The sequence below is a fragment of the Sphingobacterium sp. UME9 genome, assembly GCF_014170215.1.
Lineage (GTDB): Bacteria > Bacteroidota > Bacteroidia > Sphingobacteriales > Sphingobacteriaceae > Sphingobacterium > Sphingobacterium paramultivorum.
In genome coordinates this window covers 519,044-634,386 of sequence record NZ_LZZP01000003.1, presented here as the reverse complement: position 1 = coordinate 634,386, position 115,343 = coordinate 519,044, and the positions used below count along the sequence as shown (strand labels likewise).

At 42.2% G+C, this 115,343-nt stretch carries 91 protein-coding genes (2 of these 91 running past the window's edge); 36 read left to right on the top strand and 55 right to left on the bottom strand.

The annotated features are described in order from the left end of the window. A protein-coding gene (locus tag A9970_RS04070; RefSeq protein ID WP_159726974.1) for a TonB-dependent receptor crosses the window boundary here: on the bottom strand, positions 1 to 907 show its start. Its footprint begins 2,147 nt before the window's first position; the window shows 907 of its 3,054 coding nt (coding positions 1–907); its start codon is at positions 905 to 907; its stop codon lies off the left edge, out of view. A gap of 427 nt (positions 908 to 1,334) precedes the next feature. Here A9970_RS04070 and A9970_RS04065 point away from each other — a divergent pair, with 427 nt between their 5' ends. Continuing rightward, entirely contained in the window at positions 1,335 to 2,174 is an 840-nt protein-coding gene (locus A9970_RS04065) for a helix-turn-helix transcriptional regulator (RefSeq protein WP_182981409.1), read from the top strand. 41 nt (positions 2,175 to 2,215) lie between these two features. After that, positions 2,216 to 3,172, top strand: coding sequence for a nitrilase family protein (locus A9970_RS04060; protein ID WP_182981408.1), 957 nt, complete (start codon positions 2,216 to 2,218; stop codon positions 3,170 to 3,172). Positions 3,173 to 3,313: 141 nt separating this feature from the next. Here A9970_RS04060 and A9970_RS04055 read toward each other — a convergent pair whose 3' ends face one another. The 7 genes from A9970_RS04055 to A9970_RS04025 all read right to left on the bottom strand — a co-directional run bounded on the left by A9970_RS04055 (position 3,314) and on the right by A9970_RS04025 (position 12,625). Continuing rightward, a complete protein-coding gene (locus A9970_RS04055) occupies positions 3,314 to 3,739 on the bottom strand; it encodes a DUF3995 domain-containing protein (RefSeq protein WP_182981407.1) in 426 nt (141 codons plus the stop codon). A gap of 218 nt (positions 3,740 to 3,957) precedes the next feature. Beyond that, positions 3,958 to 4,788 carry a metallophosphoesterase gene (locus A9970_RS04050; RefSeq protein ID WP_182981406.1) on the bottom strand — a complete coding sequence of 277 codons (831 nt, stop codon included), beginning with the start codon at positions 4,786 to 4,788 and terminating at the stop codon, positions 3,958 to 3,960. Next, complete coding sequence (locus A9970_RS04045; RefSeq protein WP_182981405.1) at positions 4,788 to 6,587, bottom strand: RagB/SusD family nutrient uptake outer membrane protein; 1,800 nt, start codon at positions 6,585 to 6,587, stop codon at positions 4,788 to 4,790. Before A9970_RS04045 ends, A9970_RS04050 begins: the two co-directional genes overlap by 1 nt. A gap of 9 nt (positions 6,588 to 6,596) precedes the next feature. After that, the gene (locus A9970_RS04040; RefSeq protein WP_259655326.1) at positions 6,597 to 9,890 is read right to left on the bottom strand and encodes a SusC/RagA family TonB-linked outer membrane protein; all 3,294 of its coding nucleotides are present in this window, start codon (positions 9,888 to 9,890) and stop codon (positions 6,597 to 6,599) included. Between the two features lie 78 nt (positions 9,891 to 9,968). After that, positions 9,969 to 10,988, bottom strand: coding sequence for a FecR family protein (locus tag A9970_RS04035; RefSeq protein WP_182981404.1), 1,020 nt, complete (start codon positions 10,986 to 10,988; stop codon positions 9,969 to 9,971). A 104-nt stretch (positions 10,989 to 11,092) separates the two neighbouring features. Beyond that, on the bottom strand, positions 11,093 to 11,692 hold the full coding sequence (locus A9970_RS04030; RefSeq protein ID WP_159726989.1) for an RNA polymerase sigma factor: 600 nt from the start codon (positions 11,690 to 11,692) through the stop codon (positions 11,093 to 11,095). A gap of 333 nt (positions 11,693 to 12,025) precedes the next feature. Next, the gene (locus A9970_RS04025) at positions 12,026 to 12,625 is read right to left on the bottom strand and encodes a porin family protein (RefSeq protein ID WP_182981403.1); all 600 of its coding nucleotides are present in this window, start codon (positions 12,623 to 12,625) and stop codon (positions 12,026 to 12,028) included. Between the two features lie 142 nt (positions 12,626 to 12,767). On the opposite strand from A9970_RS04025, the gene A9970_RS04020 reads away from it, so the two are divergent. Next, a complete protein-coding gene (locus A9970_RS04020) occupies positions 12,768 to 13,622 on the top strand; it encodes a helix-turn-helix domain-containing protein (RefSeq protein WP_182981402.1) in 855 nt (284 codons plus the stop codon). 49 nt (positions 13,623 to 13,671) lie between these two features. Here the strand turns inward: A9970_RS04020 and A9970_RS04015 are convergent, their stop codons facing one another. The 4 genes from A9970_RS04015 to A9970_RS04000 form a co-directional block, all read right to left on the bottom strand. Next, complete coding sequence (locus A9970_RS04015) at positions 13,672 to 16,068, bottom strand: TonB-dependent receptor (RefSeq protein WP_182981401.1); 2,397 nt, start codon at positions 16,066 to 16,068, stop codon at positions 13,672 to 13,674. Positions 16,069 to 16,445: 377 nt separating this feature from the next. Continuing rightward, positions 16,446 to 17,294, bottom strand: coding sequence for a mechanosensitive ion channel family protein (locus A9970_RS04010; RefSeq protein ID WP_159726997.1), 849 nt, complete (start codon positions 17,292 to 17,294; stop codon positions 16,446 to 16,448). 215 nt (positions 17,295 to 17,509) lie between these two features. Next, complete coding sequence (locus A9970_RS04005; RefSeq protein ID WP_182981400.1) at positions 17,510 to 18,703, bottom strand: DUF1501 domain-containing protein; 1,194 nt, start codon at positions 18,701 to 18,703, stop codon at positions 17,510 to 17,512. Between the two features lie 16 nt (positions 18,704 to 18,719). Beyond that, positions 18,720 to 20,093, bottom strand: coding sequence for a DUF1800 family protein (locus A9970_RS04000; protein WP_182981399.1), 1,374 nt, complete (start codon positions 20,091 to 20,093; stop codon positions 18,720 to 18,722). Between the two features lie 236 nt (positions 20,094 to 20,329). On the opposite strand from A9970_RS04000, the gene A9970_RS03995 reads away from it, so the two are divergent. After that, entirely contained in the window at positions 20,330 to 20,797 is a 468-nt protein-coding gene (locus tag A9970_RS03995) for a DUF6265 family protein (RefSeq protein ID WP_220801512.1), read from the top strand. A gap of 110 nt (positions 20,798 to 20,907) precedes the next feature. On the opposite strand, the gene A9970_RS03990 is transcribed toward A9970_RS03995, so the two are convergent. The 3 genes from A9970_RS03990 to A9970_RS28875 all read right to left on the bottom strand — a co-directional run bounded on the left by A9970_RS03990 (position 20,908) and on the right by A9970_RS28875 (position 23,442). After that, positions 20,908 to 21,591: a type II CAAX prenyl endopeptidase Rce1 family protein gene (locus A9970_RS03990; protein WP_182981398.1), complete on the bottom strand. Its 684-nt coding sequence runs from the start codon at positions 21,589 to 21,591 to the stop codon at positions 20,908 to 20,910. A gap of 68 nt (positions 21,592 to 21,659) precedes the next feature. Beyond that, positions 21,660 to 22,241 (bottom strand): Crp/Fnr family transcriptional regulator, encoded by a 582-nt coding sequence (locus tag A9970_RS03985; RefSeq protein WP_153847594.1) that lies wholly within the window; start codon positions 22,239 to 22,241, stop codon positions 21,660 to 21,662. Positions 22,242 to 22,350: 109 nt separating this feature from the next. Continuing rightward, positions 22,351 to 23,442: a LytTR family transcriptional regulator gene (locus A9970_RS28875; protein WP_182981397.1), complete on the bottom strand. Its 1,092-nt coding sequence runs from the start codon at positions 23,440 to 23,442 to the stop codon at positions 22,351 to 22,353. Positions 23,443 to 23,597: 155 nt separating this feature from the next. Between A9970_RS28875 and A9970_RS03975 the strand changes: the two genes are divergently transcribed. Further along, positions 23,598 to 24,563 (top strand): cytochrome P460 family protein, encoded by a 966-nt coding sequence (locus A9970_RS03975; RefSeq protein WP_182981396.1) that lies wholly within the window; start codon positions 23,598 to 23,600, stop codon positions 24,561 to 24,563. A gap of 3 nt (positions 24,564 to 24,566) precedes the next feature. After that, complete coding sequence (locus A9970_RS03970) at positions 24,567 to 25,055, top strand: hypothetical protein (RefSeq protein WP_182981395.1); 489 nt, start codon at positions 24,567 to 24,569, stop codon at positions 25,053 to 25,055. 178 nt (positions 25,056 to 25,233) lie between these two features. Here A9970_RS03970 and A9970_RS03965 read toward each other — a convergent pair whose 3' ends face one another. Continuing rightward, the gene (locus A9970_RS03965; protein ID WP_259655324.1) at positions 25,234 to 27,462 is read right to left on the bottom strand and encodes a HEAT repeat domain-containing protein; all 2,229 of its coding nucleotides are present in this window, start codon (positions 27,460 to 27,462) and stop codon (positions 25,234 to 25,236) included. A gap of 237 nt (positions 27,463 to 27,699) precedes the next feature. Between A9970_RS03965 and A9970_RS03960 the strand changes: the two genes are divergently transcribed. The 5 genes from A9970_RS03960 (at position 27,700) to A9970_RS03940 (ending at position 35,044) form a co-directional block, all read left to right on the top strand. Further along, the gene (locus A9970_RS03960) at positions 27,700 to 28,320 is read left to right on the top strand and encodes a hypothetical protein (RefSeq protein WP_182981394.1); all 621 of its coding nucleotides are present in this window, start codon (positions 27,700 to 27,702) and stop codon (positions 28,318 to 28,320) included. Further along, on the top strand, positions 28,310 to 31,132 hold the full coding sequence (locus A9970_RS03955) for a TonB-dependent receptor (protein ID WP_182981393.1): 2,823 nt from the start codon (positions 28,310 to 28,312) through the stop codon (positions 31,130 to 31,132). The genes A9970_RS03960 and A9970_RS03955 overlap by 11 nt, the downstream gene beginning before the upstream one ends. A 4-nt stretch (positions 31,133 to 31,136) precedes the next feature. Then, positions 31,137 to 32,348, top strand: a complete 1,212-nt coding sequence (locus tag A9970_RS03950) for a DUF4876 domain-containing protein (protein ID WP_182981392.1) — start codon at positions 31,137 to 31,139, stop codon at positions 32,346 to 32,348. Positions 32,349 to 32,359: 11 nt separating this feature from the next. Further along, complete coding sequence (locus tag A9970_RS03945; RefSeq protein ID WP_182981391.1) at positions 32,360 to 33,907, top strand: DUF6850 family outer membrane beta-barrel protein; 1,548 nt, start codon at positions 32,360 to 32,362, stop codon at positions 33,905 to 33,907. A gap of 474 nt (positions 33,908 to 34,381) precedes the next feature. Then, positions 34,382 to 35,044, top strand: coding sequence for a hypothetical protein (locus A9970_RS03940; RefSeq protein ID WP_182981390.1), 663 nt, complete (start codon positions 34,382 to 34,384; stop codon positions 35,042 to 35,044). Positions 35,045 to 35,094: 50 nt separating this feature from the next. Here the strand turns inward: A9970_RS03940 and A9970_RS03935 are convergent, their stop codons facing one another. From A9970_RS03935 to A9970_RS03925, 3 genes are all read right to left on the bottom strand, one after another. Then, on the bottom strand, positions 35,095 to 35,331 hold the full coding sequence (locus A9970_RS03935) for a hypothetical protein (protein WP_046676052.1): 237 nt from the start codon (positions 35,329 to 35,331) through the stop codon (positions 35,095 to 35,097). Between the two features lie 501 nt (positions 35,332 to 35,832). After that, entirely contained in the window at positions 35,833 to 36,429 is a 597-nt protein-coding gene (locus A9970_RS03930; RefSeq protein ID WP_182981389.1) for a methyltransferase domain-containing protein, read from the bottom strand. A gap of 160 nt (positions 36,430 to 36,589) precedes the next feature. Continuing rightward, complete coding sequence (locus tag A9970_RS03925) at positions 36,590 to 37,054, bottom strand: DinB family protein (protein ID WP_182981388.1); 465 nt, start codon at positions 37,052 to 37,054, stop codon at positions 36,590 to 36,592. Between the two features lie 199 nt (positions 37,055 to 37,253). Here A9970_RS03925 and A9970_RS03920 point away from each other — a divergent pair, with 199 nt between their 5' ends. The 3 genes from A9970_RS03920 to A9970_RS03910 all read left to right on the top strand — a co-directional run bounded on the left by A9970_RS03920 (position 37,254) and on the right by A9970_RS03910 (position 39,745). Next, positions 37,254 to 37,550: a hypothetical protein gene (locus A9970_RS03920; protein WP_182981387.1), complete on the top strand. Its 297-nt coding sequence runs from the start codon at positions 37,254 to 37,256 to the stop codon at positions 37,548 to 37,550. 273 nt (positions 37,551 to 37,823) lie between these two features. Beyond that, positions 37,824 to 39,374, top strand: coding sequence for a PAS domain-containing sensor histidine kinase (locus A9970_RS03915; protein WP_182981386.1), 1,551 nt, complete (start codon positions 37,824 to 37,826; stop codon positions 39,372 to 39,374). Positions 39,375 to 39,379: 5 nt separating this feature from the next. Then, positions 39,380 to 39,745: a response regulator gene (locus A9970_RS03910; RefSeq protein ID WP_159727037.1), complete on the top strand. Its 366-nt coding sequence runs from the start codon at positions 39,380 to 39,382 to the stop codon at positions 39,743 to 39,745. A 93-nt stretch (positions 39,746 to 39,838) separates the two neighbouring features. Here the strand turns inward: A9970_RS03910 and A9970_RS03905 are convergent, their stop codons facing one another. The 3 genes from A9970_RS03905 to A9970_RS03895 all read right to left on the bottom strand — a co-directional run bounded on the left by A9970_RS03905 (position 39,839) and on the right by A9970_RS03895 (position 43,154). Beyond that, the gene (locus tag A9970_RS03905) at positions 39,839 to 40,201 is read right to left on the bottom strand and encodes a PleD family two-component system response regulator (RefSeq protein WP_182981385.1); all 363 of its coding nucleotides are present in this window, start codon (positions 40,199 to 40,201) and stop codon (positions 39,839 to 39,841) included. Between the two features lie 193 nt (positions 40,202 to 40,394). Next, complete coding sequence (locus A9970_RS03900) at positions 40,395 to 42,596, bottom strand: ATP-binding protein (protein WP_182981384.1); 2,202 nt, start codon at positions 42,594 to 42,596, stop codon at positions 40,395 to 40,397. Positions 42,597 to 42,752: 156 nt separating this feature from the next. Next, positions 42,753 to 43,154 carry a helix-turn-helix domain-containing protein gene (locus tag A9970_RS03895; RefSeq protein WP_182981383.1) on the bottom strand — a complete coding sequence of 134 codons (402 nt, stop codon included), beginning with the start codon at positions 43,152 to 43,154 and terminating at the stop codon, positions 42,753 to 42,755. Positions 43,155 to 43,262: 108 nt separating this feature from the next. Here A9970_RS03895 and A9970_RS03890 point away from each other — a divergent pair, with 108 nt between their 5' ends. Beyond that, complete coding sequence (locus A9970_RS03890; protein WP_182981382.1) at positions 43,263 to 44,054, top strand: alpha/beta fold hydrolase; 792 nt, start codon at positions 43,263 to 43,265, stop codon at positions 44,052 to 44,054. Positions 44,055 to 44,176: 122 nt separating this feature from the next. Here A9970_RS03890 and A9970_RS03885 read toward each other — a convergent pair whose 3' ends face one another. The 10 genes from A9970_RS03885 to A9970_RS03840 all read right to left on the bottom strand — a co-directional run bounded on the left by A9970_RS03885 (position 44,177) and on the right by A9970_RS03840 (position 63,216). Then, positions 44,177 to 46,336: a S9 family peptidase gene (locus A9970_RS03885; protein WP_182981381.1), complete on the bottom strand. Its 2,160-nt coding sequence runs from the start codon at positions 46,334 to 46,336 to the stop codon at positions 44,177 to 44,179. Then, positions 46,326 to 48,479, bottom strand: a complete 2,154-nt coding sequence (locus tag A9970_RS03880; RefSeq protein ID WP_182981380.1) for a M14 family zinc carboxypeptidase — start codon at positions 48,477 to 48,479, stop codon at positions 46,326 to 46,328. Before A9970_RS03880 ends, A9970_RS03885 begins: the two co-directional genes overlap by 11 nt. An 11-nt stretch (positions 48,480 to 48,490) precedes the next feature. Then, the gene (locus A9970_RS03875; protein ID WP_182981379.1) at positions 48,491 to 49,942 is read right to left on the bottom strand and encodes a RagB/SusD family nutrient uptake outer membrane protein; all 1,452 of its coding nucleotides are present in this window, start codon (positions 49,940 to 49,942) and stop codon (positions 48,491 to 48,493) included. 12 nt (positions 49,943 to 49,954) lie between these two features. After that, a complete protein-coding gene (locus tag A9970_RS03870; protein ID WP_182981378.1) occupies positions 49,955 to 53,161 on the bottom strand; it encodes a SusC/RagA family TonB-linked outer membrane protein in 3,207 nt (1,068 codons plus the stop codon). Positions 53,162 to 53,643: 482 nt separating this feature from the next. Beyond that, on the bottom strand, positions 53,644 to 55,560 hold the full coding sequence (locus A9970_RS03865; protein ID WP_182981377.1) for a thioredoxin-like domain-containing protein: 1,917 nt from the start codon (positions 55,558 to 55,560) through the stop codon (positions 53,644 to 53,646). Next, on the bottom strand, positions 55,553 to 56,917 hold the full coding sequence (locus A9970_RS03860; protein WP_182981376.1) for a RagB/SusD family nutrient uptake outer membrane protein: 1,365 nt from the start codon (positions 56,915 to 56,917) through the stop codon (positions 55,553 to 55,555). The genes A9970_RS03865 and A9970_RS03860 overlap by 8 nt, the downstream gene beginning before the upstream one ends. Positions 56,918 to 56,943: 26 nt before the next feature. Further along, positions 56,944 to 60,189 carry a TonB-dependent receptor gene (locus A9970_RS03855; RefSeq protein WP_182981375.1) on the bottom strand — a complete coding sequence of 1,082 codons (3,246 nt, stop codon included), beginning with the start codon at positions 60,187 to 60,189 and terminating at the stop codon, positions 56,944 to 56,946. Positions 60,190 to 60,227: 38 nt separating this feature from the next. Further along, the gene (locus A9970_RS03850; RefSeq protein ID WP_182981374.1) at positions 60,228 to 61,280 is read right to left on the bottom strand and encodes a FecR family protein; all 1,053 of its coding nucleotides are present in this window, start codon (positions 61,278 to 61,280) and stop codon (positions 60,228 to 60,230) included. Between the two features lie 44 nt (positions 61,281 to 61,324). Continuing rightward, positions 61,325 to 61,852 carry an RNA polymerase sigma-70 factor gene (locus tag A9970_RS03845; RefSeq protein ID WP_182981373.1) on the bottom strand — a complete coding sequence of 176 codons (528 nt, stop codon included), beginning with the start codon at positions 61,850 to 61,852 and terminating at the stop codon, positions 61,325 to 61,327. A 146-nt stretch (positions 61,853 to 61,998) separates the two neighbouring features. Continuing rightward, complete coding sequence (locus A9970_RS03840) at positions 61,999 to 63,216, bottom strand: hypothetical protein (protein WP_182981372.1); 1,218 nt, start codon at positions 63,214 to 63,216, stop codon at positions 61,999 to 62,001. 331 nt (positions 63,217 to 63,547) lie between these two features. On the opposite strand from A9970_RS03840, the gene A9970_RS03835 reads away from it, so the two are divergent. The 3 genes from A9970_RS03835 to A9970_RS03825 all read left to right on the top strand — a co-directional run bounded on the left by A9970_RS03835 (position 63,548) and on the right by A9970_RS03825 (position 65,259). Beyond that, a complete protein-coding gene (locus A9970_RS03835) occupies positions 63,548 to 63,799 on the top strand; it encodes a hypothetical protein (protein ID WP_075992363.1) in 252 nt (83 codons plus the stop codon). A gap of 669 nt (positions 63,800 to 64,468) precedes the next feature. Further along, on the top strand, positions 64,469 to 64,660 hold the full coding sequence (locus A9970_RS03830; protein WP_070566563.1) for a cold-shock protein: 192 nt from the start codon (positions 64,469 to 64,471) through the stop codon (positions 64,658 to 64,660). Positions 64,661 to 64,899: 239 nt separating this feature from the next. Further along, positions 64,900 to 65,259 (top strand): two-component system response regulator, encoded by a 360-nt coding sequence (locus A9970_RS03825; protein WP_070566565.1) that lies wholly within the window; start codon positions 64,900 to 64,902, stop codon positions 65,257 to 65,259. A gap of 96 nt (positions 65,260 to 65,355) precedes the next feature. Here the strand turns inward: A9970_RS03825 and A9970_RS03820 are convergent, their stop codons facing one another. Next, on the bottom strand, positions 65,356 to 65,787 hold the full coding sequence (locus tag A9970_RS03820) for a MarR family winged helix-turn-helix transcriptional regulator (protein ID WP_182981371.1): 432 nt from the start codon (positions 65,785 to 65,787) through the stop codon (positions 65,356 to 65,358). Between the two features lie 48 nt (positions 65,788 to 65,835). On the opposite strand from A9970_RS03820, the gene A9970_RS03815 reads away from it, so the two are divergent. Continuing rightward, the gene (locus A9970_RS03815) at positions 65,836 to 68,094 is read left to right on the top strand and encodes an excinuclease ABC subunit UvrA (RefSeq protein WP_182981370.1); all 2,259 of its coding nucleotides are present in this window, start codon (positions 65,836 to 65,838) and stop codon (positions 68,092 to 68,094) included. Positions 68,095 to 68,201: 107 nt separating this feature from the next. Here the strand turns inward: A9970_RS03815 and A9970_RS03810 are convergent, their stop codons facing one another. The 5 genes from A9970_RS03810 to A9970_RS03790 all read right to left on the bottom strand — a co-directional run bounded on the left by A9970_RS03810 (position 68,202) and on the right by A9970_RS03790 (position 73,736). Next, the gene (locus tag A9970_RS03810; protein ID WP_182981369.1) at positions 68,202 to 69,092 is read right to left on the bottom strand and encodes an AraC family transcriptional regulator; all 891 of its coding nucleotides are present in this window, start codon (positions 69,090 to 69,092) and stop codon (positions 68,202 to 68,204) included. 51 nt (positions 69,093 to 69,143) lie between these two features. Then, positions 69,144 to 69,968, bottom strand: coding sequence for an SDR family NAD(P)-dependent oxidoreductase (locus tag A9970_RS03805; RefSeq protein ID WP_182981368.1), 825 nt, complete (start codon positions 69,966 to 69,968; stop codon positions 69,144 to 69,146). A gap of 169 nt (positions 69,969 to 70,137) precedes the next feature. Beyond that, positions 70,138 to 71,535 (bottom strand): MFS transporter, encoded by a 1,398-nt coding sequence (locus tag A9970_RS03800; RefSeq protein ID WP_182981367.1) that lies wholly within the window; start codon positions 71,533 to 71,535, stop codon positions 70,138 to 70,140. Between the two features lies 1 nt (position 71,536). After that, entirely contained in the window at positions 71,537 to 72,100 is a 564-nt protein-coding gene (locus A9970_RS03795; RefSeq protein ID WP_182981366.1) for a TetR/AcrR family transcriptional regulator, read from the bottom strand. Positions 72,101 to 72,788: 688 nt separating this feature from the next. Continuing rightward, positions 72,789 to 73,736, bottom strand: coding sequence for an NADP-dependent oxidoreductase (locus A9970_RS03790; protein WP_182981365.1), 948 nt, complete (start codon positions 73,734 to 73,736; stop codon positions 72,789 to 72,791). 88 nt (positions 73,737 to 73,824) lie between these two features. Between A9970_RS03790 and A9970_RS03785 the strand changes: the two genes are divergently transcribed. Beyond that, positions 73,825 to 74,667 (top strand): AraC family transcriptional regulator, encoded by an 843-nt coding sequence (locus tag A9970_RS03785; RefSeq protein WP_182981364.1) that lies wholly within the window; start codon positions 73,825 to 73,827, stop codon positions 74,665 to 74,667. 73 nt (positions 74,668 to 74,740) lie between these two features. Here the strand turns inward: A9970_RS03785 and A9970_RS03780 are convergent, their stop codons facing one another. Beyond that, a complete protein-coding gene (locus tag A9970_RS03780; protein WP_182981363.1) occupies positions 74,741 to 77,131 on the bottom strand; it encodes a TonB-dependent receptor in 2,391 nt (796 codons plus the stop codon). Between the two features lie 106 nt (positions 77,132 to 77,237). On the opposite strand from A9970_RS03780, the gene A9970_RS03775 reads away from it, so the two are divergent. The 3 genes from A9970_RS03775 to A9970_RS03765 all read left to right on the top strand — a co-directional run bounded on the left by A9970_RS03775 (position 77,238) and on the right by A9970_RS03765 (position 79,745). Continuing rightward, complete coding sequence (locus A9970_RS03775; RefSeq protein WP_182981362.1) at positions 77,238 to 78,332, top strand: hypothetical protein; 1,095 nt, start codon at positions 77,238 to 77,240, stop codon at positions 78,330 to 78,332. A gap of 396 nt (positions 78,333 to 78,728) precedes the next feature. Next, positions 78,729 to 79,289: a Crp/Fnr family transcriptional regulator gene (locus A9970_RS03770; RefSeq protein ID WP_182981361.1), complete on the top strand. Its 561-nt coding sequence runs from the start codon at positions 78,729 to 78,731 to the stop codon at positions 79,287 to 79,289. Between the two features lie 66 nt (positions 79,290 to 79,355). Further along, the gene (locus A9970_RS03765; RefSeq protein ID WP_182981360.1) at positions 79,356 to 79,745 is read left to right on the top strand and encodes a RidA family protein; all 390 of its coding nucleotides are present in this window, start codon (positions 79,356 to 79,358) and stop codon (positions 79,743 to 79,745) included. A gap of 402 nt (positions 79,746 to 80,147) precedes the next feature. Here the strand turns inward: A9970_RS03765 and A9970_RS03760 are convergent, their stop codons facing one another. From A9970_RS03760 to A9970_RS03740, 5 genes are all read right to left on the bottom strand, one after another. Next, positions 80,148 to 80,363, bottom strand: coding sequence for a hypothetical protein (locus tag A9970_RS03760; protein WP_182981359.1), 216 nt, complete (start codon positions 80,361 to 80,363; stop codon positions 80,148 to 80,150). Next, the gene (locus tag A9970_RS03755) at positions 80,364 to 80,768 is read right to left on the bottom strand and encodes a DUF5675 family protein (protein WP_145328458.1); all 405 of its coding nucleotides are present in this window, start codon (positions 80,766 to 80,768) and stop codon (positions 80,364 to 80,366) included. A gap of 1 nt (position 80,769) precedes the next feature. Beyond that, on the bottom strand, positions 80,770 to 81,414 hold the full coding sequence (locus tag A9970_RS03750; RefSeq protein ID WP_182981358.1) for a DUF6266 family protein: 645 nt from the start codon (positions 81,412 to 81,414) through the stop codon (positions 80,770 to 80,772). Between the two features lie 490 nt (positions 81,415 to 81,904). Continuing rightward, the gene (locus tag A9970_RS03745; protein WP_220801511.1) at positions 81,905 to 82,351 is read right to left on the bottom strand and encodes an AlpA family transcriptional regulator; all 447 of its coding nucleotides are present in this window, start codon (positions 82,349 to 82,351) and stop codon (positions 81,905 to 81,907) included. Further along, positions 82,314 to 83,345: a hypothetical protein gene (locus tag A9970_RS03740; RefSeq protein WP_220801510.1), complete on the bottom strand. Its 1,032-nt coding sequence runs from the start codon at positions 83,343 to 83,345 to the stop codon at positions 82,314 to 82,316. Before A9970_RS03740 ends, A9970_RS03745 begins: the two co-directional genes overlap by 38 nt. 351 nt (positions 83,346 to 83,696) lie before the next feature. Here A9970_RS03740 and A9970_RS03735 point away from each other — a divergent pair, with 351 nt between their 5' ends. The 4 genes from A9970_RS03735 (at position 83,697) to A9970_RS03720 (ending at position 85,878) form a co-directional block, all read left to right on the top strand. Next, complete coding sequence (locus tag A9970_RS03735) at positions 83,697 to 84,098, top strand: hypothetical protein (RefSeq protein ID WP_182981355.1); 402 nt, start codon at positions 83,697 to 83,699, stop codon at positions 84,096 to 84,098. A gap of 51 nt (positions 84,099 to 84,149) precedes the next feature. Further along, positions 84,150 to 85,160: an AraC family transcriptional regulator gene (locus tag A9970_RS03730; protein ID WP_182981354.1), complete on the top strand. Its 1,011-nt coding sequence runs from the start codon at positions 84,150 to 84,152 to the stop codon at positions 85,158 to 85,160. Positions 85,161 to 85,486: 326 nt separating this feature from the next. Next, entirely contained in the window at positions 85,487 to 85,642 is a 156-nt protein-coding gene (locus tag A9970_RS03725; protein WP_182981353.1) for a hypothetical protein, read from the top strand. An 11-nt stretch (positions 85,643 to 85,653) separates the two neighbouring features. Then, a complete protein-coding gene (locus A9970_RS03720; protein WP_159727089.1) occupies positions 85,654 to 85,878 on the top strand; it encodes a hypothetical protein in 225 nt (74 codons plus the stop codon). A gap of 69 nt (positions 85,879 to 85,947) precedes the next feature. Here the strand turns inward: A9970_RS03720 and A9970_RS03715 are convergent, their stop codons facing one another. The 4 genes from A9970_RS03715 to A9970_RS03700 all read right to left on the bottom strand — a co-directional run bounded on the left by A9970_RS03715 (position 85,948) and on the right by A9970_RS03700 (position 92,492). After that, entirely contained in the window at positions 85,948 to 87,174 is a 1,227-nt protein-coding gene (locus tag A9970_RS03715; protein WP_182981352.1) for a hypothetical protein, read from the bottom strand. Positions 87,175 to 87,228: 54 nt separating this feature from the next. Further along, the gene (locus A9970_RS03710) at positions 87,229 to 88,578 is read right to left on the bottom strand and encodes a RagB/SusD family nutrient uptake outer membrane protein (RefSeq protein ID WP_182981351.1); all 1,350 of its coding nucleotides are present in this window, start codon (positions 88,576 to 88,578) and stop codon (positions 87,229 to 87,231) included. A 69-nt stretch (positions 88,579 to 88,647) separates the two neighbouring features. Continuing rightward, positions 88,648 to 92,100, bottom strand: a complete 3,453-nt coding sequence (locus tag A9970_RS03705; protein WP_182981350.1) for a SusC/RagA family TonB-linked outer membrane protein — start codon at positions 92,098 to 92,100, stop codon at positions 88,648 to 88,650. 17 nt (positions 92,101 to 92,117) lie between these two features. Beyond that, positions 92,118 to 92,492 (bottom strand): hypothetical protein, encoded by a 375-nt coding sequence (locus A9970_RS03700; protein ID WP_182981349.1) that lies wholly within the window; start codon positions 92,490 to 92,492, stop codon positions 92,118 to 92,120. Between the two features lie 981 nt (positions 92,493 to 93,473). Between A9970_RS03700 and A9970_RS03695 the strand changes: the two genes are divergently transcribed. The 7 genes from A9970_RS03695 to A9970_RS03665 all read left to right on the top strand — a co-directional run bounded on the left by A9970_RS03695 (position 93,474) and on the right by A9970_RS03665 (position 99,152). Then, positions 93,474 to 93,953 carry a hypothetical protein gene (locus tag A9970_RS03695; RefSeq protein WP_182981348.1) on the top strand — a complete coding sequence of 160 codons (480 nt, stop codon included), beginning with the start codon at positions 93,474 to 93,476 and terminating at the stop codon, positions 93,951 to 93,953. Positions 93,954 to 93,985: 32 nt separating this feature from the next. Further along, a complete protein-coding gene (locus A9970_RS03690) occupies positions 93,986 to 94,495 on the top strand; it encodes a hypothetical protein (RefSeq protein WP_182981347.1) in 510 nt (169 codons plus the stop codon). A gap of 148 nt (positions 94,496 to 94,643) precedes the next feature. Beyond that, positions 94,644 to 95,063: a nuclear transport factor 2 family protein gene (locus tag A9970_RS03685; protein ID WP_220801509.1), complete on the top strand. Its 420-nt coding sequence runs from the start codon at positions 94,644 to 94,646 to the stop codon at positions 95,061 to 95,063. Between the two features lie 221 nt (positions 95,064 to 95,284). Further along, positions 95,285 to 96,130, top strand: coding sequence for a hypothetical protein (locus tag A9970_RS03680; RefSeq protein ID WP_182981346.1), 846 nt, complete (start codon positions 95,285 to 95,287; stop codon positions 96,128 to 96,130). 490 nt (positions 96,131 to 96,620) lie between these two features. Further along, entirely contained in the window at positions 96,621 to 98,411 is a 1,791-nt protein-coding gene (locus A9970_RS03675) for an ATP-dependent endonuclease (protein ID WP_182981345.1), read from the top strand. Positions 98,412 to 98,650: 239 nt separating this feature from the next. Beyond that, the gene (locus tag A9970_RS03670; RefSeq protein WP_182981344.1) at positions 98,651 to 98,833 is read left to right on the top strand and encodes a hypothetical protein; all 183 of its coding nucleotides are present in this window, start codon (positions 98,651 to 98,653) and stop codon (positions 98,831 to 98,833) included. 55 nt (positions 98,834 to 98,888) lie between these two features. Beyond that, positions 98,889 to 99,152: a transposase gene (locus A9970_RS03665; protein WP_182981343.1), complete on the top strand. Its 264-nt coding sequence runs from the start codon at positions 98,889 to 98,891 to the stop codon at positions 99,150 to 99,152. Between the two features lie 123 nt (positions 99,153 to 99,275). Here A9970_RS03665 and A9970_RS03660 read toward each other — a convergent pair whose 3' ends face one another. The 3 genes from A9970_RS03660 to A9970_RS03650 all read right to left on the bottom strand — a co-directional run bounded on the left by A9970_RS03660 (position 99,276) and on the right by A9970_RS03650 (position 104,954). Further along, positions 99,276 to 100,916: a response regulator receiver domain gene (locus A9970_RS03660; RefSeq protein ID WP_182981342.1), complete on the bottom strand. Its 1,641-nt coding sequence runs from the start codon at positions 100,914 to 100,916 to the stop codon at positions 99,276 to 99,278. Positions 100,917 to 100,918: 2 nt separating this feature from the next. Further along, the gene (locus tag A9970_RS28870; protein WP_310889271.1) at positions 100,919 to 103,828 is read right to left on the bottom strand and encodes an ATP-binding protein; all 2,910 of its coding nucleotides are present in this window, start codon (positions 103,826 to 103,828) and stop codon (positions 100,919 to 100,921) included. A 67-nt stretch (positions 103,829 to 103,895) separates the two neighbouring features. Further along, positions 103,896 to 104,954: a DNA cytosine methyltransferase gene (locus tag A9970_RS03650; RefSeq protein ID WP_182981341.1), complete on the bottom strand. Its 1,059-nt coding sequence runs from the start codon at positions 104,952 to 104,954 to the stop codon at positions 103,896 to 103,898. Between the two features lie 962 nt (positions 104,955 to 105,916). Here A9970_RS03650 and A9970_RS03645 point away from each other — a divergent pair. Together A9970_RS03645 and A9970_RS03640 are read left to right on the top strand one after the other, a co-directional pair. Continuing rightward, the gene (locus A9970_RS03645) at positions 105,917 to 109,063 is read left to right on the top strand and encodes a sacsin N-terminal ATP-binding-like domain-containing protein (RefSeq protein WP_220801507.1); all 3,147 of its coding nucleotides are present in this window, start codon (positions 105,917 to 105,919) and stop codon (positions 109,061 to 109,063) included. Beyond that, the gene (locus tag A9970_RS03640) at positions 109,050 to 110,126 is read left to right on the top strand and encodes a helix-turn-helix domain-containing protein (RefSeq protein ID WP_182981339.1); all 1,077 of its coding nucleotides are present in this window, start codon (positions 109,050 to 109,052) and stop codon (positions 110,124 to 110,126) included. The genes A9970_RS03645 and A9970_RS03640 overlap by 14 nt, the downstream gene beginning before the upstream one ends. A 506-nt stretch (positions 110,127 to 110,632) precedes the next feature. On the opposite strand, the gene A9970_RS03635 is transcribed toward A9970_RS03640, so the two are convergent. The 4 genes from A9970_RS03635 to A9970_RS03620 form a co-directional block, all read right to left on the bottom strand. Continuing rightward, complete coding sequence (locus tag A9970_RS03635; RefSeq protein ID WP_182981338.1) at positions 110,633 to 111,901, bottom strand: DNA cytosine methyltransferase; 1,269 nt, start codon at positions 111,899 to 111,901, stop codon at positions 110,633 to 110,635. A gap of 90 nt (positions 111,902 to 111,991) precedes the next feature. After that, positions 111,992 to 112,405, bottom strand: a complete 414-nt coding sequence (locus tag A9970_RS03630; RefSeq protein ID WP_182981337.1) for an EcoRII N-terminal effector-binding domain-containing protein — start codon at positions 112,403 to 112,405, stop codon at positions 111,992 to 111,994. A 69-nt stretch (positions 112,406 to 112,474) separates the two neighbouring features. Further along, entirely contained in the window at positions 112,475 to 114,526 is a 2,052-nt protein-coding gene (locus tag A9970_RS03625) for a DUF262 domain-containing protein (RefSeq protein WP_182981336.1), read from the bottom strand. After that, positions 114,527 to 115,343, bottom strand: partial view of an AIPR family protein gene (locus A9970_RS03620; RefSeq protein ID WP_182981335.1) — the 3' portion only. It continues 1,700 nt past the right edge of the window; 817 of the gene's 2,517 nt are visible here — the last part of the coding sequence; the start codon falls outside the window, past its right edge — the gene reads right to left on this strand; its stop codon occupies positions 114,527 to 114,529.

Below are 115,343 nucleotides of genomic sequence, written 5' to 3'. Positions count from 1 at the left end.
GATTGTCCAATCCGGAGTTTATCCACCACTCGTTGGCGAGGGTTGCCGTTTCGGGACCTGTAGCCAATTTTGGCAACAAGGATTTATTGGCTTCGGCCCAGCCCCCCTGCAGGTTGAGGTCAATTTTGGTACGGCTACCGTAACTTCCTTTTTTTGTGGTAATGATGATCACACCATTGGCACCCCGGGAACCATAGATTGCGGTTGCTGAAGCATCCTTCAGCACTTCAATCGATTCGATATCTGCTGGGTTGATATCCGTGAGCGGTGAACTGGTCCGTCCACCAAGCCCGATATTTTGGAGCGAAGTATTATTTAAGAATACGCCATCAATAATATATAAGGGATCGCTACTGGAGTTGATCGATGTCGTTCCGCGAACCCGCAGGAAGATGCTTTCTCCGGGAACTCCTGAATTGGTGGAAACCTGCACACCGGAAAGCTTGCCCTGCAACTGGGCATCAAAACTTGCCACCGGAATTTTGTTGACTTCGGCAGCGTCAATCTTGGCAACTGCGCCCGTTAGATTTCTTCGCTTTTGTACACCGTAGCCTACGACGACCACTTCATCGAGATCAGAAACGCTAGGTTGAAGCAAGATCTGAATCTGCGCCTCCCGTGCGGTTATCTTTCGACCTTTGTATCCCAAAAATGAAGTTGAGAATGTCAACGGAAGTCGTTGCCCCGTGACAAACTGAAATCTTCCCGACGCATCGGTCTTTACTTGATGAGTAACACCTTCGAGCTTTATGGTAACGCCTTCAATAGGTCGATTGGTAATCGAATCCAATACAACACCTTTTAAGGTTGCGTTTATAAGTGGCTCAGATTGCTGCGAAAATGCAGGCAATAGCAAACCATGTGACAAAAAAATCGTCACGGCGTACTTCCATACGCTATTTTTCATAGGTAAAATTTTAACAGTGAATATTTACAAGTGCCAACGCCAATTGATTACTTGTCAGAAAAGCTGCTTTTATGGAAAGAAATACTTTCCCCTAGACTTAGCTACACATTCGCCTATTGAAATCAGAACAAAAGGATTTACAGTTGCGCAGATTTGCGCTCGATTGGGAAGGGTTAAAATAAAAGTTGTAGTTCATAAATAACATATTAAGTTAAAAATTATGATGATTACTCATGGAAGAGGTTGCCTTATTCAAGCTTGTCTCCTAGGTTGATGAAACAAATATAGTAAACATAAAATAAAATCTATAATATTAGTAGACTTTATTTTTAACTATATTTTCTTCCATAAAAAAATCGCAAGTAAATCGGCTCAGAAAAGTTGGTGGAAATATGTACATTTGAGTGCAGTCAATTACCTTTAGATCATGCAGCTATTTCCTCCAGAAATTTTATCGCCCTACATCAAGCACTATCTTTTTTTGGAAAGTGGCGGTGATCAGCACAAAAAACTGCGGTTATTTTCCGATGGCAACACTGGAATGGTATTTCTTCTCAATGAAGGCCAGCTGTCCATCAACAAAAGTCAGCAGCTTCCCGCTTCATTTTTGTATGGTCAGATCAGCCATTTCCAGGATCTCGCACTGCTGACACAGACTTCATTTGTTATTATTGTCTTCCAACCCGATGGGCTCTATAAGTTACTCGGTATCGCTGCCCACGCACTAAAAGATCAAATTATTGTTACGCAAGATTTATTTGGACAGTCCGTTATCAGGCTATATGACAGCCTGATGCACACGAAGTCCTCAACTGAAAAAGTACATGCATTAAATGCCTTCTTTTATGCATATGCAGTCCGGCAGAAGTATCCAAATCAGGGACCACTACCTGCAATTCTGCAACATATCACAGCGCAAAAGGGAATGGTTACTGTAGGACAAATCGTCCAATACAGCGGTTACACCGAACGGCATATGGAAAGAATATTTGCGGAACAGGTTGGAATGAGCCCCAAAAAATTTGGCAATATTGTTCAATTCCATTCCTTTTTGAAGTTACTTCGCAACAAAGCAGCTGAAACGAACTTAACGACAATCAGCCACGAAAGTGGGTATTTTGATCAGTCTCACCTCATCAGGGCATTTAAAAAATATACCGGTATCACACCTTCGGAATATTTAAATAATACAAATCGGCTAGCGATCAACTTTATGGAATTTAAAAGCAAATCGGACCGCATGTCGGGTTTATACAATTTCAGCTAAGGCCCCGCGTGTAGCTTTGTCTATAGATCAATTAAAGAAATATGGACAACTTAAAAATTGCTACGGCACAATTTGAGCACAAAAGTGCGAACAAGGCTTATAACCTAGCCATTATCGAACGACTTGCGCAAGAGGCCGCCGCACAGGGTGCTGAGGTAATTGCATTTCACGAATGCTCCATAACAGGGTATACCTTTGCCCGAAATTTAAATAAGCAGCAAATGCTTGCGATCGCCGAACTTGTTCCCGACGGCGAAAGTACACAAAAGCTGATTTCAATAGCCGCTAAGTACAACATCACTATCCTCGCGGGCCTGTTTGAAAAGGATGAGGACGACAACCTATACAAACCTTATATCTGTGTAGACAAAAATGGCCTAATTGCAAAGCATCGCAAGCTTCACCCCTTTATAAACCCCCATTTGCAAGCAGGGCAAGGCTATACTATTTTTGAAATTAACAGTTGGAAATGTGGCATTTTAATCTGTTATGATAATAATGTCATCGAAAATGTACGCGCAACAAAATTATTGGGTGCCGACATCATCTTTATGCCCCATGTAACCATGTGTACCCCTTCTTCCCGACCTGGCGCAGGTTTTGTAGATCCGCAGCTTTGGCAAAACCGCGAAAACGATCCAACCAGCTTGCGCTTAGAATTTGACGGAATGAAAGGACGCAGCTGGCTGATGAAATGGCTGCCAGCCCGGGCCTATGACAATGCGCTCTATGTTGTTTTTTCAAACCCCATCGGCATGGATGACGATCAGTTAAAAAATGGATGTTCCATGATCCTAGATCCTTTCGGGGATATTCTGACTGAATGCCGTACATTTGAAGATAGTTTTACAATAGCCACCATTACGCCCGAAAAACTGATTCAAGCCGGTGGATATCGTTACATAAACGCTCGAAGGCCAGATCTCTATGGTGACATTATCGGCCAACAGCATGAGTCCCAACAAAAAGTGGTCTGGTTGAATACCGACAATCGTTAGTTCCGCTAAACCGAATGGCTACTTTAAGACCTTTTCACATGGTCTTAAAGTAGTTTATCCAATAATGTTATCGATCAACCTCCAGATGTTTGCCAGACGACAGCACGTCCAACTACCTTAAGAAAAAGCACTTGTCTTTTCTCATAATACAAACGCCAAAAAGCCATTAGAGACCGACAAAAAAAGACATAATGGGCTATAAAAATAGGTGTCTCTTACTGCAAAAGAAGACTTTCTGTACTTCTTAAAGATGCCGACAAACTTCATATCGCCAATAAATCGGAGAAGGAAAATACCACTGACCATATACATCCCATAGCGAATATACTTTGCGTCTACCGGAACATCCAAAACTCCGATGGCACATAGATTTACAAACGCAAAAATCAATAATCCGATAGCAACCAGCAAAGTGCCTACCCGGGTGGGATTAAATATCCTTCTGCCATTCAGATCGGTCGGAACGGCAACATTCATTCCCCAATGTCCACCGAGCAGCCAGAAAAAATGCAACAAAGCCAAAAAAATAAAAATAGTGGCGATAACGATTGAAAGTACAAACTCCATAAGGTAAATATAACGTATTTTAACTTGCCTATTTCAGGTTTCTCCTGAAACAGGCAAGCTATGCAGCAGCAGAAATGCGAATTATTAAATAAACAATTCATAGCATATCTTGGAAAAAGTCAGTAGGACAAAAAAAGTAAAAATAAAATAACCTCAGAGTGTATGACCTCTGAGGTTATTTCCTATTGTACTAAGCAAAAGTTTAAAAACAGGTTTCTCTATTTCACATAACTCCAGCTGAAATCTTTCCCATGGACACCCACTTCGAGATGCCCGGGCGCAGTCCCCTCAAAAGCTCCATGCCACCAATTGCCCGATACCGCTCCTGCTGTAATAAACTGTACCCCTTTAACTTTAATCTCTTCATACAAATGCATATGCCCCTGCAGGACCAGCTTTAGGCTGTGGTCTTTAAAAAGATCAAACACCTGCTTTTGGTTTGTAAAAGTATCTGCAGCTGTATAACGCCCCTCCAACACCGGATAATAAACCGATAAAAAAGGGACATGGGAGATAATCACCAAAGGCTGATCTTTGCCTGTTTTTTCGACAAGATCTTTTAGCCAAGCCAGCTGCTTGTCACCAATAACATAGTGGTTATCTTTGGTTTCCACACTATTCAACACGATAAACCTCCAGCCTTTATGGTCAAAACTGTAATAGGTCTGACCAAACGCCTTTTCAAAGAGCGCAAAATCATTAGTGCCGTCGCGCAAATCGCGCGGCAAACGATCGTGATTGCCTATAGCCATGTGGTAAGGCTTTTTAGTGCGGTCAAAAAGTCCCTTCAACGACTTGATTCGTTGCTCGCCAGCCGATAGATCAGCCGATTTCAGATTGTCAATATCCACATTATCGCCACCGCTTAGCAGCAGTTCCACCTGAGGTGACAGCGATTTTAACCGTAGCTCTACTTGCCCAAGTGTAGAATTGCTATGCACATGCAGATCTGTTAAAAATGCAAACTTAAATTCCTGTGCACTGATCCTCCCAAGGCTACATAATGTGAGGAACAGAAAACATAAAACCCTTGTCATTGAATTTTTCATTACCATCCAAATATTTGTTTAAGATTATCATTTAAAAGTATTTCCCCTTGCGGTATGGGGCGATAGTAGAATTTAGGTACCTCAAATGTTCCTGTATTTTCGATCGTTTCGACTGTACCATTATTCCCTTCCGATAGGAATACGCCTACATCCTGCCCAAAACGGCCAACACGATAATACTGCAATTCTCTCCCCAGACTGTTTTTCTCTTTCACCGCCGGAATAGACGATGAGGAAGCTAACAGTACGATATCCGGAATACCATCGCCGGTCATATCATGCTGCCCCAATCCGGAGAAGTAAATGCCCTCACGCTTGTTTTTCAACAATTCACCCACATTCCAACGCATCAGATCCGTGAAACGGAATCCCTCAAAAGCCAGCTCAACGCGACGCTCGCGTCTGATCTCCAGCACGAGATTACGCTGGTTGCTTTCGACATTGGAGTAACGTGTCGCCATAACGGGATCGATACCTACGCCTAAAACCATATCCGGCATACCCGCACGTCTACGCAACAGATTGATACTACGATCAAGATCGGCTTGCGTCAGCTGTCCCAGCTCGGCCTTTGCTTCGGCAAAATTCAATAAAACCTCCGCATAGCGATATAAAGGAATATCAAGATTATTGCGCGCTTCCAGACTGAGCGTATTCTGAAATCCTTTAATCTGATGGTAGCCCGAGAAATTTTTGGCCAATTGCTGCACATACAGTCCCGCCCCTTGCGCATAGGTATGCGAATAAATCAACTGCCATCCCGGATAAGCATACGTTTGTGCCAGACGTGGATCGCGGTTTTCGAACTCTTTGACGAAGGTGTTTTTTTCATAACCTGGCTGGGCCGCATAAAATGAACCATCTTTCATCAGGTAGGCCTGCACAAGATCACGCAAAGGATAGTACTCATAATTACCAAACATACCCGGCCACGAATCTGCGTTGAGTACATTGTTGGCATAAAAACGTCCAAGTACGATCTCTTTGTTGTTTTCAAGATTTTCACTAAAAAATAAAGTGCCGTAGTCCTGATTGGGCTTACCGGTATTGTATATACTGAAACCACCCTCGCGCATCTGCTGATCACTCAACGCTTGTGCTTTGTTCAGAAATTCAGTCGCCGTGGTTTTCAATTCCAGTTCGTTGTGGTATTTCCGGTAGGTTCCTTCATATAGGGCAAAGCGGCCATATTCCTGCAGCACCACCCACTTGTTGACCGTACCCGATTTTATTCGGGGCTGTACGTTTTGTGCGGCAAACTCAAAATCTTCCATGATTTTCTGCACCACCGTTGCTCGTGGGTCGCGCTTGGCAAAAAGATAATCCGTATCTCCAACCTCCAGGGCTTTATCCACCCAGGGCACATCTGAGAAACGCTGCACTTTCTCTACGTAAAACCGAGCGCGAAAATAACGGCCTAGCCCCTCATAATGTGCCTTTTCACTCTCACTGATCTTAGCCTTGCCCATATGCTGTAGAAAGAAATTTATTTTACGGAGCTGATCCCAGTTCCAGCCTCCTGAGATCGTCGCCGCAGAGGCATTACCGGCCATAATGGTTTTGATCTCCGTATTGCCTGTTGTACTTGCATTGTCTGTAGTAGCATCCGATTGATAGATCCCTATTCCTGAAAAATTGTACAATCCATTGATATACAACTCCAGGTCGGTCGCTGTATTGAAGAAATTTTCGTTATTGATCGCAGTCTCTGGAACACGATCCAAGTAGTTGTCGTTACAGCTTCCAAGCAGAGAAAGACCTGAACATACAACGGCTAATTTTATATATTTATTTATCATGATAAGCAATTAAAAGGTGACTTGAATACCTGCAGAAAAACTTCTTTGAAATGGATAAGTAAGCCCATTACCTACACGGTCCGAACCTGCAGTTGGATTGGTATACGTATTTTCGTTCAGTGTCTCCGGATCAAAATAGCGCTTCACAGCAGACCATTCGATGATATTTTCACCACTTAGATAAACACGTAGGTTACTGATCTTGGCGCGTGAAGTAATAGATTTGGGTAAGGTATACCCTATCGTCAGGTTTTTCAGACGTAGATAGGCCGCATTCAGCAAATAATTGGTCTGTGGAATGGCCAGTCCTTGGGCCTGGTCAATCCGGGTACCCAAGTTACGGTCGGCAAGCCATGACTGTAAGATGGGGTAAGCCGCATTGAGGTTTTGATCGGCCAGTCCCAAATTCAAATAAGCTTGCGAATGTTTCGCACGGTCAATGTCCGAATCACTTCCTGGACGGTAGAAATCAAGCAAGTGCCCATAAAAGTTACCATAAGGCTGTTGATATGTCCCCCAATACAGGTAGTCCAACGGGTAATAATCGCGTTTACCAATGCCCTGAAAAAATGCCCTAAGATCGAAACCTTTCCAATCTGCAGACAGGTCTATACCAAATTGGTAACGTGGTGTGGAGTTACCAATGATCTTGAGGTCTTTGGTATCGCCAAGTGTATATCCTTTTTCAATCTTACCATTACCATCCTGATCCACATAGGTAGGCCATCCCGGTACAATCGACAAGGCCCCCCAGGGAATGATCGAAGTCTGGTCCAACTTGGCAATCTCTGCCTCGTCTTTGAAAAGTCCGTTGCTTTGCAAACCCCAGATCTCCCCCATTTGCATGCCTTCATAATATTGCAGAATGCTTTTATTGGGGTTGTCAAAACGTGTAATTTTGGACTGTGAGTCCGACAGCAATAATTTGGCATTGAAGCGTAATGGTGCGTTAGCCAACTCGAAACGATCCTGAAAATTGACAGTCAATTCCCAGCCATTGGTCTTTAGATCGGCAGCATTCTCAAGTGGCTCACTTGCGCCCAAAATATTGGGAAGATCTCTGCCCAGTGTCAACATCCCCAAGGTACGTCTGGAGTAATAATCAAAACTTGCCGAAAGTTTATTTTTGAGTACAGCAACGTCCAAACCAAAGTTTATGGTATTGACCTTCTCCCATGTATAATTGGGAGAAACCAAAGGCGGAACACCAATATAGATTCCCCGTTCACTTCCGAACAAATAATCGGCATCCTTTTTTTCCATCGAAGGGAGGTAGCCGTAGTTCGACACCGACTGATTACCCAATTGACCGTAAGATACCCTCAGCTTCAATAAATCGAGTCCAGCGACAGAAGACATAAACTTTTCACGGTCTATACGCCAGGCAGCTGAGCCCGAAGGGAAAAAGCCAAAACGCTTACTTTTCGGAAATCGGGACGAGCCATCGTAGCGACCATTGAATTCAACAATATATTTATCATCATAAGTATAGTTCAACCGATAAAATGCACCACGTAAGGCATAAGTATCAATAGCTTCACCCATTTTCATTGTTCCTGTTGCAAACTGAATGGTTGGAAAGGATTCTGAAATAAGTCCGGCGCGTTCTGCAGTGATCACTTCATACCGATAATCCTCCTGGTTAAAACCCAGTACCGCATTGACCTGATGTTTATTAAAAGATTGCAAGTAAGTACCATAGATATTATAAACGTTATAATAGGAAAAACCAGCTTCACGATAAGCCCCTGTTGTCCCCTCTTTACGGACATCTTCCGGACCATAACCGATCTCGTATTGCTTGGTGTACCAATTGCGGTTCAACGAATTACGTTGGAAAGTATAATCTGCATTTACTTTGAATTTATTACCAAAAAAGCGGAGCTCAGTATTGAAGGTGGATTGTACATCCAGACGTTTACGATCACTTTTACCGCCATCAACCATTTGTGCGGCAATGATACCTGCGGAAGAATTGGCCCATGTTCCATCCGGGTTCTTATCAAAAGAAGTTGGAAAAATATTGTAGATATCGGGCAAACTCATCTGAGAAGGCGTAAGCCTACGTGTACTTCCGATCACTGTATTGTTACCAAAGGAAATAAAATCAGAAAGCCTATAGTTTACTTTAGAACGCAGGTTATAGCGGTCAAAATAATCCTCTGCTAGCTTAACAGGCGAATTTTGTCGGTTGTAGCTACCACTGATATAGTATTGTACTTTTTCATTTGAGCCCGAGATTGACAGGTCGTGTGTATTTGTTGCATTCCAGTCGGATAAGAAATAACGTGTCCAGTCCCTGTTACCCATATATTCCCAGACCTTGGAATCTGAGGGGTTGATACGCACACCGGCAATGGAAGGATTGTCAGATCGCTCTTTTGCATATTGGTAAAACTGGTCCGAATAGTTGACATTATCCCAGGGTGTATTATCGGTTGACGTCTCCAATAGCCTCGAAAACACATAAGGATCCGTTATTTTATCGGGCATTACTGTCGGGGTATTCCACGTAAAGTTATTTGAATAGCTAACTTTCACATCGCCTTTCCCTGTTTTTGTCGTGATGATCAGAACCCCAAAGGAGGCACGGGCCCCGTAGATCGCCGCAGCCGACGCATCTTTAATCACCGTAAATGATTCAATATCCTGTGGCGCAATCCGAATTAATTCGGCTGCCGAAATAGGCACATTATCTACCAAAATTAATGGATCGCCGCCATTGATCGATGTAATTCCACGGATATTGATTTTAGGTTCCGCTCCCGGTGCTCCGGAGTTGAACTGTATATTCAAGTTGGGTGAAATCCCTTGAAGCCCCTGCGCAGCATTGGAAATAGGGCGGCTTTCGAGCACATCGCCACTAATCTGATCTACAGCACCAGACAGGTTGGTCTTTTTCTGTGTACCGTACCCCACAACGACCACCTCGTCCATTTGATTTGAAGCTGCGTCTGTGAGTTGAAAGACCACGCTCGATCTTTTACCGGAGGTAACAATATACTTGCACTCCTCTTTTGGCAGTAGTCCTGTATAAGTCACCAAAATACAATAGTTGCTATCCACCGGCAAATTATTGAACATGGCTTTCCCCTGCTGATCGGCCTGACCGGATCGTTTCAGGTTGCTATTCTTGTTTTTTATGGTCACCGTTGCATTGGCCAAACCTTTTGACTTCGCATCCTGCACGATGACAACAAGTTCCCCGCTTTGTTGGGCAAAACCCTTTTGGCCAAAAGCAATTGCTAGTAGCAGTAATAAAGCCCCCTTGGCTGGCCTTTTACCTGTTGAAAATTGTTGCATAGTTTTCATTAATAATTGAGCATAGTTTTCCCAGGCCTCCCTAAAAAGGGAGGCTCAATAGTGTTTTTTTATGGATTTTTATTGACTGTTTTTTACGATCGTATAGGTATTTGTTTCGGTATTAAACTTGAGTTCGAGCTCATTTGCAATACAGATCGTTTGCAGAATTTGCGCGACCTCATTTTCTGTTGTATATGTACCATAGAATGATAGTCCTGACACATCATCCGGAGAAAAGAGAATCGTTGTGCGGTAGAAAGACGCCAAGGCAGGAAGCACTTCCGCCAAAGGCTTGTGGTGAAATTCCAATGTCGTTGGTACGATCTCTTCCACTGGCTTTTCCAGTTTCAAAACAGGTTCTTTTCTTGGTTGTACAACTTTTTCCGCCCAAGTTTGCCCTGGAGTCAAATAGGCAAGGAGCTTTTCTTCCCCATTTTCGCCACGCTCCTTAATGGAAACCCTTCCTGTGATCAGGCGCACACTAGGCTTCCTATTTTTGGCCTCCTGCACAACCCAAAAAGAAGTTCCTAAAGCCGTTGTCAGGATATTGCTCGATAGAACTGTAAATGGGCGTGATTTATTGTGTGACACCTCAAAAAAAGCCTTTCCTTGCAATTGAATCGCGCGCTGCTTTTCTGGAAAGGGTTGCATCAAGGAGATTGAAGAATTTGCCAAAAGACGGACTTTACTGCCATCTTCCAATACAATCGTGCTATCCTGTACAACAGCATAGGTTATCATTTTGTACTTATCGACCGTTTTTTCGACCTTAACGGACTGCTTGTGTTTGGCATCCCCGCTACTATTCCGGTCGAGTAGATACCATCCAAATGAAAAACAAAAAAGAACAACTGCGGCAACCTTACCCCATACCAGCCAAGGTGGATGTGCAATTTTAGTAGGTGTTTCGGTGGCTAGCAAACGGAGGTCTATCTTTTCTTTCATCCGCGTTTGAACCCCTTCCATATCAGCTTTGTACCCTTCTAAAACATCAAGTTCCTGCAACCAACGCATTAAATGTGCCCGTTCGCCATCCTTTATCTGTCCTGATGAATACTTTTGGATCAATTCTTCCAATTCCCTTTTTCTGTCTTGCATACACCCTATAGTTGCTCTAATTGGGCGATCGTACCATCGTAAAAGCGTTAAGTTTATGTAAAGTTTATTTTAAAAAATTTAATCAAGAACACCTTGGGTAAGGATTAAAAGAAGAGTAGAAAAGATAAGGACACGAAGACTGTCGGATTCAGCTGTTGCCGTTGCATGTGCTGGCGCACAAGATTCAACGCTTTACTTAATTGGTTTTTTACAGTTTGAAGCGATATGCCAAGTTGTTCCGCAATTTCATGATTACTGAGACTGCGTTGGTATTTCAAATTAAAAACAACGCGCATACGGTCGGGCATTTCTACTACAGACTGTTCAATCGCAATCAGTACGTCTGTGTAATTCTCTTCATAGTCCACGATAGGAAAAATATCATGCAGTCCATCTTGTACCATTAAGCTATACTGTTCAATATGTTTTTCATGCACACCTTTCTTTCTGAAATACTGGAATAACTTATGGTATAGGGCCGAAATAAGATAGGCTCGCAATCCGCTATGAATATTGATCATGGCCCTTCTTTGCCACAGGTCTACAAATAGATCCTGAACAAGATCCATGGCCACATCCACATCACCTAACTTCTTAACTGCAATACGGAAAAGTGTGCTCCAATGATGCTCATAAATCTCATCAAAAGCACTATAATCTGCATTTACCAGACGTTCTAATAGGATAGCGTCTATCGTTTTCACAAGCATACTCTCTAGATCAATAATTCTTCGTCAGCTGTAAAGATCAAGCTTTAATACAACTACAATATTAAGGACAGGTAAAGAATACATTAACAACAAAAGCCTGTTATTTATGCATCTCCCCGACTTGGAAAGCTCCACCGAGCTATTATATAGCTCATTAAAGTGAATATATTACATATAATGTTTAAAAATGACAGTTCGTGTAGAAATCAGGCCATCGCTTCGATATAATGTGAATGTGCAAAAAGTAAAGACTCAATAAATGCAGTTTAATGTACATTTATTGAGTCTTTACTTATAAATTAACAGTTAAACAACCTATTGAGCCGATCAGAACATATAAAAGATACTTAACTGCGCCACGCTATTCTTAAAATCAGATTTTAGTGTCGTAGAATTAAACTTACCTACATCCATAAAACCCTGGTAGTATCTCGCTCCCAGGCCCAAACCTTTAGCTGGACCTTTCGTAAATTCATAGCCCAAACCTGCAACAGCGCCCGCATCAATTTTATCCGCAAAATCTACAAAGCCTGTGTTTTTCGCGTCTTTCATCAATAGATTGGCCTGCGCCCCAAATTCCGCATAAAGACCGATAGCCGATCGATATTTTACGAGGATCGGAACGGACATATAGGATAACTTCAGGTCCTTATGCGTTCCGAATACATTGTCTGTGATTTTTGCACCCTGCATTGAATACAAAAATTCCTCTTGAACAGACCACTTGTCTGTAAGCTTAAAATTGACAAGAAGTCCCCCGTTGAATCCTGCGAGTCCTTCAGTATCGAAGTTCGCACCTGTAAAGTTACTGTAGTTTCCCCCAGCCTTTAAACCGAAAGAAAGCCTTTGAAAAATTCCGCCCAAACCTTGAGCAAAGGATACCTGTGCCATTGCCAAGACCAATCCAATTAATAATAGTTTTTTCATCACGAATAATTTCATTTAAAATTTATGTGACAAATGTAGATGCATTTAAAGGGGCTGGAAAGCTCTATAAGAAGGCTAAATTGTCCAAAAAGTCGTTTTTTCAATATAAAACCATACATTTGAATAACAATACTTGACTATTATGGAAATGACGTTGCCATTTACGCACAATAAAAACTTGAAACAGCATAACCATAATGAGGATTTCATTTTATTGGAGACACCCACGATTGAACGACTTAATTTTCCGGTGAAATTGGATGTCACCATAAGTATTATTTGCTTTGAAGGTCATTTGAAAGGGCATTCAAATATGCGCTACTTTGAAACGGGTGCCCCCTCTCTTATTGTACTCCTCGCGGGGCATACTGTAACCATAGAAAATGTGAGTGCCGATTTTTCTGCACTTTTTATAGTCATGTCAAAGACATTTACCTCAAGTCTTAATATCGAAGAGCATCTACCCGTTTTTCTTTCTTTGCATAATCAACCTTTTATTGCATTAAAAGATGCAGAACTAACGAGTTTGGCTGATTATTTTAAAACAGTGCAAAAAGTGCTGGAAACAGATAATCCTTATACCACAAAAATTCTTCAACACCTAACAAAAGCCTATTTTTACGGGTTTGGTTACAATGCCCATAACATCGAACGTCATACACAACAGGAAAAAAAGCCCCGATTGGAAGAACTGGTTGAAAACTTCCTAAATCAGGTACAGGACAATTTCAAACAAGAGCGGGGCATAGAATTCTACGCAGATAAGCTATGTGTAACTCCAAAGTACTTATCCAAGGTGATCAAAGAACACAATGGTCTGTCTGCCAAGCAATGGATTGATGACTATGTTGTGTGGGAAGCTAAAGCGCTGTTGAAGTCTACGCCTATGACTATACAGCAGATCAGTAATGAGCTTAACTTCCCTTCACAATCTTTTTTCGGCAGATACTTTAAGCGATCAGCCGGATTGTCGCCGCTCGCGTATAGAAAAATGTAGAAATTTTCCGAGGTAGTAAGCACACTTGTGCAAACCCATCAAAAATTGACTAAAAGGAATGCGACAGACTCAAATTGAGACGAGTTCCATTGCCTTTCACATAATTCATATTATTTGACTGCCATTGCGAGATCACCGTATAATAATCCTTATTGAATATATTTTCGATTCCCAGGCGTATTAGCGATCGTGTGTTGATCTGATATTTACTGGAGAAATTGAAGGTTGTGAATGATCGGATAGGTCCTGTTCCATAGCTGTACAATCCATTAACAGGTTCAAAACGATTTCGGCCCGAAGTAGCGATCATTTGCGTTGTAAGCGACCATTTTTTCATTGGATTTACGGTAATAGAGCCTGTTATCTTAGGCGGATTGATGCGATCCCCACCAAGATATACACGACTTCCGTCCGTTAATTCCCTTTTCCCTTCAGTATATGAATAGCTCGCACCAAAATCGAGGATCGGATGTACGCGATAGTTTGCAGACAGCTCAAAACCGTAAATTTTCTCCGGAGAACGCGCAATCTGCGGATTTCCATCGACGAAAACATAAGATGCACCCAATGTCGAAGTACTATAGTACGTTGCCGCTTCATAGGAGAATCGCCCAATATCACCTGAAAATCCGAACTCATAATTATTGGCTTTAACAGCCTTAATGGACGTACTACTGACTGTATTTTCCTTTGCTGCACGCAATACAAGTCCCAGATCGGCGACACTGAAACTTTGAGAAAAACTCACAAATGGCTTAAAGAACTGTATTTTGGTGTAACGCAGTCCTGCATTGAGCATCAATGCCGTAAAGTTCAGGTCCCCACCATTGACTGCTACTCCACCGCCTACGTAATTTCCATTGACCGCATTTAAAATTCCTATCGTTGTAAAGTTCGGCACCTGAATATGTACATTTTCCAATCGGCTACCTGCTTTCAAGATAAGATCTTTGCCGATGTTTGTCTTCAACTGAAAGTAAGGGGCTAGATTACGCATATCCATATTCGGGATAACCGTGCGCCCATCTGTAAGCGTTGTGTTGGTTTTATCGGACAATAAATCCAAGCCGTAGGTAATTTCACTGGATACCACATCAGACCACTTAAAAGGACTATTGAAATTTAGGCGTAAACCTAGCTTTTTACTCCTGGTACCGGGCTGACCGTCTCCTTCAAAAAAATTGCTATAGTTGATCAAGGTCTCATAATCCTGAAAATAAATATTCGCATCGAAATCTGTTCGCCCAATTAATTCCTGTGCAGTGTATTTTAAACTGGCATTATGGTTATATGGCGTACCTTCCGGCTCTCCCGGTCTTTTTCCCAGGATACCCGTTGTCGGCGAATTAAAATCGCCATATTTCCCAGCTTTGGCAATGTAATCAGTATACTGTGTGCTTTTAAAGAAGTTGTACATCAGTTCCAGACGATTTTTAGCATCGATACGATAACCTATCTTGGCAAAAGCATTCCAATTTTTAAGATCATTCATGCCATATTCGGGCGACAATACCACACCGTCAGCGTCCTTGTAAAGACCCGTTTGTTCGTACCTTCCGCTTACGACATAATCCCAATGCCCCTGAGTTCCGTTAAAAAGCTGGCTAACATTAAAGCCTCCCGTTTGCCCCGGTTTCACCAAAGAAAAATTACTACCTATTTCGGTGGTTCCACCAAACCTTCGGTCTACATTTGCATGTTTAGTGATATAATTGATGAGTCCACCATCGGCACCATTACCGTAGATGGCCGTTGCGCCTTTGATTACCTCAACCCGCTCGATTACACTTGGATCGAGCGAACGGATATCACGGGCTCCATCTCTCAGCGGTGTAGATTGGGGAATGCCGTCAATCATAATAAGCACGCGTCTACCCCGAAGTGTCTGTCCCAAATTTTGCGTACGATTGGTCGAAAAACCAAGCCCAGGTACGGTATTCGCCAAGATATCACTTAAATTATTGCTGATACTGCGTTGTGATTCCAGTTGCTTTTGCGAAAGCACTGTTACTGAAGACGGTACCTCATCCAAGGATTCAATACGCCTGGAAGCAGATACAATCACCTCATTGATCCGGTTATTCGACCGAAGTACAGGTGCAATATCGAGGCTATCATTGGGTTGAATAGTGAGTACTGTATCGAGCATCTGATAACCGATTGCAGTAAACTGAAATCGGTGTGTTCCCGCAGATAATGACGAAGAAAACTTACCGAATGAATCGGTCTGCAGTTTTTTTGTAAGATCTATTTTCACCGTTACATGTGAAATTGCTTCTCCCTCCGCAGTACGGACAGTTCCCGACAGATGACCGTCCTGCGCATACAAGGTAGTTGTTGATAATAGGATCAGTGCTAGCGAAGAAATTATTTTATTGTTATTTGAAGGAAGGCTATTCTTGCTATCGGTTAGATCGAATGAAATAGATTTTCGGTTGTTTTTCATGATGCACAAATATATTATTATTTATAACAATTCTAAATAATTAATATAAAAGTTATGCCACTATTTTACCGAAGCCAAATACTTCTTTTAAATCGTTATCACGTCCCCATTTTGTCTCCCGTTGTATTCAACAGGAGACAACGATCCTTCCTCAAAAAAGTCAGTTTATAGCTGCATAAGCCACTCTAAATAGCAATCCATATGCCTTATAAATATAACAAGACGGCCAAAATCTACCGAGTAACATTCATGTACGTTTCAATAAACAAAGCCGTCTGACTTCGCTCAAACGGCTTTGTGCTGCACGATATTCAGCATGGAGAAAAAAGTCAACATAGCGCGGGTTTCTCCTACCAGTCGATAGCCTTTCTCGTCAATTAGGAATTATTTCGGATATGCACATCGCGCTGCGGAAATGGTATTTCAATCCCGGCCTTATCCAAAGCTTCCTTACAGTCAATGATCAGCTGCTCCTGCATGGTCCAAAAGTTTTCATTGGAGGTCGTGACTCGTACAGAAAGATTGATCGCACTGTCGCCAAGTTCTGTCACCACCACCTGTGGCGCGGGCTCTTTAAAGGCAAATTCATTGTTTCTAACGATGTTGAGGAGTATTTCTTTTGCCTGTTTCAGATCAGCATCGTAGGCAACGCCAATGTCAAACCATGTGCGGCGTGTTCCAAGTTTTGTATAATTGGTGATGCTACTATTTGACAATACCCCATTTGGAACAACCACCTGTTGATTTTGCGGTGTATTTAACTTGGTATTGAAGATATCAATTTCTGTCACCGTACCCGCGATATTTGTAGTGGAAGTTATGTAATCGCCCACGCGGAAAGGCTTGAGGAGTAAAATCAGTATACCGCCGGCAAAATTGGACAAGGATCCCTGCAGGGCCAGACCTATGGCCAGACCTGCTGCACCGATAATGGCCACAAATGCCGAGGTCTGCACCCCCAATTGTGTAACGACAACGATAAATAATAAGATATTTAAAATCCAACTGATGAGATTGCTTAAAAATCGCTGCAAGGAAACATCCATTTGTCGCCGCTCAAATGCCTTGTCTATCATCCGTTTGATTAAGCGGATAATCCAGGATCCGATCAGATAAATAAGTAAAGCAGAAATTACGGCAGTAATAACACGGGGCGCCCAGGCGATGGCAGAGGAAATAAAATTATTCCAATGCTGCTGGACATCGTTCAATTCTAAATTGTTCATAGCAGTATTTATTTTATTAAAAATGTAAGGTTTAGAAACAAAAAGAGTGTTATGTTGCTTTTATTCTAATTTAAAGCACATTAAATTACATTTTCTCTAATTTAAACAACTAAACAGTAGAATTGTTCGTAGGAAAATCAAACAATATGGTCTTGTATCATTCCGTATATGGAATCTGTGACAAGAAAAATAAACAAGAAAGACGCCGCAGTTGGCTAGATAAAATCATAAATCCCATTTTTCCAGCCCAATATTTTGGTGGAATCTGCATCAAGCCAGTTTTTCAGCAGTGTTGCGTATACTTTTCGAAAATCTTCCGTGTACTGAAGATCCCCTTCATTGAGCTGGGTCAGGTCGGGCAAGGCATTGAGCAGCCCCTGTTTTTTCAAGCCTCCGGATAGAAAGAAAAGTTGGTTGGCCGTACCATGGTCAGTGCCATTGCTGACATTCTGGGCCACCCTGCGACCAAACTCCGAAAAGGTCATCAGCATGACATGCTGAAAAAGCCCATTTTTCTTGAGGTCGTCCACAAAAGCCTCCACGGCATCGTTGATGGTGTGGAATAAGCTCTCCTGCCGCTGCTGCTGATTGATATGCGTATCAAAACTACCAATCTGCAGATAATATACCTGTGTATTGATATCTGATTTAATCAACGAGGATATCGTCTTCAGATCCTTTCCAAGCACCGAATCGGGGTACGCTGCCGCGGTCTTCCTGGCTTTACTCTGTTCAAAAATATAGTCGGCATTGTTGATTGTATCACCCAGGGTCTGATACAGATAGGCTACTGTTTCTTCTTCATGCTGATGCTTATGTTCCTGATAGAGTGTATTAAAGTACTCTTCACGGCTGGTCTGATAAAGCTTCTTGGGGTCTTTAAACGCAAACGCTTTTTTCTGTTTTCCCTTGAGGGCAAGGCTCAGCATATCATTCACTTCGAGCGCCTGCGTGGGATGACCGCAGTCGTAACAGGCCTGATCGAGGTAGCGGCCTATCCAGCCGCTCTCCAGGTATTCGTCGCTTCGGCTCGCACTATGCCATATATCCATGCTGCGGAAATGCGATTTATTGGGCTCGGGATAACCGACGTTGTTGAGTACAGCCAGTTCGCCACGATCATAAAGTGTCTTGAAAAAAGGTAAAGCCGGATGAATACCTGCTTCATCTGTGAGGGTTAGTGCATTATCGACCGCAATCGTCTGCCTTTCCCTAAAATAGATATCATTGCGCATCGGAACAATAGTATTCAGCCCATCATTGCCGCCACTAAGCTGCAAGATGACCAACACCTTATGTCCCCTTTCCAGCGCTTCAGGCAAGGACATGGCTTTTAAGAAATTGGGCAGCAGCAGGGATGCTGTTGCAAGTGAACCTGCTTTGAGAAATTGGCGTCTTTTGATGATCATGGCTTCCTATTTACGATTAACAGAGTTGATATTCGGGGATACTCATTACTTCAATAATAGTCCTACGGCGGCTTCCGCCAGCGTAGCTATCGCGCAGTGTCTTACCAAAGGAAGGTTGCTGCGGCAGCAAGAGCTCAAAGGGATCCCGATCTGCAAATGCAGCCTCAACCCCAGCCCAGTCAATGGATATTTTGGGATTTTTGTAGGCCTTAGCCAGGGCCCGCGACTGCTTCAGCCCCATATCGAGGTCGTCGTCATTCTGCGCATCAAGGTCCAGCGGCCGCAGGCCGGTCCATATCTGTGGTATCTGCATCCGGAGCAACAAGGTAGAGCTGTCGATCCAGGCTTTTCCAGATGGCCATCCCGCCACATTCGGCGGATACAAGAGCATCTGCCCCAGCAACTTTTGATAAACAATAAGGTTTTCGGGATTCGCGATCTCCATGGGCAGCATGCGCATGATACCGGCCATGAGTTCCACCGGTGACTTTATTCTATTGCCTACATTTTTGGAGTCGTAAAACCAGGCGGCCGTAAATACTCGGTCTAGCAACCGCCTGACATCATATCCTGAATTGAAGAAATCTTTACTCAGCGTGTCGACGATTTTCTGATCCACTTGTTCGTTGACCAGAAAACGGTAGAGTTTATCGGTGATAAATCGGGCCGTAGCGGGCTGCTCCAGGATAATGTCCAAAATAGCATTGCCGTCGAAATTTCCGGTTCTCCCCAAAAATGTTTTGCTGCCGGAGTCATGAAACTTTTTACGTTCCAGGAACTGGGCATCCTTGTCATACGACCAGCCCGTAAATGCGCGCGCAGCCTCCCTGACATCCGATTCAGTATAGTTGCCACGTCCCATCGTAAAGAGCTCCATCACTTCCCGGGCAAAGTTTTCATTGGGATGGCCTTTTTTATTCTGCTGGTTGTTGAGGAAATTGAGCATAGCCGGAGCTTTGGAAACGGCAAACAGCAGATCCCGAAAATTTCCAAGCGCATTTTTTCTGATTTCGTTGAGGATATGGGCGCTAAAATTGGAGTTGATAACCCGGCTTGCAAAATGGCCGTGCCAAAAAAAGGCCATCTTCTCCCGGAGTTGATCTTCGCTATGCACCATTTCATTCAGGAAATTAAGGTTGATTTCAATATTACGCTTTCGATTAAGCTGCTGAACCTGCTTTTTGTCTGTGGCATTCAACTTGGAAAGCGCAGTATAGTCGATGTCGGTCTGCTCCGTATTGAAACTGATGGGATGAAATTCATGTTGCTGAGCATATTGCTTCCAGAGGACTGCGGTAGACTGCTGTTCAAAAGCCGGAATCTGCTGTAGGCTCATCCCAAATCCAGCGCGATTTGCCAGGTGCATATTTTTTTTAAAATCGGACATCATCAGTTTCCATTTATACCTAAATAACGAATTATTTATAAATGTTTGCCTAGGGTAGATTCGATTTAACAAACATTAAGCTAAATTAACAAAGTGACTACCAGCCCGATACTTTTCAAACTCCGATTTTTTTCATTAAATTTAATCATATATAGGCACGCAGAGCCCCTTGTTGACGTTGCATACCTGTTTCACAAGCTACAATCATCAGTTGACAAACCTTTAAAACGAAATATAAGATGGCAAAATTAATCAACGTTTGGATTTCAGTATTCATTCTGCTCGTTTTTGTGCAATGCCTAGGAATTCAAAATGAGCCATCCGAAAACTTCGACTGGTTATTGGGAAAATGGCAACGTACCAATGAAGCCAAAGATAAACGGACTTTTGAATATTGGCAGAAAATCAAAGACACTGAATATGCCGGTTTTGCTTTTACCCTGCAAAACCTGGATACCATCCATCAGGAAAAAATGCAATTACTAAAATCCGACGGCGACTGGAATTTATTGGTTAAAACTCCCGAGGAGAAAGATTTTATCGCATTTGAGATAACTATGCTAAAAGACGGCCTGTTCGAGTGTAATAATGATTCGCTGCCCTTTCCTAAAAAAATCACCTACTGGCGTGAAGGTGAAAAGCTGAAGGCCAATGTCGCTGGCGACAGTCTCCAGATTCCCTTCGAATTTACCAAGATTTCAAAATAACAGGAAAGCCTCCCTTTTTATGAACAAAGCCGCCTAGGACTATCTAGGCGGCTTTACATTGTGTTGAACACAGTTGTGGATAGAAAATAATCCGATGTCATTTTACTCAATCAGGAAGCTGGCGCCGCCGCTTTCATCTTCTTTCGAACGACCAAAGCAACAACCCAAACGAGGAGTAATAGGCCCAAAATAGCACCACTTTTCCCATTTATAGCCGGAAAAAAATTGTTGAGCGAATGAAATGCACTAACTGCAATCAGCGAGCCAGTCGTATCAGCAACTTTACCTATTCCCCAACTTCCCAATATCAAAACCCCAAAAAAGAAGAATTGTACAGGTGTGAAATCAAAATTCAGATGCCATAAAAACCATAACAAAGACAGTAAGAGTATGCTGTAAAGTGGCTTCAATACTTTAAATTCTTGGTAGAGAAAGCCACGCCAGCCGATTTCCTCCAGTAGACCATAGATGAGTACCGAGGAAACAGCTAAATAGGGAATTTTACCTTGTGTCAAATACGATACTGTACTTATTAGAACGACAGGAAATACCCAATAGAGGATAATTGGCAAAATCATACTTTTGTAGTTTCCCCTGAGTGACAGCGCAGGTTTTATTTTGAAAACCAAAAACACAAAGACTGCTCCTAAAGCCGGTCCAGCGCCTGTAAGAATAGATTTTAAATACGGGTTTTCAAGCGTGCTTAGTAATTCCGTTTTGTTGGTTAAATACCGGCACACTATCGCGATGATATAATAAATGACGACTGCCCAATAATTGACTTTTCTTTTCATAATGTTGATATAGCTTTTTTGCAATGCCCAAAAATAGCTGCATTAAAACCAAAAATACTTGACGAAAGTTAAGAAATCTTTTTCCGTATTCTGCTGAGGCTCTCAGGTGCAATACCCAAATAAGATGCGATAATTTTCAACGGTGTCCGCTGAAAAATCTTCGGCCGCTCTTTTAATAATTTAAGATATCTTTCGGTAGGTGATAATGTCAGTAGATTGATTTGTTCGGACTGCTTTGCCGTAAACATGATATCCGAAATCGCTTTGCCAATAAGCAGCGATCGGTCCGATTTTCCGTAAAGTCCCTGAAGATTCTGATAGCTTACTGACCAGAGTTCAGTGTCTTCTATGCATTCGGTTTTGATGACCGTTGGTTTCTGTGACACAAAAGAAAGGTAATCGCTGAAAATCTGGTTTTCATAATACAGATTGATACATATATCTTTATGCTGATAGGGTACAAAATGACCTACAGAACCTGAAACCAGTATATTAATAAACCGCTCCGTCCGGTCATAATCTTTAACAACTTCATTTTTAGTAAAAGTACGGCATTCCACAACTTTTGAAAATTCAACCCAAAATTTAATATCAACAGGGTAATAGGCATCAAATATCTCCTTGATGTTTTCGGGACTTGGAATTTTCATATTCAATATCGGCGATCAGTCGGCTTATTGTGTTCAAACACCTAAGATAAGGATATAGCCAAACTAATCATAGTTTACCGCAGAAAAAAAGACGTAATCCTGGATTAGCTCATCGGTCGAGCCATTTCTTAAATTCCGCCACTTTGTTTTTGCTGATCAGGATAGGCGCTGTACTTTGCGGTTTTGTTTGAATACGAAGCTGATTGCGACCGTATATCCATATACTTTCAATAGCATTGACATTGATAATATACTGCCGGTTGGCCCTGTAGAAGATCAGATTGTCCAACTCTTTTATTAAGTCGTCCAGGCTGCTGTTGACGGTATACTCCTTCCCTTCAAAGGTAAGCACTGTAACAATGTTTTCATTCAAAACAATATAGGCAATGTCCGCTGTATCAATCCTTATAATCTCGTCTTTCACGTAGGTTATCAGTCGTTTTCTGTTTTTTTCCTCTAGGGAAACTATAGGTACTTCAGGCTTTTGTCTTAGCTCCAGCTGTTTATTCAGTATGGTAAGGCTGTTAACCTCAGCATTTAGTCCTCCTATCTTCAAATCGATGGCAAGCTCATATTTACGGTAAAGCAATCGGATCAAAATGTAGCAGCCTGCGGTAATGAGCACGATCAACACGATTGCACCTGTCAAAAACTGGCGGTAAAGATTTTGCAGCTGTTTTTGCATCACGTCGATATTGGTATGGCTAGCCAACATCCAGTCCGTTCCTTTGACCGGATATACACTGACAATTTCGGAACTACGGTTCATCTTCTCGGGAAATGCACGTATACCCGAGCTTCGCTGCCCCGATTCCAATACCTGCTGAAAACGCTGTTCACGTGCAATATTCGAAAAAGTAGAATTCCCGGCATCAATTTTCTTACCGACAAATGCCGGATCAGGGTGACATAATTCTATTCCCGATCTGTTGTACATGCATACAAATTCACTTTGCACATCGGTATTTAATATGCTCTGCTGCAAATTGGCGATCACTTTCTCCGGCGGCAGACCGACCTCAAGCTGCTGTTCCAACAGCATACCCAATTCACGGATCTCCCGCTGTCCCGACTGTATTTTCTGCTCGTTAAGCGTTTCTTTGGCCTGCGTATAGAAATAATGTAGGGTGGCCATGGTTGCCAGCGAGCATAGCAGCGCAATCACCGCAAAAGTGAGGATATATAATTTCGTTTTGTTCACCTTAAAAAATCAATAGGACTAAAATAGTGCTTTTAGGGCATTCATTCAAGCTAGATTATTCCCTTTTAGGGGCTATTTTTCCCCTTTCATCAACATGTCTATCATCTTATCGATTCACCAACGCTATGTTTGTGTAGATAAATCTTAATGGAACAATGAAAAAAATCAGATTCGTATTATTGTCTATCGCGGTCATTATAGCACTTATGCAACTCATCAGACCCAAACAGCCGAGCAATACCCCCAGCAGCGACCTTCCTGGCATTCCGCAGGAGGTAAATGCAATCCTCCGGAGCTCCTGCTTCGATTGCCATTCAAGCCAGACGAACCTACGCTGGTATGATCAACTGACACCGGTCAATTATCTCGTCAATGACCATATCACACGCGGCCGAAAGGCGCTGGATTTTTCAAACTGGGGCCAGCTCCCGCCAGCTGTACAAAATACCAAGCTCTTTTATTCACTCAATAAAATCCTATGGGGCCAGATGCCATTGCCCTCCTATTTGCTGGCACATCCACAGGCGGCACTGTCCGAAAAAGAGATCCATACCCTAAAGGATTTTGTGCGCAGCCGTAAGGCAGCCATTACGGCAGATACAATGAAAACAGACAAAATCAAACAGCAGTTTGCCGATTTCGTACAACAGAAAATGGGGCAGTCCAATCAAACCATACTGCCCGCACCAAATGGCATTCGCTATATTTCCGACTACCGCAATTGGACTATCATTAGTATAACCGACCGTTTCGACAATGGCACGCTACGCATGATCTACGGCAATGACATCGCTATTAAGGCTATCCAAGCACATAGGACAAATCCCTGGCCCGATGGCACCATTCTCGCCAAGGCCGCGTGGAAGCAAGTCGCAAATGCAGATGGAAGCCTGTCGACGGGCGATTTTGTACAGGTCGAGTTTATGATCAAAGGCGCAAAGCAGTACGCTGCAACAGCTGGCTGGGGCTGGGCACGCTGGCGCGGTAACGATCTGAAACCCTATGGTGGCACAGCCCTATTTACAGCAGAATGCATTGCCTGTCACCAACCTGTCAAAGCAAATGACCTGGTCTTTACCAGACCCTTAGATCTAAAAAAATTAACTACTCGAAATCACTAAGTCATGAAAAACACAAGCTATATCGTAGCAGCCCTGCTACTGACATTACTGGTGGCCTGCGCGCAACAGAACCCGGTCACACATGCAGCATTGGGGCTCAATGAGAGCGCCGCCATCCACGAGCTGGCCGATCTACCCGAAAATCCGCTATTGCTCCACGGCATTACGAGCCGCATTCAACCCAAAGATGGGACCTTGTCCACGCTCTACGGCAATACCATCGCGTACGACCATGCCCATACGAAGGGAGCTGGCAACTACCCTGCCGGAGCAGTACTGTATTATATCACCTGGCAATCGGAAGCCGACAAACAATGGTTTGGTGCCAATGTTCCAGCGCTGATCAAGACAGTTGAGCAGATCAAGTTTACCAATGAGAACAAGGTACAGTATGCGCTATATAGGGGCAATAAACGCGAATCCGAAGACCCATCCAGCGAAATGCGAATCAACCTGATCAAAAACATGAAAATTGCCACTTTCGTGGAATAAAAGAGACGCAGAACACGGCTACAGCTACTCAAAATAACGCGTAAAAAATCCTATCATAAATAAAGCCGCCCGGGTAGTCCCAGGCGGCTTTGTATGGTGTGAAACAGAATTATGGAAAAATAATCCAATATTCAAAATGACAGCAAATAATCCGTTGTTCAAAAGAACAGCAAATAGCCTATTTTTTCGAATAACCTTCCATGATGTTCTTTGTTTTCAGACTTTGGTATTTTACCGTTTCTGGAGCATCTGATTTTATTATTTGCTCACAAGCATCGTATATGGCGCGGCGCTGATACGAAAGTGGGAACCAGCTCAGCGCTTCGAGCGCTGTTACACGTATATCCGCCGAGTTACTTTTATCCAGAACGGTCTCAATCAGCACCGGCACCATGCGGTGATAACGGTACAGACGCATGGTACGGATATCATTGAGGCGCTCCTTTTCCTTTTCTTCCTTGTCCAAGATCTTTTTGGTCAGGGTTTGGGTTGTTTTCTCACCAGAAAGAACGATCTGGTCCAGTTTGTCCGCCAAAAGCTTCGCATTGCTCAAGCCAGGATTTTGTCGAATCTGCCGATCGATTTCCTGTTTGACCAGCGCTGGCTCCATAAAACTAAGGGAGGTACGCAGGCGGTAGCCCACCCGTTCGGAGTGTGGGTCGCTCAGATACAGCTGGATCATATCTTTGACAAAATCATTTCCGCCAAACTCCGCCAGATCATACACTGCCGAACGGCGGATAAACTCATACGAATCGGACTTGGCAGCATGCAATACCTCAAAATAATCCGGATTTTCCAGTTGACGCAATTGTATAAAAGCCTGCGTACGTACGGTTTCAAATGCCGATTTAAAGTAATACTCTTTCAATAAAGGGCTTACTTCTTTTTCAGGCAATATACGCGAAAGATAGACCAGGGCCAGCGCCTGCAGATCGGCATCATTTTCCTTCAGCAGCGTGCGCCAGTAGCCTGCATTCCGATCGTGTGAACCGATCGCTGTATTGATTTTCAGCCGCTGATCAGCCTTACCTACAAAATGAAAGGTTGGGTCACCCAGAATATGCGTTTCCAGATACGCCATATGTTTCATCCAATTTCCTACACGAACACCATGCTGCAGCAAACCCATGAGTTCGCCCGGCCACAAATCCTGTAGCACCCCTACCGAATTGGCCACCGCCGCAATATTGTCATTGTCTGAAAAAGGATAATAGCCCGCTAGATAATTGGGCAGATGAAAGGAGCCCGTCAGGCAGGAGTTGAGGTAAACCAAAGGCGCTTTGATATGCGCGTCTTTGATATCGTGGATCTGCATATCCATATCGTCATTGAACAGAGAATCTGCCGCTATACTTTTGGGGTCAAAGGCATCGAGCATCCACTTCTCGTTTACACCAAGGGATTCCATAAACGATTTTTTGACCGCTTCCACATCCCTGCCATCCTCTTTTGCAGATCGTAGCTTGGAGCGGAGGTAACGTGCCACATTCTCCATGGAAGGCTGCGGATTGGAGGCCAATGGATAACCATTTAACAGCTGCAGCGTGGCTGTACCATGTCCGGTCATATATGCAAAATCCACCCCCTCTCGCTTCAGTTCATTCAATATATTGAACTTAATGAAGTTGTCGGAGCGAAAATTGATAAACTTGACTGAATTTCCCGGAAGAAACAAAGCGGGCATCTGTGATCTGAGTGCCAACGCATCACCGATTGTCGCGTTGACCGAATTGGAATTATAGCCATGACCGGTTGAAGCGATCATATCATTTAAGGGGGTTGCTTGTGCTTTCTGCTGAACGACCTTTTTTAAATATGCCTTGATTTTCGCAATAGGATCTTCGCCATTTTCCACGGGCGGCTTGATCCGCGCCGAATAGATATCCATCTGTATATATTGCGGCGAAGCAGCACTTAGGCTATAATAAAAATAATTGGACCTCGACTTGGCCGTATCCTGTTTGATAAAGTCAAATTGCAGGTCAAAATCATCGTAGTACCGGTCGGATGGCACCGATGACTTATCCCAGCGGATATTTTGCGACATCTTAAAGGCCGAAGTCAAAAACTGTGCATCCCGTAGCATAGGAACCGGAATATCACCGATCAGCACTGTACCCTCCAGGGGCTGCTTTTTTACATACAGACTCTTCAATAACGTCCGGATCTCGTCCGGTTTGGCCCATTGACTCGAAATAATATAAGTCCCTAATCCATCTTTTTCCACTGCGGCACGATAAGCATCAATCTCAGGCTTTGCCTGATCGTAGGTATGCTGATCCACAATGATCGCAAAGCTGGTTGGACTTTTTACAGTAGGTTCCTGTATGGATTGCGCATGGAGCTGCTTCACAGCCAATAGACTCAATGCGAGGGATAAACCGGTAAACGTAGTATGCTTCATATTAAGATGTATTAAAATACGCATAAAGATGCATACAAATGTACATTAACTTTATTTAAAACGATTAAAAATAATATATTTTATACTGAAATATTTTATTTAACACGTATTAATCGGATTTAACTGAAATAATATTTTAAAATTCACTTATTTATAATAAATCTAAATACATATATTTGCAACATGCTAGTATCAACAAGCAAAAACAATTAGTCATTAATCGCTAAACGAATATCTATGAAACATCTTATCATCACCCTTGCGCTATCGTGGGGTACCCTGGCTGTGTTTGGACAAAAACAAGAACGCAGTCCACTCGCAAAAGATCTACAGATAAAAATTGCATTACAGGCAGCCCCGGCAGACCAACGCGAAGGCGCCAAAGTATTGGGTTATAACGAAAAAGGCGAGTTTATCACATTACAGGAAGGCACCGCCACCAATAACCTGATCTGTCTTGCACCAGACTACAAATCTTCCGTTTTATATGCCTATGCCTATCCAAAAAGTTTGGATCCTTTTATGGCCCGCGGCCGCGAACTGATCGCCGAAGGCAAACGCAAACAACGTGATGAAATCCGCGAAGCCGAACACAAAGCGGGCAAATTACCCATCCCGCAGACACCAACCATACTATACGGCTATTGGGGACCATTGGCCAAACTGAACAACACAACCGGAGAAATCGAAGGTGCACAGCGACGTTATGTGATCTATGTTCCTTATGCAAAAGCAGCCGATATCGGCTTGTCAAGCAAACCGGGTTTACCTGGAATTCCCTGGTTAATGGACGAGGGGTCTTACAAAGCACACATCATGATTAACCCCGAAAATATGGGACATAGCCATGGAAAATAACGAACCAGCGTTGATACGGCAAAGATCTATCCTATTCTTTGCCCTATTGACCTTATCAGCAACTACGTTCGCCGCTACATCCACCAACACAAAACCGTTGACTGAACGCTCTTTTCAGGACGGCGATATCCGTGGCATAATCACAGAGAAAAGCACCGGCAAGGTACTCAAAGGAGCTACTGTACAAATCAGGGAACTGGGTCTGTACGCCAAAACCGATGAAAGCGGCCATTTTACGTTCGACCGCACTCCAAGCGGACAATACACTCTTGTTGTCAGCTACCTCGGAATGCTGACCGTGGAGCACACCGTGACTGCCAGCAAACAGCCTATTGCGATAGCATTGGCCGAAAACTCCATTGCCCTGGCAGACGTTGTGGTCGTTGGTCAGGAAAACCGAAAAGAAGGTGCCACCTCGACCATCATCAACCGTAAGGCCATTGAACATATGCAGGCGACCAACCTGGGTGAAGTCCTACAGTTGCTACCCGGTGGAATGACAACGAATCCGAGTTTCACCAATGTCAATAAAACCGGCATACGGAATGTGGGCAATAGCAACCAGATCAACCGTTCTTCGGATTATATGAGCTCCCTGGGTACTTCGCTAATCATCAACGGGGCACCAACATCCAACAATGCTAATTTGCAGTCTATGGGTTCTGCGGCGATATCAACGGGTACTTCGGGATCAAGCGGTTCGGCTGGCAGTTTTTCCACTTCCCAGGGTTTGGGTGCCGATATGCGGCAGTACACGGCCGATAATGTCGAATCCGTTGAAGTCATCCGCGGCATTGCCGGGGTCGAATATGGCGACATGACCTCGGGCGCCATTATCGTGCAGACAAAAGCCGGAAAAGAAGACCTGCAGATCAAAGGACGGATAAACCCGAAGCTTACCCAATTCTGGGCAGGCCAGGGTTTTGATCTCGGAAAAAACAAGGGAACTTTATTTGTCGACCTCGACTACACCCGGGCCAACGACAAGCAGACATCGGCCTATGCCGCCTATAACCGCGTAACCGGTTCAGCGCAGTACAGCAAAACCTTTGGTCAGGAAAAACCATTGTATACCAATACCTATTTCTCCTTTGGTAGCAACCTGGATAACGTCAAAATTGATCCCGATGCCAATGCTGTTCCGCAGCTCAACAAGTCGCAGGAATACAGTTACCGCTTTTCGACCAATGGAAAATGGAAGGTCAATAAGGCCCTGGCCCGACAGTTAAACTATACCGTGTCATTGAATTATTCGCTTCAGAAATCATACATGGAAAATGCTGGAACTGCTGGTATTTCAGCTGTGGGAAGCTCGTATACCGATGGTACATTTGAAGCCCCCTATCTACCTGCCAGCTATATCAATAAAGCCTGGGTAGAGGGAAAACCGATCAATTTATTTGCCAAGATATCGGATGAGTTTTATGCCAAAACAGGCCTTTTTACACACCGCGTCCTTGTCGGTACAGATTACCGAATGGATGCCAACAGTGGAAAGGGAAAGACCTTTGACCCCAACTTCCCCTACCGCACCAATAACCTGAACGGTTACCGCGCGCGGGCATACAAAGATATACCCGCACTGAATCAGCTCGGTGCCTATGCCGAGGACCGTATGACGGCCCGATTTGGAAAACGCGAACTGGCTATACAGGCCGGTGTGCGTATGGATCAGCTACAGCCTTTCAGTGGCGACGGCAAAACCGCCGTGTCGCCACGAATCAATGTGAGCTACGACCTCCTGCCTGCCTTTACCCTACGCGGAGGCTATGGCATCACCACCAAGGCACCTACCTTGAACATGCTGTATCCCGAAAACGTCTATTTCGATGTTTTCAGTTTAAACTATTACAAGCAGGATCCCAACGAAGCGCTAGCGCTCCTGACCACACGTGTCTATGAAACAGGCAACGATCAGCTCAAGCTGGCCAAATCCTATAAAAAAGAATTGGGTATCGACTGGAAAGTCGGCAAAGGACAGCGTTTGAGCATTACCGCTTATCACGATAAGATCGACAATGCCTACGACTACATGACCACCTTGAATAGCTTGCAGTACGCACTTATTCCGACGTATACCGTGCAGCAGGAAGTAGCGGGCGGAAAACCGATTTTGAGTGATGTTGTGACCAATACGCCTTACGTATTTACCTATACCACCCCTACCAACGGCAGGCAGATCATCAACAAGGGGGCTGAATTTGATTTTGATATGGGCCGCTTCGACGCTATCCGCACCTCTTTTCAGCTGACAGGGGCCTATCAGTCGACCAAATCAACGACCACCATACCTTATATCCTTGCACAGGAGGTGCCCAACAAAACGATGACACGCGTCGGTGTATTTGCGCCACGCGGGACCGACAGCGAGCGACTCATGACCACTTTAAGGGCCATACACCATATTCCCGAACTACGGTTTATCCTGACCCTGACGGCACAGACCATCTGGATCGATAAGGAGCGTAATGTCGACTACTCCAGCCTGCCGATCGGTTATATCCCTGTAGGATCTGATAAACCCATGGACATCGTCTATTTTTCAGAGGCAGAGCGCCAGCAGATCACCTCGGCCGACCGCGATATTTACCTCAGTCTCAGCGACGCAACCTTCCGCACCGAAAGCTGGAAACCACTTTGGCTGTTCAACATGAAATTGACCAAGGAGTTTGCCAAAAATATGGGCTTCTCGTTCTATGCCAACAACTTCATCAACAACAGACCGTTGGTACGGAGTACACGCAATCCCGAACAGTTCACAAAACGAAATATTGATATCTTTTTTGGAACCGAACTGTCTATTAAATTCTAAAAAAATGAAGAAAATCAATTGTTATCTCTACCTGGTTGCGTTGCTCTGTTTATTGAGCGGCTGCCGCAAAGATTTTGCGACGGTCAATACGCTTTCCTATACCCTGGCTGTCCACTACCCCAGCAATTATATTGAATCTTTTGCCGCGAATGCTACAGTAACCCTTAAAAACACATTTACAGGTCAGCAGTCCCAATTGACCACCAATGCAAAGGGCGAAGTCGATCTGCAGGATATTATACCTGGTATCTACACCGTAACGGTAAGCCGGGAGGTGACCGAAGAGGAAAGCATCAGCATCAGTGGACGCCTGGGCAAAGCATTTTTGAATGCCTCCATCCCCTCCCTGCGTATTCAGGAATCCGGAAAGACAGACATTCAGCTGAGCGGCGGTGCTATCGGTGGATTTGTCATTAAGGAATTTTACTATACCGGTAGCCGCACCCCGAATAATTCGTCTTATTTATACGATGGTTTTGTAGAAATCTACAACAACTCGACCGACACCCTATACGCCGGCGGAATCTCCTTCGGAGCGACAAAAGCAGGTTCAACGCTAGCCACCAAATTTATCGACGACCAGCAAAACGTATACCTTGCTTCTCTATGGACCATTCCGGGTATTGCAGGTGTAGATCACCCTGTAGCACCGGGCAAATCCATTGTCATTGCTGTCGACGGAATTAATCATAAGACAGATCCAAAAGGCAATCCCAATGCACCCACAGATTTAGGGGCTGGAATAGCCGATTTTGAGACCTATTTTAATCCGCCCGGAAATTCCAATGATACCGACTCGCCAGACGTACCCAACGTAACGCTGATCTATAGCTCATCGTTGACTGTTTTTGACTGGCTACCTGGCGTCAACGGTTCTGGACTCGTTATCCTTTCGCCCGACAACTATGCCAGCTACGAAACTGTTACCGAACCCGGAGCAACTGCTTCAACACGTTATGTGAAAGTTGCCGCAGACAAAGTTATCGACGGCGTGGATTGCGTTGCCAACAGCACCATTACACTCGACAAAAAGCGTTTACCGCTCACCATTGATGCTGGAGTAGCCTTTGTTGGCGGCGGAGCCGGTACCGGAAAATCGGTTATCCGGAAAGTAAGAGAAGAAATCAATGGCATCAAAGTATTGATGGACACCAACAATTCCTCCAGTGACTTTACGATAAACGATACCCCTAGTCCCAAAAGTTATTCCAAATAAGCAGGCGCATCATGAACATAAAATATATTTTTTCCCTGGCATTTACAGCCTCTTTCATGCAGCTGCAAGCACAGGAAAATCCGAATATCAGCTACTCCAAAGAAAAGGAAAGCCTGTTAAAACTCAAAAGCAGCGCTTTACTGGGGGAGCTTGACCTACCGGCTGTGGGAAACACCACCTTAGGCTATTTCTATGAAGGCGGAGATTTTAGACATCCATTTACAGGCAAATCGAAACAGGGACTCAATTTTTCGACAGAGAAATTTCAGCGTTCCGGCGACTGGACGCTCTATGGTCGCTTTGACTTTACCACATTGAAAGAGAAGGAGCTGGCCTACGCATCCCTTGTGAATCCATTTACCGACAATCCCTATCAGCTAGTCGACTCACTAAAGGGCGACTGGAATAAGCAGTTTTATACAATGGGCCTCAAAGTAGCGAGCCCCAGCTTTGCCGATGGCCGCATGCGTGCCGGCCTCGACCTCTCCTATCAGGTCGCTACGGGAGCGCGACAAATGGACCCACGTTCTCTAGATACGGAAAATAAAATCCAGCTAGCACCGAATATTTCCTACAAAATCAGCAAGCAGCATCAGCTTGGGCTCGCAGCCATTTATAATTATCAGAAAAATGATCTGAATCTGGTACGTGCCAACGGAAGTCAACAATACAACGTCTATAAACTTCTGGGCTTAGCCGAATACCTCGGGGCATCACCTTTCATTATGACGGCAGATATGGACCGTAGCTATCTTGCGCATGCGTATGGCAGCGAACTCAGCTTTCGTTATACCGCCGATCAGTTCAGCTGGTTGCTGTCCGGAAGCTACCTTCGTCATGAGGAAAAGGCCACCGACGGCAGCACCTATCCGATGAAGGCTGGCAAACATCAATACGATCAGTACACGGTATTATCGGCCATTGATTTAAAACGTGGCGATTACAACCATCACTTCGATTTAAACCTGCTGTATTGTGATATTTCCAATACCAAATACCAACAATTGCAGCGGACAGACGACCGCAGTTATGAAACTATTTTTGAAGGCAGCTTGAATACAGCACTACGCAGCCAGGCTACTTTGGGGTATATATTGGCCAAAGAAACCAGCGCCTATCGCTCCGACTGGTTTGCCAAGGCCACCGTAAGTTATTCCGGCTGGGACAATCGCTATGCCCTACCGCAGGGAAAAGAAATCGTCGACCGCATGGATATTGGCATCCGCTTTAACAAAGCCCTGTCGCGCTGGGTCTTTGATGTGGCATCCAACTACAATTTTGGCGTAAAAAACGAATGGAGTTACACAGATAAAAGCTATTCCAGCAATTTTGTTGCAAACACGATTGCGCTGCCTATATACCAGTATTTAACACGCGATCGGGTAGTCAATGCCCTGAGCATACAATACCGGCTTGCCAACTTCGGAAAGAAAAGCAATCAACTTTATCTGAAGGGATCGGGCAGCCTGGAAACAGCGCTGTCTACACCTGGTGGATATGGTGACAACGGAAAATCCCGTTACTCGGCTAGTTTATCCTTAGGCCTACTGACGTTCTAATGGAGATCTTCAGCAAGATTACCTAAAAAACCTTCTTATTGCGGAGCCCAAGTCTTGCGCTCCGCAGTTTTAATGTATTCACCTAGACGATTGAAGAACTTAAATTATTTGAGCAGTCAATTGAAGGAATTAAATTATTTGGGACAGTAAATTGAATAAAAAAAAAACATATTTATGTCAAAAATCCCTCTATTTATCTTAAAAAAAACTTCAATTTTCAATAAAAATTAGTAATATCGCTTAATAAAATTAATTAACACGGACCTCGTGTTGTTTTTATTAAGATAATCAGTTGAATTTCAAAAAAAAGCAGCAATCTTCATAAAAATCCATCTACAGAGAATACATAATTTGGATATCAACATAATTAAAAGATATGCTGACCAGATAAACAAAGAAAAACAACATCATTATAAAATAATCCTGAGCATATAATACAATCAATTAAATTCCATACGGAATTCTGCAATTAATATGGGAAAAATCACAAATATGGCCTTAGCTGAATGGATGTCCATTCGGATCTTAGAAATTCTTGACAAGACTTCAATGACATTAGCCGGCTTGGCTAATTTTAGCGAGATCCCTGAAAGCCGACTTCAGAGCTACTGCAACAAAAATTCGACGATCTCTGTGGAAGCTGTAGCACAGCTCTGCGATTCGCTGTCAATTCCGATGGCCCATTTTTTTGATGAATCAATGCCATTAAGGATAGCTACGGGTGCCCACAGTAATTTCGGCCGATTTAGGACCAAATTCTTTCCCCTAGGCAAAAAGTTGTTTACAGACGAAGTCACGGACAAAAATCAACTCCAAACGACGCGAAAACTAGATCATCGTTATCAGCGGGAATCTGTCATGCGTCTGATTTTCGACTCGGATTATTTTCAGGATCCCCGCACTATTGAACAGATTATCACTGCTGTTGAAAAAGCCTATCAGATTACTTTTAAGGCTGAACGTATTACTTCACTACTCCGCAAATATGTGGCAGAAGGTTATCTGGAGCGGAAAGTCCTACCCCGTGGCTTTAGCCGTTCACGACAGTATACCTACTGCAGAACTTCAAACCAACGACAGATTGCCGCGAAAGAGGAAATCGCTGTAATCGAACGAACACACGTTTTGATCAGATAATTTTAAGCCTGCCCAATATCCAGGGCCGCAGAAATTTGCTAAATCTCACATTAGGGACCTTCGGTCGCTGATAGAAAAGATGCCTTGAAACCTCTTATGGCCAAGAGATTAAGAACAACCCCTTCGTCACGTCGTAATGTCCGGATGGTAATGGTGCATAGTTTATCCTGAAGATCTGCCGAAATGTATTTCAGGTCAGCAATATGCCGGCTAAGGTAGTTAATCAGTTCAGTGCGTTTGGTGAGCACCTGAGCCGAAACAGAAAAGGTCAGTAAGTAATATTTCATATTCCGTATAAGTTTTTTAATAATTGCGCATTCCGAAATTAAAGCTAGATTTTTCCTATTATCTGCCCTATGTTCGCTAAACTGTCGTAAATATAAAAACTTCTGACCATTATATAACAATAGTCAGAAGTTAAAAAGTGTTATTATGGCTATTAATGTCCATCCTGCAGTACCATATCGCTTCGTGACCGGATATCTCCATCGAAGTAAATTAGGTTTCCAATCCTTTAGCAGTTTGGATTTTATGAATGCGCCGATCTGCGGAATGCCACGGTTAATTTTACCAAGGCCAATACGGACAACGAATGGGCTTTTGACGGCGATGAAACAAAAAGTAAACTGGGTGCTGAGGGTTTCTTTTTGCCGAAATTGAACGATAAAGGAAAGGTTCAACCCTATTTCACTGCACCAAAAGTACCGAATCAAACATTCAGCAGACTTTTCTTCTACCTGGATTAGGGTCGTAAAAAAAGGAAGCAGGGTTGTCCTGCTTCCTTTCCCTTAACCCAATTTCCGCCAAAAATTGAGAAAACCGTCGCATGCCGTATACTCCAGATCAAAATTACAGGGAATCTCTTCCCAACCGCTCCAATAGGAAACCACACGGGTACCAATAGGCAGTAGCGCAAGCCGATTCCGCAAACACTCGGTATATGCATGATAAAGTTTGGGATCAGGCTGTATCGCGTAATCAATTGGACTTGATGTATCTATATTTTCATAAAAGGAGTTATAGAAATAGAACGCGTCATAGTCGGAAAAACAGATCTCGTCAATATTGGCATGAATAAACGCTACATTCTGCACCTGATGTTTCTCGGCCAACCCGTTGGAAAGCTCCACCAGTGATTCGCGCTGTTCCACACCATAAAACATTCCATTGGTACACGAAGCTCCTACAAGGCAGAATTTTCCTGCTCCGGCACCAATATCCAGCACTTTGTCCATCGGAGATTCAACCAGGTACTCTGCGGCCATTTTTGCGACGTGAACAGGTGTCCAGTGACGTTCAGCCAATTTTTTTATTTTGGGCGGGTATATATCATTAAATAAACTGTCATCAACATCAATATTCGATCGAAGAGCTTTAAAAATCATTCGTTTTCACCTATTTAATCTTTCGTACTACATGTACAAACCACTGAAAATAAAACCCCTACATCATTGTCATGCGAACAACAACATGAGGGGCAAAAAATAAAGTCTAGTAATGCGCTAAGGTAAGGGTTTAAAAATAGAAAGACAAAAGAGTTGAGCATTAATCCAACGAGATAAACTTTCTAATGCTCATCATATAACCCAAATGCAGGCCTTCATGAAAGTTATTCCATTCGAAGGCATCGTAAATCGAAGTGAGATGGAAGCCCGTGCCGGTTGTGCGTTGCTGATAGGTCACAAACTTTTTGTTGTTAAAATCACGGATGGTCGGTTCAATCTGATCGAGGAGCAATCTTTTCAGCAGATCAGCTTCCTGCTGCGATACCGCTGCTGAAGGCCTTGTTCCGGACTGGTAGCTGTTGAAGATTTCCTCAGGGATGTGTCCTTCTACCTCAGATCCGATATAGATTAATTTATGTTGTGTGGCAATGATATGACCGATATTCCAGATCAGGTTATTGCTGAAACCATGAGGAATGCGATTGAGCTGTTCCAAAGAATAGTTTTCAAAGAATTTAAGGTAAGCCATCCGGCTCGTTTTCCATGCGCGAAAGAGTGATTCCATGTCCTGTTAACTGTCTGTGTTTTGTGAACAAAAATAAGCTGAATCTTTAAACTGTCAAAGCTTATTTACGGCAATCGAATGCTATACAGCAATTTCTTACGAGAGCACCCATAGACGCTGATTCTTTTTTTATTGAACTTTTTGATTTGAGTATTGTTCATTTTAAAAGTACCATGGTTCAATTCTTAAAGAAGAACATATGAAAGCACAAATCGGACTCGTTATCACAGCAGTTGCCGGAGCGGCTCTGCTCGTATACAGACGTTGGAAACAGCGTTCGGTACAGGAATCAACAGAACAAACAGATCGCAAAGAGACGGGCAACCTAACGAGCCCACCTTCTTGGTACCGTCCGCTTAAAATGCCCAACATCGACAGCACGGATATTGTATCCTTGCAATATGCCCACGTCACGGTATCGCCCGACAGAAATGATGCGGCGCGAGGAATCGACAGAAACATTTCGTATTACCATAAAGGCAACAGACATCAATAAGGTAGTGATACGAAAACAGTTGCAGATTGGCGATCTCTATAGTTGAAAAAGTGCCTAAGGATAGCATACTGCGCTGGAAAGCGATAGTAAACTATGCACTGTTATCTGTGGTTCAGTCAGATCAAAAATACGCGCCCTGCTATCTTTTGCACTGATTATTTCCTCAGCAGGGATTTATACGGGTTTTTAATTTAGACATGCCAAAATTCGCTTCAATCTCAGAATTATAGATTATTTTGGGGACACCTTAATTAATATGGGAGTTTAAAATATATGAGAAAAAATGCTTCCGGCATCGACAATTCAAAGCAACGTATTGAAAACAAGAACAATGATTTAGATCTTTATCTAAAAGCATTGAATTCTGCCTATTCGGGTATTATAATTACAGACAATCTGCAGTATGATAATCCCATCATTTATTGCAATAAAGCTTTCGAAACCATCAGTGGTTATGCCCATGACGAAATTATTGGCCACAACTGCCGATTTTTACAGGCTCAGGACCGTTCGCAAGCCGAACGTAGTATGATCAAAGAATCTATTGAGCGCGGCGAAGAATGTAAGATTGAAATTCGAAATTATCGTAAGGATGGAACGCTTTTTTGGAACGAACTTTTTATTTCACCAGTGAAGAATGATAAAGGTCAGGTAACTCATTTTATTGGTGTTCAAAATGATATCAGCGATCGAAAAAAAGCGGAGCATGATCTTCGGGAAGAGAAGTCCCATGTGGAGCTCAAAATACAGCAAAGAACCAAAGAACTGCAAGATAAAGAAAGCTTTCTGTCCAGTATTATTGAAACAGTACGAGAAAGTCTCTTGGTGCTCGATGCCAATTACATCGTCCTGAGCGCCAATAGACATTTTTTAAACTCGTTTAAAGTCACCACAGAAGAAACGGTAGGAAATTTATTATTTGACCTCGGTAATCAGCAGTGGGATATTTCTTCTTTAAAAGAGATGCTCACTCGGATACTGCCCACCAATAACCCGGTTATCGATTATGAGGTAGATCATATCTTTCCTCATATTGGTCGAAAAGTCATGCTGCTAAATGCTTATCGTATTGAATTCGAGGGCCAGTACAAAGACCGGATCCTGATCGCCATCGAAGATATTACGGAAAAGAAGGAGCAGAATCGGCGTAAAGATGATTTCCTGTCCATTGCGAGCCACGAACTTAAGACTCCGCTTACAACAATTAAGGGTCTCTTCCAGATCTTGCAGCGATTGAGTGCCGAAAACACCGATCCGAAATATGTCTCAACTTTAGATAAAATCACAGCTTATATCGATCGCTTGAATCTGTTGATTTCAAAACTCTTAGATACGTCTAAGATTCAATCTGGCAATCTTGAATTGCACATGGACCCTTTTGAGATCGATAAGACTATTCAAGATGCCGTTGAAAGCATGCGATTGGCGGCACCTGATTCTGACATCCACCTTACAGGAAATACAGGTAGTATCGTCGAGGGCGACGAGCTCCAGATTATCCAAGTGCTGAACAATCTGCTCTCCAATGCAATTAAATATTCACCCGAGTCGAAAAAAGTTGAAGTTAGTATCCACAAGGTAGCCAACTTTGTTAAAATCTCCGTCCGGGATTATGGCATGGGCATAAACTATCAGGATAGACTAAAAATTTTCGAGCGATTTTTTCGCGTCAGCCATATACAGAAAAAGTTCCCCGGTTTAGGCATTGGGCTCTATGTTTCGCATGAGATTATCTTACACCACAAAGGAACACTGTGGGTCGAAAGCGAGCCGGGAGAAGGATCCACATTTAATTTTACATTACCCATTGTAAACAACAAATAAAAAATATGCAGCCTAAAAAGATAATGATCTGTGATGACGACCGAGGAATACTCGAGATGCTGGAGCTTTTTTTAGAACTAGAAGGATATAATGTCATATGCGAAATAAATAGCACACACCTGACAAAGCAATTAATTTCGCATAAGCCAGACCTCTTGCTGCTAGACCTCTGGATGCCCATAATTTCTGGTGACCAGCTGATTAAAATTATCCGCAGTACACCCGAAATTAAAGAAACTCCTATAATTGTCCTTTCAGCAAGCGTCGATGGGCCTGAAATAGCAGGGAACTTAGGAGCAAATGGCTTTATCGCCAAACCCTTTGATTTAACAGATATCACAGATAAAATTAATAGCATACTGAAAAACTAGCCGGCAAGTACACGCTCACTAGGCACACATAAAAGCACTTTTTAAAGAAAAAGTGCTTTTATGCAGCTGATGTGATCATCCTTAGACAAACGCTTACGCTTGGCCCAATTTATCCACGAGAAGTAATAGATCGTCCAGTTCAAATGGTTTGGCCAAAAAAGCGTCGGCTCCACATTCAGATGCAATCTGCTTTCCACGCGAACTCGAGGACATCATGATCACCGGAATATTTTGATGTTTTTCCGAACTTCGGAGTTCCCGAAGGATATCGCCACCTGACAGCCATGGCATTTCAATATCCAATAGTATAATATCAGGGTCAATTTCTTCGACAGATGCGATAAGTTCTCTGCTTTTTGACACTAAATAAACTTCACTAAATTCATTCTTTAGAGCCAGCTCCAAAACGTTAAGGATGGCGGCATCATCATCACAAACAACAATTTTCTTTTTCATTTTTTGATTGTTTAAAAACACTGCAATGATTGAAAAATATGGTCTTGTGGGAGATTTAAAATATAGACCTAAGCTGGGCAGATAGTTGGTTACCAAACCGTTTATATAATCTTTCTTTGAGATTTTACAAGATAGACAATTTATTGGATAAAAGACCACTATGCCGCCTTCTAAAAAATCTACTCTCGGTCGTTTAAGATACTAAATGCATACGATCGGGTTCTGGTACATCTTTGAAGACGACTGAAAATGAAGTACCGACATCTAATTCGCTTTCTACGTGAATAGCTGCGTTGAGCTTACTCGCAATTTGTTTAACAATGGACAGGCCAACTCCCGAACCCTCAAAGCCTTCTGTATTGGACATTCGGCTAAAGATTTCAAAAATTTTGTCACCATCCTTCAAATCAATTCCGATTCCATTATCCTTGATATCATACCGAACCTTATTTCCTTGCCGCATGCTCTTAACGGACACTTGCGGGTTTTGCCTTTTGCTGCTGTATTTTATGGCATTGCCAACAAGGTTCAGAAATAATTGATAGATCAATGTTCTCTCCCCCAATATAGGCAGTGTTTCGCCCATTATAAATTCTAAATGCGGGACCTTGTATTGCTGTTTGCAATTTTCAACGATATTGACAATCTTGGACTGTGGATTAATTGGTTCGAACACAAAGTCTACATGATTTACCTTTGACATTTGGTAGACTTTATCCATCATATCCCGCATCAGCTGCGTCCCCTCCAAGATATTTTTCATTGACTTTGCAAGCAGTTCGCCAGAGATGTCTTTTTTGTGGAGCAACATTTGCGCAGTGAGTTGTATTGTCGTCAGCGGATTTTTAAGATCATGGGTCAGCGTATAGCCAAAAGTATCAAGCGCATTATTAGAGCGTACCAGTTTCTTGTTCAATTCATCAATCTCTCCCCCACGCTGTGCTACCGCTTGCTGAATAATATGTGTAATATTTTCAATAAAAGCGAGTTCAGAAGATTGCCATTTTTCGGCTTTGCCTTTTGTAATTTTTTTCCAGGCCTCGAAAGAAGAACGTGGCGAAGGAAAGGTAATCTTTCTATCTTCGTCAACCTGCATCACTTTTTCCGGCTTCCCTGCCCAGGTCTCTTCTATCAGGCGTTCTTTCCTAAAAACATATAAGTACCAGTTATTTGCGGGCAGAATACTGATGCGTAGTACACCGGGATACATTTCAACATCTTCGGAAGGACCATCGCACTTAAATCTATCAGTCGCAAAAAACTCCGCAGTAGCTATTTTTTTATCAATTTCTCGGAGCATTTTTTTATCAGGCACCTCACCCACCATCATGATCGCGCGATCACGTTTAATGATTAGCCCCTGCCCATTCATTACCTCCATAATACGCACGGCATACTTTTCCAACACGTCATACAAGTCGCGCTTGACCAACAAATCACTTTTTAGATCATGCTTCAGCTGCGATAGATTTTTCTGAACTTTTACCTGTTTCTTCTGAAAATCTGCCAGATAATTGTTTACAGCGTATTGTGTAAGAAAGGTACATAGATGGCGCTGTGAAAGATCTACATGCATTGGCTCTCGATTCTGACAGGCTACAAGCCCCCAGAGCTCATCGTCCACGATAATGCTAAAACTTGCACTCGCCTTTACGCCTGCATTTTTAAGGTATTGCAAATGCATGGGTGAAAGCGCCCGAAGGCTGCAGCGTGTAAGATCGAGATCATCGGCACTCCGCCCCATCAGCGGAATCGCTTCCTCATCGACATCTGCCGTATGGCGGGCATGAAAAATACGGTAAAGTTCGCGTGCCTGTGCAGGAATATCGAATTCCGGATAACGGTAATTCATCAACGATTCCAGATCAGCACTCTTGCTCTCTGCAATAACTTGTCCACTATTATCTTCCAAAAAGCGATACACCATCACTCGATCATAGTGAATAATGTCCTTAATCAATTCAGTCAATGCCTGCCAGCAAGAGTTGCCGCTGCTTCGGTCATCTAAATGCTTCGCATAATAATATAATTTGGTCGTTTTGACAGCAAGAGGATTGCAGGCCTCTATTTCAAGATAAATTTTTCCATCATACCTATAGAGACTTAAAAAATAATCGTTTTGAAGGATAGTCACACGATCGGCATACCTGGCAAACATGCTGTCGGAAACAGCTTGGTTAATGTTCTCTCCACGAAGTTCAAATGAAGGAACTATCCGATGAAGAACATCATCTACTGTCATGCCCAGCATTGCGGAGTATTCTTCACCTGCAATAGCTGCACAGTTTTCGCTTACCCCGATACACTTATCGTCTTCAAAGATAAATAAATACCCAAAAGACTGTATATTTCCACACAGGTGAATTTTTTCCTCATGACAATTGATTTCACGCATAAAGCTACTGATATATTGAATAAAAATATGGTAAAATCAACAGTCCTGTCCTCCATCAACGCTATCATACGATTACTAAATTACTAAAATAATCTGACCTATCGAAACTTGCATCTTTCACTTTAAAACCTGAGTAAAAACGAACTGTATATTTCCTTAGCGCGTTCCGCTTACCACATTCAGCTGGCAATAGTCATTGCCTGTAATTTTCCACTTTAGCCCCCAATTATGCAGGTCAAGGATAATTTTCAAAAGTTCCCTACCTTTTTCTGTTGGGATATAGCGAATCTGAGGCGGTATTGTATTTTCAATATCTTCGGTAATGACAAGCGCTTCTTCTTTCAGCTCCTTTAAACGTTTGCTCAGTACCTGATCGGAAAGTGTTGGAAACATTTTTTTTAACGTGCTAAATTGCGATACGTCCTCTGCAATACAATATAAAATCTGCATTTTCCAACGCAATGATATTTGCAGCAATACTTCATTCACATCGCATGCCTGTGCCAAAGTTTGCAGATTTTCCGTGTTGGTCGATTGTTCTTTTCGGGGTGTTGCCATTTTAAATCATCAATTTCTAGCCACTCACTTCAGGATGAGTTATTGTACCAACAAAAGCTTGCCTATACCTTTGTCAGGTATTAAAAAACAGTATAAAATTATAAAAAAATGAAACAACTGAGAACTTTATTCCTGCTACTCCTGCTATTAGGCGGTATGTTATCCTGTTACGCTCAAAACCAAGAGCGCCGGCCGACCTATGTGCTGGTGCATGGTGCCTGGCATGGCGGCTGGTGCTGGCAGGCCGTTACACAGAGGCTAATTGATGCACACAACAAGGTCTACGCCCCTACGCTGACAGGACTTGGCGAGCGCAAACATCTGATCGATCCGTCGGTCGATATCGATACCCATATCCAGGACATTGTCAACCTGATCGAGATGGAAGATTTGCATGATGTGTATCTCGTAGGGCACAGCTATGCCGGTGCTGTGATTGCCGGAGTGGCCGATCGCATTCCGTCACGATTGCACAAATTGATTTTTCTCGACGCTATGATTATTGAAGATGGACAGAGCCCCATTTCGTTGCAACCCAAGACTGTGCAAGAAGTTCAGCTCAAAAACATTCAGCGGAAAGAAAATTTCGCTCCTTTTGATGTTGCTTTGTTTGGTGTTACAGCGCCTAGCATGGTCTCCTGGGTCAAGGATAGGCTCAGCCCCCAGCCCTTTGGCACATTCGCGCAACAGCTGCACCTAAAAAATCCATATGGAAATGGATTACCCTTAGTCTATATCGCATGCACGAATCCGCAACTGCCCATTATGAAGGAGATGAGTGAGAAGGTGCGAAGCGACCACAAGCTCAACTGGCACTATCGAGAGATTGCAACAGGACACGATGCCATGCTCACAGAACCGAAAAAATTGGCCGATATGCTTATGGCGCTCGTCGATTGAATTTTGATTGATTGCCAAGAAAATAGACTTGGCAATCAATCTAACTAAGCAAGCGCTGCTAAAGCCTTTTGGCCTTCAATATAAAAGGTTGGATGCTCCATCATCTTCGTTAAGCATAAGGATCAGTGCCTATACCGCTCGAAGAATTCATAAGTGCGCAACAGCTGATCGAGGCGTTGGCCAACATCTCCAGAGCGTGTGATCTCATGATCGGCACGTGGATGTCGGACGTATTCCGTATCGCGGCCCAAATATTTGAGCTGCTTGTACAGAAAATCACTCTGCACAGGACCTGTACGATTGTCCTGCTCCCCATGAAAAATGAGTAATGGTGTTTTTATCTTCTCGGCATAAGTGGTAGGCGATTGCGCCAAAAGGATATCCCGCATCCCCTTTTCCCATGGAAATCCATCAAAATAGCGTTTCAACATGGGCCACACATTGGCACTACCAAAAAAGACATAGAGATCGTACACCCCTCGCTGACTGGATGCAGCACGGAACCTAGACTCATGCGCCAATATCCAAGTGGTTAGATATGCCCCATAAGATCCGCCGGTGATAAACAGCTGCGTGCTGTCGACGACACCGGTCGCGAGCGACAGATCCACTGCCTTAAGCACATCACGTGATGGCCCTGGCCCCCAGTCTTTAAAATTAGCTTTTAAAAAACTTTCTCCATAACCACTCGAACCGCGTGGATTCGAAAACAATACCGCATAGCCACGTGCGCGAAAGTACTGGTACTCGTGCCACATACTGGCATCCGCAGGACCGAACATCGAAGCTGGCCCACCATGAATCTCTACCAGAAGCGGATAACGTTTGTCCGCCTGGTAATTTGCAGGCTTCAAGAACCAATAGTCGACCTCCAGCCCCTTTTCATTTCGAAAACTGCTTTTCTGTGCAATACCAATATTTTTTCCCGATAGCCATCCTGAATTAATCGCACTAATAACGGTACTATTTTTAAAATTGGCGTCCGCACGGTACAACTCTGATGGATTTGCGAAAGTGGTTTTTGTGTAGAAAGCTTTCTGACCATTTACCCAATATTCACCGATCCCCTCTTCCACCGAACTCAGAGTGCGTATATTGCCGTTTTTTACATCCGCGCGATTTACTGTACGCCCCCCTCTATCCGACGCAATAAAGTAGACTGATTTTTCATCCGCTGAAAATTGTACATTACTTAGGCTACGGTCTACAGCCAGGCTATTACCTTTCCAGTTTTGGGTATCATAGATAAACAATTCACCGACTGTCAACGAATTCTGTCGGCTTCTATTCACGGCAACCCATTTTCCTGAACCCGATACCGCGGCCACCTGAAAGCGATGTATGCTATCCCCTAAAATTACTTGTCTTTTCTTATTAGGCAGATCAAATAAGATCAGATCAGTCGATACTACACGGTCCGGATGAAGGCCATTTTCGGTCTCTACGCTTAAAAGCACCTTGCTATTCCCTAAAAATTCCGCTCCTGTATGGCTTCGAAAGCCCTGGGTTAAAGGGACAGGCGGAGTTTTAGCGGCGAGATCCATGATATACCAATGCGTAAAGCGGATTTCGCCCGTTGTTGAATTTTCTGTCTGAAACTGCAGCTTGTTGGTCACTTTAGCGATCCCCTGCTGTTCATCATGTTTGAGATAGGCAATTATTTCCGCTAGCCCGCCGTCACGGTCTTCTTGTGCAGACTCCGCTAATAAAGACGCATTATGGCTTTCGGCGGGTATTTCCGTTGACCATGCCGGTACTTGGCCAGCAGGATTGAAATCTTTACTTTTTACCAGCTCGCCAAGCGTAAAGCTACTTGATATAAGTACTTTTGAACCATCTGGACTGAATCGTACATTACCCAGCCCCTGTTCGATCTTGGTTAACTGTTGAGGCTGTTGACCGTCTGATGGAAATAAAAAAAGCTGCGAACGTTTGTCGCTTCCCTTGCCAAGAGCCCATCTGCGTCCATCCGGACTGTATAAGATTTGCGTAAATTGCGGATCAACCTTTGCTGTCGATGCCGGCCTGTTTACATACCAGAGCGTTTCATAGCGAAAACCGGCATGCTTGGTCGTATCGGCAACAATGCCGCGCACGGCATAAGCCACTTCACTTCCGTCTGGTTTCACCTGCAGGTCAACGATATTTTTTATTCGAACCAGATCACTCGCCACGATCAAACTATCCGTAGCCGATACCCCGGCAAAAGCTGGAGAAATACTCCCCAGCAGCAGCAGACAAATTAGGGGGTGCTTCCAGCGGTTGTATTGACTAGCTTTCATTGAGTTTTTCGATTAGTTTTTGTGCAGAAATACGGGCTTTGCGCTGAATAAAATCAGCGTCGGTATTGTCGCCAATTTCGTAGACCAATGCTTCGGCATGATACGTTTTATACAAATAACTATACGCCGTGAAGGTCGGGCCGCCTAAATACAGGGGCTTCACAAGCGGTTCATACCCTGGAATAGCATCTTTGACTGCAGCTATCCAGGTGGGAATAAATCCCGGAAACCGACTTGGCAAGGCAGGATCCACCGTGTAGTAAATATCGCTTCCCGTAGAATGGAAATCGATGGCAAAATAAAGCTCGCGGCCCTGCTGTTCTATTTCCCGTTTAAAATAATCGCGCAGCGCCACAGTCTCGGGCTGGTTAAATTCGTCCCAGTCACGGTTGAGGTCAACACCATTGGCATTGGCACGCCAATGCCCTAGATCCACACCATCGGGATTAACGATGGGGGTCAGGTAAATACGATATTTCTCACGAAACCGCTTTGCATCTTCGCTGTTGCCCAAAAGGTATTCGACAAAGCTGGCATAGGCATAATGCCCTGTAATTTCGGGTGGATGCTGTCGCCCGAGTATTGCAATAGCCTTTTTGCTTTGTGGATTGCCCGCTACATATACATTTATTGGTTTGCCAAGGGCCGTTTTCCCCACTTCCTGTTTTTGTATTTGAACAGCAGGATTTACCTGTTCAATCCAGCTATATACTGCCTTCGACGGAATATTTGCCTGTGCCGAGATCCATGTTCTCTTACTGGAGATCGGCAAGTCAAAAGAAGCTCCGCTGAGCTTATTCCAGTTCGTCCCGTCTGTGCTCACTTTCGGATCATAGCGATGACGTACGCCGGAAGGATAATCAAGCTGGATTTTTATCGTCGTATCGCGGGCGGACCAGACTTGAAAACCATACCAGGGACTAGGATTGATCGGCGTGCGTTCCGGTGCGACCTGCAAGTGATACACGCCTTCACTGGATTTTGTGAGTCCATTTAGCCGGGCACCAGCATAGTCATTGCTAAAAAAGACCCGTTGATCCACGGTAAAAGTACCGCGTTCCTGTTTGAGGATAGCTTGGGATTTGGTCGATTCATAGCTAATCGGCTCCTGCCCTTTAAAATCCTTTTTCAGTCCGCCAATCTCGGTTTTCCCCTGATTAAACAAACTGTCCAAAACCTTTCCCAATTCTTCACCACGGACATTCTTGGCAATGATTATCCCCTTGTCATCCACCAAAAAATTGGCGGGAATTGCACGAACAGCGTAGGTAGCGGCAATTTCGCTATTCCAGTAGTTTAATTCAGAGACATGCTGCCAGGTCAGCTGATCGTCGGCAATACCTTTGAGCCAAGCTTCTTTTTTCTTGTCCAGTGAAATGGCATAGATTTTAAAACCCTGGGATTTATATTTTTGGTAATTGGCCACAATATTCGGATTCTCCTTTCGGCAAGGAGGACACCATGAAGCCCAAAAATCAATCAATGTATATTTCCCCAAATGATCGTAGAGCGCCTGCGGATTACCATCAGGGTCATTGGCGACAATGGCCGGGGCTTTTTTGCCTATGCCTACCTGCCGTGTGACGGCAATAATTTTTCGGAGATCCCGTATATAACGTGATTGCTGTTGAGAACCCGAGAGCAGGGCGATATGCGCTTCCAGTTCTTCCGGAGACAGGCGATAGGACCATTCCCTGTAAAGCAGGTAGCTTGAAACGATATTATCCGGATATTTTTGGATGAAGGATCGTATATCGGGCTTGCGCTGCGCCCGATACTCGTCAAAGAGTTCCTGGCTTTTTGACCCAGATAAGGATACCGACTGTCTGTTGTCATCTTTCGCATCGATCGTCACCTTAATATCCCCTACATCCAGGAAAACATAGCTCGGAACCCCATCCCGCTCTGTAGAAATGCCATACAGATCAGGCAGCGGAAGTTGCTTTCGGAAAGCAAAGGCGCCCTTTTTCACCTGTGCAGAATCAATCACTGTAAATATTTTATTTTCAAAACGTTGCAGATAAACAACTGTAGCATTGCCATTCTTGACCGTTCCTTTGAGCGACAGGGTCTGCTGCTGTGCCTGTAAAGATCCTACACTGGCCAGCAGTAAAGGAATAAGGAGTTTACTTGTCTTAATCATGTTTGACTAGTTTAGTTAAAAAGTTTATTGGCCGCCAATTCGGTGTTAGGCGCCGGAAAAATATAGTTCTGTGCTGTTGTAGGAACCGAAGGTGTCTGTATATTCGCATCACCTTTTGCGGGCAGCTCTTTCAATTGACGGAGCAAATCGTGCCCCCGCAAGCCCTCGCCTAGCAATTCTATTCGTCGTTCTTTGGCAATGGCTTCCAAGATGGCCGTTTTGCTTGCCAGCGCGGCCACAGGAAATTCAAAACTCGCATCAGACCGTTGGTGCACAGCCTTTAAGAGTGCGCCTGCAATCGTTAGCTGTTCGGCCTGCGCAGCAGCTTCTGCATAATTTAACAAGACCTCAGCATAGCGAATAACCGGAATATAGTCTACGTAAGGAGAAGCCTTAGCATACTTTTTCAGGTACTGTTTATCCCCATTGGCCTGCAGGAGGCTACGTCTTTTGTCTGCCTGACGCCATTGCGTGTCGTTTAGAATGCCATTCGGATTAAGATAGTATTCTTTATTGACAAGATAGATATATCCTATCGCAGACTGCCCCGAAAGCGCATCTGTTGTGCTCGCTGGCATACTTAAAATGGACTCCGTTGTGGTAAAATTACCACCAAAAATCGTCGTAATATCTGACTGTAGCTCATTCGCAACGCCTTGCTGCGCCTTAAATGGTGCGATTTGCTGCGGGACGATCTTTTTTGCTTCCTCCAGTACCTTTGCATAATTATTGATCGTCAGGTAAACCCTGGTTTTGAATGCCCGGGCTGTATTTTTGTGCGCGCGCGTTGTATTGAGCTGCGCGGTAGAATAGCTTTCTGGCAAATCCTTTTCGGCATCGTCGAGATCGCTCAAGATCTGATTGTACACCTGTGCTACCGTACTTCGAGCCAGATCATTATTATTTCCGTCGACCTCGGCCTGCAGGCGTAATGGTAGCCCGGGCGACGCCCCCTGATCTTTGTTATAAGGTTGGGCAAATACCGTCACTAAGCTAAAATAAGCTACTGCACGCAGGAACTTGGCTTCTGCAATATAAGCTTTGGACAGTTCAGCACTGATCACTTCAGTGCCCGGGCTGAGGGCTTTAATCAGAATATTTGCTCCGTTGATTGTGGTATAGGCCGCGGACCAAAGGTTGTTGACATCATTTGATCCCGAACTGTAAGAATTGTTCCAGCTTTCATAGGCTGTATAGCTGTTGGCCGTCACATTGATAAAATCTTCGCCACGGGCATCCTGGTAAAGAAGATAACGCCCGCCATACAAACTGGCTCCTTTTAAATTTTTATAAATGCCATTGACCACCCCTTCGATCCGTGCAGGCGTATCAAACACGTTCTTATCCGATATTGAAGTCGTTGGTACAGGAAATAATCCGTCCTCTTTTTTGCAGGAGCTCAAGGTGGATACCAATAATAATGTGCTTACGAGGAAGATATTTCTTTTTGTGTTAATTTTCATGTTTGCAGTTTTTTAGAATGAGACATTTAAACCAGCGGTCCAGGTACGGCCCTGCCCGATCGAATTCTTTTCCACCCCGATGGAGGTATTTGAATTTCCGTTGGAAGAAGATTCCGGATCCGTACCCGAATATCCTGTGATCAAGAAAAGATTCGATGCCTGGCCATAGATCCGGATACTCGAAAGACCGATCTTGTTAAACAGATTTCCACGCAGTGTATAGCCCAATGTGAGCTGTTGCAAACGTAGGAAATCAGCTTTCTCGGCATTTTGGTCGATGGAAAATCCGGAAGAACCGTTTGAGATCACATCGTTATAGACCAGTCGCGGAACGTCAGTCTGTTGCCCTGGCGTAGTCCACCGATTGAGCACTTCGACCGAATTGTTGTAAAACCGCTGATCCAGTAATGTACCTCTTGTACCATTCATGACTCTGTTACCACCTGCAAAAGTGAAATTAACTGCAGCATCAAAGGCTTTATAACGGAATGAATTATTAAAGCCACCATAATAGGTTGGCAGCGCCGTCCCCAAGACCTGATAGTCAGCTACCGTGATCGGACTGGCAATGCGGCCGTCCAGATAAGTCCAATTACTCTGCCCGGAAGCTACCGCAGCACTGTATTGCACACGTTCGCCATTTTTATTGATAAATATCCGCTGGCCATTTTCAGGATTCACACCATCGGTTACAGCACCGTACAAGCTGCCCACCGCATAGCCCACACGGGTAATATTATTGGCTTCCGTGGTGGTATGCGTATAGCCAATGATATCGGCATTGCCGGCCGACAGCGATGTGACCTTATTGTTGACGTGCGTAAAATTGAGGGACGAGTTCCAGGTAAAGTCCCCTTTTCTAATCAGGTCTCCACTGACAGCGAATTCGATTCCGCGGTTATACATGCTGCCAACGTTTTTGAGGATACTGTTACCCGGGATACCTTTTGATGGCGACTGCGGCACATCCAGAATAAGTCCGTTCACATTGTTTCTAAAGTAATCGACATCGACATGCAGGCGCTTGTGGGCCAGGTCAAAGCTCAGGCCTAAATTGGTCTGTTCGGAAGTCTCCCAGCCCAGGTCCGGATCACCCGCCTGCGACATACTCCAGGTAGGTACCGTTCCATAGAGCGATGAGCTATAGAGATTGAGCGATTCATAAGCCGAAAGGTTTCCATTGCCGACTTTACCCCAGCTCCCCCGGAAGCGTAGATCGCCCAAGAGGTTTGCCAAACGACTATTCTTATAGAAATCCTCTTCAAAAACAGACCAGCCCAGCGACACCCCACCAAAATCACCATACTTGCTGTTGGCTCCCAAAGCCGAATTGCCATCCCTTCTAAAGTTGGCCGTCAGCAAATAGCGTTTATTGTAGTTGTAGGTGGCACGTACAAAAGTAGAGCGGTAGAAGCGCTCAGTAACACTGCCGCCAGCACCCGATAAGGTTGTCCAATTGCCCTGGAAGTTTTCAAAAAACGGATCAGATGCATTGTTTTGCGATGCATTCCAGCTATCGTTGTCGTACTTTTGGATATCGTAACCCACCAACAGCGTCAGGGCATGCTTTTCGGCAAACACCTGATCATAGTTTAGGCTATTGGTAAAGTTCCAGTTGTTGCGCAGACTACTTACATTGGTAACAGATCCACCATTTGAATAGCCCGATGAACCCAGATTGGGGCTCAAATACGTTTTGGTCGTGGACAGGTTACGGTCCAGCGCATAGGTCGTTGTAAATTTTAAGTTCTTCAACAGGTTGAGCGAAGCATGCACATTTCCCAGGATATGGTCGTTACCAGTCGTGTATTTGCTGTAGGCAAATAATGCCTCAGGATTATAGAGTGTGTTCGTAAACAAGTTGGCTCCGGGGCCCAATAAACCCGTACTACTTAAATTGTAGCTACCGTCCTCTTTATATGCTGAAACATTTGGCGGCAATACCAGCGCCAATCGAGCGCCACCGATCAACAGCAACTGGCTGCTGGGCAAAGAACCCGAATTTTTGGCGTCATTGAAGGTATTGTTATAGGTCAGGTTACTCCCAAGCGAAAACCAATCGTTGACTTTATGTTCTATATTAAACCGCAGGCCTTTGCGGTCGAAGCTGTTTTTCGCGAAAAAGCCTTCCTGGTCCGAGTAATTTCCCGAAAAATAATATTGTGTATTTGCATTGGCTCCGCTTACGGCGAGACTATGGTTGTGGCTATACCCTGTATTGTAGACATGATCGTACCAATTCGTTTCAACCAGCTTGCCATTCGCGTCGTACTGCGGGAAGAAAAGCGCACTCGCCACCTTATCATTACTGGCATTTCCTGACAAGATCTTGTTGTTCAATACCGCTTCATTTTTGATATCAATATACTGGCTGGCATTCAGCAATTTGGGCAGGCGTGCCGCCGATACCGCAGATCCCCAAACATCGTAGGTAACTTTTGCGCGGCCTTGTTTGCCTTTTTTAGTCGTTACGATCAATACCCCCCCTGCAGCCCTCGAACCATAGATTGAAGTAGAAGCCGCATCTTTCAAAACATCAATCGATTCGATATCCGAAGGATTGATATCCGCGAGCGGGTTATTGGCAACATTGGATGTACCGATATTGCCGGTATTGACAGGTATACCATCAATGACGATCAAGGGATACGAACTCAGGGATATCGAATTCAGGCCCCGCACCCGTATGACAGGTGGATTATTGAGCAATCCATTCGGTAAAGATATACTTACCCCCGAGGCTTTCCCTGCCAGGGCTTGATCAAAACTTTGTACGGGGATATCTTTGATCGCGTCTGCGGAGATCGTTGATGCTGCACCCGTAAAATCTTTCCGTTTTTGAGTCCCATAGCCCACGACGACAACTTCTTCCAGCGCACGGTCCTCGCGAACCAAGCGTACAGTGTCCCCCTGCTCTTCAATAAGGGCGATCTGCTCTTTATAGCCGACAGACGACACGACGACACGTGCAGGTAGCTTTTGTCCGGTAACAAAAGTAAAATTGCCCCTCCGGTCTGTGGTCACAGCATGTGTGACGCCATAAAGCTTGACCGTAGCACCTTCAATAGGCTGGCCATTTTCGGCATCAATCACCTGCCCGCGGAAGGATGCGTTTATAATCGTTTTTGGGGTTTCCTGCGCGTAAGTTAACAAGGGCTGTTCTGCCAGGCCCGCCAATAACAGGTACGCCGAATAGTGTAGTATTCTTCTCTTATTCATAGGTAGAATCGTTTAGTTAAAAAAATAGATGTACTGGCCATAAACGTGTTTATAGCAAAAGGATAGCGAGCAATACCCGAGTTATTGCCCTATTTATCACAAGAGTGGGAGAATTTTATTAGCTACACATTCGAGACGCAGAGAACGCCCAGTGAGATTTTGGGAAAGATGCTGTACTTACTGTGAAAAGATGGTTTAGATAATACTGTTTCATTTTTACTTTGTTTAGATAGTGATTAACTCGTCGCCAACGCCAATTGAAACTACGATTAAACAAATGTAAGCATAAAAACAAAATAATGTATACTAATTTAGTAGTTTTTTTTTAAGACGGCTGCAAGTTTACCCTAGCTCTCAAAGGGGAGCAAAAAAAACCGCCAAAAGTTTTTATTTTTTTGGCGGTTACTAATTTGCGGCTCTATGCTACCAATTGCGGGAAACCACTCCTGCTGCAATGAATCTATAGACCCTAAAACAATATGTTAGTGCTCCAGTTCTTTCAGGTATTCGATCATGGCATCGAGGCTCTGCAGTAGCTTTTCACCTTCAAATCCCACCTTTCGAAAACGGATGTTCCCTTTTTTGTCCAGAATCAATGTTGTCGGAATGGATGTGATATCCAGCTTACTACTGAGCTTTTTATCTTGGTTGTAATAAAATGGAAAGTCAAATGCGGGATTGGCCTTTGCCCATTTGTAGGCATCGTCCCAGCTGTTTCCACTGCCCGAATTGAGTATCACGAACTTCACCTGCGGATCATTTGCATATTTTTTGTACACCTGATGCAAATAGGGAAATGAAGCGATGCAGGGCTTACACCAGGTAGCCCAAAAATCAATGATGACAATCTTGTCCTGGAGATCGGCTTTGAGCAAAGCTTTTTTGTCCATATCAACAATGCTGATGTCTTCTGGAAATGGCGTATTGCCGATGATCTTTTGAAACTCCTGGTAATACCCTTGTTTCCATTGCTTGTCAAGCTTGCTAAAATAAGCCTGCCGTTCGGCAGCATTGTCCATTCCGTTTTTAAGGATCGCTTTGTCGAGAAGCTGCCTGATCGCTGGGTCAAAAGGGGAATACCGATAGGCTGCCTCCAATACGGGTATAGCGCTGTTCGGATCATTCCACTGCTGATACTGCATGGCCACTGCCCGGAGCAATGCCGCCGATTTGAGTGTAGGGATACTTTTTGCAAACCAGTCTCGGGCAGCTTCGGGCTGCTTTAACTGCGCAGCTATAAGTCCCTGATTGGCCATAATTTCTGCTTTTACCGCAGTAAGCTTATCCGCCTTGGCCGGATCATGGGCCATCAGATAGCCTGTTTCGGGGAAATAGCGTATTAGACTCACGGGATAGGCCGCAACACTGTCAAGTAAATATAAATTGAGTTTGGATGCCTCCTCCAGCATCAGCTTATGATCTAAGAGCAGCTGTACATACTGATTGTATGTGCGCCATTTGTAGGGATCCTGCTCCCAACGGGTAATCAGCGGCAGGTATTTCTTGGCCTGTACGCTGTCGCGGTGCTGCACATAGTAGGTAAAAAGATAGTCGTAGGCGCTGCCATAGGCCGCCTCATTATCGGCCGTCTTAAGCGAAAGAAGCTGCCCTATCTTGGCGACCACGGCGGTGGAATCCTGCTCGCGGAACAACTTATTGAGCCGATACCCTATGCCGATCTTCTTGTTGGGAAACTCGTTGATCACCACCTGGCGGATCGAATCCACTTTTTGGTTCTGCCCGAGTATCAGATAGCCCATCGTCACCTTGTTGAGGTTCCCTTCAAAGAGCGGATTGCTTCTGAATTTCTTTTCCACTACGGCCAAGCCCTTTTTCAACAGCCGCCCCTGCTGGGCCGGACCAGCGTTTTTCATCTGGAGCACAATCAGCCGGAGCTGTGCCTCATAATTGTCGGGATACAGGCTCAGCTCTTTTTTGAGGTAATACTCCTGTGTAGCCAGGATATGATCCGAGGTTTTATCCTGGACCGGCACGCTGTATGATTTTCCCAGGTAATTGCCGGCGATCAGTTTTCCCTGCTTATAGACGTAGATCTCATACTGACTACTATCGCTTGCCTGCTGTACAAATTTCTTGTCTTTGTCGGCAATCGTAAAGCAGGAAAAGTTGGCGTAGGCGGGCAGTTTAAAACGTACACGCCAGATTCCACCTTCTTGTTGCATGGCCATGCGGCTCGGAAACTCGTAAAAATTTGAATAGTTGAAATCCACGAAAAATGGCCCTTCCTTATGGGTAGCAGCAGATTTACCTGGGTCAAAGCTGATGGTCACGGTATCTCCGGCCGCTGCTTTTTGCGGCAAAATGCTCACTTGTGCCTGCAACAGCAGGTTTGCCTGTAGCAGGCAGAGCAGCAATGCGTATTTGAATAACTTAATCATTCTGTTGGAGGTTAGCATTTGTAATTAAAATAGCACTGGCGATCGGTATTTTGGTATCACTTTCACTAAAGTCTGTTTTGACCTTCGAAAGTACAGGGAGGACCCTGTTTGTGCGCACCAGGTCAAACCAACGGTGGCCCCATTCACCGAGCAGTTCCAGCTGGCGTTCTTTTTCGAGGGCCAGGGCAATGCCCGCCTTGTCCATTGTTTGTGGCAGCGCAGCAAGGCCTGCACGTTCACGGATCTGATTGATATCCTGTAGTGCCGCCTGCAACTTATTCTGGTTGAGCAGCGCTTCGGCACGGATCAGATACTGCTCGGCAAGGCGCAGCACGGTATTGTATTCGGTTACAGGTGTGCCCGTACGCAGCTTATACTTATACGGCATATAAAGCGTCTTATTACTTACGACATAAGGCTTTAACCACATCGCTTTACGTAAGTCATTTTCTTCGTAGGCCGCTACCGTGGTATCATACACCTGATAATAACTCCGTGCTGTAGCTACTGTCGGAACGATACTGAAACCTTCCCAGGTGTTGACTCCGGCAGTGGAAAGATTAACGGTCTGCAGCTGCCAGATTGCCTCTTTGCTCGTTTTCAAAAAGACGGTATTGAGGTCGCGCGACAGTTCGTACCGGTTATCCGCGATAACTTTGTCGGCCATCGCTTCGGCATTGGCCCAGTCGGCATGATACAGATATACCCGGGCCAATAGCGCGTCAACCGCTTTTTTGTTGGGGCGGGTACGCTCATTGCCCTGATAGGCATCCGCAATATCGACAGCAGCTTTCTGCAGATCATCCACCATGAAAGCATAGAGCTCTTCCCTGGAGGCCGGACCTTTTCGGTTGTTGGCTTCCAGATCCTTGGTATCCGTGATCAGGGGCACTTTATTGAAGAGGTTGCTCAGGTAAAAGTAATTGAATACCCTTGTAAAACGGGCCTCGGCCGATAGCTGTGCCTTTACCGTACTGCTGAGCGCCGAGGCTTCAACACCCTCGATAATCTTATTGCTGTGGTTGATATAGCTATAGGGTTGCGACCAGAGCCGATCAAGATAAGAGGTTGCCGGGCTCAGTTTATTGTATTTGTACTCATCGTAGCTTGTAAAGGCTGAGTTGTAATCGTCGGCCAAACTGGACAGTACAATGGTCATCAGTCCACTGGCAAACTGGTTATTGTAATTGTTCATACTGGTATAGAGTCCGCCCACGGTTGCTGTGGCTGTCTTTTCGTCACTGAAGGCCGACTCTGCTGCTACTTCTGTCTTGGGTGGGTCCACGGCCAGAAATTTATTGCAGGAGATGTTAAGCAGTGGTGTTGCAAAAAGGCTGTAGATAATATATTTGTTCATGGGATAAGTCTTTAGTTTTATGATCATTAAAAAGTGAGCTGAACCGCAAATGTATACGTGCGCATGGATGGTGTGGCACTGTTCCGTACCGAACCAAAGGGATTGACATCCGAAACATAAGTACGGTCAAAACCAGGCATCTCGGGATCCATACCTCTGAAGCTTGTCCAGGTAAAGAGGTTCTGTGCATTGAACTGTACCACAGCGCGGCTCATATTGATCTTCTGTGCCCATTTGGAGATATCGTAACTGAGCGATACATTTTTTAAGCGAATAAAAGAAGCATCGTCCCATACGGCCGTAGAATACCGGTAATAATTACGGTAAGCCAGGTTGGCTTCGTTGGCGCTGTTAGCCGTAGCGCGTGGCACATCGGTCACATCTCCGGGCTGCTGCCAACGGTTTAACACATATTCATCCAGGTTGCCCAATCCGCCAATGGTCGTTGCCTGTGGACCATATCCAATGGATGGTCCCTCCTGTTTGACAAACTGAAATAGAAATCCAAGGCTCACATCGCCATAACTCAGATTATTGCCGATACCACCATAGTACTTGGGCAGTAGTGATCCCAAGGTTACATAATCATTGAAATCACTGATTTTCCCATCGCCATCCACATCCCGAAATTGGGCGACCCCGGTTTGTGGATCCACTCCCGTAAACTGAAATCCGCGGACGATACGTGTGGACTCGCCAATGATGTATCGCCTCCCATCACTGCTACTCGCAAGCCCGGGATATTCCAGCAGGGTATTGGACGGGAAAGTAATATTGAAATTTGTTTTCCAGCTGAACTTTTCCTTTTGGATATTCACACTGCTCAGCTCTAACTCAAAGCCCTTATTTTCGATCAGTGCGGGGGTATTACCAAAATAAGAATTATAGCCCGTCTGCGGTGCTAGCACGATATTGATCAACTGATTATCCGATCTATTGTTGTAATAATTGGCCGTGAGGAAAATACGGTCCCTGAAAAATCCAAGGTCGAGCCCCAGTTCTTTCTTTTTGATTTCTTCCCATCCAAAATTGGGATTAAACACCCGTGTCGGATAAAGCCCCGTGATGCCCTGGTAGGCAAAGCCCGTTCCCCAGGTATCCAGGTACTGGTAATCACCGATCTGGTCATTTCCTGTCACCCCCCAGCTGGCACGTAGCTTACCGAAGCTCAAGATAGACTGATCCTGGAGAAATTCTTCACTGCTGAACACCCAGGCTGCACCGATCGACCCAAAATTACCGTACTTATTGTTGGGCCCAAAGCGGGAAGAGCCATCCCTTCGGTAGCTGAAATTCAACAGATATTTATCGGCATAGGCATAATTTATACGACCAAATGCAGACTGGTAACGGTAATCTGCATACTGATTGTTGCGGTTCACAAGGATACCTGCAGCACCGATATTGTTTAGCTGCGAATCACTCGGGTAACTGCTGCCATCGAAGTATTTCCCTTCGCTGACCCTTTGCTGCCAGGTACCACCCAAAAGCAGTTTAAAATCATGTTTACCAATTGTTTTGCTGTAGTTTAATTGCGGTTCAATGATATAGGACTGATAATCCGAATTCCCGTAAGAGGCCATGGAACCCGTGCTCGTCAATGGATTAAATCCCGCATTGGGCAGCAAGCGCGTCTGGTCCATGCTTTTGAGGTTATACCCTACATTGACTTTTGCGACCAGTTCGGGTAAGATCGCATATTCGGCAGAAAAGTTGGCCAGCAGGGATTTTGATTTCGAAACACTCGAGCGCTCCATATAGGCGGCGGGATTCTGCAAACTCTGTTGGAACCAATAATAGTCTCCCTTTTCATCATATAAAGGATAATTGGGCGCCAGGTTATAAAACTGGGCAATATCTGTCGGCACTGTATTGTTACGGTCCAGGTTGAGGTTGAAACTACTGTTGAGCTTAAATCGCTGATCTTTGGATTGCGTAGACAAGTTCAACAGCGCACCACCGCGCTGATAATTCTTATTGCCGGGCAAGGGATCCCCCTGACGATTGAAATTGGCACTGGCCAGGTATTGGGTATTTTCGTTTCCTCCGGAAAATGACAGCTGATAGGTCGAGAAAGGGGCCGATGCGCCATAAAACTCCTTCTGCCAGTCGCTGTAGGCGGACTGATCCCAGGTGAGCAGATCCGGCGCATTATCTGCTGTCGCCGTCCAGTTATCATTTTTAAAGCCTTCCTTCCGGATGTCCAAATATTGCTCGGTATTGAGCATCTTCAAGTTGCGAATGGCCTTACCGGAGCCCACATTGGCATTAAAGTCTATTTTAAGTCCACCCTTATTTCCTTTTTTTGTTGTGATCAGGATCACCCCATTCCCACCCCGGGAGCCATAAATGGCTGTCGCATCGGCATCTTTAAGCACATCGATGCGTTCAATATCCTTGGGATTGATCAGGCTGAGCGGGCTTTGGTTCCCATTGGCCGCGGTAAACTGATTCATGCTTTCGTCCGAAAATGGAATACCGTCGATAATATAGAGCGGGCTGCTGCCATTGCTCAAAGAATTGACACCACGTAGCTGCACCTGAAAGGAACTGCCCGGCAAGCCCGAATTGGATGCGATATTGAGTCCCGCAACGCGCCCCTGCAAGGCCGCCAGAGGATCCAGTACCGGTTGTGTTTCGATCTCCTTGCTGGTGACACTGGATACCGAACCCGTATTTTTGCGTATTGAAGACGTGCCGTAACCGATAACCACCACTTCATCCAGGTTGCCCGGATCTAGCTCAAGGCTTATTTCCATGAGGGCCTTGTCCGCTACCTTCACTTCCTTGCTGCGGTAGCCCACATAACTCAAAAGTAAGATATCATCCTGTTGCAGTCCGTTTAAACTAAAGCGCCCGCTGGCATCGGTGACCGTACTGGCTATCTTGTTTTTAACCCGAACACTGACCCCTTCAAGCGCTGCACCGGCCCCATTGCTGACGCGACCAGAGACGGTCATCTGCAGCGCCTTTGCTCCCCCCTTCCCCTGGAGCACGATGGTGTTTTTGACAATTTGATAGCGGATGCCCTTAGCCGAGAATGCCTGTTTAAGTAGTTCCGGGATATTGGCATTGTTTAAATTAACATCAATATCCAGATCGGGGTTAATTTCATGAGGATCATATACAAAGCGGTAATCGCTGCGTTGCTCAATGGCTTTGACGAGCTGTTTAAATTGAACATGGTCAGATGCCTTGTCTGCCTGCTGGCTAAAGGCATAGCCATTGACATGCATCAGCATCAATAGCAGTGTTTTTACGGATTGTTTCATAGGGTATTTAGATTGAAAATGCGTTTGTTTGGGTTTGGTTAGGGAACAAGGACGAGTCGATCCTTGTCAATGGTATAGTTTATGCCGGCGAACCGTAATATCTTGAGTACTTCTTCAAAGGACTCTTTTTTGCTGATTTTTCCGCTAAGGACTTTGTTTTTATAGACGGGCGACAGGCTATAGGTAAAATTGTACCAACGGGAAAGATCGGCCAAAATTTCGGGAAGCGGTGTCTGGTCAAATTCAAAGTAACCCTCTTTCCAATTGGCAGCATCCTGTTGTGTATTTTGCTGCTTTCGTTGGAAGGCACCGTTCAGCACATTCAGTTCGATCGACTGTCCCGGTAGCAGAATCTCCTGAAGACCCGCATTGCTGACCCGTATTTTACCTTCGTCGAGCTGCGTGGTTAAGAGCTGGCTATCGTTTGCGTATAACTTCACGTTGAAAGCGGTTCCCAAGGCTTCAATGCTGGTGTTGCCGACATGAACAATAAAAGGTTTGGCTTTATTTTTTGCTACTTTAAAATAGGCTTCACCCGTCAGGAATACCGAGCGTTCCTTGAGGTCGTATCCCGGTCCTATTTCCAGCTTGCTGTCTGCATTTAGCCACACGGTGGTACCATCGGGAAGTTCCATCTTGAATTCTTGCCCCTTTTTGGTCTTGACGGCCAGGTTATTCCCCTTCCCCTGCGCCATATAGGCGGGGCTAAACGGTTTCTTTTCGTCCAGGCTAACCACTTCATTGCCGATCAGCAGATCGGCCTGGAATTGACCGACACTAAAAGGCAGTGGCTGTGGCGATTGTTGGTACTGGGAAAAGAAGTACAGCGCTGCACCGGCCATCAAAAAGAATACAATACTGGCAGCCACCTTCAAATAGGCGCTGCGGTGGCGATTAGCCCTTAATTCGGGCCCAAAAATATGCTGTTGGAAATAGCGGTCTTCTGCAGCGAGATCCAGTTCCGGGATGTCTTTTTCGTTATTTTTCCGACTGAGCTGATTGTACCAGCTTTCGACAAGTGCAATTTCCTCGGCGCTGCACATCCCCTGCTGATACCTCTGCAGTAGTTGTTTCGATAATCGTTGTTTCATAGGTTCTATCCTGTTTACCGTTTAGAAGACAGGATAGTACCCCATTAGTGGTAGAAAAAAATGAAAATAGTTCGAATTTTTTTTCTCAAAAGCGTCAACGCATTGTAAATCTGCTTTTTGACAGTCTGTTCGGAGATCTCAAGTTCCGCGGCAATCTCCCGATAACTCCGCTGCTCGAAACGACTTTTTTTGAAGATCAAAGCCATTTTGCGGGGCAGCTTTTCAATCGCCTGATCGATCTGCTGAGCCAGTTCTTTCTCCCGCAGCAACTCGTCGGGCATAATTTCAGGAGTTGAGGCGGCATGCTCCAGGTAATGTTCATATTTCCGGCCCACATCCTGGCTGGCGATACGATTGATGACCAAATTACGGGCCGAACGAAAAAGATACGCCTGATAAGAATGTTCAATTTCAAGCCGCTCCATGCGGTCCCAGAGATTGGTAAAAATTTCCTGTACAATATCACGGGCTTCGTCACGATCGTCTAACATCCGAAACACATGCACATACAACTTCACCCAATTTTCTTCGTAAAGTTGGGTAAACAATTGTCGGACATGTGTTACACTCATCTGCTGGTTTAGTTATTGTTGATCAGTCAAAATTAGGCTTTATTTTTAGGAAAGTCAATTTATGATGGATTTCTAATAAAACCAGTAAAATAATGCAACAGACTATCTCTCTTAAAATTTAACTTTGCACGCATTGGAATTGATTATTATTTGTCAAGATCGTACAGGTATCGCCATGAGGTCACGTACTCCCAGAGCTGGCCCGGCAACCTGGTCTCCATTCTATTTTCCTTACGATTGAGCAATTCATCAAAATCTCTGGACATGACAAATACCCTGAGGTTAGCCTGGTCAATCAGGCTGAGGTAATGTGCTAATACCTGTTTTATTTCCGTTGCATTCTGGTCATCCGTAACAGCAATATCCCGATCCACTTCACGGTCAAATAAGGCGTCAGGTATGCCTTCGACCACCAGTTTAATCACTTTACCTTCGGTATGCCAAGTCAGGGCAATATTGATATGGATACCCGAGATATCCCCATCTTCAAACTTTTTTGGTAGGCCAAAATAACTTAGTTTGGCCGATGGAAATTGACTGGAAATTTTATTGAAAACTTCCGTAATGGCATTTACAGGCATGTATTTTTGGCGGAGAGCCATGCCTTGGTTACGATTGTTGGAATCTACATAAAATTCGAGGTTATCGAAGGTGGTATTTCCGATTTTGGCGGCTATACTTTCCGACAGCAACATATTCTCGATGCCAAAAGTTTTGAAATGCTGCAAAGAGTCATTTCTGCTCAATATAGCAGACTGATATACAACAGCCGTTTTATCGGAGAATTGCGTCAGCTCGTCGGCAAGTTGGATGGGATTAATCAAATCCATGGTCGCCATATCCTGTAGGTAAAGCGGCCTCATTTTGTTAAAGTCGAGTCCGGTAGCGTCCCATGGCAGCCTACTTTCCAACACTTTCCGGCGCTCCTGTTTTAGGGCAGCAGTCGCCTTTTCATAGGCGGCCTTTGAGATAGGAATATAGTTGAGCACAAATTTTTTATCTTCATCACCTGTTCCCTGATAATAAAAATTGATGCGAAGCGTATCTTTGCCGCTTTTTATGCCATAGATACTGTCCAATAGCCTATTGTTGAGCAACTTTATCCGCGTATTGGTAAAAGAAGTGAATTCCTGTTTTTGTATCCTCTTTTCATCTGGATAAGGGATGAGAATATCATTTCCTTTTACGGCCAGATAAGGGAAAGCTTTGATCAGCATTTCCATGTAGCTCAGCGTTATTCCACGCATCGGCTCGCGGTTGATCTTATTGGAGGATACCGCCACCCAATAAGCTCCCTGATCCTGTGCCTGACAAGCTGTCGAAGAAAGTAAAATACTGCATATTAATATTCCGATGTATCTCATGAAGGCGTGCATTATGTGATCCCGAAAATAGACAAATTATCTATTAAACAGCTTCTATCGGGAAAAAGTTCTAATTTGATCGGCAGAAGAAATAAGAACAAAACTTGCTAAAGAACAGAGTTGGTTAGTTAACCACAGATCGCCTTTTGTTACATTTTAATTTATTTTGCGATCTGCTTCACGCTAGCTAAACCGATCGCTGAACCTGCTAATTTTCGGCCCGGATACATTAAAGAGGGTCTATTTTCGTTCAATTGTACGGTGGTTGTCAAGGCCATCAACTGAACGAAGCAGACCCTGTTTCGTATTTTTTTTTGTAAATTATCTCACTATGAAAATAGTAGACATCACAAAAGACACTTTAATCAGTGCTCAGAAAGAAGGATTTACCGTATTAATCACCAAATTTAGTTCAGATCCGTTAAACCCAACCTGGATTGTCGATAAAGTTGAAAACGACAAAATAGAAGCTAGCAAAAAAGCACTGAGCGAAAGCTACCAGCTATGCTATTCCATTAAAGAAGCTATTCTGACGATTGATAATCGCCCTTTCATCGGAAAGTTACAGCTAAGCCATTCATAGCGTTTGGTCAAGGCATAATCCTCTGTACAATCAACAGCATGTATTGTTTCACAAAGCCGTTGAGCTAACGTGTAACAAAGCAGGATAACAATAAAAACATGCGTAAGAATTATTAAAGCATGATATTTTTTTAACCTAGCGGACCAAACTATCCTTAAGTTTGGTCCGCTTCCTATTTCTGCTTTTCCAACTCATTCAATCACTTAGTGGCCTGAGCCAACCTTAAATTCTAAAACTACGCTTACCTAACTTTCTCTACTAAAGCATAGCGATCATCAAGTTCAAATGGCTCTACCAGAAAAGCATCTGCTCCGCATTCGGCGGCAACTCTTTCCCCTCTAGCGCTTGCTGACATTAGCAGAAGAAAATAAAAAACTTTGTTTTTCAATAATTTATAACTACATTTGAATAATAATCAGGCTTCTGCCATTACTTCTTCTGACACTTTTGAGTTTACTCTTTCTTCTCAGTCTTCGTTTTTCCAGCTGCTATTTTGTTATCAACATATGAAGTTAATTGCCTTTTTTCAGATTGATAGTGTCAATACGAAAAATTACAAACTTCATTTTTTGTTGACAGATCGATTTATCCTTTACCAACGCGTATGGTTAAAGGAGAGGTATGCTGCAAAAGCGTTCTAATAAATACATAATTTAATACATATATACAATGCAACAAGGAACAGTAAAATTCTTTAATGACACCAAAGGTTTTGGTTTTATTACACCAACAGATGGCGGTCAAGATGTTTTCGTACACTCGTCAGGTTTAATCAATCATGTACGTGAAAACGATACTGTAACATTCGATCTAGAGAACGGTAAAAAGGGCATTAACGCAGTTAATGTGCGAATAGCATAATTAAGTAGGAAGTTTAAAAACTTCTTTAAGTTAAGTTCAGCAGATAACATAAATGTTATCTGTTTTTTTTTGTTAAAAAATTAGGCAAAAATGACGGCGTAAGCCCACTACTAGCCTACATTGCCATCAGCTCACTGATAGCATTACTTTTGTTCTGTTTCTCCTAACTAAAAATTGAGCGTTCCCCTGTTTTTTGTATCCGCTTTTTTCCTATATTTACGCGATAAATTTCAATAGAAATGACGAAAAAGAAGGCTATAGTTATTCAAGATAATGAAGATATCTTGAATATCATGGATGAGGTCTTAGTTGATGAGGGTTTTGATGTGATTCCATCGCTTACAACTGAACCAATAGAAGAGCTTGCAGATATTGATCCCGACATTCTTATTGTGGATGACCATATTAAAGGAAGTAAAAAAGGATCCGAAGTGATCAAGGAACTCAAAGCTGATCCAGATACCGAAGAACTTCCATCTGTCCTGACATCGACAGCCAACGATATTGCAAAAGTTGCTGCGGACTGTAAAGCCGACGACTTTATTGAAAAGCCATTTGATTTAGATCATATGGTCGATGTGGTTAAAAGAAATAGTTAAAACAGCATAAAAATATACGTAACGTACGGAGCGCTTCAAAAGGAACTAAAATTGAAACGCAAGTTAAAAAGGCGATGTTAATGATTCATGATTTTCTCAGCATGTCTGGGTTGAGCAGGCCGTCAACACTTTATTGAGCAATTCAGTCAGCTTCGTTAAGTCATCTTCCTTCAAGATTTTAGCAGCTTCTTTGGCCACTGTTTCCCTGAAATTCTCCGAATTATCGATGATAAATCTGCCTTTTTCCGTTACACTTAAATTGAAAATCCTGCGGTCGGCAGCAGACTGTTGCTGTTCGACCAGGTTATTCGCTATCAAAAATTTGAGCTGCTTGGAAACAGCAGGCGGACTTATGTTAAACGCCTGAGCAATCTGCTTGACGATACAATGATCGTGGCGGTAAATATATTCGATTATATTATAGTGGGTCGCTGTTACACCATTGATGTCGCCCCTATTCATATTTGCCAAGATGAAGCATTGTAAATTAGTAAACACTTCATAAAATTTCTGTTCAGTTTTGTTCATCGCCAATAAAATAGTTAACTTAGTTAATAATTACCAAAGTTAATGATTATGGAACATATTCACATCATACATGCCCGGCAAAATAATCTCAAGAATATTTCTCTCCAGATCACCAAGAAAAAGATTACTGTTTTTACAGGAGTCTCCGGGTCGGGCAAGTCGTCTTTGGTCTTTGAAACAATAGGTGCTGAAGCCCAAAGGCAGTTCAGCGAAACACAGGGCAGTTTTATCCGAAACCGGCTGCAGCACATCGGCGTTCCGGATGTGGACAAAATCGACAACTTGAATGTCCCTATTATTATCAATCAAAAAAGATTGGGCGGCAATGCACGCTCGACTGTAGGCACGGCCACCGATATCTATGCTTCTCTCCGCTTGCTTTTCTCGCGCATGGGGACACCCTTTGTAGGCTATTCAAATGCCTTTTCATTCAATAATCCTTTGGGCATGTGCAAGGCATGTGAAGGGCTGGGCATTGTGCAGACCATTGATGTAGATAGCCTTATTGACAAGCAAAAATCGTTGAACGAAGGGGCTATCCGATTTCCGACCTTTCAACCGGGCGGCTGGCGCCTGACACGCTACACCCAATCAGGCTATTTTGACAACGACAAAAAACTGAACGACTACACGCCGCAGGAATGGGAGCTCCTTTTGCATGCAGCCGAACACAAACCCAAACAGCCTGATCCGGAATGGGGCAAAACGGTACAGTATGAGGGTATTATCCCCCGCATTGAAAAAGCATTCCTCAAGAAGCAATCGAAGGAAATCTTGAGCCGAAAGGAGGCTTTAAATACAGTTATCATTACCAAAACTTGTCCTGTATGCGAGGGAAAACGGTTGAATGATACGATTCTATCCTGCAAAATAGCGGGCAAAAATATCGCCGACTGTACGGCCCTTTCGATCGATGAGCTGCTGGAATTCGTTGCTTCTTTACATTCCAGCACTTTTGATGTCATTCTCACCGAACTGAAACATAAGCTTCAACATATCGTCAACATCGGTTTGCAGTATCTGACCTTGGATAGACGTACAGACACCCTATCAGGCGGGGAAAGCCAACGCATCAAAATGGTCCGAAACCTGGGGAGCAGCCTCACGGATTTACTCTATATTTTTGACGAGCCCAGCATCGGACTTCATCCAATGGATTTACAAAATATCGCTGCAATTATTAAACAGCTGCGCGATAAAGGCAATACCGTTTTACTTGTTGAGCACGACCCCGATTTGATCCGCATCGCCGATCGGGTAATCGATATGGGCCCCAGGTCGGGAAAGAACGGTGGCGAGATTGTCTATGAAGGCACTGTCGCTGGACTGAAAACATCAACAGGAAAAACAGGGCTGTACTTTGCTAAACGGCCTCGAATTAATAATAAACCACGATCAGCAAGCGAATACCTCGAAATCAGACATGCCAGTCTGCATAATCTGAAAGACATCCAGGTGAGCATTCCCCAAAAGGTGATGACCGTGGTTACCGGCGTGGCGGGTTCGGGCAAGAGTACACTGATCAACAAAGTGCTGCCCAAATTTTATCCCGAAGCCACCATCATCGACCAGTCGTTATTTTCAACAGGTGCACGCTCCAATCTGCTGACCTACCTGGGCTTATCTGATGCAATACGCACCCTGTTTTCAAAAGCAAATCAGGTATCCGATAAATTTTTTAGCCGAAATAGCCTCGGCGCCTGTGAAAACTGCAAAGGTATCGGTATCGAAAAAATTGATCTGGCCTTTATGGATGATATTGAACAGACCTGCGAGGTCTGCGGTGGCTCTGGCTTTAAGCCAGCGGTCTTAAAATATCATTACCATGATAAAAATATTGTTGCGGTGATGGATATGACTGTCGAAGAAGCCTATGATTTTTTCCCGGACAAACTATACCGTCAGTCTTTTGATATGTTACTCCAACTCGGTCTGGGCTATTTGACTTTGGGGCAACGGTCAGACAGTTTTTCGGGTGGGGAAAGACAACGGCTCAAACTGACCAAAGAACTCAAGAACTCCAACAAGATTATCGTCCTTGATGAACCAAGCACAGGCTTACATCCAAACGATACCGAAAAGTTATTAAACTTTATCAATAATCTGGTGGACAACAACAATACGTTGATCGTTATCGAGCATAACCTCGATGTTATCGCCCAAGCTGACTGGATTATCGATATTGGGCCCGGAGCAGGCAAGTATGGCGGAAATGTGGTGTTTACAGGTACCGTTGCCGATTTACTCAAAGATACTGTCTCGCTAACGGCGGCCTGTTTACGGCAACATATCCATTCCGAAAAGTGATTTTATACGTAAAAGAAGCCGTAAGGTCCCACCTGTAGGATTGGAATAAAGAAAAAGTCCCAGGAAAACCGTTCATTTTCCTGGGACTTATAACACCTTATAACCCATCAGTTCAACTGGGATTTTCTAAACTCCAGGGGTTTCATTCCCGTCTGCTTTTTGAAAAGCCGGGTAAAATACGACGGATTTTCAAAGCCAAGTTCATAAGCAATTTCAGCAACACCTTTCTCCCCTAAGCGTAGTAAGTTCTTCGCTTCTGAAATCATAAAAATATGGATCAGCTCCATGGCCGTTTTGCCCGTTTCCTGCTTGAGCAGGTCACTGAGGTAGCGTGGCGACACAAAGAGCTGATCGGCCAGGAAGGCCACATTGGGCAGACCGCTTTTCGCCAGCAGGCCCTGATTTATATAACTCCGAAGCTGATCGTTAAACTTGGATGCTGTTTTGCCGATCACCTGCGCCCGATCGATAAACTGCCTTTTGTAATAGCGCTGTGCATATTTCAGGATGGAGGAAACATGGCTCAGCATAATTTCACGGCTGTATTCGTCCGGATTAGTATCGTATTCGTCCTGGATTTTTGCATAGAGCTCCAAAATTAGCTGCTCCTCTTTCGGGGAAAGATGCAATGCCTCGTTCACTTCATAATCGAAAAAACTGTATTTTTCAATTTCCTTGAAAAGTTCATGCCCATGGAGGTAGTCTTCGTGGATCATCAACATATAGCCCTTTTCTTCGAACTCCAGGTTTTTCATCTCGATAATCTGCCGGGGTTTCGCAAAGAAGAGACATCCGTTATCGTGATCGTAGCGCGTACGGCCGTACATCAAATTGCCGGACTTAATTTTCTTAAACGCGATCAAATAACAGTCACTGGTAAATTCCCTATCCCCCAGTTTACAGTCCGAAAGACAGCCGACCATACTGAAAAGCGGATGCTGCGGAGCTTCCCAACGATTGCCCAGATGTAGTTCTGTAAGGGTTCTATAATGTTGCATCGGTTTTCATTTTATCAAAGTTAAAAAATATTCTACCGGATTGGAGGTTTTTTAATGTCCGTGCGCTGCTATGCTGACCTCTTTCCAGCCTTGAATATCTTCGAGCCTTTTCGTATACACATCGTTAATAACCTGATAGGCAATTTTACCGAACAGAATGCGCTTGGGCGGATTTTCACTATCGATGATGTTTAACACAGGTGCTACCGTAGCTTCGGGGTTGCCCCAGGTATCGGGGTTATCACCAGTTGCCGCAAAGGCTGCACGCACGGGCTCGTAATCTGTAATATCCGAAGAAGTCTGAACCGCAGATGCTCCAGCCCAGTCTGTTGCAAAACCGTTGGGCTCAATCAAGGTCGTTTTGATGCCCAGGTGCGCCGTTTCCGAACCGATTGTTTCGATGAGCCCTTCTACTGCAAATTTTGACGCATTATATAAACCCAGTAACGGAATCGTGGTCAGTCCAAGAAAACTGGAAACCTGAATAATATGGCCACTCTTCTGCGCCCTCATGATCGGCAATACGGCCTGAGCCACCCACAATGATCCGAAAAAATTCGTTTCCATCTGATCACGGGCCTGTTGCTCGGATGTTTCTTCTGTGGTACCAAATAAGCCAAATCCGGCATTGTTGATCAGCACATCGATGCGACCAAAATGGTCTTTTACCTTCTCAACAGCTGAAAAAACCTCTTCGCGGCTATTAACATCCAACTTTACTTCTAAAATATTGTCGCCATAAGTAGCTTTCAGCTCTGCCAGTGCAGCGATATTTCTTGCCGAGGCGGCAACTTTATCACCGCGTTTAAGTAAGGTCTCAGCCCATAATTTTCCAAATCCTTTGGAAGCTCCTGTTATAAAAACTATTTTGCTCATCTTTATTCTTTTTGTTTATCCAAAATTACCGCTATTGGTACGGGGAGACTAACTCATTTGAGCTGAAGAATAGCACAGATTTACGGAGCTGTCATTTTGTAGCATTTGTACGCCTTTAGTTTGGTTCTACGCCGCGCTCTGTTATACACTTGAGCGGAGTTTAGCCCTCCTAGCTGGCAGATGCCTGTACCGGTTTTTTACCTGATACCAATAGCAGGATCAGGCCGACCATACAGGTGCAGATCAACATCCCTATGGTTCCGTAATGATACGCCTGCTGCCAGCCATCTTTTGCGTAGTAAAAAAATACGCCACCAATAATACTCACGCCCAGTGCCGAAGCGGTCTGCTGGAAGGTCGAATAGATGCCGGCTGCAGCACCGGCATAGGCCACGGGAACATGCTGTAAAGCTATATTCAGCAGTGAAGGAAGCACAAGTCCGTTTCCGAAGCCCCAGATAGCCATCAGGCCTATCACCAACAGCGGATCGGAACCAGGTTTCCAGCATACCATCTGCAGGTAAAAAGCGGTCAGCAGCAGCACAACCCCCACAAGCAGCACCTTTTTTCCATACCTGATGATGAGACGCGATGCCAACACCGATGAAATAATAAAAAGAATACCTGGGATGATAAAATAGAGCCCGGCGTCAAGCGCAGAAACACCGAGTCCGTTCTGTAGATATACCGCGCTAAGCAGCAAATAAGCCGTGTGCAGCATAAAGTGAAAAAGCACTGCAGCAAGCCCCATATTAAACTCTTTTATCTGGAAAAGCCTGACATCTATTAGCGGAACCCTACCCTTTGCCAGCTTTTTCTTCTGGTCATAAGTAAACCACAGGAACAGAACTGCTGAAAGTAGCAGTAGGCCGAAACTCCAAAGCGGCCAGCCCGATTCGCGCCCCTGGATGAGCGGATAAATCAACGCAAACAGTGCCAGGGTCAGGATTAAGATGCCCGTATAGTCAAATTTTGTATGCGCATGTCTTGGCGTTTCCGTTACATATCGGTGTGTTGCCCATAAGGTGACAGCTCCTATGGGGAGATTGATAAAAAACACCAGCCGCCAGCCTTCGATCATCCCGTGCAGATCCGAAAGGTATCCACCAAGCACCTGCCCGATCACGGCTGCAGTGCCCAGGGTTATTCCATACAGGCCAAATGCCTTGGCACGCTCCCTGGGATCCGTAAATAAGATCTGTATAAATGCAATCGTCTGGGGCACCATAAAGGAGGCGCTCAGCCCCTGAAAAAACCGGGTAAGGTTCAGTTGCAGAGCCGACTGTGACATTCCACAGAGGCAGGAAGCTATCGTAAATGCCGCCATGCCCCAAAAGAATACTTTCTTCCTCCCAAAATGATCCCCGGCCCTACCTCCTGTGATGAGGAAGGCTGCATAGCCCAACAGGTAACCCGCTATAACCAGCTGCATCTCCCCGTCAGTAGCATGCGTTCCTTTTTTAATGGTCGGAATCGCAATATTGATGATAAAGACATCGATCACGGAGAGTAGCGGTGCAGCGAGTACGATCAACAGTTCCAGCCATTTATTTTGTATTGTCTTCATGTTAGATCAGTTTTTCTATGATCCGTTTTGCCCCCTGTATCTCAGCCGAAGTCTTAAAAACCGACGCCGAAACAATAGATCCTTCCAGCATATAGTAGATGGTATCGACGAGTTCATCATCTGAAAGCAACTGCCGATGGCCCGATTGCTCAACCAATGTTCTGATAAAGCTCTTGCTCCGCGCTTTCACCCGCTGGATTTCCGAAGTGAAGCGCGGATCGTCCGTATAGGCTTCATCATTGGCTTTGATAAATGGGCAGCCCCCAAATAGCCTGTCCGCCTGCCGTTTTGTATGGTGATCAAAAAGAGCAAGCAATTTCCCTTTAGGATCGCTAACCTCGCCAACAGCAGCTTCCAACCGCTGCAACCACAGCTGATGTAGACGCTCGATATACGCTACCAGCAGATCCGTCTTGGTCTGAAAATGTTTATAAAGTGAGCCCTTTGCAACGTCGGCTTCCTCAATGATCTGATTAATCCCTGTGTTGCTGTAGCCCTGTGCGTAAAATAACCGTTCTGCCGTGTCCAGAATCTTATCTATAACGACCTGCCCTCTTTGTTTCATGAAACAAAGATATAAATAAATAGACAGACTTGTCTATTTATTTATATCTTCTTAAAAAAATCACGGCATTACCTCTGCTGCATCTGAAACATCTTTCCACTCTTTCCACTGTTAAAGTTTTTAGACATAAACTTTTTCTGTTTTGCTATATTCCAATTTGCCCAAGAATACCGTTTCCAAGATACCCAGGCCAAAAGTGCTATACCTGTTACTGCCCGGAGGATAAGGACCTAGATTGACCTCTCCTTCGGACCAAGTTCGTACCTGCTTCGGACAAGCAACAGATATTGAACAAGTGCTGTACAGTTGTTGAACAGACCCTGAACAGGAAATATCTGGTCAGCAATGGTTTAATACTGGTTGCCAAAGTGTCCATTTCCGAAGGTGGTCCGAAGCAGGTACGAACACAACCCAAATACAAGCCGAAAACAGTATAGCGCTGCAACCATCATCAAACATACACACCGTACGCCACGTCTCATTGAATTCGCGCAAGGGACCTATAAAATCATGCTGAATGATCGATACTCCGCAATATTCCAAGATGCCTCTTTGTAACTGAACGAGTCCGCTTCCTCATTTCGATGTATTGATGATATCCTTAAACAAGACTATCTGTTGTTTGTAAAATTGACTGCACTATACGGACTATCCAAGATAGCCTGTCCGAGCTCTTTAGCTATGTTTTTTATAAAGTGACAACCACTTTCCCAATAGTTCGTCCGGTTTCTATTTGCAAATGTGCCTGCGCCATTTCATCAAAATCTAACACATGCGAAACGTGTGGTTTTATTATACCTCGTTCCAAAAAAGAAGCTATAATAGCCATATCTTTTTTACTGGAATATACCGCCATAAAATAGCAGGCATGAAGTTGCTTTTCTTTGGCTTTCTGTTCATCCTCGTCTGTGTATCCTGAATTTAAGGCGACAATGGTTCCGAATGGCTTTAATACTTTTACGGATTTTTGAAAGTTAGCTCCTCCGATCGATTCAACTACAAAATCAAGATCGTGTAATACTTCTTCAAATGGCGTCATTCTGTAATCAAAACATTCATCAGCTCCTAAGCCCAAAACAAAATCCCTGTTTGAGGCAGATGCAGTGCCAATCACATAGGCGCCCAAATATTTGGCAATCTGTACAGCAAAGTGACCAACGCCACCTGAAGCGGCGTGAATTAATACCCGATCTGCTGATCTCAGTTTTCCATAACTATCAAAAGCTTGCCATGCCGTTAAGGCAGCCATCGTACTAGCCGCTGCTTCAATATGCGTGATGTTTTTGGGTTTCAGCGCTAAATGATCAGCTGGAGCTGCCACGTATTCGGCGTAAGCTTTTCCATGCCCCACAAAATTGACCATACCAAATACTTCTTCCCCTATTATAAATTCGGTAACAGCTGTTCCTACCGCCACAACTTCTCCCGAAATATCCCAACCTAAAATTAAAGGATCAAAATGTGCTAAATCTTCTGCCAAAGGAGCTTGTCGATTTCTTACTTTATAATCGACTGGATTAATACTTATGGCTTTTACTTTAACCAAAACCTCATTAGCCCTAATTAAAGGCTTTTCAATCTCTTTATAAAGGAGATTACCTGTATCTCCAAATTCTTTTAAAACTATCGCTTTCATTTATACTTACGTTGAATTACACAAAATTAACCCTATATAACATCGATTAACAGGTACATATCAAGTACATTTGGGTATATTTGCATGTATGGCAAGAGAGAATATTTCTAAATCGCTGGAGGTATATTATGAAAAAGTAAATTGTTGTCCAATTCGGGATAGACAGTTTAATTTTTTTGAATTTGTATATGTACTATCTGGGAATGGCGTACATGGCATCAATGGGAATGAACTTCGTTTTGAGCCCGGTGATCTTTTTCTCATCACGCCAAAGGACTACCATTCATTTGATCTTGACAGTATTTGTGAATTTATGGTTATCCGTTTCGGAGAATACTATGTGCGCGAATATCAATGGAAAAGTATTGATCATATCGAATGTCTGTTATACAATGCGTCGGATCTATCTGGATCTGTGTTGATCAACCAAGAAGATAAGAAAATGGTTAGCTCATTGGTTCAACACTTACACCAAACGCTCATCCAGGAATCTGTTTATACGGAAGATCTAGTTCGGCATTTAGTCAATGCTTTAATTGTCATTGCTGCACGAAATATAGCCATTATCAAGCCCAAAAATATAAGTCCACATGCAGACAATCGTATCTTGCAGCTATTAGATTATATTCAAGAACATATTCGTTATCCAGCACGTTTGACAATTGCTGTCATAGCGGAAAGATTCGATCTTTCTCCAACTTATTTGGGCAGTTATTTTCGTAAACAGTGCAATGAATCCCTTCAGCAATATATCTCCTCGTATCGCATCAGGCTTATCGAACATCGCTTACGTTTTAGCGATAAAAGAGTGCACGAAATAGCGGATGAATTTGGTTTTGCAGACGAAAGTCATATCAATAAGTTTTTCAAGCGACACCAAGGAATGAGTTTAAAACAATACCGCGATTCAGCTACAAAAGTCACTGATTGATACTTGCCCCAATGGAACAGATCGTGCTCCCGAGGGAAGAGATGTAATACGCTTGACGATTAAACCAAATTCTTCAGAGCAATAACTTCAATCCAATGGAAATATTCCGTCCCGGAAGGGGGGCAAGATATTTGAGTATGGAATTTTGCGGACGTGCTTCTACATTCAATAGATTATTTCCTGAAATAAAATAGACAAACTCATATCTTTTTATATTTACCTTATAACCTAATTGTCCTGTTAACAAAGAATAAGCTGGCATCGGCGGCTCAATATTGATGTTTTTACCCAAATAACGTTGTTTCAGATACCGATCAAAATTGACGTTTCCAAAAAACTTTTTATATTGAAGTGCAACCGACATTCCATACCTACTGGTCGGTAGGTTGGGCATAAAGTCACCTTCTGCCCATTTGCGCATGTTGTCATCCGAAGTATTTATATTTTTGACAAGATCAGCGAAAACATTTAACGCTACATGACAATCTGCGGCCCATGCATAGGTATAGCCTCCCTCTAGCTCCCAGCCCTGAATTTCGGTATCTGAAGCACGCCATTCCTTGACCAAAAATCCTCCAGAACGAGAAATGCCTGTATGGGCCAAATACAGGTAATCTTTAAAAAAACTGCGGTAATGCGTCGCCGACCATTTGAATCCACCATATTTTACCCCCGCGGATAACTCATAAGAATTTGAGCTTTCCTTGTTCAGTTGATCATCTCCATTTTCTTCTACCAGGATTGCAAAATGATCATTTCCGGCATAAAGTTCATTGATCCCTGGTGCGCGTTCTGCGTGTGAAAATGTAGCTTGTACATAGGCAATATCAAAAATTGAATACTTGATATCTCCCGAAAAATGGTTTAAGCTAAAATCTCGGGCTGAAAGATCACCTCCGGCCATTCCCCTGCTGCGCTGATAAGTGGGATCGCTCAATGTACGCCGCGCAACCCAGTCATGCCGATAACCTAAATGAGCGGTAATTGGATTAAGTTCTATTGTCTGCAAGGTAAAGATCCCTCCTTCCCGGCTCAGATTATTGGGGATATAACGCCGATCGCCCTCGCCCTTTAAGGCCACAAATGAAAAATCAATCCCACTCGTCCCAGACCAAAAAGGATTAAATTGTTGCGTTATCTCCGATCGAAGCGCATGACGCTCACTATCGAACTTATTGACACGGTACCTGCCCAAGAGCTCCCGGTCGTCCGAAACCTCACCGCGGTAATTAAATTTAATCGCCGAGATCAACTGTGTTTTTGGCTTAAAAGCAGATTCTACCTGCCAGGCATATGAGTAGGTACGCGTATTGATCGGCTCATATATCGGGGTCCAAACTGTAGTGTGACTATGGACAGGCTTGTTGCGCTGCGCAAAACCGGGAATACCATAATAGCTTTCAAGCGCGTAAAGCCCCAGACCTAGTTGAAAGTTGTCTCTGATATAGCTGGCACCTGCATTGACAGCATTTCTCTCGGCATGGCTATTGGGCATCACGCCACGCTTGACCGGTACATAATCGGTAATCCCATGAACGACTTCAGTGTAAAGTGGCGTGTTGGGATCCTGCCCAGCGACATATTTGTCATTTTGAGGGTTTAAGACCTTCGATCCATTGATAAATGAATAATCTTCAAAGGTATACAGATCGGCTTCCGATAAGCCCCACTTTGGATCGCCCATATGCTCGATCACGAACTGGCTCAAATAGGGATATAGCGTCAGATTTCGAATCGTCTCCCGATCGACATTTACCTGCGCCATTGCGGCGGTCAAATGATCGATCTTTGGATCATAAGCAATGGCTGCTTTTGTATTGCCCGGGATCTTGAGATTTCCGTGCCTGAGCCTCATTGCGCCTATATGTCCCACCCAGTACTTTCCAATGTTTGCATTGAAAGCCAGCGATTGGCTATTGCCATTATTCGTTCCTAACTCCGCATTGGCCTGACCTGCAATCTTCTTTGGCAGACGATTCATCGGAATGGTGTTGTCTTTAACATTCACCGCCCCACCAATGGCCTTTCCGCCGAATAGTACAGTCGCAGCACCCTTGTACAATTCTATTTCGCGTAGGTTGTCCATATCGAAATTGGGGTTTAGGTTTGGACTGATTCCCGATAAATCATTGATCGAAAGCCCATTGGATAGTACACTTACCCTGCTACCACTTAGACTCCGTATCATAGGCATACCAGAATTGGGGCCAAAAGAAGCATTTTGTATCCCAGCGATATGGCTCAATGTTTCGCCAAGCGTTTGTGCCTGTATACGATCCAGCTGCTTTCGATCCAGCCTCGTCTTTTGCCCATGGGCTGGTACAAAGCCAGTGGTCTCCGCGGTCGGAAGCGTATAGCTTCGCAATGTATCCACTGTTGGTTTACGCTGCGCATGTGCAGTTTTTGTGATCGCTAATAGCACGAGAGATGCTAAAAAAACTTGTTTCTGATACCGTATCATCATGTAGCTTATTCCTGTTTGAGCTGCAAAATTAAAAAAGATAATAGTAAATGCAATATAGTTGCATTAATAATTTGCAATTACTACCTTCGTCAAAAATTTACAGCAAATGAAATACATCAACACACCAATCGTCCTTGCGGCGGCACTGATTCTGATGCTCGGAGCTGCATCATCCTGTAAAAAGGAAACAGCGCCTACGCCCACTGAGATCTCGCTTTCGTTACCATCGCAGGTCAGCCTTCGCTACGGCGAAACACAGGAAATTAATCTGCCGAAAGACCTATCTGCAAAAGCAGGACTTACGTTCAGCTTTGACTTTTCCCAGATTGCAGATATCAATTTGGGCAACGGGATTAAACTCAGTGATAAATTGAACCAGGCCATCAAATTTGACAACGAAAAACAAAGCATACTGATTAACAGTTCCCTACTCTATCCAAACGGAGCTCAATCGAGCAGCGCACGGATTCCCGATGATTATAAAGTCACTGTCATAGCCAAAGAATCTCAGGACAAAGTAGTAGGGAAAGAAAGTTTTTCGATCAAGATAACCGCTGGATCTATTGCTATCAAAGGCCTAAAAAATGGTAACGAGTTACCCTATTCGTATGTACTGTATGGCGACCAATCTACTGATTTTGAAATAGATCCGCTCGGCCTGCCAACTGCTGGTGCTAGCTTTCAGTTGGTTAAAAAGGATGGACAAGAAAACATTGCTTCCATAACAGGTACGCATATCAAATTAGCAAAGGATGCTGGCGATCCGGAAAAAAAAGCTGAAAAGTCGTTCGAGTTGACTCCCGAGCTTAGAAAAGATGGTTTTCCTGTCGCCGCCACGACTTTCAGGGTCATTCTGATTCCACAAATTAAATTTTTGTTTGGACAATATTATCCCGATCTAAACTTGACCATAGACTTTAGTCTGATACATATCGGCCTCTCAAATGGTTATGTCTCTGCAGCGCCAACACTGTATCCTGAAAAATATAAATCTGCTTTTGAACTGGTTTCCATACAAAAAGATGGACTCGCATTTACAGATAGCGAAAAACTGTTTAGTGTAAATGCCCAAACAGGCGTCGTTTCCGTGAAAAAGAGCGACAGTTTGAAAGCTGGCAACTATAAGGTGACCATAAAGGCGGTGACAACGACGGGGCTAGAATTTACGGCGAGCCTCACTTTAGCCATGTCTGAAGGATAATCGTCATATCCTGGTTTCATCCCCAAGCCATACGAATGATAAAAGCGCACTACAGGAGTGCGCTTTTATCATTCATGCCATCACGTATCACTTTCGGCCCCTATTGTTCCATCATCAACCCTTTCTTACACCTGCATTTTTGATTAACATAACAAACATAAAATACTTTAAATCAATAATAAATATATAAACAACATTAAAACGATAGCTGAACGAAAGGCATCGGAAAACTGACCGATTACAGACCTGATTTGATTTCACCTGAAGTTTTTTTTGACCACAAAATTGCCTACATTTGACTGCTAACTGATAGCAAATACAGCAGCAATTAGCTCGGGATTTTATAGCATTCCATTAGCTGGATCGATAAAAAAACTCGGTTAAACTTCATTGATTATGGATCATAACATCAGCCTTGAAAATGATATTTTTAAGCATATTCCGCTGGAGCAGCACCTAGCGATTCAACAATACTTTAAATACAAAACCTACAAAAAAGCCGCTTTTATTATTAAACCGAATGATCTGGTAAAAGATCTGTATTGGATACAATCCGGATTGGTCAAACTCTCCTACGAAGATGAAAATTGCAGGGAGCATATCTTATCATTTGCCTTCGAAGATTGGTGGGAAACGGACTTTTCGGCATTTTATCATCAAACCCGGTCAAAGCTTTATTTACAATGCTTAGAGCCTACAGCCTTATATGCCTTATCTTATGCGGATTACCAGCGTATTGTGCAGCAGTATAGTCTGTCGAACTACTTTTTACAAAAATCAATCAATGGGCATATCGCCAATCAGCATAGAATACTGTCCTTGTTGACAGACAGCCCAAAATCCCGTTATGAACTTTTTATAAGCTCTTATCCTGCTTTGGTACAGCGCATGTCCAAAACGGTTCTTGCGCAGTATCTGGGCGTTTCAAGAGAAACGCTCAGCCGAATTTACAAATAGTGATTTCAGTCACAGGTTTATTTCTCGGTATCTCTCGAACTTTGTAGGCATTAAAAAACAGTGACTATGCAAAAGAGAACAATCAATCCCTGGAAGTGGCAAGAACAACGGAATTATGTACAAGCGGTAGAGGTAAAAGATGTAAGTGGAACCCTATATGTTTCAGGACAAACCGCAATTGACGAAAACGGCATCTCAAGTAATGCTGATATGCGTACGCAGCTATCGCTCGCCATCGCCAATGTGGAGCGTGTCATTTTAGAAGCAGGATATGAAATTCGCCATATCGTACGCTTGAACATCTACACGACATCTTCTACCGAATTATTTCAAAATTTTGATCTATTTCAAACATGGGCTCAAAAGAACCAGCTACAGCAAGCCTCCACTGTGATGGAAGTAAAACACCTTTTCGAAACACTTCTGGTTGAGCTAGAGGTTACTGCGGTCAAATAAAATCATTCACTCGACGCCTACAATTGGCTATTTGTTACGAGCAAATACCTGCTTTTGATCGTATTTTCATCGGGATTTCATCGGGTACTGACCGGATTTTCCCGATGAAATCCCGATGCCAAGCCGATGAGATCTACTGGAAACGCAGGAGCTGATCAGCAGAAGGACCGAAGAAGATCGGGATTTGACTAAAAAACGTCTCCCCGTTAAGGGAGACGTCTTCAATAAGCTGGCTAAGGTTTCCTATGGCCTGCCTTTTTATTCATACGCCCTAAGAGCCTGCTCGTCGCAAAGCTAACAACCGTGCCCAGCGCAGCCGTTAATACCGTCTGCAGCAAATCGCCCAGGGAGATACTGGCCCAGATGGAACAGATCGTGCCCCCGAGGGCAGAGATACGGATATCATTGATTTTCATCAGCATCACTCCTTTCCTTGGGCAACATGGGCAGCTCGGAATTATTTTCAGGTGGAGGCTTTTCCTCTTCCATAACTGTTTCCAAGATGCCCAGGCCTACAGCGATATATTTCAAGATGTTACCCGCCTTTCCGGGCCATTTAACGGGAGCCGCAAGAACCACCTGCAGCACCTTTCCTATTTTGTTTAAGATTTTTTTCATTTAGCGAATATTCAAATACACTTCTGCATCCTGATCCCAAAGACTGTACACCAGTGCCTTAAGTTTTGCCAAGGCCTTACCGCTGTAATCCCCTCTCCCTTCACCCGTTAGTACCGTTACCGGGGCAATGCATCCCTGCAGCTCTTTTAAAGCATTGTTGGCCGCATGGATCAGAATTGCTTCACGTCCCAGCACATTGGGGATACCGATCTGCTCACCATGCTTGGGGTAACGCCGTTTCTCCAGCTTGTACCGACCTACTGGAATACAGCTGATCCGCGGAATATTATTTCTGTCGGGTAGCTCGATGGTATGACAGATTTCTTCCCCCTGATACGTAATGGTACCGTTGGTTCCCTGTGCTCCATATTTACGTTGGAGCAGCAGGGTGTGTTGAATAGCCATATTAGCTAATGGATAGTTTGCCCAGATAGAAACTCGGAGAGGTCTTGACACCATCCTCATGACCGGTAAATACCCAGCCTTCCAGCGTGTCACCCGAGTAGCTGGCAGGTAGCTTGAAACTCAGGCTTGCTTCCTCGCGAGTCGCCGATTCCAGGATACTGAAGAAATTCTTGTTGCTGTTGTACATCAACAGAATAACCGAATCACCAGCGAAAGCGTTAAACTTGTTGAGCTCCGCCTCCCATGTCAACGTGATCTCCTGCGGAAAAGCTTCTGACCATTCGGCACCCATCAGATTGGCCAACGAGCCCTTGGATATAAGCACCTTCCCATAATCTATTTCCCATGCTGGGTAAGTGCCTTTGATGCCCCCATAGTTCATGAGATATTGCAGCGCCTTGTTGTATCCTGTTGCTTTGCCCTGCAATTTATCCGAATAGCCCAGGTTGAGTAAATCCTTGATGGGCGAAAGGAAAGCTACCGCCGTTGCGAATTTTGTACGCTGTGCGATCTGTCCTTCACTCGCTTTTTTGTTTGTAATCTTGGAGAGCGAGCGGACATAATCCACACCTCGCCAACTGCTTCCTATTACACTTCCCACTTTCCCAGAGTAGGCCCCGTGTATACCTTTTAAGAATCTTGCCATGTCTATACATGTTTGATTGATAAATAATTACGACTGTCATGAGCAGTCTTTATTTTGCTAGCGAGAGCTAAATTAAAGCGACTTTATTCAGTAGGCGAACAAATACAGGGAATGATATTATACGGCTGGCAGTGCTGTCATTACCTGTCAGCTTTAGCAAATAGGCGGATGCTCGGCTATCCTCTGAGTCGTTATGGGATTGCCTTCGGGAGGTATTCGGCACAGATTGCAGACAGCTTCGACACAGCCTCGGCTGCTGTTCGGGTATTGTTCGGGTACTGCTCGGCTGGGAGTCGAAGCCCAGTCGAAGAGTTGCCGAAGCTCTCCCGAAGGAGCGTCGAACATGTCCCCTAGCTGTGTCGGAGCAGAGCCGAAGGACAGCCACAAAGTTCCCGAACCACTGCCGAACTATACCGACGTGAAAGACCTTGTGTTTGCCGGCTCTCTGAAAATTAAAAAGGAGCCGAAAAGGCCCCTCTTTGACAACTCGCTATATCCGCCCCTTCCGCCTGCTTTCTTCCAGTTGCTGGTGTAAATCCGACAGGTAATAATAGTGCCGCTTGCCCAGCTTCCTCGGCCTGAGCTTTCCTTCACGGACCAGCCGGTAATACTTCGATTCTGAAATACCCAATTTATCGAGTACATGAGCGATATCGAGCATATGATCCAGTTCGTCGGCTGTATCCAATGTTTCAGCCGGAATCTTATTCATTTCTTCCGTTATATGCTTCAATATCGCTTGCAGTAAGGAGGTTATGACCTCCAAAAGGTCACATATGCGATTCATTAAATTTAACATAACCATGCAATTAGACATGCTGGTCGCCGAAACAAGCCGCTTTGCACAATGGGCATTGTGCAGAGGCTCCATCACCACAGCGTTAAACAATACATCCATTTTAAGCCAGATTAAATTCCTCTTCCAATTTGTTTTCATCTAGCGTATCTATTATTCCCCAAAAATTATTGATGTTGTTGCGTAGCTCACGCGAGGGCGTAACCAGAATTTTGAGTTTTTCCTCCGGCAACAATCTATGTAGTTTCTGTTTGATTTCAGCGTTAAGCTCCAACATGGTGGGCCGATTTACGGGCACGCGAAAAAAGAGCATATTAACATACACTTTTGCCCGTATTTTGACCAACCAGGGATTTTCCCGCAGCACTTTGGTCGTCACGTCTATCCGACAAAACTTGCCATCATGCAGATACACATCTGCCGTACGTTGTTCTTTACAGATGATTACCGCGTGCAGGCATTTTATCGTTTTACCTCCTATCGGTTCTTCACCCTCCCATTTGCGCAAGAGATATACCATCAGTGCCAGGCGATCCCGATTGCGTTGCCATAGGCTAAGCAGCACAGCCTGTGATTCCGCTTTTGTCAAAGACGAGAGATCCATCTTTGCTGTCTGGGCGTTATTCCAGGAGAGTTGCCGTGTGCTCTTTTCCAGCTGGTCAGTCGTATTTTCAAGGTCAGCTAGATTTTCACGCATTCCGGATCCGATCTCTAACAGAAGTGTTGATGCACGTCTATCGAGCCGAGTTTTAGACTCCGGTAGATGAACCGTCAGCAGGCCAAGAGATTGCCAATCCAGCAATCCCCATTTTGGAAACCGATGCACACACAGTATATATGCGGCCACTATCGGGAAGAAAAACCAAAAATCAGTCATCAGATACCATCTCGAAAGCAAGATTAATCCCGGCCTGTCAGGTAGCAATACCTCCAGCACAACTCCGTGAAGAGCCAGGATAACACAGGACGAGAAGACTATATAAATCATAAAATTCAGCTTGGTATTCCTACTGAAGCGCTGCCGGACCACCAAGGCCGTATGCATATAGCTGATCAGCATAGCGTAGATCAACAGCAGCAAAACCGTTCCGATCCATACCGCCATAAAGCGCTTGCTATGGATACGATCAGCCATCTTGCTACCTGCGGAGCCTAAATTTATGATCAAAGAAAAGATGAAGCAAAAAATAATATAAAGGGAATAAAAAAATATTCGCTCCCAGCGACCTGACACAATTTTTAATAAAGACGAAAACAACCTTTTACGTTGATTTAATTTATCCGATCGCATAACGCTTACAAATGGGTTAGGTAATTGGCTTCACAAAAAACACTTACCTCAAATTTACAAAATTTCTTTTAAATAACACTTATTTCCCTACGAAACATTCCGTCAAAATATACGGAATCCTGTCATTTCTGATCCAACCATTTGTTTTCCGTGGTTTTAGCCGATTTATTTGTGGTTTTACGTAATAGCAAAAATATGAAAAGAACATTTGACCAATCAGGTGTAAATGACCTGCAACACGTTGTATTGACCGCCACTTATGCTGATCGCCTTGCTATGATCAACTTTGTTACGAGTGACTTCGTCGGCTTTATGCTGGCCTATTTTGATCTCCGCCTCAGCCAGGTCCAATATCTGAATACGATGTCGCTCGCACTCAAAACAGAAATTAGCATCGGGATTGCCGATAGCTGGAACAACAATCTAGCGGTTGATTTCCAAAAAGAAAGCAGCTCAGTTGATGAGGACGAGGATACACCAAAGGACATCATCCTTTCACGATACAATTCATCCAGTGATTTACCTGTTGCGAACAGCTTGTTGCCGACAGGTTATTTTTCTATCCGCATTGTTTATCGGAATGCAGCACGTAGCTGATCCACGTTTCCCCGAAACAGACGTGGCATATTCCCCAAAATTAACAGCTATATGCGTACCGAATCATTCAGGTTGATAGAAGCAGAAATGGATTTTGTGAGCAAGAGTACGCTCACAAAATCCTTTCATCAGCGGCTACCCGATAGCCGAACCAGACTGCTTTGCAATCAACAAATTAGCATCTTTGAGGAGTATCTAGAGACAGGAAATCTGGAGAGCTATTGCTACCAACTGGAGGTGAGCAGTGCAACAACAATTCGCTTTGACATACGCAGCCCGCAGACACACCTGCTCTACCATCTCGCAGGGCGTGCTCCGATCCATTACAACCAGCCACAGGTCGATATCGAATTTATTTTCCGTCCCCAACATGGCGCATTTTTTTATGCTCCGGAGACAATAATTGCGCTAAAATTCGAACCTGGAAAGTATCATATTCAAGGATTTACACTCCCGCTAGATCTGCTGCACATCGGTGGTGTGCCTGGCTTTGAGTATCTAGCCAGCCTTATCGCTGCACACAAAGGCAAACTCGCACAGTACCGTGTCAGTCTTGACTTTGCGGCTATGGAGCAAACACGCCGGATATTCTCCGAACTTACGGAAGAGCTCAATAAAAAGCCCCTGATCCCTAAAAGCATTATCCTCCATACGATTCAGGATCTGCTTCTTTTGAGCAAAAATAAAATGCTCAAAGCACAGGGTCTCCTGAGTCATCAAGATCTTTTGGTCGAACAGGCGCGGGAACTGATCAGTAAGCGCATCGCTGAAACCGAGGAAATGACATGGATAAAAGATATCGCTGACAGTCTACATATACAAGAAGATCAGCTCAATAGATACCATATGCAACGCTATGGAGAAACCCTGTTGCAACACCGTAATCGAGAATTGCTAAAAAAGGCAAAACACTTACTTTGTCAGGATTTACGCGTACACCTTGTGTCAGACTTATGTGGCTTTGGCCAAATTTCAAGTTTCAGCCGGTTTTTCAAAAGTGAGAGCGGACTGTCTCCAAAAAAGTTCCAATATCAAATGCGCCCTCCAAAAGACAGCAGTTAGCAAGTAGATTCGCGGGTTTTGTCAAATCATCCAACGGACTGTGTCAAATTTTGCGCCCCTGCTGTATCTAACTTTGAATTATGAACCATACACCCCTAGGACTGGGTGAATTTATAAACTAGAAGGTATGATCAAGCAAGAGCATATACAGCGTACAGAACGAGTCAGGATGCATTCTCTAAACGAGAAACCATTCGCCACGGATTTGAGAACCCCGCATCGGCCATGGCCTTCACAGTTGGTGCAGCGAACGTATACTGGTCTGGCCAAGATAAAGCTTTTGCGTCAAGCAACCTGCTGCTGTGCCGGCCCAGTACGTGACCGGCATGGACGCCGGTTTACGACATTCCCGTGTGTCGGTACGAAATAGCAATTACTTAAAAGGACTGGCTCAGTACGGCGTTTCGGTCAGCCCGGCAGAATCTGTGAAACCGGATACATCTTGGGTGTATCTGATTAATGAACACGATTTGACTAATTAAAATTTTGCACTATGGCATGGTTTCAATTAAATGCAGGAGGTAATCCGACAAATCCGTCGCATTACAGTAGTGTGGCAACACCTTCCTGCAGTGGATCAACTAAGATTTGTGCTGTAAATGCTACTGACAACGGTAGTGGACAGCCAGACCTTACAGATTCATTAAAAAATGAAATGATTGTGGCGCTTCAAAATAATAGTACTTCCTCAAACGTAAGATTGAGAAGTACTCCATAAGGATGTAATGCACCATAGATTAAAGCGGGGGAGATAATCCCCCGCTTCTGTTAAAGGGTCTTAATGCCTTTATTTCTTTGACACCACCAGCACTTCCATCTCCCGCTCCCCTTCTACAAACTTCAACCCTTGCCCCTGCATCTGTTTATTGAGTTCTTCCAGATTAGTAAAATCGCCCAGCTTAATCCGTTCTTTTTTATTTACCTCATCATAGACTGGCGGAAATAAGCCACTATAGTCTACTAAAAATGTCAATACACCGGTCCCCTCCATGCCCTGTCGTCCATCATTCGGATCAACGGCAGCGCGAAGGCCTGTCTCATCCTCTTGGAGGAGCAGACAAGGAATTATCCGTTTTTCAAAGCGAACATCCAAACCCAAGAAAAGATTTAAATCATTGATTACGGCATGCGTCATTAATACACTATCCATCGGCATCGAACTTTTCCGCTCGTAGCAAATTCCATATTGCGTAAGCCATTTTTGAATCCCGCCTGTATTTTCGGGGTAATCCAAGACATCTTTATTTACGTTATCCCAGATGATACGATTGTTTCCCAAAAGGTACGTCGGCTTTTTGATCCGGCTCAACAGTGCCTTGTAGGTCCGTAAGATACCATTGTTGGAAAGTGTGATTTTCGTTGTACCCGCACTTGTCTTTGTTTCCTGAATCCCTTCCCATTGTGGCCAATCTTCGGAATAACCCTTGAGTACAACCGAAGCAATCCCATCGCTGGCATCGTTTTTCACATCAGAAAGCTGCATATAATCATCTTTCAGCGAAGCCTTCATATGATCTTTACCCAAAAGTTCGTTTACTCCATCTAACGTTATAAAATCACTAAAGGTGATAGCACGGATGATATCATTCTTTACGACAGCTACATGGGGAACTCCGGCATGCGGAAATAGCGCTTTGAGCTGTTTGTCATTTATAATTGTCGGTAGGATGGCGTCCTTTTCTTTTAGAAACTTGTTGTTCTGGTAAAATTTTTCGATGGTTGCCCTATCCTGCCAGGTCACCATATAAATTTGCACTTCAGCTCCAAGCTTTTTTTGTATGGCTTTTAGCTTCGGCATACTTTCGATACAGCTGACACAATAGGTATCAAAGAAATCATAGATTACAACCGCTGGGCTTTTACTCAGTTCCATCTTGCTGCCGACCAACTCAACTTTATTTAGCTTTGGCATTTTGTCATTTACCTTTAAGCCTCTACTCTGCCCAAATGCATTGTTTAAATGCAATAACACCATTATGGAAAACAAAACTACTTTCATTATATTTCTTTTCATTACTTCTTGATTTATATCATTTTAAAAACTCAACATTAACTATATAATACCCGTTTAATCACGGGCATTCTGCGTCATACCCGACTCTTGGATGGCTACTTGTGGAATCAATATTGCATACTTTTTACTACCAGGCTTCAGCGTATATGACTTTCCATCTAACATCCTTGTCAGTGTCTGCGCAGAGCTTGCCTCTTGATTGAGCCTTTTTAGATCTGCCCAGCGCAGACCTCTAAAAATTAGCTCTTTCCGCCGCTCTACAAGCACCTCTTTAAACAGCGCGGTGGCATTGGTACTTTCGGAAGGGTTTATACTGCCCTTCTTGTAGCGAACCGATCTGAATGTATTCAGGTCCTCGGTTGCCAGATCAAGCCGGCCGAGGCGTGCGGCTGCTTCTGTCCTTGTCAAATACATCTCGGCCGTTGTGAGGCCTACAAATATTCCAGATAGTGAATTATCGTACGAACCTTTGAACACCATACCATTGCCCGTCTGTCTGAAAAAAAGACTAAGTCGCAGATCATTTGTCGCATAGGTCTTAAAGAGCGCCGTATCCACAAGTGCATAGCTCTGTCCCAAGGCATAGCTGGAAGAACTCGTTGCCGGAAAAAGTACCTCAGCGTTGAATCTTGCAAACGGCAGGCTGGCAGTAGCATTGAGACTATTATAGTCCAGCAGTGTAGGCTGCAGGGCCAGCGCGGAATCTGCATATTGAAATGCGCGCTCATTATCTTGCATTTCCAAATAAAGTCTGGCCAAGCCAGCGTAGGCTGCTGCCCTGCCGGGCAAACCTTTATTTTCTGCCTGCAGAGGCAGATCACGTGCTGCAAGTGTATAATCTTTTATAACCTGCAGACAGGTTTCATAGAGCGAAGCCCTTACCGAGCGCTCATCCAGGTTCGGCGAAAGCTTTATCGGCAAGCCGAGGGCTTCGGGCGCAGTGTCCTTGTCGTAAGGCGGTGTAAACACCTGCATCAACTGCTGCATAGCAAATGCCCGAAAGAAATGCGCGCCCGCATTACATATCTTCCATCGATCACTTGAACGATCTGTGATTTCTGCCAATACCGATAAAACCTGATTCGCTTGGTAAATAGCTTTATAGGGGCCCTGCCACTGGTTAGTCGACACAATCGGTTCATCCGACCATATGTATACGTTACGTTCGTCAATATCAGAAATAGCCTTCCATGATGATGAAGTCAGGTAATAGTTGTCCGCAGCCACTTCACCATAACTTGGATACTTGGTATTCATGGTACTGTAATCATTGAGCAGCAGCTCACAGTCCTCCAATGTCTTGGGGATAACCATTTTGGCGTCGGGCTTTAAATCCAAATAGTTGTTACAGCTCGATAGCAGCAAAAATGAGGAAACCATCCATTTAAATAATCTCTTAAACATATTCCTTTAATTATATATACTACAATATGTTATGAACAAAAAAAATATTCGATACACGATTTTTTGTTTCTAAAACTTTAAGTTAACACCGAGTGAAACGGCCAAGGGGTCAGGGCTGCTCCTGCCAAATTCAGGATCTATTCCCAACTGATTAGCCCGCCATAGTGTAGCGATATTTGCCATATAGGCGTATACCGAAGCACTTTTATATTTAAGTCGCTGCAGCGATGGTAAATGATAGGTCAGCTGAATATCCCTCAATTTGATGATCCCTGCATTTTCTACGAGTGGCGAAGATGCTTCGTAAAAGTAATCTGCATAATAATTTGCAGGATACGTGAATACCGGTACATCAGTAAAAGCTTCATCTCCCGGTTTCTGCCATCTTTTTGCATAATCTGCATGACCTACCCGATCTGAGATCAGTCGGGTATTATTCACTGTACTCCGCATAAATACGTGCCCGAGCTGAAAAGCAATATTGAAAGAGCATTCCACCGAACCCCAGCTCAAATTATTACGCAAAGAGCCAAAGTAAACAGGCATGGATGTACCATGATTATCCAGGTCAAATACTGTCGTATTGTTAAAAATTTGGCTATAATCCTTCGAAATCTCACCATTTATATAGCCTCTGGCTTCCCCCGTTTCGGGGTCAAGACCGGCCCATTTGTAGGCATATACAGTATACAGGTCGGCCCCCTCGACTGGCGTCATCAAATTGCCAAATGCTCCACCGATATAATTTGAAGCGGTAGGATTAGCTATGTATGACTTGGCCACTTTCGTCCGGTTGTAGGCGAATACAAGATTAGAAGACCATTGCCAGTTGTTCTTTTTGATATTGACCGAATTTATGGATAGATCCAGTCCTTTGCCATGCAGATCGGCACTATTGACAACGAGGCTATTAAAACCGGAAGTTGGGTCTAAGCGGGAAGAGGCGATCAGATCTTTTGGCCTTTTATCATAATACTCCATTGCTCCGCTCAGACGATTATGGAAAAAAGCAAAGTCCAGCCCCAGGTTCAATGTGCCGACCCTTTCCCACCGTAGACTGGGATTAGGCGGGGATTGCATGGTAGCATAGGGTTGCCCAGTGATAAAGTGCGGTGTTGTCTGAATATTGATTATCGGATAAGCCGAGGTATTATTATTCACATTGCCATTATACCCATAGGTTGCTCGCAGTTTGAGGTAGTCAGTTGTTTTTAGACCTATAAATGATTCTTTTGACATCACCCATGCTAGGCCAACAGACCAAAAAGGCTGTCCTTTACTATTGGATTTCACCCCAAAGAGGTTTGAACCATCCTTCCTAAAACTCCCTGAGAGCACGTATTTATCCAAATACGTATAGGCGAGGTTGCTATAATAAGAGCGATACCTATTGGTCAATTTAGTAAGCACATTATAGTCCGGAATGGTCAACTCCCCTGCCATCCCATTCAGATAAGGATAATTGCGTGTATAATCCACGTTGACATAGGCATAAGTCTCCGGATTAAAACCATAATAGGCATTTGATGAAGCACGCTCAACATTTTGCCTAATTTCGACTCCGGCAATCATATTCAGCCGATGCCTATCTGCAAAGCTCCGATCAAATGAAAGCAATGCCCTACCCTGATGTGCCTGGCCCAGATGGTTGAATGGCTGATAGAAATCACCTATGGGCACCGCAAAGTTTACCTTTTCATTATCCCAAGAAGCATAATAATTGATCATCTCGCGCATGCTGATGCTGTTTTTACTTCTGTAGGTTTCTTCAAGACCATTATTATTCCGATAGCTGTAATAGAGCGAAGCCCGCAATCCAGTGATGATCTCATAATTTAGATTAAAGTCGAATACTACCTCTTTGTTCGTCCGCCGGTTATACGTTTCATTTAATTCTGCCAGCGGTCTATAATTCCAGTCCAGGAGCCGACCTCCGGCGACAGTATCCCGGAATATCGGATTCATACCTACGGTCTCAACTTGCAGGGGCTTACCGTTCTGATCTGCCAGTTGCATGTAGGGATAGTTGCCAAAGCCATTACCCAGGCTATTATATTCCAATGGCGCATCACTCTTTCTGTTTCTATTTTCAACGTACTGAATTGCCAATTGCATATCCATCTTTTTGAATGGACGATAAAGGTGACTGCTCCTGAGCGAAATGCGGTCATTGCCGTAAGTCACCACTCCACCTTTGTTTTTGTCGAAACCTATAGAAAATAAAGAGGCTACTTTAGCACTTCCCCCACTGAGTTGGACGTTGTATTGCTGCTTTACTGCATTTCGATATATGTATTTATCAAAATCATTCCGCATATCGCTGTTGCGCAGCCGATCGATCTGAGCAGTAGCTTCCTGTTCCGTAAGATTTCCTTGCTGCTGTTTTCGAAGGATCTGTACCACGGGGCTAAAATTATTCCAGATATCGTTAAACATCCAGTCATAGTAACCCTGATCGAAAAGAGTTTTTTCTACATCAATAAAATCCGAAGAATTCATCTGCGGTTGATAGTAGAGATCAGGTTTGGCAGCTATTGTCAGATTTGAATTCAAAGACAATTCAAAAGGACGTTCGAGCACACCTTTCTTAGAGGTGATTACGATAACGCCATTTCCAGACTGTGCTCCCCAGATTGAAGCGGCTGCAGCATCTTTGAGCACGGTGATGTTCTCAATATCATTGGGGTTGATATTATTAAAGTCACCCTGATAAGGCATCCCATCGAGCACGATCAAGGGCCAACGATTGGGGCCGATTGTGCTATTCCCACGGATGTAAATATTTGGATAATTGCCGCGCCCGGCTGCAAATGTCTTGACAGAGGTAATACTAGGTACAACATCCTCCAGCCTGCTTATAAAATCTGTGGAAACCTTGCGATTGAGTAGCTTGTTGTCCACAAACTCAAAACTCCCCGTTGCCCGTTCTTTGGGAATCTTTTGGTACCCTGTAGACATTACTTCCACCTCGTTCAATTGATTCTCTATCGGTATCAATTTTACTTGCAATGATACCCCAGCAACATAAGGCAGTTCTAATCGTCTGAATCCCATGTGGGAGAATGAAACTGTGCCTTTGGGATTGGAGACTTTTAATGAAAAGGAACCATCATTTTTGGACGAAGCCCTACCCTTTTCACCTTGCACATGAATGGACACCCCTTCGATGGGTTTGCCATCGATTGGTGATACGACAGTACCGCTGATAGATAACAACCCTTCCGCCCCGCTGTCCTTGCGGGGCGTCTGAGCTGATAAACTAAACATATGAAAACTGAACATCATAAGGAACAGGATTAGAATTGTCCTTATGCTAAACATTCCCTTTACGCCCTTTGGCATCGGCACAGGGGTACATGCCGACATCATCTGCCTCAAGCTATATACAATACAATCGAAGGGGTGCGTTTTACCCCATGTGTATCGCATTTTTTTTAAATTATTTTTTGCGGTATCCTTAATAGATGCCAGATATGCTACCTTATCCAATAAGGCAGCCATCAGATTTGATCTGTGTTTCATCTGCTTATCGTTAAGGTTTACTCAGCAATGCGTTCAAAAAGATCATGAATCCTTTTCGTGATCGAAAGCTCTTGTCTACTTACTTGTGTAGTCTCCGCATCTGAAATATCGATGTTATCGATTTCAACGGAATTGGTGTGCGCCATAAAATAGGCGACTAATAAACGAAAAAGATCAGCTGAAAAAACCTGCTTATGGCTGACTACATAGATTTCGTTCATATAGCTCGAATCCGTGTGATTTTTTAATAACAGATTGATTGTATTCTGAATTCCAATTAGGTCGTACTTTTCCCAGAACTCGGTAATCTTTTGGATTGGATCGTATCCTGTATCGTGGATTTCATAGAGTGCCAGCTCTAAAGCTAGCACATTTGAATATTTTTGGTTCATTTTATAGGTTCAATAAAGATGACTTCAGCCCTACTCCATATTTTGAAAAGAGCATAGCTTCCCCAATTGCAAATTTTTTGCATTAAAAAAGGGTCGTCAATAGCAGTATTATTTTACAAAAACTGCTTGTACAACAAGAAAAAATTAACAGATCCGCAAAGCGCCCTCAAATTGGTTACAAGTCATCATTAGGGGTCGTTATGGCGCTTCCTCTCGGAAAGAAATAAAAAACCCGACCTATTTAGTATAGAATAACAATACAAAATTATAGTATTTAATTTTGTTGTTTAAAAATAAAAGTGCTACATTTAAGGTGTTCGAAGTCTCGTAAGAGCAATTTTATTAATTACACAAAATTAAAGGGTGTAGTGTATCTGATACAGATCGGGAAAACCTAGTCTAAGGGCCTTTCTAGTGCTTACCTGTTCGGCAAAACTATTTTGCGAATGCCGCTAACCCCTATTTTGGTTTATACTGTTTTTAACCGATTATTCCGGAGCCCGAATAATCTTGCTTATTAGAATTGAATTGGGAGACCTAATGCTAACCTCACTGAGGTTAGCCTGGTGTTTTAAGAGGTTGTTGAATCGTTTTATCATAATCCATTTGGTTATTTATTAAAACGATTACACTCGGAGAAGTTCGGGAAGGTGAAATTGGATTAAAACCAATAGAGCGATACCCAAAGCTTCTGAACTGGCACCGTCAAGAGCCACCATAACCGAGATTATGGGTCCACAGAAGACTTGCATGAGCATCGCTCTATTGAACTAAATATATGCAAAGATAATAAAATCCAATAGAAAGCGAGCTCACGATCTACTCATGTGGAATTTGACGGTTTCGTTCATGAGTGACAATCGTAAGAGAAGCTCAATCGCCTCTCAATTATGTCGCTATAATAACTATTACAAATATAAGAAACATATACGAGAAATGGAAATATTAAAACCAATTATCGTATAAAAATATACAATAATCATGAACACACCATTAGGAGCGTATTTAGATGAGCTTAAAATAAATAAATCAAAATTATCAAACATCACTGGAATTACTACAGATAGGATCAATGCCTTATGTCATGAAGCTACGGCAATACCTTATACAGATGAAGTTTTTCCAATAATTTATGTTGCCAATTACCTTTCTGGCATACCCGAAGATAAATTTAATTCAACGATAGATCGAATATATCCAAGAAAAACAAAAAATCTTCTAATTAACAAACTAAAGGGCCTATCACCTGCTGCTCAGCTTTTTGGAAACTATACTTTCCAGAGAAAAGATGTTGAAATCGGGACCAATATACCCGCAGGGAAAATTTCTAAATATATGAATGACAGCAATAAGAAAGCCCCAATTGAAGAAGTTCTAAACTTTATTGATAGCCTAGGATTAGACCCCTTAGTAACTCTAAAGAAATATTATGGAGTAATTGACGCTAGATCAAAGACTTAAAGAATTTGAGGAAAAACTAAACAGAGGATAAAATGACAAAGAAAATATCTGAGGTAAGTATTAGGCAAATTGCTTTCGGAAATAGACAAATAGAGGGATTTTCAAGTGGTTTTTGGGAAACCGACGAAATAATAGTTGGAGATAATGAAATCGAAAGCTTTTTTTATGTCCTATTATTTCCTTCAGATAAAGACGTTTATTCTTCTGGTTGCGCAGTATCTGAATTTGAACTTTGTTTTGCTTTTACGGGGCAGTTATATCAATGGAAATTTAAGAAAAAAACTATTGTCAATTATTTGATAATTGACAATAGCATTATTGATAATATACCGTTTCTATCTTCTTCCGCCATTAATCTTTTGAAACAATTTCCAGTTATAAAGCTAACCAACGATGAATTCGATATAGTGCAATATGAATTCAATAAAATTCACCAAGAAATGAATACGCCTGATATGCTTAAAGGAATCATTTATGCACGTATAGCGAACATTTTCGGTGAGACATGCAGGTTTATCCAGAATAGGTATGATACAGAATGAAATTGAGCCAAAATTGAAAAGTCAAATGAAAAAAAAGCGTAATCCTGGATGGCAGCGGGATGAGCTAATACTCGCTTTAGATCTATATTTTCAGATTTAGAATAGAAAAGCGTATACGGAAAAAGTGTAAACACAAACTAGCAAATAAATGGAAAACCAACTGGCAAAACTTATGAGCGCATCCGTCTTAAATGGAAGAACGGAAAAGATTTTCAAATATGTTGAGGCCTATAATCAGATGGATGCGGAAAATATGATAGCAGATTTTTCTGATGATATTATTTTCCAGAATGTTATGAATGGTGAGAAAAGTATGGAATTGAAAGGAATTGCGGAGTTCAAGAAACTGGCTATCGAGGCGCTCTCCTATTTTAGTGAGAGAGAACAAGTCATTGAGTCAAAAACTCATAATTATAGTACTACCGATATCTCAATCACCTACAGAGCGATCGCGGCGATGGATTTTCCAAATGGATTGAAACAAGTTGATGAAATAAAATTACAGGGGAAGTCAATTTTTGAGTTTTCTGAGGACGGGAAGATAAGTAGGTTAACGGATATAGCTTAATAAATTTAAGGAATTTTAAGCAGGTCACCAGTTGAACGCACTTATTTCCGTCCTACCCCTTACCTCTCAATCTAGAAAAAAGGAATTGACTGAAATAAGGGTTTATCAAAAAGACTTGTGAAGAACACATACAAATTGTATTATGTATAAATATTATGTCAAAACCATGTATTAAGTCAATCTCATATATTATTCATCAAAAAATATAAATATTATCACTAATGACGAAAGAACAAAAGTACAGGGAAAACAAAATCACCGAAAATTTATGGAGCATGAGTAGCGACTTCTCCAAATTGTCATTAATGTGGCAGTATACATCCGAAGTTGAAAAGAAAGAAGAAAATTATATAAATCAAGAAACCGCACTTGAAGAGAACTTTATTTACAAAGCAAAAACTGTTTATAGACTAATAACTACTTATTTGGAAACTCTAAAACTTAATGAGTATTTAAATGATTTCAAAAAAGAATTTGCTACGCTATTTACAGATTCACCTGAAACATTGCTTGAAAGTGATTTATGTGAAGAAACCGGTGAAGAATATAATAAAATCGTAAGTAAGATATGGCTTTTTCTGGCGCCGTTTGAATTTAGTGAGAAGAGTTATATTGATAAACTACTTAAACAAACAGGTGTCAAGTATCTTGAGCACATTTTAAGAAATACACAAGTAATCATTAATAAAACAGGTTTAACTTTGAAAAGTGAACCGCAGATTTATAAAGCGGTTAAGTTTGTGGTGGAATCTGTTTTCCCTTCTTCTTTGAAGCCTACCTCTGGTTTCTTCAAGTCATTTAAAAATTATACTCCCGATATACTTATACCTGAAATTCATACAGCTGTCGAGTATAAATATGCTGACACGGAAGAAAAACTAAAGTCACAAGTAGATCAAGTTATTGCAGATACAAAAGGTTATACCGGAGATACAAATTATGAGATATTTTATGCGGTTTTCTATGTAACTGAAAACTTTTGGGGAATTGATAAATTTGAAACCGTTTGGAAAGAAATGCAGTTTCCAAAAAATTGGAAGGGAATATATGTAATAGGAAAAAAATAGTCTAGAGTCGAACTTTTCAAAAAAATTATGTTGTCATTAGGATTATTAATAAATCTAATATACGGAGGTTTTATTGCAATTTGTCTCTACGGGCTATACCTGGTTCTTTCAAGTCTCCTTGACAGATATCTTATCACCAAACGCGATCACACCGCAGCATTACGCGAGCAAAATGATATTTTTAAGAGATATTGTGAACTCTATTAAACCTAACGATTAAAATCATCCCACTCTCCCTAACATCAAAGGTATTCCAAAAGTCATGAATAATGAGAAACCATGGAATTACCTAGTGATCTAGGAAGAGACAAAGGATCGCCCCTGTCTACTATTATTAGTAAACAGGGTAATCTATCATTTCAACTCGTTAAATTAGCTCCATCGAAATAAAGACCTATTGTAAAATAGCAAAAAATGGAAGGGTAATCGGTTATAACAAAGTAACAAAAATGATAAAGATTATTAACCACAGTCAAATAAAAGACAGACTATGTATGATTTACAAAACATAATTTCTACTATAAATAATATTAAAAACTCGGGGAATATAAAGAAATACATTGACTTCGTTCGTTTTCCTTTCTATAGGAATTTGGAAATTAATACTATTGTTAATTTCAGTTTTCCTCTAACAGTTTTCATTGGCCAAAATGGATGTGGAAAAAGTTCTTGTCTACATGGAATATATGGCATACCAAAGGGATTAACTCCGTATGAGTTCTGGTTCGATACAAGCGTCGATCCAATAGAATACTATGACGATCACAAAAAGCGTCATTCCTTCTGGTATTCTTATAAAGACGAGTATGGGAATGTTCGAGAAGTTATTAAAGCCAGGATTCGCAGGAATGATGATCCTAATTATTGGGAGACAAGCAGGCCTTTAGTTTGGGCTGGAATGACACCACGTAAAGGAGATAGAGATCAACCTATTGATAAAAATGTGGTATATATAGACTTTAGGGCAGAACTAAGCGCATTTGATAAATATTTCTATTTTGGAAATTTAAAGGGTGCTTCGACCAGATCAAAACAAGAATTTATCAGGAAGAAGTCGAAGCAGGTTCAAAAGATAATCTCTGGCGAAAAATCGACTTTTTATACTAAGTCCGGTCCTATTAATAGTCCTCTGAGACGTATAAGTGGTGATGAATTAAAATGGATATCTTTTATCTTAGGAAAAAAATATTTGTCTGGACAATTTTTAGAACATTCTTTCTTTAGAAATTTCGGTTATACAGTAATCTTTCATACCGAGCATGCTAAATATTCCGAAGCTTTTGCAGGCAGTGGTGAGGTTGCAGTAGTAAAGCTTGTTATAAAAATTCTAGAAGCTGATCCATATTCTCTTATCTTATTAGACGAACCCGAAGTTTCGCTGCATCCAGGAGCACAGGAGCGATTAAAAGTTTTCCTACTTGAACAGATCAAAGAAAAAAAACATCAGATTGTAATGACAAGTCACTCACCATCCATAGTAAACGGTTTGCCAAGAGAAGCTATAAAGGTATTTTACCAAAATCCAAGCTCTGGTAGATTCCTTATAAAAGAGAATTTAACTGCAAATGAGGCATTCTATCATATTGAATTTCCCCTAAATCGTAAGATCACCGTCGTAGTGGAAGATATTCTTGCACAAGAAATATTGGAGGCTGTTTTGTATTCGTTGGGAGAGGAAGTTCAAAATATATTTAATATCAAATACAATCCCGGAGGAGAAAGCGTTATTAAAAGAGAATTTATCCCAGTGTATTGTAGAGCCGAAGACCAAAACACTATAGTATACTTTGACGGAGACCAAAAATATATTTCAAACCCTTATGATTGGAGAAAATTCGAGGTCGAGAACCTATCTGTTAGATTTTTAAGTGACAAAATAAAAGAGCAAACTGGCGAGACAATAAAATTTTCTGTAGATAGTTTTGGCAATTCAGGTAATGCATCCCAACAAATAGAGCTGTTAAAACGATACTTAGACTATTATCTTAACAAAGTGTTCTATTTACCTAAAAAAACACCTGAAGAAATTATTTGGAACGACGAACTAGCTGACAATACTGCCAGATTTATTCTAAATCATGACACCTATCAAGAATATTGTACTCATATGAATGCCGCTAATAGTTTTAAAGATAAATTCTCGATATACTCTAAATATACCTCTGGGAACAACAACTCCACAGATATTTTAAGCTTTCAAAAAACGTTTATTCAAAAATGGATAAATGAAAAAAATGATGATTACTTAAACATTTGTAAGATATTAGATTCTATTAAATAACCACAAAGGAGACTGTAACGTAAACTGTGTCAGAGGAATAATTCAAAAAGATTATTTATATTCAATTATTCAAACGACACGGTCATGAAAGAAAAAGACCCATTCGCATTTTCGTTAGTGTTTGTTTTTTAAAGGCACTCAAGAGGGCTTCACCGTTTTGAACGCTTCAAGGCAGAAGCCATGCGAGGTCTTACGAAGGTAAAAATTTGTCTCCCAATGATAGCCTCCTATCGCCGTTAATGAAGCATTTGTTGGAATCAATGATGGATGGAGAACTGGAAAACCATTTGAACGAAGAGAAAGCTTCAGGCAATAGCAACCGTGGAAATGGCAAGACAAAAAGACTGTCCGCGGCCTTAACACTGGGACATTTGAACTGGAAACAGGCCGTGATAGATCCGGCACGTTTGAGCCGAAAGTAGTACCTAAAAGACAATTAATCATCACTGAAAATCCTGAGGAACACGTATTTAGCATATGTCCAAAGGAATGAGCACACTGGCTATAAGTGAGTTTATTCACGAAATGTATGCTATGGAGATCTCTGCCACAGAAATATCGCGTATTACCGAAAGTGTACTTCCAGCTGTAAATGAATGGCGTAGTAGGCCTCTTAAAGCTGTTTATCCCTTTGTATTTCTGGACTGCATGCACATTAAAGTTCGCCAGAATGGAACTGTTGAATCAAGTGCTATTTATAATATACTGGGAGTTGGTAAAATGGACGATGCCAATGCATAACTGGGGCTTGACCATATCCCAACTTTATATTAGATTTGGGGATAGACTCAAATTAGAAAGAGGTTTTTAAGATGTTAATCCAATGACACAGTTTGAGTTACACTCCCTCACAAAAATCAAATCTCAGTTTCCTCCCCATCTCCTCAACCATTCGTACTCGTCTAATCCCACTCGGGAGAGGGTTGCGGCATATTTATTTGCTATACGTTGCGCATGCGAATCTTTTAAATCTAAAATCCAATCATAGCGTTCACTATATTTTTGTTTTGTATTATGATAAATAGGATAAAACGAAAAGCGTTTCGATCTGCCCTTCTTAACTGCAAACACGGCCCCCTCTTTATTTGCCTTAAATCGAATTGTTTTCAAATTATGGCTAGTGCCTATATTAATTTTTAACTTAGTAAAAGAATGAGCAGCATCAATATCACTTACTACAATATGGAAATTACCTTCACCGTCCACCCGATCTAAAGGAATAAATAAAAATCGCCTGCTATCTTCATTAATACGTACACTGTCACATTTTTGCTGAATACACAACCAATATTCATTGGAAATCCTGCCTTTCACCACAGACCCTAGAGATAATCTAGGCACATAGCTTGGATTAGAATAATTGCTTTTATGATGAGTAAGGATTGAAAATTGTTCATCGATATTTGCAGCAGAAGAATTAGTCGGTTTAAAGAATTTAATCACATCGGATTTATGCAAATCTCTCTGCATAGTTTCTATTTTCTTTGGAATCTCTTCGTTAGGATAAGCAGTGGTCCACGCCTCTCTCATCGAAGCTGTGAAGCCTTTAAGCAACCACGAATGTCTTAAGGGGTCTTGAATAGATAATCCCTTTTTTCCAAACATTATAGTATCGTCATGGATTACAGATGCTTTTAACCATTTACTTATAGTGTCAAAATCGCAGTGTTTCTCTAATTGGGAATAGTCAATTATGGAGTCGAAACTGTCTATGATGGAATCTTTGAGTAGCTCTGCGGCATCTTCAGGAACAGGTAACATAGCTCGATGTGCTAAAAAAGCCGGATCAAGGTCTTTGTTATAAATCTTCAGAATCTTATTGACATTTGACCGAATACAAGAAATAGCCTTTAGAGCAACGTTTGAAACTAACCCCGAAGTCATTCTTGTAAATTCAGTCAATATATAATCTGGAATATCTTCATATCTAAGTATCCACGTGTTCAGCTCAGGCGTATGGGCAAAAGTTCCTTCTAGAGATGGCTTGCCGGCAATTCTAATTCTACAACTCGCATTTCCTAATAAATTTTCAGAAATCCGTTGAATGCCTCGCCTTTCAAATTTATCAAACACCTCTTCTACAATACTTTGCAAACCTGTTTCACCTGTATAAATCAATATTAATTTAAGTTCATTTCTATCTTCGGCAATCAGCTTTTCTATTAGTTGCATTGTATATGCACCTCTCGGATCTCTTTCTGGCACATCATCTTCGTCATTATCTTCATCAGCGTTTTCGCTCTGTTCAAGATTGAGTTTCCAATCTAATATTGTGATATCTGATTTCAACGCAACATGAATAACATCATTAAATTCGTCTACTGTTTTTGGATTATTCAAGGCACACAACTTCTTTGCCTTGGCAAACGCTTTAACCAAAGCTTGAGAATCTAGAGCATGCTGATTACCCTCATGGTTTCCATATATCTCATCGTCAACGAAGAGAATGCTCTGGATAAATTCACTAGCAATTTCCTTTGACTTATTAAAAAACAGAGTACTCATTTTTAAGACTTATTATTTGATTCTATTTTAAATGTTACAGTACTTCCCTCTCTTGGGGCATCGACATATATCTTATAGTCTTCGGCGGAAAGAACCTCACGACTTATGTGGAGTCCCATACCTCTTCCTTGCGCTTTTTTTGTAAACCCAAGTTCAAAGATCCGTTCAACTTCATTGGAAGAAATTTGCGGGCCGTTATTTGAAATGTAAAAGCCAGTTTCATCCGCGTGAAGTCTGATTATTTTTTCTTTAATATTGGCTTGATTAAGCCAATGTATTGCATTATCTATAATATTAACAAACACTGGATAGAAAGTTGATCGATAGCCATGTAATTTTCTTTTTTGGAAACCTTTTGTATGAATAAGATTTATATCATGTCTAGTTAGCCTAGCACCAAAGAGATCAACCAAAAATATTTTGATCTCATTCGCCGAAATATCTTCTTTGTTCCTATACAGCCGTCTATTTAGAGGAGTAAATAATGTTAAATAACCATCAAGATGCTCAAAATTAACTCTCATATTATTATAGACACCATCTAATTTCTCATTCACATCAGCCCAAGCTTTCAAGTCCCTAAGGCCATGTCTTATCGAGTTAACAGTACTATTAAATTCGTGGTGTATCACACTTACAGCTAGTCCTAGCTGACTGAGTTCAATATCTGCTTGAACCCTTTCTCGCAACTCTTCCAATTCTTCTGAAATTGCATCTGTAATCTGATCACTAGTAATGATTTCCTCAGGATTATCTTTATCCCAATATATACCTTGAAGTTGCCTTATTATACCCTCTAATACAATTGATGCTTTATCTCTCTCTTTAGTAATCTCATCCTCTATCCGTTGCCTTTCGTTTACTAAATCAAAATCTGCCGAATTATTGATCTCCAATCGCGTAAACCCTTCTTTGACATCACGAATCTTGTTCTCAAGATCGATCATGAGTTCACGGGCTAAATGAGATACATTTTTAGTTACTTCAGCCAACGTATCCTTAGCCTCTTTCTGTTTTTGTCTTGTAGCCTTTTCCGCTTGCTTTGATATAAAATCTACAGCTTGTTCCAATCGTTTCCGCTTACTAATTTCGATTTGAAGCCGGTTAGAATAATCCTCAACAATATCATCTATTTTATCATAAGCATTCCGAAGAATGTTGTTTTGCAATTTATCAAATTCGGTAAGATAAGCCTCATAATCTTTTCGGGCATCTTTTGATATACTGAATCCTTTCGGCTGATTAATTTTAATTTTTTGGATATAGTTTCCTAAAACCTCTCTTGAATTCAATTCATGATCTATCAATGCTTGGCTTGCTTCTTCTGGATCGTCGATTTCAGCAAGGGATTGGAACTTATTTTCTATATTAACCAACAAATTACTTAGTTCAGATTCATAATTTTGCTTATCGAGATTGTCAAAAAATTGATTTAAAGAAGCAATAAACTTTTCCTTCCTCACCGATGCCTGTTTGTCCCTTCGTTCGAGTGCCCGATAATAAGCCTTTCTTTCTTCACGTTTTTTAACCCATACTTCCGATTTAGGACCTGCAGTATTTCCTTCTCTAAAAAAATCACCCGCCAACTGAATAAAGAAATTTTTCAGAATTTCCCGAAATTGACGATAAGCTTTGTTTTCGATAAACCCCTCCCGACCAGCCTTTTCCGTTAATTTATGGTTTAACTCTTTCGAAATATCTATTACGCCAAACATTCTTCTAAAGGAAAAGAAATAGTATGAAGCACTTTTCGTACGGTTCTTTTCTATATCTAACCAGTCATAATCTGAGTCGCCGTATGGTAATATCCGGATATTATCTTTGTAAAGATAAAGCCCTCCATGCTTATCACTCTTTGCCAACAAACGAGTATGTTCTTCTTTTTCAATGATCGATTGGTCAAGCCTTCCTTGGAGATAAGCCACGTTAATTTTAAAAGAGCCGCAATCTGTTTTTTTAAACTGATTACCTGACCAGGGAATTTTGTGATCAAATTCATAGGTTTGGTAGACCTTTATCTTTCCTGAAAATTGTCCATACCCATCGAAAGCACCTGTGAAATGGTGATCCGCCAGCAAAAAATCTTCAGAATTAAAAAAGCTATCTTTATTAAAAATATCAGAATAAGTCCCTCCTAAGCCACTATGATCTCTAAAGGCTGGGATAATGCTTGGATTCGGATGATCTGGGGTCATTGTATTGGTAAACCCCAATAGCATCTTTTCTATTTTAGTTGAAGTTGACTTATCTTTTTCTCCATCAATATCAGAATTGAGCGATTCATCTGTCGGGGATATGTAGAAATGTGTCCCAAAAGAGCTTTCACCTAAATCAAATTCACCCAGCAATTTCTCATTTAATTCCTTAGGAGAAACCTTGAATTCTTTAATTATCGAAACTAACGTATCAAAGTCATTAGATGATACCTTCCCGACATTTACCAAATGAGCAAGGGAGATCAATAACTCTTCCTTCATTGAGTCAACATCATCACTGGAAGGAAGACTTTCAAATTCTTTAATGGGAATAACAATATCTTCTAAATCGAGATTAGGTAACTCAAATATGTTCCAATTAATGAAGGCGGCAACTATGTAATTTTTTCTTTCTTTTGTACTCTTTGCTCTCGTCAGCAACAAAAGTTGCTTACCAATAGATGCAATGGCTAATCTTCCTATCCCTTTTTCTCCCATTACTGGACGAAAGGGTTTTGAAGAATCAATAGGAGGCATAGGGATTTTTCCCGCTAAAAATTTGCTATCGGTCCCTAATGTCAACCATCTGGATTCAAAATCATTTCTTGTCATCCCGATGCCGTTATCCCGTAAAACAAACAGTTTTTCTTTTCGGAAGTAATCTACATCAACGTTATCTGCATAAGCGTCGTGGGCGTTCTTGAATAACTCATTAATAGCTGTAGGAATACCTGCAATTTACTGGCGCCCAAGCAAGTCTAAAGCCCTTGCACTTGTTTTGAATTTAGCCATTTTTCGATACAATTGCGTTAGCCATTCTTCTAGCCATCTCTGGAGGCACGGCATTGCCAATTTGCTTAGCAATACTCACAAGCCCTCCTTTGAATTGATAGTTCTTAGGAAAGGTCTGTAATGTAGCACCTTCTTTCAAAGATAGTCCCCTATCCTCTTCAGGATGTCCGAATCGACCGCATGATGTTGCAATAAATCGAGTTGTAATCGTAGTAGAAGGCTTATCCCACCAAAGCCTTCCGTAAACACTTCGATAATAATGATCCTTACCTTCATATGCAGGTATCTGCAATTTAGGATCATCTTTCCATGCCATACGATCTCCCCCATCTTTAGGAGTAACTTTAATTCTCAATTTATTAAGAGAACTGAGAGCTGAGGTGTTATTCATTATGTTGGCAGGGTCTACATGACCATCCTGTAGTATAGGGAAGCCATTATGGGGGCCAATAAAAGCTCTTACAGTCATATCGTTACGGACTTCTGGCTTCGGAAAAACAATTGCATTAGTAACTCTAGATGCGATCAACACAAATCGATTTCTTTTTTGCGGAACCCCATAATGATCCGTTCTGATAATCTGATATTCATATTTGTAACCATGAAAAGTTAAGAAGTCAAGAAAACTTAAAAGAACATGATTATTTTTGCTATTCACTATCCCCGGAACATTCTCAACGACTACGTAACCTGGCATAAAATATTTGATGAAACGTTGGAAATCATAAATCAAATTATTAGAATAAGAAGACCTATGCTTAGCTTTATTGATCTTGCTCCAATACTGACAAGGACTGCAACCAATAAAAATCAAGCTATCATCAAACTTAGAAATTTTTATCTCTTTCTTTAATTCTTCAGGTTGATACTTAATAATATCTCTATTAATGAATTTGGAGTTTTTATGATTAGCGAGATAAGTCTCCCGAAACTGAGGCTCAATATCGATCCCTGCTAAAATTTCTATACCAGATTGAGAAAAACCACAGGACATCCCCCCCGCACCACAGAAGAAATCCACTGCTTGCAACCCTTTAACTTTTTTAGCCATCACTTACAAAAACATTCTATTTTTCCAAACATACAATTTACGCTAAATATCTATATTTTCTAATGAATAAAAAAATCATTATTACTTTAATTTAAACTTTATACAGCTTTGGGCAAGCCAACAGTCTTTTGTAAGCCAAGCAATCAGCAAGGTAATTAATAAATTACACAAAGAAGTAAGTACTCATGTTAGTTTTTAAGAATTAGCAATAGTAAGGAATTCTTTAAGTATACCACAGCTGTTTTTCTTGCAGGTGTCGACAATAGAGCGAATATTAGCGTAGTTCTGTGCTCGGATTAGACTTGAAACATACCCGATACTATCATTTTCATCTTCATATTTTATGATCTTTTTTTGGAGAGTGATCACATCGAGATTAGTACTTTGATTGGGCTCTAACTTTTAACGGTTTGGAATAGTCTTCAATCTTTACATTTATGGGAGCCGGAGCTGCCTGAATGACAATCTCCTGTTGCTACGCCCATAATCGTGAAGTCTCAGTATTTGTCTTATTTTGTTCATGCTGATCGTCGTGTTGGCCATAATAATCTTAAGGTTATTCTTCCCCAAAAATATGGTTACAGCTACAGCTTTATAACTAACAATGACAACTGATCAGTTTCGTCCGAAATCAGGTGGATAATATAAGCGAAACCTTCACCCAGGATCAGATATATATTTTAAATGATTTTTCTGCGATTGAGTTTCTCGAAACATTTTCTTCTTCAGTTTACGAAACTGATCTTTTTTAGGCATTTCAAGAATTTCCATACGTTGATTTTATTCTCTTTTTATTAGGATTGCCGACAAATAAGCTGCGGCTTGAAGAATTTTGATATTAGATTTAGCAAAAGTTCAACTAAATCATTTGCACGTTAACTATAAAAGCAATATTAATTAACCAAACATTTAGATATTAAAATTCAATACATGTAGTAAAAACATTATATTGCAAAAAAAAATTGAATATCGAACTAACCATGAATTATAGTGACATTTTAGACGATTCGCGAGGAAGAGCTGCGGAAGATCTACTTGCAACAAAAATTATTGACCTGATGGATAAATTACGTCTTGAAGCTTCTGAAAATGCTGCAAGGCGATGGATATGGGAGTTACTTCAAAATGCAAAGGACGTTGCTTATGAAAATCAGCCTGTTTCAGTAAGTGTAGAACTTAATAAAGATTCAGATAAACCAGAACTCAAGTTTAGCCATAATGGAAAATCATTTACCAGTGATAATATCACTTCCCTAATTCACCAAGTCTCTTCAAAGAAAAGAAATACTGAACCTAGTTCCCAAAAAAAGCCAACCGGCAAATTTGGCACAGGTTTTTTGAGCACGCATCTTTTATCTGAAAAAGTACAAGTCAAAGGGATAGTTAAAGAAGATGGATTACCATATAAGCAGTTTTCAATTGCTCTGGACAGAAGTGCAATTGATCCTGAAGAGGTCCTTGTTGCTGTTGGCAAATCCCTTGAAGACTTGGCACTTCTCTTAAATTCAAATGATATTGTATCGGATTTTGATTCGACAAAATTTAACACCAGTTTTTCTTATGAACTGGAGGAAGAGAAGATTGAATTAGCGGAAGTCGGTGTTAAGGACCTGCATACTTCGCTTCCATATACAATGGCGTTTTCTTCTGATATACAGAGTGTTTCTGTAAGTCATGAATTAATAAACTATCAGACGAAAAATAGAATATCTCTTGACTCAGGTATCGAACTTATAACAGTCGCGGAAACTGATATTGTTAGTTTTGATAGCAAAGAACATAACATTGTTGTTTTAAGTGGAGAAAAGGTAGCGATAGCTTTTGGTATTGAAAAAACTGAAAGTACATTTACAGTACTTCCTTATGAGAAAAATCTGCCTAAGTTATTTTGTGACTTTCCTCTTGTTGGCTCTGAGCATTTTCCCTTTCCTGTAATTGTTAACAGCCCCGAGTTTAATATAAATGAGCCGCGAAATGGTGTTTGGCTAACGCATAAAAACGATACAAGGGTAATTCAAAACGAAAGCATTTTAGAAGAGGCAGTCAACTTGTATGAAAAGGCCTTAAATTATGCATCTGCCAATAAGTGGCAACACTTATATGAAATAGTTAAAACCAGTTCAGCTGCGCAAAATGATTGGTTATCAAAAAGTTGGTTTGATGAGAATGTACTAAAGAATCTCAGAAATATTATTCTCACAACTCCAATTATTGATTATCATGAAGCTAAGATAGCTATCAATGATACTAATGATGAACCGCAAGTATTTTTCCCATTCGGAAATTCTACAGATGTCAGAAGAGGAATCTGGAATCTTTGCAAAGATTTTAAAATTATGCCTCCGTTGTCAGAAGTGGACCAATGGGAAAAGGTGATGTGGAAAACAAAACCGCAGATTACTTTACCGAGTCTTGCAAGATTTATTGAAGAAAGCATGACCCTTCAAACACTTTCTGCCAATGTTCAGAGAACTGCGGAAAAAACCATTGGATGGCTAAATGATTTTTACAAAATTATGTTTCTGGATGAATCTTTTGAAAATCAGGTAAGTTCAGACAGCTATGCTGTGATTTTATCGCAATCCGATGAGTTTAAAAAGCGATCCGAACTTCTTTATGACAGTGAAAATCCAATCCAGGAACAAGTCAAAGATGCTCTAAATTGTCTAGAAGTGAATATACGAGAAAAGCTATTATCTCGTTTCATCTATACTGGTCAAAACATAAAGTATTTTATTAAGACAGAACAAAATGTTATTGATGAAATTAATACATTGCTGACAGGAACTTCAGTAAAAAGTGATCTTAAATCTGCTACATCAGACTATATTACTTCGCTTTTTCCAATCAATGATAAGGAAAATGAAAGGCGCTTTAAGCTCTACGCTTTTTCTAAAATATTATATTCTGAAACTGTTCCGGAAAAGAAATTTATACATTTTAATGCTGATCTTTGGAAAGAAGCAGATAAAATTCAGGTAAGAAAGATTGTAAGCACGATAAGTGCCGAAGAGAACATTACCAATTTTAAGAATACATATAAGTTTAATGACAACAATCAGGCATTAGTATTTTTAAATGATTTTGTCGGCTTTTTAGTTGCGAACGACATGGAAGGGCTGCTAAACATTACTGCTAAACCCATATTGCCCAATCAATACGGGACATTTAAAACAAAAGATGCGGTAAACCTTGACGACGGAAATATATCTGATGTTCTTAAGCTTGTTGCCGAGAAAATCAATTTTAATCTTAAAGAGGAGCTGCTGGATAAATCAATTTATCTTCAATTACCTGAAGCACGGACGATTACTGCAACTGAAGCAGCAGCTAAAATTACTTCAAAAATAATGACAGAGGCAGCAACTCATCCACGTACTGAAGAAGTCAAAGAGGCATGTAGGCTATTATTGTTATATTTTATTGAGGAGCCACTTACTGCCCGGGTATTATTTAGAGAATTGTATGACTTCAAACATAAATTGTATGATGATGATGAAATTTCTTTAAACATGAAACAAGCCGAGGATGTTAAGCAGTTAATGGATGAACTGAATATCAGTACATTTGAAGAAATGAAGGATCTCATTGCAAAGGCAATGCTGCAGAATAATGAACAAAATAATGAGATAGAAACTAATGAAATCAAGCAAATTACAGAGGAGATTTTGGCAAGTCATGGTATCAGTACTCGCGAAGAGTATGAAACCTTTATGGGATCGGATGTTACATCCGAAATTTTCAGACATTACTCAGTTCCAACTTTTCTTATGCTAAATAGAGCAAATGAGCTTATTTCAAGGTCGAAAAATAATATAATCGCCTATTTGGAACAGAGGGACGACTATGACGTAGAATTTTGTGACCTTATTGCACCAACTGTTCTGGCTGGAATTACAAAAAAAGGTGTGGGCAATATAAATATTGTTTTTAGGCCGAGTGATAATAACGAGATCTTTTTCCACTATCCATCAGAAAAAACGACTCTGGACTTGGATAATGCGGAACTTTGGGTTGATAATGGATTAAGTGATCCTTTCCATCTAAAATTAGGCAGAATATTATTAAGTACTGGAATAAATAGAATACCGCTTCATGAAAACAATTGAGGAAGTTTACACACTATTAAGACAGAAGAGCCCAAGTGTTGATTCAAGTCCAATACTGTTACCATCCCGTCAATTAGCTCAGGTTATTGCAGGATTTTCAAATTCGGGTGGAGGCCATTTGCTTATTGGAGTAAATAGAGATGCTGTTGGCAGTGCGAAAGTATCAGGTCTAAGCACTGATTTTAATGTGAGTGCTATGACAAACAAAGCACTTGATTTACTTGTTCCCAAGCCACCTGTTACTTATGGTTTTCATCACCTTCAAGGCCAACAGGTATTTTTACTCACCATAACAGCTTCCGAAAATGAAATTTTATTACAGGGTAAAAAATTCATTCGTGATGGTAATAGGACAGTTGATTCAGATGAACAAATATTTAATTTTAATCCCGGTGGAGAAATTAAAATAAAGGAACTAGCCCAAAAACTACAAGTTTATTCAGGTAAGACGACCGATGCGAAATCTAGAGTTATTACACATTATCAAGCAGCATTGAAGATCCTCGACAATCTGGCTAAGCTGTTATATCCTGATGGCTTAAATAGTCCTACATCTTCCCATGAAGGCAAAATTCTGACAAGAATCTTGTATTCATCGATGGTGGACAATTTCGAGATTTATCTTTCTGACATACTCTATGCAATTTATCTTGCAAACCCTAATACTTTAAAATCGAGTGCTACAGTCACATTGGAACAAGTGCTAAATTGTTCCGATATAGAGGATTTTATACAATTTTATGCAAAGGATAAAATTTCAAAGATGAAACGAGGAAGTGTTAAAACTTTTATTAAAGACAATAAGTTAATAGCAGATTTAAACATTTTTACTAGGCAAAGAATTGAAGATGTAGAAACAGTTTTGCAGGTTAGACATCTATATGCACATAGCAACGGCTTAATAGATGAACATTTTTTAAAATTCTACCGAGGCCCATTAACAGTTGGAGACGAATATCTCCTGACGACCGGTGATATATTAGAAAAATTGGATTATCTATCGGAACTAATTGAGCTAACCGACAATGCTGTTATACATAAGCATAATATTTCAACATTATAATATTGGCATTGAAACACCTGAGACCTAATATGACATCTTTTATAGCTTGCTCTCATTTGCCCTAGCAAGCTTTATATTTTTTAATTTCTATCAATGGAGATAAGTCAAATCGCCAGACAACTCTTGATTAATTTGACTTTATAAAACTTAAGATCTAACTATAGATTATTTTGGGACACTTACAAACTTCTTTACCCCCATTATGTCATTCGTGTACGTGTGGGTTTGGGAACCATTTAGTAGGGGTAAGCTGCTACAAATGTACTTTTTGAAATCTCGATTCCAATAAATTTCATAACCTTAGGATTGAATAAAAATTACACATCTAATAAACTATCGTCGGGTAAACAGGCTCTTAGCCTAACTAACTATTCAGTTTTTAGATGTAAAAACGCATGGGAGCAGAACGCGTCAGACGGTATTTTATATCAATAATTCATCGGCTTTATTCCATGCGTTTTCTTATTTATTCAAATCTACGACAGTTCAATTTACAGTCTCAATAGTTAGTAAAGATGCTGTAAAAGAGCTTTTGCAATTAATTCCCCCATCAATGGAGGCACAGCATTTCCAATCTGTTTAAAAGCAGCAGTCCGATTTGCACCTTCCTTGACCCCTTCAAAATAAAAGTCATCAGGAAAAGACTGAAGACGAGCAGCCTCACGAACCGAAATAGAGCGGTTTTGATCAATATCAGGATGGATATAATAGTGTCCATCCTTTGCTATATGAGCTACGATGGTTTGTGCCGCATTCAGATCATCAGCAACGACTTTGAAACGATCTGTAAAAGAAGTTCGGTTACTATGAGTTTTCAAATGTTCTGCCAGATCGTTGTAATTTAAACGCTCTCGATCCATAAGCCATTTTTGAACAGCAATACGATAGATTTCCTTATCCTGCTCGTTATGTGGTCTAGCAATATGTTGTGTCAAAACATCAATACCATTACGGATATGGCTGTCTTTTAAATATTGATAATCATTCGAATCATAAGTAGTATATTTGTCAACTCCCTCACCAGCATTTAAAAAAGGAAGATCAGAAAAGATATCTGATACCACCCCATGAATACCGGACTGATAATTGTCTAGATCAGGTAAATTAGGGACAAAATCCTCTCTCCATCCGATGATAATCAGTCGACGACGTTGTTGAAGCACTCCAAAGTTTTCAGCTTTAACAGTAAAAATATGTATACTATATCCCTTTTTGTTGAAGAGACGCTCCATATTAGCTAGGTACGCGCCCTTCCCTGCCGATTTCAACCCTAAAACATTCTCGAAAACAAACATCTTAGGCTTATACCGTTCTAGGTAGTTTGCATATTGCACATACAAAAAATTACGTGGATCTTTTCGCATACCATGTTCAGAACGAGCTCTACCGACTAAAGAATAAGCCTGGCATGGTGGCCCTCCAATAATGAGATCAACTTCTTTATCCTGTGGTAGGTTACGCTCAATTCTATCGAAAATTACAGGATTGTTCTCTTCACCTATCCCCAAATGTATAACACTTTCTAGTATTTCATTTGGAATATCCGTATGATGATATAGAGTAGAGCGATCAATTTCTCCCTTTAAATACTTAATATAAGTATCAAGCTTACCATTGTCTTTTAAATAATGGTAAGCAGCACGTGTCTTCAAACTATAACATGCAGCTTTATCAATCTCGACGTGGGCAATAGGATTAAATCCTGCCCGAACAAAGCCCTCAGACAAACCACCTGCTCCCGCAAAAAGATCAATAAAATTTAATGTTTTAGCCAAAATATGCTTGTAATTTGCAACAAAAATATAAACAAATTGTTTGAATAACAAAAGTATCTGTATGTCACTGACTGTGAAATCATCTAAAAACTATGCGGTATGAATATCGCGCATTTTTGTCAAAAATACGGCTGCCTGAGAATTATCAAAGATAAAGCCTATGAACTCATTCTCTACTTTTACAAGAAGAAAAAAATCATTACTCCTAAGCTTTCTGTTTAAACAGGTTATCCTAAACTCGTCCTTTCTTCTCCCCTTACCATAGTATATGAATTTACAATGATTCTCAAAATTTGTATCAAACCACCTAATAAGAATATCACTGTGTACATTTTCGCCCTTTTTAAATGATTCTGTGAAAAGAAGCCTACCATCAGCTTTATTAATATATATACCGCTTTGATGGGAACCATTTTCGCCCGTATCGTTCGGCGTCAAATATTTACAGATATACTCTGGATTTTCTTTTATGCATTCTAATGCTTTAAAAACAATATCTCTCATATTTATATTTTTTTATAAAACCTGCACTTTCGCTTCTGTCTTAGATAATCTATGCTATTTTAAAGTCATTTATAATTCATCAGGTTCAACTAATAATTCTCCAATTTTTAAACTATTCCAATATTCTTCATAGATATTTATCATACGTGTAGTTACAGCCCTAAAATAATCGTAGGCCTCGTCATGAAATATCCTTTCCTTGATTTTCCGCCAATTCTCCCAATCAGCGTTTTTAATAAAAGATCTACTTCTCTCAGTCTCTTCAACCAAATCTCCCGGTGCCTGGTAATTTCCTCTGCTCCTGTTTTCTTCAAGAGATATCGCCCTTAAATTTCCATTTGTATTATTCCAAAGCCTAATGCTACGGTTACAATTTTCCTTTCTATACACCCATTCAGTGGGATAAATGTGATCCCAATCCCAAGGTACATTAGTATCTTCAAAGTCTTCTATTTGATTATACTCAGGAAAAGTCTCATTGACATAATGGCGTTGCGCTAATAAGATAAGGTGTTTATTATACTGGATCCGCTTGATAAATTTCCAGAAATACTCATTAACCTGCTCTTGACTATGATCTGTTTGCTTAATAGATGTCATATACTGATCTATTTTCTCTCCAGTGTGACCGGGTAAAAGCCCCCATGGATCTACATCGCTATGAATAAAAATGTCTTCTACTTTTGGATCGCTATAATAATCCCTCAGTAAATTTGGATGGATAAGCATATGAATACCAGAATGCCCATCCCACCAAATTAAATCATTAATAGGGAGACTCCAAAATGATTTATCTTCAATATATTCATTCCATAAGCGTGGGATATTATCAAATTCAAACCAAGCAAATGTATAAAGTTTCCCCATCATTCTTAACCTCATAAAATCATCAGATTCAGTTTTATGAATATATAACCAATATACCAAAAACAAGAACAGATCCTCGTGTTTGCTGATTAAGTTTTTGACAGTTATAGCTGGTATCCCTCCGTCAAAATGAACGTTATTAATACCACTGAGAATATCAATTGCTCTAGCAAAAAGATCCTTAAGAGTTTTATTTGCAATAAGATTATGGAGATTTGACTTAAAATCATCGTCTTTAATACGCCTTTGAAAATCCTTAACATTCATCCTCTTAACATATTTCCAACTATCTAGATCTGAAGCAACTATACGGGATGCCATTGACAGGACCTGAGTCGGTGCAATAAAACTAAATCCTATTTCATCAATCAAATCTTTGGCTTCAGGAAATATCGATTTGTAAATTGAATAAATTAAATCATCGCCGTTCAATGGGGTTCCGGCTGAATTAATGCGGACGAACAAAGTAGGGTGCTCTTCTTGCTGCTCTTCATGTAGAACATGGTCATCAATAACAACAGTATTAACTGTTGTTTTATTCAACTGCTTAACTGTCTCAAAAATTTCTTTCAAATCATTTTCCAGGTCTGTACGCAACAAATTTAGATATTCATCTTTTGTTGTAAAACCGCCATGCTTTGTCGAGAAAAAAAATGGGAGATTTTTCTCGACGGCTGCGACCACTTCATCCGTGTTTTTTGACTCTAAAAGAAATGAAAGCGGTATAGGAAATGACGAATCATAAGGAAAAACCGAGGTATTTTTAAACGCGGTATAAAGTCCGGCATTTGAAGGATCCTTACGAAATAACTCTAAAGCTTTACGTCTATCGGAAACAGTTAGCTTGTTTTCGTTATGTACTGACTGATATCCCCACGGATGAGATTGGGTAGTCAATCTGATAGAATATTTGCTTGAAATAGGCTTGTCAGCTGGTCTAATATCAATCCATACAACCGGAACTTCACCTTTTATCGACCACAGTTTTGCATTATCATTTTGATTATATGGATTGCTATAGCCCAAAAAGATGGCCGTACTTCTTTGCTGCCCATCCATCATGTGATATTTATCTCCCGTTTTAGATAATAAAAATGCCCCAATAGGATACCCTCTTAGCAAAGAATCCCATAAGTCTTCAATCTGTTTGGTTCTCCAGACAAACCCGCGTTGTATGAGCGGCAAGTCAACGACTGATTGCGCTGCATTTAATTGCCAATCTGCAATTTCCTTAAGTGTAAATGAATTTTTCATTTATGATTTTCTATAGATAACCAGTAACTGATATAAATCAACCATATTGGGGATAATATTGAATTCCCTTAAGCAACTTAAATATTCAATTTGGTATTTAACCCCAGTCCCGCTCTGTTGAGAGAGTATGGCCGCTTTCGATATGAGTTTACTAAAGTCATTACCATAATAGGCTTCTTCAACTTCCTGGAGAACTTTCCGGAATTCATTAATCTCCGCCGTTTTTTCATCAACCAGATTTAATCTTTCCGGATCTATTGCCCTTACTTTATTTTCCAATTCTTCCAAAAAGACTAAATGACGCTCAGGAAGTGTCATCGTTGTTTTCTTCTCAATTTCATGTTTAAGAATTTTTTCTTTAGCACTTTTGGACTTTTTGCTATCTATTGTTGACTTTATATTTTTATCCAAACGAAATCCCTGAATCAACTGGGATAAAGTATCTAAGTTTATTATATATGAGCCCAGAATCTTGTCCAATCTATCCTTTTCTTCATAGCTCAGATCTTTAAAGAACTGCTGCTTTAAATTTTTATAGTAGGAAAATCCCTTAATATGAAATGGCAAGTTTTCCTCAATCTTAGAAAAGTCAAAAGTTTGTTTGTCTTTGGAGTGATCTGCAACTATAATTTTATCCAACAAGCTATTATTTTCTTTAATAAATTTTTTCACTTCTTCGGAATGAGCAATCTTATTCCATAGTTCCTCTTTCTTTGTATTTTCGGAAATATCTGTACTGGTTTTGTATTTGTCAATCCAATCATACATACTTTTCATCAATTTTGAGAAAATCTGCTCCATATTACTGGATATATGT

What these genes read in the sequence shown, in the direction of transcription:
- A9970_RS03775 (WP_182981362.1), top strand. Translation starts at nt 77,238, where the DNA reads ATGAAATACATCAACACACCAATCGTCCTTGCGGCGGCACTGATTCTG.
- A9970_RS04060 (WP_182981408.1), top strand. Translation starts at nt 2,216, where the DNA reads ATGGACAACTTAAAAATTGCTACGGCACAATTTGAGCACAAAAGTGCG.
- A9970_RS03995 (WP_220801512.1), top strand. Translation starts at nt 20,330, where the DNA reads ATGGCAAAATTAATCAACGTTTGGATTTCAGTATTCATTCTGCTCGTT.
- A9970_RS03730 (WP_182981354.1), top strand. Translation starts at nt 84,150, where the DNA reads ATGCGTACCGAATCATTCAGGTTGATAGAAGCAGAAATGGATTTTGTG.
- A9970_RS03900 (WP_182981384.1), bottom strand. Translation starts at nt 42,596, where the DNA reads ATGCGTGAAATCAATTGTCATGAGGAAAAAATTCACCTGTGTGGAAAT.
- A9970_RS04035 (WP_182981404.1), bottom strand. Translation starts at nt 10,988, where the DNA reads ATGCAAGACAGAAAAAGGGAATTGGAAGAATTGATCCAAAAGTATTCA.
- A9970_RS04045 (WP_182981405.1), bottom strand. Translation starts at nt 6,587, where the DNA reads ATGATAAATAAATATATAAAATTAGCCGTTGTATGTTCAGGTCTTTCT.
- A9970_RS03865 (WP_182981377.1), bottom strand. Translation starts at nt 55,560, where the DNA reads ATGATTAAGTTATTCAAATACGCATTGCTGCTCTGCCTGCTACAGGCA.
- A9970_RS03715 (WP_182981352.1), bottom strand. Translation starts at nt 87,174, where the DNA reads ATGAAAAGAAATATAATGAAAGTAGTTTTGTTTTCCATAATGGTGTTA.
- A9970_RS03950 (WP_182981392.1), top strand. Translation starts at nt 31,137, where the DNA reads ATGAAGAAAATCAATTGTTATCTCTACCTGGTTGCGTTGCTCTGTTTA.
- A9970_RS03945 (WP_182981391.1), top strand. Translation starts at nt 32,360, where the DNA reads ATGAACATAAAATATATTTTTTCCCTGGCATTTACAGCCTCTTTCATG.
- A9970_RS03810 (WP_182981369.1), bottom strand. Translation starts at nt 69,092, where the DNA reads ATGCAACATTATAGAACCCTTACAGAACTACATCTGGGCAATCGTTGG.
- A9970_RS04020 (WP_182981402.1), top strand. Translation starts at nt 12,768, where the DNA reads ATGGAAATGACGTTGCCATTTACGCACAATAAAAACTTGAAACAGCAT.
- A9970_RS03930 (WP_182981389.1), bottom strand. Translation starts at nt 36,429, where the DNA reads ATGATTTTTAAAGCTCTTCGATCGAATATTGATGTTGATGACAGTTTA.
- A9970_RS04000 (WP_182981399.1), bottom strand. Translation starts at nt 20,093, where the DNA reads ATGATGTCCGATTTTAAAAAAAATATGCACCTGGCAAATCGCGCTGGA.
- A9970_RS03745 (WP_220801511.1), bottom strand. Translation starts at nt 82,351, where the DNA reads ATGAAAACAAATTGGAAGAGGAATTTAATCTGGCTTAAAATGGATGTA.
- A9970_RS03820 (WP_182981371.1), bottom strand. Translation starts at nt 65,787, where the DNA reads ATGAACAAAACTGAACAGAAATTTTATGAAGTGTTTACTAATTTACAA.
- A9970_RS03770 (WP_182981361.1), top strand. Translation starts at nt 78,729, where the DNA reads ATGGATCATAACATCAGCCTTGAAAATGATATTTTTAAGCATATTCCG.
- A9970_RS04015 (WP_182981401.1), bottom strand. Translation starts at nt 16,068, where the DNA reads ATGAAAAACAACCGAAAATCTATTTCATTCGATCTAACCGATAGCAAG.
- A9970_RS03760 (WP_182981359.1), bottom strand. Translation starts at nt 80,363, where the DNA reads ATGAAAAAAATCTTAAACAAAATAGGAAAGGTGCTGCAGGTGGTTCTT.
- A9970_RS03680 (WP_182981346.1), top strand. Translation starts at nt 95,285, where the DNA reads ATGACGAAAGAACAAAAGTACAGGGAAAACAAAATCACCGAAAATTTA.
- A9970_RS03925 (WP_182981388.1), bottom strand. Translation starts at nt 37,054, where the DNA reads ATGGAATCACTCTTTCGCGCATGGAAAACGAGCCGGATGGCTTACCTT.
- A9970_RS03840 (WP_182981372.1), bottom strand. Translation starts at nt 63,216, where the DNA reads ATGAGATACATCGGAATATTAATATGCAGTATTTTACTTTCTTCGACA.
- A9970_RS04005 (WP_182981400.1), bottom strand. Translation starts at nt 18,703, where the DNA reads ATGATCATCAAAAGACGCCAATTTCTCAAAGCAGGTTCACTTGCAACA.
- A9970_RS03985 (WP_153847594.1), bottom strand. Translation starts at nt 22,241, where the DNA reads ATGAAAATTCCAAGTCCCGAAAACATCAAGGAGATATTTGATGCCTAT.
- A9970_RS03835 (WP_075992363.1), top strand. Translation starts at nt 63,548, where the DNA reads ATGAAAATAGTAGACATCACAAAAGACACTTTAATCAGTGCTCAGAAA.
- A9970_RS03880 (WP_182981380.1), bottom strand. Translation starts at nt 48,479, where the DNA reads ATGATTAAGACAAGTAAACTCCTTATTCCTTTACTGCTGGCCAGTGTA.
- A9970_RS03640 (WP_182981339.1), top strand. Translation starts at nt 109,050, where the DNA reads ATGAAAACAATTGAGGAAGTTTACACACTATTAAGACAGAAGAGCCCA.
- A9970_RS03750 (WP_182981358.1), bottom strand. Translation starts at nt 81,414, where the DNA reads ATGGCAAGATTCTTAAAAGGTATACACGGGGCCTACTCTGGGAAAGTG.
- A9970_RS04040 (WP_259655326.1), bottom strand. Translation starts at nt 9,890, where the DNA reads ATGCAACAATTTTCAACAGGTAAAAGGCCAGCCAAGGGGGCTTTATTA.
- A9970_RS03860 (WP_182981376.1), bottom strand. Translation starts at nt 56,917, where the DNA reads ATGAACAAATATATTATCTACAGCCTTTTTGCAACACCACTGCTTAAC.
- A9970_RS03870 (WP_182981378.1), bottom strand. Translation starts at nt 53,161, where the DNA reads ATGAATAAGAGAAGAATACTACACTATTCGGCGTACCTGTTATTGGCG.
- A9970_RS03830 (WP_070566563.1), top strand. Translation starts at nt 64,469, where the DNA reads ATGCAACAAGGAACAGTAAAATTCTTTAATGACACCAAAGGTTTTGGT.
- A9970_RS03825 (WP_070566565.1), top strand. Translation starts at nt 64,900, where the DNA reads ATGACGAAAAAGAAGGCTATAGTTATTCAAGATAATGAAGATATCTTG.
- A9970_RS04055 (WP_182981407.1), bottom strand. Translation starts at nt 3,739, where the DNA reads ATGGAGTTTGTACTTTCAATCGTTATCGCCACTATTTTTATTTTTTTG.
- A9970_RS03735 (WP_182981355.1), top strand. Translation starts at nt 83,697, where the DNA reads ATGAAAAGAACATTTGACCAATCAGGTGTAAATGACCTGCAACACGTT.
- A9970_RS03935 (WP_046676052.1), bottom strand. Translation starts at nt 35,331, where the DNA reads ATGAAATATTACTTACTGACCTTTTCTGTTTCGGCTCAGGTGCTCACC.
- A9970_RS03665 (WP_182981343.1), top strand. Translation starts at nt 98,889, where the DNA reads ATGTCCAAAGGAATGAGCACACTGGCTATAAGTGAGTTTATTCACGAA.
- A9970_RS04010 (WP_159726997.1), bottom strand. Translation starts at nt 17,294, where the DNA reads ATGAACAATTTAGAATTGAACGATGTCCAGCAGCATTGGAATAATTTT.
- A9970_RS03970 (WP_182981395.1), top strand. Translation starts at nt 24,567, where the DNA reads ATGAAAAACACAAGCTATATCGTAGCAGCCCTGCTACTGACATTACTG.
- A9970_RS03960 (WP_182981394.1), top strand. Translation starts at nt 27,700, where the DNA reads ATGAAACATCTTATCATCACCCTTGCGCTATCGTGGGGTACCCTGGCT.
- A9970_RS03975 (WP_182981396.1), top strand. Translation starts at nt 23,598, where the DNA reads ATGAAAAAAATCAGATTCGTATTATTGTCTATCGCGGTCATTATAGCA.
- A9970_RS03890 (WP_182981382.1), top strand. Translation starts at nt 43,263, where the DNA reads ATGAAACAACTGAGAACTTTATTCCTGCTACTCCTGCTATTAGGCGGT.
- A9970_RS03690 (WP_182981347.1), top strand. Translation starts at nt 93,986, where the DNA reads ATGACAAAGAAAATATCTGAGGTAAGTATTAGGCAAATTGCTTTCGGA.
- A9970_RS03710 (WP_182981351.1), bottom strand. Translation starts at nt 88,578, where the DNA reads ATGTTTAAGAGATTATTTAAATGGATGGTTTCCTCATTTTTGCTGCTA.
- A9970_RS03700 (WP_182981349.1), bottom strand. Translation starts at nt 92,492, where the DNA reads ATGAACCAAAAATATTCAAATGTGCTAGCTTTAGAGCTGGCACTCTAT.
- A9970_RS03895 (WP_182981383.1), bottom strand. Translation starts at nt 43,154, where the DNA reads ATGGCAACACCCCGAAAAGAACAATCGACCAACACGGAAAATCTGCAA.
- A9970_RS03850 (WP_182981374.1), bottom strand. Translation starts at nt 61,280, where the DNA reads ATGAAACAACGATTATCGAAACAACTACTGCAGAGGTATCAGCAGGGG.
- A9970_RS03905 (WP_182981385.1), bottom strand. Translation starts at nt 40,201, where the DNA reads ATGAAAAAGAAAATTGTTGTTTGTGATGATGATGCCGCCATCCTTAAC.
- A9970_RS03625 (WP_182981336.1), bottom strand. Translation starts at nt 114,526, where the DNA reads ATGAAAAATTCATTTACACTTAAGGAAATTGCAGATTGGCAATTAAAT.
- A9970_RS03630 (WP_182981337.1), bottom strand. Translation starts at nt 112,405, where the DNA reads ATGAGAGATATTGTTTTTAAAGCATTAGAATGCATAAAAGAAAATCCA.
- A9970_RS04065 (WP_182981409.1), top strand. Translation starts at nt 1,335, where the DNA reads ATGCAGCTATTTCCTCCAGAAATTTTATCGCCCTACATCAAGCACTAT.
- A9970_RS03800 (WP_182981367.1), bottom strand. Translation starts at nt 71,535, where the DNA reads ATGAAGACAATACAAAATAAATGGCTGGAACTGTTGATCGTACTCGCT.
- A9970_RS03915 (WP_182981386.1), top strand. Translation starts at nt 37,824, where the DNA reads ATGAGAAAAAATGCTTCCGGCATCGACAATTCAAAGCAACGTATTGAA.
- A9970_RS03765 (WP_182981360.1), top strand. Translation starts at nt 79,356, where the DNA reads ATGCAAAAGAGAACAATCAATCCCTGGAAGTGGCAAGAACAACGGAAT.
- A9970_RS03875 (WP_182981379.1), bottom strand. Translation starts at nt 49,942, where the DNA reads ATGAAAATTAACACAAAAAGAAATATCTTCCTCGTAAGCACATTATTA.
- A9970_RS03940 (WP_182981390.1), top strand. Translation starts at nt 34,382, where the DNA reads ATGGGAAAAATCACAAATATGGCCTTAGCTGAATGGATGTCCATTCGG.
- A9970_RS03845 (WP_182981373.1), bottom strand. Translation starts at nt 61,852, where the DNA reads ATGAGTGTAACACATGTCCGACAATTGTTTACCCAACTTTACGAAGAA.
- A9970_RS03695 (WP_182981348.1), top strand. Translation starts at nt 93,474, where the DNA reads ATGAACACACCATTAGGAGCGTATTTAGATGAGCTTAAAATAAATAAA.
- A9970_RS03740 (WP_220801510.1), bottom strand. Translation starts at nt 83,345, where the DNA reads ATGGCTGATCGTATCCATAGCAAGCGCTTTATGGCGGTATGGATCGGA.
- A9970_RS03805 (WP_182981368.1), bottom strand. Translation starts at nt 69,968, where the DNA reads ATGAGCAAAATAGTTTTTATAACAGGAGCTTCCAAAGGATTTGGAAAA.
- A9970_RS03910 (WP_159727037.1), top strand. Translation starts at nt 39,380, where the DNA reads ATGCAGCCTAAAAAGATAATGATCTGTGATGACGACCGAGGAATACTC.
- A9970_RS03705 (WP_182981350.1), bottom strand. Translation starts at nt 92,100, where the DNA reads ATGAAACACAGATCAAATCTGATGGCTGCCTTATTGGATAAGGTAGCA.
- A9970_RS03855 (WP_182981375.1), bottom strand. Translation starts at nt 60,189, where the DNA reads ATGAAACAATCCGTAAAAACACTGCTATTGATGCTGATGCATGTCAAT.
- A9970_RS03670 (WP_182981344.1), top strand. Translation starts at nt 98,651, where the DNA reads ATGAAGCATTTGTTGGAATCAATGATGGATGGAGAACTGGAAAACCAT.
- A9970_RS03920 (WP_182981387.1), top strand. Translation starts at nt 37,254, where the DNA reads ATGAAAGCACAAATCGGACTCGTTATCACAGCAGTTGCCGGAGCGGCT.
- A9970_RS03990 (WP_182981398.1), bottom strand. Translation starts at nt 21,591, where the DNA reads ATGAAAAGAAAAGTCAATTATTGGGCAGTCGTCATTTATTATATCATC.
- A9970_RS04050 (WP_182981406.1), bottom strand. Translation starts at nt 4,788, where the DNA reads ATGAAAAATTCAATGACAAGGGTTTTATGTTTTCTGTTCCTCACATTA.
- A9970_RS03755 (WP_145328458.1), bottom strand. Translation starts at nt 80,768, where the DNA reads ATGGCTATTCAACACACCCTGCTGCTCCAACGTAAATATGGAGCACAG.
- A9970_RS03885 (WP_182981381.1), bottom strand. Translation starts at nt 46,336, where the DNA reads ATGAAAGCTAGTCAATACAACCGCTGGAAGCACCCCCTAATTTGTCTG.
- A9970_RS03815 (WP_182981370.1), top strand. Translation starts at nt 65,836, where the DNA reads ATGGAACATATTCACATCATACATGCCCGGCAAAATAATCTCAAGAAT.
- A9970_RS03725 (WP_182981353.1), top strand. Translation starts at nt 85,487, where the DNA reads ATGGACGCCGGTTTACGACATTCCCGTGTGTCGGTACGAAATAGCAAT.
- A9970_RS03720 (WP_159727089.1), top strand. Translation starts at nt 85,654, where the DNA reads ATGGCATGGTTTCAATTAAATGCAGGAGGTAATCCGACAAATCCGTCG.
- A9970_RS03955 (WP_182981393.1), top strand. Translation starts at nt 28,310, where the DNA reads ATGGAAAATAACGAACCAGCGTTGATACGGCAAAGATCTATCCTATTC.
- A9970_RS03675 (WP_182981345.1), top strand. Translation starts at nt 96,621, where the DNA reads ATGTATGATTTACAAAACATAATTTCTACTATAAATAATATTAAAAAC.
- A9970_RS03685 (WP_220801509.1), top strand. Translation starts at nt 94,644, where the DNA reads ATGGAAAACCAACTGGCAAAACTTATGAGCGCATCCGTCTTAAATGGA.
- A9970_RS03785 (WP_182981364.1), top strand. Translation starts at nt 73,825, where the DNA reads ATGGCAAGAGAGAATATTTCTAAATCGCTGGAGGTATATTATGAAAAA.
- A9970_RS03790 (WP_182981365.1), bottom strand. Translation starts at nt 73,736, where the DNA reads ATGAAAGCGATAGTTTTAAAAGAATTTGGAGATACAGGTAATCTCCTT.
- A9970_RS03780 (WP_182981363.1), bottom strand. Translation starts at nt 77,131, where the DNA reads ATGATGATACGGTATCAGAAACAAGTTTTTTTAGCATCTCTCGTGCTA.
- A9970_RS03795 (WP_182981366.1), bottom strand. Translation starts at nt 72,100, where the DNA reads ATGAAACAAAGAGGGCAGGTCGTTATAGATAAGATTCTGGACACGGCA.
- A9970_RS03660 (WP_182981342.1), bottom strand. Translation starts at nt 100,916, where the DNA reads ATGAGTACTCTGTTTTTTAATAAGTCAAAGGAAATTGCTAGTGAATTT.
- A9970_RS04025 (WP_182981403.1), bottom strand. Translation starts at nt 12,625, where the DNA reads ATGAAAAAACTATTATTAATTGGATTGGTCTTGGCAATGGCACAGGTA.
- A9970_RS03650 (WP_182981341.1), bottom strand. Translation starts at nt 104,954, where the DNA reads ATGGCTAAAAAAGTTAAAGGGTTGCAAGCAGTGGATTTCTTCTGTGGT.
- A9970_RS03965 (WP_259655324.1), bottom strand. Translation starts at nt 27,462, where the DNA reads ATGAAGCATACTACGTTTACCGGTTTATCCCTCGCATTGAGTCTATTG.